The organism is Arcticibacter svalbardensis MN12-7 (assembly GCF_000403135.1).
GTDB classification, from domain to species: Bacteria; Bacteroidota; Bacteroidia; order Sphingobacteriales; family Sphingobacteriaceae; genus Arcticibacter; species Arcticibacter svalbardensis.
Window position 1 is genome coordinate 57,672 of the sequence record NZ_AQPN01000043.1, and the last position, 91,905, is coordinate 149,576.

Consider the following 91,905-nt stretch of genomic DNA (forward strand, 5'->3'; position numbering starts at 1 on the left):
CTTTTTGTAATTCAGCAAAAGCTCAGGAGACCTTTCATATAATGGAATTTTCTTCCCGTTGTAAGTCCGGTAACTTTGAATAGGCCGGTATTTCAATTGTATATCTGCTATAAATGCATTATGAGTGGCAAAATCAGTATTTGGATCTTCTATGTTTACAGGACTATTAAGCGTATAATCCCTGGAATCTGGTTTAAAAAAGCTATAATCCGACTGATTAGTTAAAGCTGACCTTTTTGCCCATTCCGCATTTACTGACATCGAGAAAAAGGCAGAAGGCTTATAGCTATAACCCGCTTTAAGAAAAGTCTTCTCATACAATTTCATATAATTCCGTCTGGCAAATAAGGAAGTTATTGAATTAACTAAAGGATGGATAGGTTCCTCATCATTAAATTGACTCACAAATTGCCCTCCGGATAGAAAAAAAGCAGTAATAGCACCCACATTTTCTTTCTGGTAGTTCAAAGTAGCTTTTGAGTATAGCGTGTGACTGGAAAACCCGTAGCGCAAGACAGGAGCAAAAGACAGGGATCTCTTCAGACTATCAAAATCATATTTGAGCTCTCCGCTTAGGTTCACATTAAAGCCCTCTACAGTATTAAAATAGAATTGTGTTATAGTTGGGTCTATTTTCATTGAAGTAGGCTTGGATACTTTATAATACCCTCCTGTTACGAGATTAAGGGGGCTAAATTGCTTATGCTTTTTTACCCCAGTTGAATCTTTTAATGATTTTTTCATGGAGTCCACTATTACAAGCGAATCATCCCGATGGTATCCCTGCACCTCTTTAATAGTTAAGGGAACAGAACGCTCATTCGTCCAATAAACCGAATCTCTCTTCCTTGCCAATGAATCAGTAGTTATTGCTCGTTCTTTAATAATTTCCGGATTACGCTGTTGTTTTAGTGATTCCTTTTCAGCCTGATCAATCATTTTCCTAAACTGCTTTCTATTGAGCTTAGCGTTATTGCTTACAGGTAACTCAACTGCAGATGAGGATACCGGTTTACTATCCTCCATAAGCTCTGCTTTTGCAATTAATTCCTTATTTAAGGTAACCTTAAACTGGCTGCATACCGCTATGTACTTATAGTGACCAGCAAAACCCAATACATTTCCAGAGAAATCATATTGATGATTAACAGGCAACCATACCAAAGGGGCAACTTCTGCGAAATTCTGTCTAACCAATATGGGAAAACCTAGAACACTGGTCCTCAAATTAACGCTATGAATAGCCCATTCATCTTCAATAATAAAAATGCTGCCTTCGAATACATTGTCTCCTTTTGAACGTGGGATAACCAGAATTTTATTAATAATATGATTACCCTCCGTAAAACTTCCCTCATACTTAAACCTGTAATAATTAAAAGCAGAACGAGATAACGGAGAAATAATATTGGCCACTTTATCCTTATAAAAAGTCGCTGCAATGAACATTGATGGAGAACCGACACCCGAATCTTCTCCCGTACTACGTATGGCAATTACTTTTTCAGTAACCTTATCCGGCTGACTAAAGTTAATCAGACTGACAGATTCGGAAGTATACGCTTCATTTAATTTAACCCCTTCCTTCTTTAGTTTTCCCTTAACAAAAAAGGGAGCTTTCAGCAGTTCACCAGTTCCTTTAACATATACCTTCATCTGATAATCAGTATATTGTAAACGATGAAATTTACTTCTAGCAATCGCATTCCGGATAATGGTATTGGCATAATCACCTTTTTCACCCTTACCGATACGTACTTCCTGCAACAAATAACCTTGTACTTTTAAACTGAAATCCTGCTTTACCCATTCATCATTTACAGTCACATCTTTTTCCTGAGAAACATAGCCAATGTTTTGAATCCGTAAAGCATAAGTTCCCGAAGTTAGCTTGATCTCGTATTCACCAATTGAATTTGCAGAAGTACCTGATTTACTTCCTACTAAAAAGATAGAAGCATAAGGCAATGGCTCGCCATTTGCACCTCTCACCACCCCCTTTATTCCCTGGGCATATACAGAAGAAAAAACACACAATAAGGCAAATGCAGCTGTTATAAGTTTAGGGTAAAAGATGTTCATAGTTTAAATATAGTTATAGCTAGTAATAAACAAATAGACTTTCTAGTTAAACACAAAAATATTGGATGTTCGGACGATTAATTAGGCACATTCTTTAACTGATGTGAGGATTTCAGTAAAAAAGATCTGCAATTTTAAATAGGAAAAGAATTACTTTTTCAATACTATGGCGACTTACCTGCAAATCGTGTTATTAATTAATGCTTAAAAAAACTTTTCTTAATCTGGGTTAAGTGTATTTTTCAACAGGGCCCTTACTTTTGTTCAACGATAATTACTAAAAAACATTAAACATAAATAATAATAAAATCATGGCAACTAATTGGAAAATTGATCCTACGCACAGTGAAATTCAGTTTAAAGTGAAACATTTGATGATCACTACAGTCACTGGTAACTTTAACGAATTTGAGGGGTCAGCCACTACTGAATCAGACGATTTCGGTACCGGTTCTCAAAGTGAATTTACAGCAACTATTAGTTCAATCAGCACCAATAACGAACAACGCGATGAACACTTAAAGTCTGCAGACTTTTTTGATGCTGCTCAATACCCAACCTTATCCTTTAAAAGCACTAAAACTGAAGGTTCAGGAGATGATATCAAAATATATGGTGACCTGACTATTAAAGGAGTAACAAAACCAGTTGTTCTGAATGCCGAGTTCGGTGGCATAGTAGTTGATCCTTACGGACAAACAAAAGCAGGTTTTACAGTATCAGGTAAAATCAGCAGAAAAGAGTTTGGCCTTACCTGGAGTGCTGTTACTGAAGCAGGATCAGTTGTTGTAAGTGACGACATTAGATTATTAGCTGAAGTACAATTTGTTAAGCAGGGATAATTCAATGATTGAAAAACAATTGCACATGCATAGTTCAATCATTAAAAAACAATAATTCGAGCATTAGTTAATAATTGAATATTTATAGTATAAGCATAGTTCAATCATTAAAAAACAATAGTAAATGTAAAAAGGGAAGGCTCCAATAAGGCTTTCCCTTTTTATGTATATAATCAGCTTTCCCCATGCTCCTTTCTGTCAATGCTCATCTCAATTACAATTCCTACCCTACCACAGCCGACTCGCAAATATACGTAGGTATTATACCCGTAGAGGCAATCAATGCATCCCGATCTGCAGATAACGTATTACCTGACAAGACCAATACCGTATCCAGGCCAAACTTATTCCCCCCAAGGATATCCGTAAAAAGGGTATCCCCTACCATGAGAATATCATTCTTAGTAGCCATAGATGTTTTCCTTACCAGATCATAAGCAAACATAAACAACTGCGAATCCGGTTTACCAAAATTGATAAATTCTCTGCCAAGTATATTCTCAATCATAGATGCAACCCCTCCAATAGCTATAGAAACCTCATTTTTATTTACCGGATAGGCATAATCTGCATTTGCCACAATGACAGGTATAGTCCTGTTTCTTAATAAATTAACGGTTTTATTTAAATCCCTGCACCAGTCAAAACCCTCATCATCCAAAAACACCAATACATTAACCAAATCAATATTACTCTCATCAATCAAACTCACCGGTAATGTTTTAAGTCTTGAGCTCTCAATATAATGGGCCGAATTGCTCGTTCCCAGATAAGCCACAATGCCATCGTGCACCTTTAAATCAAGGTATTCTCTGGCCAGCATGCCTGATGAAATAATCCGGTGGTGCGAAATAGAAGGGAGCCCCATCTGATGGTATATTGAAGCTAACTGCCTCGGACTTCTTGAAGCATCATTTGTCAGGATATAATACTCCTTCTGTTTAGCCTCTAGTAGAGCAAACGTCTTTTCAATACCAGGGAACAGTCCATTATAATTTCTCAACACGCCATATGCGTCGAAGAATATTACTTTATACTTTTCTATAATGGATTCAAAGTTGCTTAAATAAGTCATGCTTCAATTTTATTTAATTAATATGCAATGCTTCAATTATCTTTTCCGGATCAAAATCCCGATCTATCGAAGGCAAATAGATCTCAAAGGCTTCAGCCTGCAACTTCGAAGCATATTGCTCACTAAAGAAATGCGTTCCATCCTTAATCACGTAGTTCAATATAAAAAACCGATACACCTCTCTGATAAACCTAACCTCCATAACCGTCAGCGGATTGATCTTATGATACTCTTCCAGAAAAATGATGAACCGATCTTCATTAAGCGGACCGATAAGATAACTAAATACCGTTTTATCTCCCGCATCGGATACTACACGGCTTAGGAAATAAAAATCCATCACCCTGCTGCTCATCCGAAACCAATCATAATCCCAGCGCGAGTAAAGCTTTAGCGCTGGAGTAACAGAAAAATTCCCAATATTCCAGTCTATAAACACAGGAATACTTTCGAAAGCAAACGCATTAAATAATAGCCTGTTCTTCAAAAAGCTCTCACAATGATACCGCAGTACCTCTATTTGTTCGGCACTAAACTGCTTTTTAAGCTTTGCAGTATCCAATTGTTTAATCAGCGTATTGATATCGGTGCTTAAGTTCTTTGAGGACTTAGGAAGCACCTTACTTACCCTGGAACATGCCCGGTGAAAGCGACCAATCTGTTGTCCAAGTTTTCGAATCTGCTGCTCTTCTAAACGTTTAGGCAAGCGATTTTGTACCCTTGCCGGGTTGTAAAACACCACCCAGGTATCCACCTTTCCTGTTTTATGATGATACGTGTACACCCGGTTATTCTTCAATAAAGACTTAGCTAATAAGTTTTCAAAAGGATACAACAGGTTATTTGCCAATGCATGTATGATCCGATGGTCCTCCTTAAAATGCTCATACTTACCAAAAAAAGACAGTTTGGCTATCACAATATCTTCATCCTCAAAAATAATCCGGAACACATGATTGGTAGAAACCATGGCACTTATGTCCTGGATCTTTACAATAGTTTTCGATGGATCATAATCTTTCCATGCCTTTTTAATAATTCTGGAATAGTCCATGAATACGCTCTATCTATTTATATACTTTCAAAATACCTTCTCAACTCCCAGTCACTTACATACTTACTATGTTCATTACACTCCCAGAAGCGGGTTTTGCTAAAATGATTAATAAAATCAACACCAAATAGTTCTGCAGGCAATGGCGACTTGTACATGATCGTCGTTGCCTCAAGCAAACTAGATGGAAGCCGTTCTGCATTCATTTGCGCATAAGCATTTCCTTTAACCGAAGGAATATGAAGTGGTATTTTATTCGCAATTCCATACAGACCTGATGCCAAAGAAGCAGCCATGGCAAGGTAAGGATTAGTATCCGAACCAGGAATCCTCATTTCCAAACGAGTTAACGCATGATTCTGATTGATCACCCGTAACGCTGTTGTGCGGTTTTCAACCCCCCAGCTTACCGTTGTCGGCGCCCATGCCCCTTCCACCAACCGTTTATAACTATTGATCGATGGCGCGTAAAAGGGCATAATATAAGGCATGCAATAAAGCTGTCCAGCCAGATAATGCTTAAATGTGTCACTCATTTTGTCCACATCCTGCTCATCATAGAACAAATTTTGCTTTTTGTCCCGATCCCATAAACTTTGATGAATATGGCCGCTGCAACCAGGAAGCGTTTCATTCCACTTGGCCATAAAAGAAGCTAGCAGACCGTGGTTGCTTGCAATCTCTTTTACCGACGACTTTAATAATAGCGCCTGATCCGCTGCCTCCAGCACTTCATTATGTATTATGGCAGCTTCATACACTCCCGGACCAGTTTCTGTATGCAATCCTTCGATAGGCACTTTAAACTTAGACAGCTGATTTGCCAGGTCATTATAAAACTCAAATTGCTGAGACGGCCGCAGAATGGAATAGCCCAACATTCCCGGACTCATTGTCTGCAGATTCCTGAAGTTTTTATCCACTATTGATTGTGCGTTCTCCTTAAAGTTGAACCACTCAAACTCCTGTGCAAACTCAGCATGAAAGCCCATTTCAGTACACTGCCTTCTGATTTTTTTCAATAGACTTCGAGGACATGCATAGAGCCCTTCTTCTTCCCCTTTACTAAAATCAGCGATAAAAAAAGGAATGTCATGCTGCCAGGGAATCGTACGGAAGGTAGAAAGATCTATAAAACAAGGTTTATCCGGATAACCGCTATGCCAGCCTGTTACCTCCAGATTAGTATTTAAAACATCTGCACTATCCCAACCGAATACAACATCACAAAAGCCATATCCAGTATCAAGACCCGCTATAAATTTATCTTTATGGATTACCTTACCCCTCAATATGCCATCGATATCCGCAAATGCAAACTTTACATAATCCGCATTTTTATCTCTTAAATAGTCAATGATCTGGTGCTTATCCATTAAAATACGATTGAAAAAGTAAATTTCAGCTAATTAAACGGGAATAACTACTAAAGACAAAAAATCACAAAAAAAAACCCCTGAACGTGTCAGAGGTTTTTTTATTTATAAAAGCTAATTATACTTTAGCCGATTTTACTGTCTTAATAATAACAGCTGCAACTTTATAAGGATCTGCAGCAGAGTTTGGACGACGATCTTCTAAGTATCCGTTCCATCCCTTTTCTACTGTGTATAAAGGAATACGGATAGAAGCACCACGGTCAGATACACCGAAGCTAAAGTCTGTAATAGACGCAGTTTCATGTTTACCAGTTAAACGCAAGTGGTTATCAGCACCATATACAGCAATGTGTTCTTCAATCGCCGGACGGAATGCTTCACAGATAATATCGTAAGTTTCCTTGCTTCCAGCAGTTCTCAACGTAGTGTTAGAGAAGTTAGCATGCATACCTGATCCATTCCAATCTAAAGAACCAAGAGGTTTACAATGCCAGTTGATAGAAACACCATAATCTTCACCAATTCTTTCTAATAAGTAACGGGCCATCCAGATTTGGTCACCAGCTTCTTTAGCGCCTTTTGCGAAAATCTGAAATTCCCATTGTCCTGCAGCAACTTCAGCATTAATACCTTCTACATTAAGACCAGCATCCAGACAAGCATCTAAATGTTCTTCTACGATCTCTCTTCCGAAAGCATTCTGAGCACCTACTGAACAGTAGTAAGGACCTTGTGGGCTAGGATAACCTGCAGCCGGGAAACCAAGTGGTTTGCTTGTTTCAGGATCCCAAAGGAAATACTCTTGTTCAAAACCGAACCAAAAGTCATTATCATCATCTTCAATTGTTGCACGACCATTAGAAGGATGAGGCTCATGAGTAGAAGTTAACACTTCACACATAACAAGATAAGCCTCTTTTCTTTGAGGATCAGGACAAATGAAAACTGGTTTCAAAACGCAATCAGATGAACCTCCTGGTGCCTGCTCGGTAGAAGAACCGTCAAAGCTCCAATAAGGGCAATCTTCCAGTTTACCACTAAAATCCTTTTCAATTTTCGTTTTACTACGCAGGCTCTGTGTTGGTTTGTAACCATCAAGCCAGATGTACTCTAATTTTGTTGCCATTTTTGAATATATCGCTAAAATTTACCTTAAATAATATGTTATTGTGTTTATTTTCTAAACTGAAATTCGAATCTACATTTTTATTTCTATTATTTGCAAAACTTTACCACTTTTTTTAAAAATAAATCAAGTATTTTTAACAATACCCCTATATGTCATATTTAATCGAATTCCGCGAACCCAATAACAATTCTCCCTTCTAAAAATAAAGAATCACCATAAAAATAAGAAGCTAAACCCTAAATAAAAAAACAAAATCGCATAAAAAAACCCTCTTTAAACAAGAGGGTCGAGTAAATTGTAAACCTTATAAAAATCCGAGCTCCAATTTGGCTTCTTCGCTCATCATCTCTCTATCCCATGGCGGATCAAATGTAATTTCTACCCTCACCTCCTTAACTCCTTCTATCACAGAAAGTCCGCGCTCCACATCCTGTAAGATCTGATCGGCAACCGGACAGCCCGGAGCAGTAAGAGTCATAATTATTTTAATGATTCCATTCGTATAGGTAATCAACTCATAGATCAGGCCCAGTTCATAGATATCCACAGGAAGTTCCGGATCAAAGATCGTTTTAAGTCTTTCAATTACCTTATCCTGTATTCCCGCTGCATCATTTATTATCATTTCATCAGGCTTTTAAAGAATTGTAGGCATGCGCATACAACTTAATTTGTTTCAACATGGAAAGCAATCCATTCGAACGTGTTGGTGATAGATGTTCCTGCAAACCAATCCGATCTATAAAATACACATCAGCTGCTACAATTTCAGCTGGAGTATACCCTGACAATACCTGCACTACCAGGTTAACTAACCCTTTTGAGATTATCGCATCACTGTCAGCAGTAAAAAACACCTTACCCTCTCTTATTTCCGGATAAAGCCATACTCTGGACTGACATCCCTTAATCAGATATTGATCCTGTTTATATTTATCATCAATTATAGGTAGTTCCTTAGCAGATGTGATGATATATTCGTATTTATCAATCCAGTCTGTCAGGAATTCAAACTCTTCTACAAGTTCATCCTGCTTCTCATTTATAGTCATTAATCCTTAAATTAAAATAGTTAATGCCCTTTTTAAACTAGTTATAAAGACATCTATTTCCTCTTTGGTGTTGTATACCGCAAAAGAGATCCGCAATGTGCCAGGAATCTCAAAGAAATCCATAACCGGTTGTGTACAATGATGACCGGTCCGAACGGCTATACCCATTTTATCAAGCAAAACCCCGATATCATAGGAATGAGCACCATCTACAACCAGTGAAATAGCACCTGAACGATGTGCAGCCGTACCAATAATACGAACACCTTGAATAAAAGACAATTGCTTTAAAGCATATTGATACAATTCCCTTTCAAATCGCTCAATATTTTCCAGCCCGATTTCATTAATAAAATCAATGGCTGTATTCAACGTGATAGCCGCTTCAATATTGGGGGTGCCTGCCTCAAACTTAAAAGGCAGATCATTATATTCCGTAACTTCAAAAGTAACAGACTTAATCATATCACCTCCACCCTGATAAGGCGGAAGTTTATTGAGCCACTCTTCTTTACCGTACAGAACCCCAATCCCTGTAGGGCCATACATTTTATGTCCCGAGAAAACCAAAAAGTCACAATCCAGATCCTGAACATCCACTTTGGTATGTTGTACCGCTTGTGCTGCATCTAATAAAACAGGAATATTTTTGGCATGCGCAATCTTAATAATTTCAGCCACCGGGTTAACTGTACCCAAACTGTTCGAAACCATCGTTACCGCAACAATCTTCACATGATCATCCAACAGACGCTCAAATTCATCCATCAGCAGCTCACCAGATTCATTCATCGGAATCACCTTCAGTGTTGCTCCTCTTTTTCCGCAGATAATCTGCCAGGGAACAATATTAGAATGATGTTCCATAGCCGAAATCAACACCGTATCACCAGGATTCAAATAGGAATATCCAAACGTATCCGCAATGAGGTTGATGCCATCCGTAGTACCCTTTGTAAAGATAACTTCATATGCATGAGGCGCATTGATAAAAGCAGCCACACTATTTCGTGTCACTTCGTAAGCTTCAGTAGCCTCCTGACTTAAATAATGAACTCCCCTGTGGATATTACTATTTATCGTAGAATAATAAGCAGTAATAGCCTCAATAACAGCATTAGGCTTCTGTGTAGTAGCCGCATTATCAAAGTACACCAGCGGTTTCCCGTACACAGATTGATGTAAAGCAGGAAATTGATTCCGTATCGGCTCTCCCCTATATATAAATGCAGTTTCTAGCTGATCTGTAATTGCTTCCATAAATTCTTAAATAACCTTTTACAAATTCCTAAGCTACTGTAAGATTCTCTGTATTCAGTTTTTTGTTCAATAAATCGGATACATAATCCTGCAGCGACTCAATTTTTATCTTTGAAATCACGTCAAATATAAACGATTGCATAATCAGCTTCCTTGCTGCCTCTTCTCCAATACCACGGGTCTGCAGATAAAACAAAGCATCCTCATTCATCTGACCTATTGTTGATCCATGTGAACATTTCACATCATCAGCAAATATTTCCAACTGAGGTTTACTGTTTACAGTAGCCTGATCACTCAGCAAAAGATTATTATTCTGCTGAAAAGCATTGGTTTTTTGAGCATCGGGACGCACAAATACTTTACCATTAAATACAGCGTGAGAAGTATCAAGCAAAATTCCCTTATATACTTCGTTCGTATTACAATTAGGCGACTGATGATCTACCAACGTATGATTGTCAACATGTTGGTCACCAGTCAATATATAAGCGCCTATTAAATTAGTTTCCGTACCTACATCTTTCAATTGAAAGTTAAGGTCGTTTCTTAATAAAGTAACATCGCTCAGCGCAATATTTGAATTATTCAGCACACTGTTCCTGTATTGAAAAACCTCTCTATGTTGCACAAAATAGGCATTTTCAGGAAGCGTGTTGATCATGTGCGTATTCAGGATTGCTGATTCGTGAATCTCCTGTTCGCATACATAACTCACAAAAAGCGGATGTACTAATGAATCAGAATGAAAAGTTTCAATTATAGTGGCTTCACTATGTTTTTCAGCAATTACCAGCATCCTGTAAGGCACAAATTCAGCGATATCATTCACTGTAAATACGTGGGATACATGAATTGGTTTTTCAACAATCGCATGAGCAGCTATTTCCAAAACACTGACTTCTGTAAAGAAAGCCGTGTTTAATGCCAGCATCGGGGCATCATCTTCAGTTGCCAGCGTAGAGATCTTATCCTCGAACCTGATTTCAGCCATGGTTGCCTGGGTATCATAAAAGGTAATGCCTTCAGGCAAAACATCCGAAAGTTCCGGAGCAAACCGACCATTCACCAATACCAAATGGACCGCGTCTAAAGAGTGAATCCGGTTGGTGTTAATTAAAGAATGATCATGTTCAATCATTAATTGCAGCTCATCTTTCAGCGCAGCAGCTAAGCTGGTAAACTTCCACTCTTCATACTTGCGGGTAGGGAAACCTAACTCCTTAAATATAGAGAAAGCTTCATTCCGTTTTTCTGTCAAATTTGCTGATTCAATATATGTTAAAGCAGCCTGCTTTTTATCAAAGCTGTCTACTAAGTATTTATAAAAATTATTATACAGTCCCTGTTTCATGTTGTGTTATCCAGTCATACCCTTTTTCCTCAAGTTCCTGCGCTAATTCCTTAGTGCCCGATTTAATAATGCGTCCATCGTATAAAATATGAACAAAATCAGGAATAATGTAATCAAGCAAACGCTGGTAATGAGTAATAATAACAAAAGCATTATTTTCAGTACGCAATTTATTTACACCACTTGCCACGATCCGTAGTGCGTCAATATCCAATCCTGAATCTGTTTCATCCAGGATAGCCAGTTTAGGATCAAGCATGGCTAACTGCAATATTTCATTCCTTTTCTTTTCACCACCGGAGAATCCTTCATTCAAAGAGCGGTTCACCAAAGATGATTTCAATTCTACAAGCTCTTGTTTATCTTTTAAAAGCTTCAGAAACTCTTTAGAAGTCAATTCAGGTAATCCTCTATGGGAACGAATTTCAGTAATCGCTGTTTTAAGAAAGTTGATATTAGATACCCCGGGTATTTCTACCGGATACTGGAAAGCCAAAAACAATCCTTCTCTTGCTCTTTCTTCAGGAGCCATATCCAAAAGATCCTTTCCATCCAGAAAAGCTGTTCCTTCAGTCACTTCATATTCGGGCTTTCCAGCTAAAACAGAAGCCAAAGTACTTTTACCTGATCCATTAGGACCCATTATAGCGTGAATTTCTCCCGCATTTACCTTAAGATCAATCCCCTTCAGGATTTGTTTTCCTTCAATCGATGAATGAAGATTCGTTATATTAAGCATGTTTTTGTCCAAATTAACAATAAAACTATCCAACACTTCCGTCAAGTGAGATAGCAAGTAATTTTTGTGCCTCTACAGCAAATTCCATCGGAAGTTTATTCAGCACCTCCCTGGCGTAACCATTCACGATCAAAGCTACTGCTTTCTCATTATCAATTCCACGTTGGTTCAGATAGAAAATCTGATCTTCAGCAATCTTGGAAGTAGTAGCCTCATGTTCCACAATGGAGCTGCTGTTTTTCCCTTCAATATAAGGGAAAGTATGCGCACCGCATTTATCACCGATCAGCAGGGAATCGCACTGCGTAAAGTTACGTGAATTTGTTGCGCCCGCATTAATGGACACTAAACCACGGTAACTGTTATGACTATGTCCGGCTGAAATTCCTTTGGAAATGATCCGGCTCCGGGTATTCTTGCCCAAGTGGATCATCTTCGTTCCTGTATCTGCAATCTGCCTGTTGCGGGTTAGCGCTACAGAATAGAATTCTCCTGAAGAATGATCACCCTTCAAAATCACACTTGGATATTTCCAGGTAATGGCAGAGCCTGTTTCTACCTGAGTCCAGGAAATTTTTGAATTTCTTCCTTTAGCAATTGCCCGTTTGGTTACGAAGTTATATACCCCTCCCTTACCATCTTTATCACCGGGATACCAGTTTTGTACGGTTGAATATTTTATCTCTGCATCATCAAGTGCAATAAGTTCTACTACCGCAGCATGTAACTGATTTTCATCACGCCTTGGTGCTGTACATCCTTCCAGGTAACTCACATAACTGCCTTCATCAGCAATTAGCAAGGTACGCTCGAACTGACCACTGTTCATGGCGTTGATACGGAAATAAGTAGAAAGTTCCATCGGACAACGTACACCCTTAGGGATGTAAGCAAATGATCCGTCGGAAAACACAGCGGCATTAAGTGCTGCAAACAAATTATCGGTAGCAGGAACTACGGTTCCTAAGTATTTCTTAACCAGTTCGGGATGATTTTGAACCGCTTCACCGAAGGAACAAAAGATTACCCCTATTTCGGCCAGTTTGCCTTTAAATGAGGTACCTACGGAAACACTGTCGAAAACGACATCAACGGCTACCCCGGAAAGCATCTTCTGCTCATCAAGAGAGATTCCCAGTTTAGCGAAAGTTTCTAGCAACTCAGGATCAACTTCATCCAGACTTGCCAAAGCCTTTTTCTTAGGCGCAGCATAATAGGAAATATCCTGAAAATTCAAATCAGGAAAATTAAAGTTCTGCCAGTCTGGTGTCTCCATTGTCAAAAAGTGCTTTAACGCTTTCAGACGATATTCCAATAACCAAACCGGTTCATTCTTCTTAGCTGAAATGAATCGCACCGTATCTTCATTCAAACCCGGAGGTAAAATCTCCGTATCTATATTAGTAGAAAACCCGTACTCGTATTCACTATTCGCAAGTTCTTCTAATAACTCTTGGTCTTTACTCATCGTTCAAATTAATTAAACCTATATTTTATTTATCAGGAAATCGCAACCTGCATTCCATTTTAAAAATTTTGTCTTTATTAATTACAAAGTTACTACTTTTGCATTAAACAAGTAAAAACTTGGAAAAATAATTATGCGACCAAACAGGTTCTTACAGCTTCTTAAAACGAGAGGGCCTCTTAGTGCCAAAACTATTTCCGTTGAATTAGGCATGACGGGCGAAGGTGCACGTCAGCAACTAATCAAACTGACAGAAGAGGGACTCATAAAAGCTACCTCCATTTCTAACGGTGTAGGAAGACCTATGCAAATATATGAACTTACCGAACATGGCAATACGTATTTTCCAAACAACCATGCGGAACTCAGTGTAGAACTGCTTAATGCCATTAAAGATGAGCTTGGTGAGGAGGCCCTAGGATTGGTACTAATTACCCGTGAAAAACAGGCCGTTAAGCGTTACATGGAGGTCTTAAAGGACTATCAGGGCCTTGAAAATATCCTTAAAAGTTATACCGCAATCCGGTGTATTGAAGGGTATATGGCTGAATGCATTAAGGAGTCTGACCACGTTTATACACTACTTGAGAACCATTGCCCCATAGGTGCGGCTTCAAGTGCCTGCTCCGGATTTTGTCATTCAGACATGCGTATTCTTCAACAAATTTTGGGTGAAAATGTACAGATTATACAGGACCATACAATCGCAAAAGGACAACGCGTGTGCTCATACACTATCACGAGATTGCAATATTAATATGACGCTAATATTAACTAAGCAGCATGTTAGACTGACCTGAGTCGCAGTTTAGTTTCCTTCGAGCGAACAAGGTGCGGACAAGGTGCGGACAAGGTGGGTACAAAGTGCGAAAAAATCATGAACATGATCAGATGAAAACATTCCATTTTCAGCTAGTTCAGATCAAATTACTAAAGGGATCTAATTCTTTCAGCGAATTGATTGTTTTCATTGGATTATCTGAAGAAAAAACAAAATTACCGGCTACAAGGACATTTGCACCAGCCTTTACGAGCGAAGTTGCATTAGTTAAGTTTACCCCTCCATCCACTTCAATATATAAAGAATCATTCCTTCCTGCGGCTAAAGCTTTCAAGGTATGAAGCTTCTGATACGTATGCTTAATGAATTTTTGTCCCCCGAAACCTGGATTAACAGACATCACGAGTACCAGATCTACATCTTCAATAATATCTTCCAATAAAGAGATGGGCGTATGCGGATTTAAAGCCACACCGGCAGTACACCCCATTTTTTTTATAGCATCAATCGTGCGGTGCAAATGTGTACAGGCTTCATAATGAACGGTAATATTAGTGGCCCCGGCATTTTTAAACGTTTCCAGATAGCGATCCGGATCGGTGATCATTAAATGCACATCAAGAGGTTTTGTTGCATGTCTGGCAATAGACTCTACCACAGGAAAGCCAAATGAAATATTAGGGACAAATACACCATCCATAATATCTACATGAAACCAGTCTGCTTCAGAATTATTAATTAACTCAATATCACGCTGGAGATTAGCGAAATCTGCGGCTAAAACAGAGGGAGCAATAAGATGATTCATAGATCAAATATAGGCTTTAAGTAGAGTTGTTACCTCTTTTATGTGAAATGGTTTTTGGATATAATCATCCGCACCACATTCCAAAGCAAGATTTGAAAGTTTTATAGAAGTCGAAATCAGTATAAAAGGAATATGTTTGGTTGTTTCGTCACTCTTTATAATCTTACAAATTTCACTTCCTTTTACAGTGGGAACCCAAATATCACATAGCACAAGATCAGGCAGAATGGTTTTTATATCTTCCACAATCTTTCCATCGCGCGAAGACACCACTTCATACCCCTCCTCTGTTAGGAGAAGTGTCAATATATCTTGAATATCTTCATCATCCTCAATCACTAATATTTTTTTCTTCATGTAAAAATTAACATTAAAACGGTCTACAAAAATTAAAGTGTTATACACTATTACCTATTTTTGTGATATATTGTTTAATTTAACCCATCTTTCTTTAGTAATACACTTGAAATATATGATAACCAGTCAGGAAGCAATCGATTTAGAAGACCAATACGGAGCCCATAATTATCATCCACTGCCGGTTGTTCTGGCTAAGGGGAAAGGGGTATTTGTGTGGGATCCTGAAGGAAATAAATATTTCGATTTCCTCTCTGCCTACAGTGCCGTGAACCAGGGACACTGTCACCCTACGATTATAAAGGCACTTATTGAACAGGCACAGGTACTTACACTGACTTCCCGCGCCTTTTATAGTGTAAAACTAGGACAATGTGAAAAGTTTATATCTGAATTTTTTGGATACGAGAAGGTGTTGATGATGAATTCTGGAGCAGAAGCGGTAGAAACAGCTTTAAAATTAAGCCGGAAATGGGGTTATGTAAAAAAAGGAATTCCAGATAATGAGGCGCAGATCATTGTGTGTCAGGAGAATTTCCACGGACGGACTACTGGTATAATTTCCTTTTCATCCGACCCTGAATCCACGACTAATTTCGGACCATTTATACCCGGTTACATTCCGATCCCCTATAATAACCTGGCTGCGCTTGAGGAGGCATTAAGCAATCCGAATGTATGTGCCTTTCTGGTAGAGCCCATTCAGGGAGAAGCGGGGATCAAGATTCCAGACGAAGGTTACCTGACGCAAGCCTGGGCACTATGTAAGAAACACAATGTTCTTTTCGTTGCTGATGAAATACAAACAGGGATTGCGCGGACGGGTAAAATGCTGGCCTGTGACTACGAACATATCCGTCCGGACGTTCTTATTTTGGGCAAAGCACTCTCAGGAGGAGTACTTCCAGTATCAGCGGTGCTGGCCGATGATAAGATTATGCTGGTCATAAAACCGGGTGAGCATGGCTCTACTTTTGGAGGAAATGCGCTGGCTTGTGCAGTATCTATGGCTGCTTTATCCGTAATCAAAGAGGAGAACCTAGCAGAAAATGCTGCAAAAATGGGCCTTTTATTCATAAACAGGATGAAGGAACTGAAGGAAAAGTATCCAAACATCATCTCTGAAGTACGCGGGAAAGGATTAATGAACGCAGTTGAAATTAAAGCACAGAAAAATGGACATACTGCCTGGGATTTCTGTATCCTATTAAAAAACAAAGGATTATTGGCAAAACCTACACATGGCCATATCATTCGATTTGGCCCTCCCCTTGTCATAGATGCCAAACAAATGGAAGAGTGTCTGCTCATTATTGAAGCTACGCTTGATGAATTTGGGTAATATTAGAAAAGATTAGTTCAACATTCAAACTTATATACTGAACATCTGTTAAAATGTGGTCTAATAAGCTTGTCATCTATGAATAAAATCTATCTAATCTTTACAATCTTCATTTTGTTCTGTATTACTACTGCCGGTCAGGCGCAAAGTGTGGATTCTATATTGCTAAAAGGTCAGGTAATCTTAGCCAAAGAGCGCATTTTTAGTATAAAAGGTTTGGGAATGGCCTTCCCTGTTGGTGGTGTGTCAGAAATCTTGAGGCCTAGGTTCTCTTCTTCAATCGGATACCAGATCCTAAGTAAAAACAGAAAGAACTTTATTTTTCCGGCTATTGATTACTTAAACTATAAGTACGATCAGAAATTCCCAACCGATGGATACAACACCAAAAATGCAAATGCAAAATTCTACATGGCCACCCTCTCTTATGGCTATATTAAAAGCATCAAACAATTGAGCATTTTCGGATCAGCTGGAGTAGGAGGAGGACTTGTAAATGAACCCCGGGCCTCCATAGATGAAGCAGCAGGGAACATCAACTTTAGAAATAAAAGTTCTTTTTCCGGGATCGTAAAATTGAATACAGGAATTGACTATGGAAAGCGTCGGTTTAAGTTTTTTGCCGAGTTAAGTTACATGCAAAACACGAAACGAATAGAGACGCATAACCTACAAACATTAGCCTTTAACATCGGCACGAAAAGTAATTTATTTCGCCTGGCAAAAAGTATAGAAGGAATCAGAAAGAAATAAACGGCTGGCTGATATTAATTAATTGATATCGTTAATTATGCTGGTTGCGAGTAAAAGTTGATCATTATTGTAGTAATGATTCCCTTTTAAGGTCATAACACGGTTTCCTGCATTTCTGAATTCGTTTGTTATACCCGCATTTTCAAGAGTTCCAAAAAAGCACAGCGCTTTCATGGACTTAATTTTTTTCAGTTCGGCCAAAACATCGTATTTACCAGATGCCTTCATATTCAACATACCGGAGAGACTTACTTCAAAATCGGCTTTTGGCTCAGCAGAGATCATACTTAAACCAGTAAGAGATGCCTTCAGATTTTCAGGCAGTCTGCGGGCCACAAAAGGAACAATGCTTGCCCCAAAAGAAAAGCCGGTGAGCAAGAAGGTGTCCTTTTTCCATAATCTCATATAGCGGTTAATCACTTCTGCGATTTCCCGGGTAGTTTGATCCGGAGATTTTTCATCCCAAAAGTACTTCTTTGCATCCAAAGCGACTACAGGATATCCTTTTGCAGCAAAGGTTTCAGCGAGTTTCTGGGAGAAACTATTCCATCCTCCATCTCCTGAAATAAAGAATACCATTGGCAATTTAGCATTTACATGGGTTGCAGGAATAACCTTTAAGGGGAGATCGGCAGCCTTGAGCAATACAGGGGAAGATAATATAAAAATGAGAAATAATAAACGATTAAAAGTCATGGTTTGATTACTTTATTGAGAATAGAAGGAATTTGAAAGAGATCATAATCATTATCGTATATCAGATATTTATTGAACCATGTTGGTTCAAACTTATCTTTATACTCTCTTAAACCCTTATAATGGGAAAATGTTCTAATACGTTCGTAAGCAAATTTCATTGACTTTTCCGGGAAGGTCTTTGCTTCGTCGAGACCAGCCAATGGTGCAAAGCCCAGATTTATGGCATGATCGCCATTCGATTTGAGGTAATTAAAAAGTTCAATCAGGATAAAGTCCATGATTCCATTAGGTGCATCTGACGATTTACGCATCAGATCGTAGGTAGCCTCACCTTTTACAAAGTCGGGAATAATATTCAGGAAAGCGACCACTTTCTCCTCTTCGTTCTCTACCGTGATGACTACCTGGTTTTTAATTTCTTCCCAGATAAACATACCCTGGGAAAAGATAATTTCAGAACGATTGGTATCCTGCAGCCATTCATCGGATACTGCCTTTAATTTTTGCAGCAATCCATCTTTTAATGGAGGCGTATGAACAGTGGCTTTAAATCCCTTGTCGCTTACTTTTTTCAGTGCGTTGCGCATAGATTTTTTAGTACCGCCAGCTAATGAAAAATTATCCAAATCGACTACCCCCTCCTGTCCAAGAAAAAGTGCTTTTTTGCCCAATTCCTTATACAGCAGCATACTTTGTTCCGATACCCGGTAGTAGATGGGTTTAAGACCATTTTCATAGCCATACTGATCGAATGCTTTAATACATTGTTTCATGCTTTCATGATCGGGAGCAACAGGATCTTCGAGCACTACGGCATAATTCCCAATTACACGGTATGAAATAAAGCTTTCATCTCCCGAGTGAAAGATCAGCTTATCGAAATAAGTTTTAAAATAATCAAGGGCAGAATGTCCATGTTTTTCAAGCAAATTTTCTGCCTTATCCAATTCCTCTTTAGAGGGTTCTTCTTTCGAAACATAGGGTCTGATGAGTGTGTAGAGCAGAAATGCAATGGAAAGCACACCACTTATATTAATGGAATACAGGAAATTACGTCCGAATTTACTTTGTGCAACCAGATTATCATCAACGATTAAAAAATAATTTTCGAGCGTATACCGGATAGACTGAATCAGGCTAAAGTCGACATTAAAATGTCGTTTATCCAGAAGATAAAACCCTAGTGTACCATAGATAATAACAGCCCCCATGCTGAGTAAAGTCGTTTGAATGCCTATGTTTCGCAAGCGGGGATTAATGCGCACGTAGTATTCCTTTCGGGAGACAAACAAGATGACGGTAACCACCAAAGCAATAGTCGACTCTTCGTAATCAACAGCCTTAGCTAAGTTCCCTATAAAAGAAATCAGACTCAGCGTAAGTGCCAGGTACCAGGCAGAACGCAGTCCCTTGAGCATAAAAGCAGCTGTGATGAGCAAAAATAACCCGGCAGCAAGTACAAAATAGTTGGAGACAGAAATTACTTCAGGTGCAATTATCCCTTTCAAAAATTGAACACGAACGGCAATGGAAGGTGTGAGAACGGAAATAATATTGATCAGACCAAGTACAAACAACAGAAACGCAGGCAGCACCCGCATCAGCAGTTTATTAATTTTCAGCAAAAAGCTAAAAGCACCGGCAATCATGGGCAGCCAAAACTCAAAAAAGCGATATAAAAATGTAACGGCAATCGCTTCCACTTCAGAAAACCCAAAACGGGTGATCACAAAAGCCATGGACACCTCTATAGCACCTAATCCACGTAAAAACGGAGATATGATTAAAAAGATGACCGAGATAATATAGGCCATGGAGGAGGTAAGCAAGGAAGGATTCAAGTTTAAGGCCAGCATGGCGATATAGATATGCGCAATACCGACCACTTCAATGATGGAGCTATATAGAACCGTTAACATAAAGCCTTTACTTTCAAGCTTATTATTTATCAGTCCATCCAAGAAAAAAGTTGCATTAGGGAAATATTTTTGAACGCTGCGGTATATGAAACCGCGGCTTTTGATAGAGCGGTAGACGTAGGCCAGCAAGCTGACCAATCCAATGATAGAGGCTAAGGCAAACCATTCGCCAGCGCCTACTGTATTATTCAGGAAAGCAATGACGAACACCGGTAGAGCCACCAGAATGACTGAGAGGATGCCTACAAAACCATATATGGAGGAAGCGAAATGAATTTGCGACTTATTAACCCCTCTTTCTTCAATATCGCCAGTAAAAAAGGCTAATGAAGATATGCCACCAGCAGGAAGGAAAACACTTATAAAGTTACGTTTAAGAAATAATATTAGTCCCACGCGGAGTGGTATTTCAGATCCTACAGCTTTAAAAGAGGCCATATACATCATTCCCTGCAAGAGCAGGTAGACCACGGTTAGTATGATTCCAGGAATGATCCACTCAATGGAAGCAGCTGACATGACGTCTTTTACCTGAGAAATTTCTGCCCGTTCATTTTTAATGAACCAAATTCCTATTCCAATAAAAAAAAGCGTCAGAATAAACTGTGAAATCAGTTTCAGATTCTCCCTTAAAAAGGGAATACTTCTGTCTTTAAATAGTTTAAAGGGTTTTGTATACGGCATTAATGTTTAGAATAGATTAATCCACACCACTGACACCACCAGAAACAATAAACTTCATGGCATCACTAGCGCTCATATGTAAAGGTTTTACATTTTCAACTTTAACAATAGCCAGCTGTCCGGCGAATGAATAAGAGAAAGGGAAATAAACGGCCACATTACCTTCCAGGTTAAGTTTTGAAAGATCCTTTTTAGTGACGAAGCCAATTTGTTTCAGACCAAAATTATTAATCTCAACGATAACAGGTTCATGAAATTTCTTTTCATCCCCTACAAAAGCTTCGGTGAGATCTTTAACAGATGAATACAGGATGTTGAACAAAGGAACTCGGTTGAACCATCTGTTAAACCAATGTTTGATCGGTTCGGTAATTAGATTGGTAACCACAATTCCTGCAAATAAGATGATAACCAGAACCGTAAGGATTCCCAATCCGGGGATATACATTGGTTTTCCTGTTTTGGCATCCACCCAGATTACGCCACTCAGATTGAGTGATTGGTCAAGGGTTGAGACAATCCAGTACACGAGGAAGATGGCCACTCCTATTGGAACGACCACAATTATGCCTTTAATAAAATAATTAATTAATGCGCTGAATATCTTGTTCATCTTGGGTATGACGTAAAGGAAGTGAAATAAATTACAAATTTGTAATCTATTTTTGTTTACTCATAATAATATATACGTTTTACACGTTGTGAAATGCTTGTTAAGACCTCATAAGGAATAGTTTTTAATTGATCGGCAATATCGTTCACGGTATGATTTTCGTCAAATACGAGCACATCATCCCCTTCTTCAGCAGGAATACCTGTAATGTCGAGCATACACATATCCATACAGATATTTCCGATAGTAGGAACCAAAAAGCCATTAACCAGCATTTTGCCTGTACCATTACCCAATTGTCTGTTATATCCATCTGCATATCCGATTTTTACGGTTGCTACCCGCCCGTTATGCGTCATCACTCCTCTTCGATTATATCCTACGGTATCTCCTTTCTTCAGTTCCCTGATTTGAGAGATGCAGGTTTTGAGTCTGGCCACTGTTTCCAATGGTGATTTATGAGCCGGATAAGTACCATCAATACCATATAATCCAATACCCAGACGAACCATATCAAACTGTGCTTCAGGGAAACGGCTGATGGCTGAGGTATTCGCTATATGTTTAATGATGGAATAGCCCAAGGTCTTTTCCATAACATTAGTTATTGAAGTGAACAAGTTAATCTGCTCATGAGTGAGGTCGTCAGACAATGGATCTTCACTACTGGTAAAATGAGAAAATGCACTTTTAACTACAATCGAGGGATTTTTAGCAATGATTTTCAGCATAGGACCAATATCTTCGGTAGAAAAGCCAAGACGATGCATACCGGTATCTAACTTAATATGGATGGGATAATGGTTTTTATTCTTCTTTTTAAGCACTTCTATAAAATCATTCAGGACCCGCAAACTATAGATTTCAGGTTCCAGCTTATCTGCAATCATCATCTCAAAACCAAGCAAGTCGGGATTCATCACCATGATGGGTAATGTTACGCCTGCCTCTCTGAGTGAGATACCTTCATCCGCATAAGCCACAGCTAAATAATCAACCCGGTTAAATTGGAGTACATTGGCGATTTCAAAACTTCCGCTTCCATAAGAAAAGGCCTTTACCATGGCCATCAATTTTACGCCAGGTTTAAGATGTGCTTTATAGTGATTGAGATTATTTTCAAGTGCATTGAGGTTGATTTCTAATACCGTTTCATGAACCTTTTGTGTAAGAATTTTACTAATTTGCTCGAATTCAAACTTTCGTGCACCTTTAAGCAGGATAGTTTCATCAGCAATCGGGATGGTATGAATTTGGCTAATTAACGTAGCGGTATCAGGGAAAAATGTTTTTTCTGTAGAAAAGAGTTTGGCATAAGAGGATATTTCGGGACCTACCCCAATCAAGCGATCTACAGATTTACTTTCTAGTAGTTCGGCTATTTGTTTATATAGTATTTTAGGCGAAATCCCCGCTTCAGGAATCTCAGAAAGAATCAAAGTTCTTTTAGGATGTTGATTTTGTTGATTTAAAAAGTCGAGCGCAATGGCAAGAGAAGAGATGTCCAGACTATACGAATCATCAATAATAGAGCAATTATTGATTCCTGTTTTAAGCTCCATGCGCATCCTTACTGCATGGAGTTCTTCAATCCATTCTGCCACATCATCCTCATCATATTTAAGAGCAAGCAGTAGTGCCCAACAGCAAACCGCGTTTTCTATTGAGGCAGCATCTTTAAAAGGAAGCATACATTCAATTTCCTCCCCCTTAAAGACGGCAGTTAGGGAGGTGTAGTCACCATAACCATCATATTGACGGATTACATTCAGATTTGCCGGTTGATTGAATGCCCAGGTAAACTTTTTCTTCCCTGGAATAGTTCCAGTATAACCCTCAAGATATTTAGGCGAATACACGAAGAGATCCACACCCTTAAAGAGAATCAGTTTCTCTGCTATCTTATCCTCCCTGTAGTCAAATCCTTCATTGTGGGCTTCACCTATATTGGTCAAAACACCTATACTGGGACGGATAACGTTTTTTAGCGCAGTCATCTCCCCTTTTCGTGAGATTCCAGCTTCAAAGATTCCCATGTTATTTTTCTCATTCATATTCCATACGGAAAGGGGAACGCCGATTTGAGAGTTGTAACTTTTGGGACTGCGGATTATATTTTTTTCATGACCCAGCAACTGGTAGAGCCATTCTTTCACTATTGTTTTACCGTTACTGCCGGTAATGGCGATAACGGGGTAGCTGAAATTTTTGCGGTGTTTGGCAACCAAGTCCTGCAATGCCTTCAGGGTATCATCAACTAGTAAAAAATTAGCATCGGGAAATTCAGAAGCTCCGGTGTAGGTTTTATGTACTACAAAATTCCGAACGCCTTCCTGGTATGCTTCCTTAATGTATAAATCTCCGTTTCTCCGCCCACTTAGTGCGAAAAAAAGTGCGTATTTTTCATCTACTAACTTCCTGCTATCGAAAGCCAGGGTACGGACGCTGTATTCAAAATGGGGGATATTTCCCTCTGCTTGAATAACGTTTTTTATCTCTTCGAGAGAATAAGTTATGTGATACATTTGCGGACGAATTTCCGTATTTTTTTGTGATTTGCGTGATAAAATTACTAAATAGCATTCTGTTATGAATTTAGAAAAGCCCATAAATAAAGTTCTGGATAAAAAGGCCGCACAGGCTAAAGCAGAGCACTATTGTGCCTATCAGGAACGGTCGCAACAAGAGGTACGAAGCAAATTATATGAATACGGTTTAAAGAGCTATGAAGTAGAGGATGTTATTTCGGAGCTGATACAAAGCAATTTTTTGAACGAAGAGCGTTTTGCGATTGCGTATACACTGGGGAAATTCAGGATGAAGCAATGGGGAAGGATCAAGATCAAGATGGGATTGAAGAGTAAAAGAGTATCGGACAAACTTATTGTGTTTGCGCTGGGGAAGATCAATGCGGAAGATTATTTCAGTACGCTCTGCCATATAATGAGTAGAAAAGCGGAGCAAGTGAAGGAGTCTGACCCCTATAAAAGGAAGCATAAACTAATTCAATACGGTTTAATGCGCGGATATGAAAGCGATATCATTTTTGATGCTCTGGAATTCAGTGCATTACTATAAAGTTTAAAAATAATTACTTTTTCTCTTGACAGAACTACTTTTCTCTCTATATTTGCAACATCAAAACGGATCGATGTTTTGAAAATTACCAAGCAATAACAATGCGAAAGTAGCTCAGTTGGTAGAGCACGACCTTGCCAAGGTCGGGGTCGCGAGTTCGAATCTCGTCTTTCGCTCCAATCCCTTCCTCTACCGAGAAGGGATTTATTTTAATAGGTTTTCATAACCTGCTGAAGTGGTGGAACTGGTAGACACGCAGGACTTAAAATCCTGTTCGCCTTAAAGCGAGTGCGGGTTCGATTCCCGCCTTCAGTACAATTATAAAAAAGTAGCTAATCATATTGGCTACTTTTTTATGCGATAAATTCTCAGGATTGCTAAAAATTCAATACAATCCATCTCTAAGACACGATCTCTCATTTTTCTGTTATAGTCAATTTACTAAGCTTAAGTCAGGTTCTTTATGGAATAATAATTTAATATACAATTAACACATGCATGATTCTTACATGATAGCTTTGACATGTAAAATTGCATACACAGAATGTCACTCACATTAGAGAATTTACCTGATCATTTACTCTTAGAACATTGCAGGGCAGGCACCGAAGCAGCCTTTAATGTATTGTTCCGCAGGTATTTTAATAAACTGTACCAGTTTTCGTTAAAATTCTTAAAAGACGAGGTGATAGCTGAAAGTCTTGTTCTCGATTTGCTATTGCAGCTATGGCAGAAAAGTGATCAGCTGGATAACAGTATCGAAATCGCCCCTTATCTTTTTACGGCTATGAAAAATAAGGTACTTAACCACGTTCGTAAAAACTACCTTAAAACCCTGCCTCTTGATGACGTTGAAAATCATTGTTTAACTGCCATATCAGCCGATGGGGAACTGGAAGCACGTGAACTCGCATCTGTGTACCAAAGTATGGTAAAGAAACTAAGTCCGCAGCGCAGAAAAGTCTTTCAGATGAGTCGTGAACAGGATATGACGCATAAGGAAATAGCCGCCGAACTACAGCTTTCGGTTAACACAGTGGAGAATCACATCAGCGCATCTATCCGCTTCCTCCGCCAAAATCTAAAAGATCATACTGATATTGCTTTCGTACTGGCCTGCTATTTATACATATAGAACATCCTCCTTTCTTGGCAACAATTACATTAAAAGCATTGATTCCTGAACCTCTTTGTCTACTTACTGCCATTATTTTAAAAAAAACAAATTAGCATTAGTGGCTGAGCTAAAAATATGTGTATTCATATATAGAAGCACATAAATAAATGGATCAGCCTGTAAATAAACATCTCATTCAAAAATACCTTATCGGGGAATGCGACGCCGCAGAGCTCCGGATTATAGATGATTTTTTGAAGCTTGATAATTCGCAGCAATTGATCAACAACGTCCTGGCAGAAGAATGGGATACCTTTCAGGAGCGGGATATCTCAGATGAAGACATTTCCCGTTGGAAGAACCGTTTTGGGGAAGACCATCTACCTAAGCCATTCACTGAAATTAAAAAGCTTCCCGCAAGAAATCGTTTCTTTTCGTTGCCATACGCAGCAGTTTGGAGCGGGCTGTTAATTTGCTTTGTCACCTGGTATGGCATCTCCAAATATACTAATCGGGAAAAGCAAGCTCCTGTCATTGCCTTATTGAAAAGCGAGAACCCTATGGGACAGCGCTCTAAGATTGTTTTACCGGATAACTCAACCGTTTACCTGGGAGGGGGAAGCAAACTGATCTATCCCGAACGATTTGCGGCTAGCAAGCGTGAAATTTCTTTACAGGGTGAAGCTTTTTTCGAGATCACAAAAAACCCTAAGAAACCCTTTATTATCCATACAGGGAATGTACAAACCCGTGTGTTGGGTACATCGTTCCGTATAAATGCCTTTAATGGTCAGCCGATGCTAGTGGAAGTAGCCACCGGTAAAGTCCGCGTAACCCAGCTCTTGTCTCAGGGTGCTAAATCACTTGCTGTATTAACACCCGGACAAAGTCTTAAATGGGATAATAAAAATGCCGTGCTAGGCACTGTAGCGGTAAATGACCTTGAAGAGTGGAAAAACGGCAGACTGGTCTTTAACAGAAGCACCATGCGGGAAATAGCCGCCGTGCTTGAACGCTGGTATAATGTAAAAATAATCTTTGCTGATCCGGAAAAAGCAGAGCAACAAGTCACGATTACTTTAACTGCAAATGTACCAGTTAACCAAATTATGGACGTGCTTGCCGGTACAGCTAGTTTTCACTACCGGATTAAAGGAAACCGGATAAACATCAATTAACAGAGTTTGAACTAATTTAAGAAAAGATGTAACAGCAATACCAGACATAAAAATACCGCTCCCGAAACCGGGAACGGTATGATCATCACAAAAAGCCGGATGTTTTCGACGACGGTTCGGCTTAATGAATAGAATAACAGATTTCCCGCCACAGGCGGGCTCACCCATTAGTTTCCAAAAATATGCAAAAAGGTTTAATCCTTCACTCTACCGTAAGACACAAACTTATCTTTCTTATGAAATGCTCCTTTATCTTATTGGCTGCACTCTTAACGTCCTCAGGTATGCTTTTAGCTGATTCTGCTAAAGGGCAGAACCTGGATAAGCTCAAAATCGTCCTTCATTTAAATAAGTCAGGTATTAAGGAAAGTTTACTTGCAGTTGAAAAACAATCTAAGATTCGGTTTTCACTGTCGGATGACTTGCTGACCAAGTATACGAAAAGTGTGACGATAGATGCTGAGGATATTAGTGTAAGAAAGGCCATTGACCTCATTTTAAATCAGACTAACTTAAGGCATCGGATACTGAACAATTTCGTATTGATTGAAACCAAGCCAGTTCAAGCAAAACCCGGTCATGTCTCTGGTAAGATCGTAGACGATAAAGGCGAAACCTTACCTGGCGCCTCGGTCAAAGTAGTAGAAACCGGGGCAGGCGCACAGGCAGGTGTTGATGGCGGCTATATCCTAAACTTGCAGCCGGGAACCTACACCCTTGAGTTCAGCTACATATCTTTTCAAAGCCATCGCATTACCGGAGTAATGGTAACAGAAGCTAAAAATACGCCACTAAATATTTCTTTGAAAACAGATTCAAAAGGATTGAAAGAAGTTGTAGTAGTCTCGAGTTATAGGAGGGCCTCTGTTGCAAGTTTATATGCGCAGCAAAAGAACGCCTCCAACCTTTCGGATGGAATCTCTGCAGAACAGATCGGTGCAACCCCTGATAAACATGTGGGTGAAACCCTAAAAAGGATAACAGGCGTTTCAACTAACGATAATCGAAAGGTAGTTATACGTGGCATTGCCGAGCGTTATAACGTATCACTGCTAAATGGGAGTGCTTTGCCTAGCACAGATGTGCAGGAGCGCGACTTTGAGTTTAACCTCATCCCAACCAATCTGGTAGAAAACATTGTGGTGGCTAAGTCCATCACCGCAGATATGCCTTATGGGTTTGCGGGAGGCCTGGTTATGATCACTACCAAATCGGTTCCTGAAAACAATTTTGTATCAATAAGCGCAGGCTCTTCTTACAACAGCCGCACCATTGGTAAAGACTTTCTTGGATATGGACGTGGCAAGTACGACTATTTAGGTTTTGATGATGGAGGTAGAGATCATTTCCCTGATGGTATGCTGAACTTGGTTGGCAAATTTGACCCGACAAAGGATGACAGTCAAAATGAAATTACAGCCGCTCAAGTTGCTGAACAGAACAAACGTATAGGAGGAACAGAGCGCTTAGGTGCGCGCCGTTTTAAACCTGTGTCATCACAAAATTACCAACTGAGTTTGGGCAGGACCTATTCACTTGACAGTACCAAAGTACGCCGCCTTGGTTTTATAGGCTCGTTAAGTTACCGTAATACACAAACCAATGATTATGTATCCAGCATACGCCGGGGAGATTGGGCTCGCGAACCAACACGTGGGGATGACCTAACTGATAAGAATTCTGGGAATATATATGGGTTTAATACTACTTTGGGGCTCATGTTAAACGGTGGTTATAAAACGGAAAAGCATCAGATCAATAGCTATAATCTATATACCCGGATATTTGATAATCAGTTTAGCCGCTTTACCGGCTGGACATTTGAGAATCCGAAGAATGATGACAACATGAAATTTCCTAAGATACTAGAAGATGAAAGACCCAAATTCACAGATTTACTTCAGAATAAAGTAAGTGGCACCCATCGTGTAAATTCATTCACTTTTGAGTGGGGCCTTGCCAGGACTACCATAAAATCTGTAGAACGTGATGCGATTTCGGCCGAACAGGGCTTCAGGGAAACTGCAAATGGCGTATTTTATATTTATTCGATAGGTAATATAAGCGATCCGGGAGCCGGCCCACTGCACCGTGATGAATACCTTTATAAAGAGGATAACCTTGACGCGTTATTTAGCGCAGCCTATGATTTTAAGCTCGGCAAAACCAGGCATACCTTAAAAGCAGGTACTAACTATTTAAAAAAGCATGCATTTTACGATTGGCAGATACTTCCAATAGCAATGGGGCGAAATTCCACCGTTCCAATCGAATTACTTCCTATCCAGGAGTGGGGCAACTACATGAGCATGGAGAACACCGGAAATAGTTTATTCTACTATAAGCAGGATTATACCTTAAATAAATTTGAGGCTAAAAGCTTAAATAAGGGGGCGTTTGTCATGTTAGATCATAAGTTGCTGCCCGGCCTTCGTATGGTGTGGGGAGGCAGGGCCGAATACTTCAAGCTGGATACTATAGTAAATTCAGCCAGTAAACTGGCGGACAAGAATAGTCAAATATTTTTTGCAGAAAAAAAGGATTGGTATTTTCTGCCATCGGCCAACCTGACCTACTCTCCTATAAAGGACCTCAACCTGCGTGCATCCTATGCCAAGGCAGCTGTTCGTCCGGGAATGATGGAAAATTCTAGATTCTCGCGTTTCAACCCCAACTACGGATCTGTTGTGAGAAGTAATGGGGTTAGCAGTACCCTTATTGATAATTACGATGCTAAGATAGAGCTATTTCCAGGTGCAGGTGAAATATTGTCGGCAGCTTATTTCTATAAGTATTTTGATAAACCGGCAGAGTATTACCGGTTAGATAATGAAAATAATGGCAGGGGTTACATTACAATTTCAAATTCTGATTGGGCAAAGGTAAGAGGATGGGAATTTGAGCTGCGAAAAAATTTAAATTTTCTGTATGATGGAGCTTCATTTCTAAAGGACGTGTACGTTAGCGGTAACCTCACCCTTCAAAAATCAAAGGTAAGGGCGAGAGAGATACAGTATGGGAAAAGTTCTGACGGCTTAGATTCGATGTATTATAAATACTTAAAATATCCACGCGCACTATATGGACAGGTACCACTATTATACAACGCAGGCATACAATACGCAGGAAAAAAACTGGGTTTGAACGCTAGCTTGAACCATGCAGGTTATAAAACATTTATTACCGGGATATCTCCCAACTATGTTGAATATGAACGACCGCGTACCCAAATGGACGCGCAGGTAAGCTATATATTTTTTAAAGGAAAAATGCAAACGAAGCTTAATATGAGCAATTTGCTTGATGCCCCCTTCCGTTATTTCATTAATGATCCAACAACCTTTGAAATAAAACCGGGAAATGAAGGTGAGTTGAATTTGGAATGGAACGAAGCATACGCTTATAAATTTGGTTTCTCTGAAAAATTTGAAGAAGGGTATACGGATCAGGTTACCAATAGGCTGGTTGGTGACAGGCAAACGGCTACCCGCTATACGGGCCGTACATTTAGTCTTTCCTTATCCTATAATTTTTAATTGAAGTACATCATGATCAAAAAAATTAGAATAATATATCTGGCAACTATCCTGCCTGTATTGCTGTTAAGTGCGTGTGAAAAGGACGGAACTCCTATGCTCCCAGCTATAAAAGCTTTTAATGAAAATTTTAACATTAGCGGCTTTGTAATAGGAGATACCATTGTACAATATTTTGATAACGTTAAAATACGTGAATATTACGGTCAGGTAAGAACCGTTAGGACAGGAAACCAGCTAGCCTTTACAACGGATGAAATCAACATGGAATTGAAAAGAAAAAGCACAGGAGAGACCATTTATCGCCAGACATTCAACATCAACGACAAGCAAAGTATTGTTCCCCCGTTCTACTTTGACGGACTGAAGTTTAATGAGGGATACGCCTACCCTGTTCCGAAGGAAAATGAATATACAGCTAATTTTTATGTGGAGAGCAATGGTAGTTCGGCTCCTGTAGACATCAACATTGAGGTGCTCGAGTACTATGAGGATAGTACGAAGCCCGACCCTATAGTCGTTGTACATACCACTACTATTCCGTTAGCCGAAAATGTGCAGCCAGGGAGTTGGACACCCTACCTGAAAATTCCAGTTCCTATGGTAATTCCAGAACAAGACGATCACTATTTATATCCGATTGTTGTGGTCAGAGATTCAAAGACCAAAGACTACTACATCAGTAAAAACAGGGATATGAGCGTAATTTCCCTTGAGATCCCCTACGATGGCGTTTCGCCAGGTAAGGTTCAAAGTATCTACCTAAACCGGAAAACGAGCATAGAAAAAGTTACATACCTGGAGTCTTTTGATCTGGTGCAGCTTTTTCCGAGATAATGGAGCTTTGCGAATTAATTATATGAAGAATGCATGGAATTAGTAAAAGCCGGCATGAGCATTTACACAATGCTTTGCTGCAAATGGAGGAATTGTTAGCAAGCAATGGTCGGGATTCCGGATTTTCACAGCAAGCAGTGGATTACAACCTGGAACTGGAAGCCATGTACCAAAATTATGAACAGCTGTTGAAAGAGTTATCAAGGCAGATTACAGCCTATGAGATTTTGTACAGCGAGGTGAAGGTGCAATTTCTTGGGAAAAAGCTGAAAGAACTGAAAAAGAGAATTCAAGCCGAAAAGCCTGCTTATTTAGTATTGCAAGCAAGCATCAAACTGGCTTATTGCACCTAACCTGAAAAAAACAAATCAGCACTACAATGGTGCTGATTTAACTACAATTAAGTAGCTCCCGTTTAACGCAAATCAATTTAAATGTTTTGTTTAACAAAGTTCTAGAGATTATACGAATCAATCATTTTATTGGCGTTAAGATTCCCTTCAGCATAAATTCAATCTCTTTCAAAAATTTGATATTATTTTTCAAGTCTCCGATAAGATTCTCTGGAGAAGCTTGATCTATTAAAGTATCAGAGATAATTTGAGTTTGCACGACCAAGTCAGGTACAGAAGCCGGCATGAAAAGTTTACAAGAGTCGAAAAATGATTGAATTTCTTGAACGTTAACAAAATAACCTTTGCCGTCGATACTGATAATAGGTTTTTGTACCTCTACATTTAGGATTATTGTTTCCATGATTTAATATAAGACTTGAATTGTTTATCAATTCTCTGATCACTTAAGCTCAGGTTCTTCCTTTTACTTCATCCAGGATAAAAAGGTTTCGATGTTTATAAGAAAATAGGAACGCTGCAGACTAACAATTAGTTATTTTATAATGAACCATGGAGTTTAAACCCTTACCGAGCCACGAAAGCCCCTGGCGGCATAATAAGATTCTGCACCATTGTGATATACAAAGACAGTGTCATAACGATAGTCAGCAAAGATGGCACCACCAAGGTTTCTAATTACAGAAGGTGTCATGATCCAACTCGATGTTTTATTGTCAAAATTTCCCAGTTTTTGTAAATCCCGATATTGTTCTTCTGTTAAAAGCTCAATGCCAATAGAAGCGGCCATATCAATCGCAGTATTTGCCGGTTTAAATTCTTTCCTCGACTCGAGTGCTTTACGGTCGTAGCAAACACTTCTGCGACCCTTGGGACTTTCAGCTGAACAATCATAAAAAATATATTCGTCCGTCTTTGTATCATAGCCAACAACGTCAGGTTCACCACCAGTTACTTCCATTTCGTTAATTGTCCAAAGTTTTTCGGTATTAGCGACTAGCTTTGCTTGTACGTTAGCCCATTCAAGATTTTTATGGCGGTTCATGTGTTTCTCATAACGAACTTTCAATACGCCGAGTAAACCTTCATTCTGTTCTGGTGACAACTCTTTTTTATTGCTTTTCATATTATTCATTCTTTAATGTTACGCAGTTCGATTGATAGGTATGTAATTCTGTTGTAGGAGTATAACCATTGGAAGATAATTTGAACTATCCACCGCAGCTACCCGTATACATGCCTGGTAATCATAAAAAAGAGTGTTAAAGCTTTCTTTATTGCCATATGTATAAGATTTCAAAATAAAATTAATAAATATTTAATTCATTATCCCAAGAGAAATTCATGCATAATAAGAGTAAAATGAATCTAGAGAGCAGGCTATTGCATAATTTAAGCCGTACAGATACGCCTTTCCGTCAAATGAGACAATTAGATTGTATAATCCTTCCAATAATTAAGTAGTATTGACTGAACTTCCAAAATTTAAAAAAGCAATCATTTAATAAAATGAAACTACACATCAAAAATATGGTTTCGGTTCGCTGCAAAATGATTGTCAAACAAGAACTAAAAAATCTTGGGCTTCATTTTATCATAGTCGAATTAGGCGAAGTTGAAATAATGGAAAACATAAAGGGTGAGCAATTGGAGCAGGTAAAAATCGCTTTGCTTCAATCCGGACTGGAGCTATTAGATAACAAAAGATCGGTATTGATTGAATAAATCAAAAACACGATTGTTGACATGGTTCATACAGATGGGTTGATTAACATGACTTTTTCTGATTATTTAAGCGGCAAACTGAATCACGACTATACCTACCTGGCAAATTTGTTTTCGGAGATACAAGGCACTACCATTGAGCAATTTATCATTTCGCATAAGATTGAAAGGATAAAAGAGCTCATTATTTATGATGAATTAAATATCACTGAGATTGCCTGGAAAATGAATTACAAAAGTGTGGCGCATTTATCAAACCAATTTAAAAAAGTAACAGGACTATCACCCTCACATTTTAAACAACTGAAGGATAAAAGAAGAAGTCCTATTGAAGACATTGGATAATTGGATACACAAACGTCAATTATATCAGACGAGCTGCCTGCAACTGATTTAACAGAAGATGTTTAACGTTCAAAAGCATCAAAATTCTGGTTGACAAGGCAGAACTTTCAAATCAATCAATTACCCTCTTAAATTATATAGAATAGCAATTGTTTAAACACAAATGGTAACAAATAAATCATCGAAGGAAGGCGCATTATTAATTGCCAGGAAGGAACTTGCTTTTCAGGATGAGGAAAAAGAAAAGAGAGCGGTTGAACTGATTATCGCCAATTTAGAGCTGGCTTATCAAGATGAAGAAAAGAAAAACGGGCTGCCGAATTAAGCATTGCCAATAAAGAACTTATATTTCAGAATTATGAAAAAGAAAAACGGGCGGCTGAACTGATCATTGCCAATATTATAATTGGCGTTTAATTATGTGGTTAAAGTGCAATTAATAATTAAGCTTCCAAGTGCTAAATGATTTTATTAATAATCAGCCCTTGATATCTTGATTGGTTTGGTATGTTAATAATCAAGTAAATTATGATATAATGATTAGAGAAATTCTATCTGTATAATTGCTGGTCTTTCTGATATTCTACACCATGCTCTTTAAGATAATTAACACCAAATTTACTCATCAAATAAGTCAACTCCTGGACGGCAAGACCAGGCTCTTTTTGCAACTTGCTATAAGTATAATAGTAACTGAAACGATTAATAAGAAAGGCATGAGTATCATAAAACCACTATATTGTTCATGGTTAGTTGTTACCTTCAATAAACTGGAGTGATTGCCCCCTGCAGTTCTTGGAATGAGTTCCTGCGCGTAATTCCATCCTAAATGAATTCCAACAGGCATGACAAGCCTTTTTGTTTTGATGTAAGTCAGCCCAAATAAAATAGATCCAAGACCGGTAGTCAGCATTACTTTACCAGCATCGGTAACAGACATGGTATGATCGAGATGCATTAAGCCAAAAGGGATAACAATAAACAGTTGTGCAAGCCAGGGTGTAAAGTTTTTCAACAATGTCTGGAAAGGATATCCCCTGAAGACAAATTCCTGTACAAAGGCTGACCATAGACACATCAAAAAGGTTACAATTAGATAAATGGGGTCAATATGCTGGTTAAATGTCCATTTATCCTGAGTCAGATATAGTGTAATTATCGTAGTGCAGATTAACATAAGAATGCCTATTCCCAGTCCTAAATAAAAGTCATATCCATCTTGTCTTTTTGTTGGAAAGAATCCAAGCGATAATAATGACGTTCCTTCAGTTCTTAGAAGATACCAACTTATGATCAAAGAAACTAAAAAGAAGAAAATAAAGTCATTGATCACCGGCACTATGCCTGCAATAAAAGTAGCCATACAAAGTACTGAAAAATAAATCAATACTTTTAATAATGCTTGCAATTTGTTTAATCGTGTTTTCATACGTCTGTTGTATTGAAGTAAAGTGCGCTTTTTAAAAGTTGCGCGTCAATTTAAATCGACAATAGAATTAAATCTTTCGACTAAACCCACATAAAGCGCCATAAAGCAATCTGCTTCTTTTTCAAAAAGCTATATTGCTCATACGACATCATTGGTCGAAAACTTTCCGGCTTTCATCGTTTATATTTGTTGCATCATCAGTTAAAAGCCGATATTTTGTGCATGAAAATAACATCAGTTATAGAAAAGATTTACACGAATCCTTATTTGAGAATAATGCTGCACTTCTTTTTTTGGTTATTCATGTTTGGTATCAGGTTATATCTTACCAATGTATCCTTTAATGTATACAGAGGTTTTTCCTCTGAAGCCTATGTCTACATTAGTTTAAGCAGCACATTACTCATGACCACATTTTATTATGCTTTTATGTATGCTATTGTACCTAACTTGATACTTAAAAGAAAGTACCTGCTTAGCGGATTAAGTATCCTGCTTTTAATAATTTCATACACTATTGCCGATGCTTACGCTGAAATAAACCTGATACAAAATTGTAAAACTTGCCTTTCCGTGCTCCATAAGTTTAACTCAAATTATGAAAGTTATTTAAACCGGGGATTGATCAATGTTATATTAACAAGATTATTAAGTTTAGGAACACCTATGACTTTACTGTTTGCGTTATGCATCCCGTTTAGTATAAAAATGACGCTGCAGGCTTACAGAGATAAAATTCGCTCGCTACAATTAGCTAAAGAGAATCTGCAGCTTGAATTCAGCTTTTTAAAATCACAGTTTAATCCTCATTTCCTCTTTAATTCTATGAACAATATTTATGGGCTGATTATCAGCGGTGATACAGAAAGATCAGCAGCATTAGTGGCCCGTCTTTCCGAATTTTTACGATATGCATTATACGATTCTGAACACGAAGTAATGCCTGTTGAAAAAGAAGTTAAACTGCTAAAAGATTATATCGAACTAGAAAAAATAAGGCTGAATGATGCCAAAGTTCATTTTGAATGTACTTTAGATAACAATGATTACAACTTAGCTCCATTACTTTTAATACCCTTAATTGAAAATGCCTTTAAATATAGTTCTGATACACCTGCCTCATTTATTCATATTTCCATGAGCATTTTAAATGGACATCTAAGTTTTACTATAGACAATAGTATTGATCCGGACAAGCAAGTAATTACTGGAGGAATAGGTTTATGCAATTTCACAAAAAGACTAAAGCTTTATTATAAAGAAAGATACAAGTATGAAGTAGGCATTTTAAATAATAAATATTCGGTTAATTTAATAATTCAGATAACATGAGATTAAACTGCATAATTGTAGATGATGAACCTATAGCAAGGGATATACTTCAAAGTTATATTGAGAAAATACCGGAATTAAATCTAGTTAAAAGCTGCAAGAACGCAGTGGAAGCATATGAAGCTTTATATGAATTCTCAGTAGATCTTATTTTCATGGATATACAAATGCCTGTTATTACCGGAATTGAATTCTTAAGATCTCTACGCAAATCTCCTTTAGTGATCTTTACTACTGCATACTCCAAATTTGCTGTTGAAGGTTTTGAACTTGACTCCGTAGATTATTTACTTAAACCAATTATTTTTGAGCGCTTTTATCAAGCTGTACAAAAAGCGCTTGAAAGAATTGCCATTCGTCCTCAATCAACAGAAAAGATGCCAATTACGAATGATTATATTTTCATAAAACAGGATGCTAAGCTTGTAAAGATTAACTACTGCGATATCGAATACATTCAGGCTGAAAAGGACTTTTGCTCCATTTATGGAGGCAAAAAAAGACTACTTGCTAGTTTAAATTTGAAGTTATTTGAACAAATGCTGCCGCCTCATAAATTCTTACGTATTCATCGATCCTACATAATCAATCTGGATAAAATTAAAGCCTTGACAGGCAATAGGATAGAATTAACTACTATGGAAATTCCAGTGGGCGCAAATTACAGGGAATTACTAAAAAAAAATTAGGATTATAAGCTAATTATGCCTCTCATTTTCTAACTCATGCAGAAAAGTGCCTTGAATCATTTTTTACACAGATTATTCATTTTACTTTCGTTTCTTGATTATTAACCAGATTAAATACCATTTCACTTGAAAATTGCTGTTGTTAAAGAGTGCAAAGAACCCGAGAAACGGGTAGCACTTACTCCAGATAGTGTTAAATCACTTATAAAAGCTGGATTTGAATGTTTTATTGAAGCCGGTGCAGGTTTAGCAACCGGTTTTTACGATTCTGCTTATGAAGCTGCAGGTGCGCGTGTTTATTCAGATAAACAAGCTCTTTTAACTGAAGTGGATGTTCTTTTGAAGGTAAATGCCCCACTGGTCGACGAATTATTGCTCCTGAAAGAAGGTTCAATAACCATATCGTTTCTATATGGCTATACTGTTCCTGAGATAATAGAGGCTTTGTTAGTCAAGAAGATATCCGCGTTCGCAATGGATGCTGTACCTCGTATTTCGCGTGCACAAAAAATGGATGCTTTAAGCTCGCAGGCTAATCTTGCAGGTTACAAAGCTGTACTATTAGGTGCAAACGCCCTTGGCAAAATATTCCCATTAATGATGACTGCTGCGGGTACAATAACACCTGCACGGGTATTGATTTTTGGTGCCGGAGTTGCAGGTTTACAAGCGGTGGCTACAGCTAAACGTTTAGGTGCGGTAGTTGAAGTTACGGATGTTCGTGCAGAAACAAAGGAGCAGGTAGAATCATTGGGAGGGAGATTTCTTGAAGTACAGGCCGAAGGGGTTCAAACAGAAGGAGGTTATGCTAAAGAAGTTTCTGCAGAATACCTGCAAAAACAAAAGGAACTTATTGTCAAACATATTGCCGAGGCTGATATTGTAATTACTACAGCACTTGTGATCGGGAAAAAAGCACCCCTTTTGGTCTCTGAAGATATGGTTAAGAGTATGAAACCAGGATCTGTCATAATTGATATGGCTGTAGAAAGTGGAGGTAATTGCGCGATAAGTGAACTTAATTGCACCGTAATCAAACATGGTGTTACCATTATTGGCGAATCTAACCTGCCTGGAATGGTTTCTGTCAATGCAAGTGAACTTTATGCAAAGAATATTAGCACGCTTCTACTGCATCTCGCTACTAAAGACTCCTTTAAATGGGATATGGATGAAGAAATAACAAAAGGCTCCCTTATTACCCATCAGGGCGAAGTTGTCCATCAGTTTACAAAAGAAATTTTAAATAAAAATAAAGTATGAATGCAGAAACCTTAATAATACTGCTATATGTGCTGGTACTTGCCAGCTTTGTGGGCTTTGAGCTGATCGCTAAAGTTCCCCCTACATTACACACACCCTTAATGTCGGGCTCTAATGCCATCTCAGGAATTACTATTGTTGGAGCAATAGTGGCTGCTGGCCCTGCTGGCTTTCCTGTTAGTAAAGTATTAGGTATAGCAGCGCTATTCCTTGCTACATTAAATGTGGTTGGAGGGTATGTAGTGACCGACCGGATGTTACGGATGTTTAAAAAGAAAAAATAGTACATGGATCTTAAATTATTTATACAGGCGGCTTACCTGCTTGCTTCAGTATTATTTATTGTAGGCATTAAGATGCTTGGCAAAACAACTACTGCTCGACGGGGAAATACACTGAGTGCTGTTGCCATGCTTATTGCCGTTTTGGTAACCTTACTCGATTCGCAGGTATTAAGTTTTACCGAAATCTTTATTACCATTTTAATTGGCTCTGCTGTTGGTACCTATGCGGCCCAAAAGATTGAAATGACACAAATGCCTGAGATGGTTGGCCTATTAAATGGCTTTGGGGGAGCTTCATCTGTACTGGTTGCAGCATCGGAGTATTGGAGACAGGCACATAACGACGGCTTAACCATGGACGCTATTGTTGCGGTTACGGTTGTTTTAAGTGTAATAATTGGTGCTATAACTTTTACCGGATCTATGGTTGCGTTTGGTAAATTGAGAGGATTGATTAACGGTCATGCCATTACTTTTAAAGGACAACATTTAATTAATGCAATTATTCTACTGGTCATACTTGTATTATCGGTGCTGGTTGTATTAAATCCCAACATAGAAATTTGGATGATAGGTGTCTTATTTTTAGGTTTACTCCTGGGTGTGCTTGTTGTGATACCCATTGGAGGTGCCGATATGCCGGTAGTGATCTCTTTGCTGAACTCATATTCAGGGATCGCTGCTTGTGCAACAGGATTTGTTCTGAACAATCAGGTATTAATTATAGCTGGAGCTCTTGTAGGTACTTCGGGTATAATTCTGACACAAATTATGTGTAAAGCCATGAATCGTTCATTAGCGAATGTTTTAATGGGTGGATTTGGTCAAACCGTTGGTACATCTTCAACCAGTGGTGATGATATCGTCGTTAAAGAAATAGGTGTGGAAGAAACTGCTATGCTTTTCGATTCTGCATCTTCTGTTATTATTGTTCCAGGATATGGTATGGCTGTGGCTCAAGCGCAACATGTTGTAAAAGAGCTGACTGATTTGCTGGAGAAAAAGAATATAAAAGTAAAATTTGCTATTCATCCAGTAGCCGGACGTATGCCAGGACACATGAATGTGCTGCTTGCCGAAGCAAATATTCCATACGATAAATTAATTGAGATGGATGAAATTAACGATGAATTCGCAAATACGGATATCGCTTTAGTTATCGGTGCAAACGATGTGGTTAATCCTGCTGCTCATACCAATCCTCAAAGCCCTATTTTCGGCATGCCAATATTAAATGTCGATAAGGCTAGAACTGTAATCGTATCTAAAAGAAGCATGAATGCAGGGTATGCCGGTATTGAGAATGAGCTATTCGGCTATCCTAACTGTCTGATGCTATTTGGCGATGCTAAATCAACAATGGCCAAAGTTGTAGGGGAACTAAAAGAACTTTAGATTAGTATTTGAATTACGATATAATTATATGCATACCATCGCCTGGTCCACTTTTGTAAAGATCAGATGATGGTATGTTTATAAGTTATTTTATTTTAACCGTTTTTTTCAGGAAAGTCTGTTTCCTCCTGATTCTTTTCTATTTCAGCATCAGTGTCCTTGTCCTTAAGAACTTCCAATGCTAAAGGAGTCAATTCGGTATTTTCACCAATGGTATCATCTCCTGTATCCGCAGTATCATTTCTTTGTTCTTCTGTACCTGCATGCTCTTCAGGTACCTGATTATTAATTTCTTGATTTTCCATAAATAAGTTTTCTAATCATAAAAGAAACTTTTGAATTTTTTGTTTCAAATAGAATATTTTTAAGCTATAAAAATAAATAAGTAAATCTTTCCTTTTCCCTACGTCAATACCTTTGGAGACAGAATTAAATCAGTTTACCTCATAGATAAGCTTTATTAATTACACATAATTTCTCATTAATTCCTACATACGATACTGTAATTAGTTAAAAACGAGCAGATCATCGAACCTAATCTGGTTATATTTAAATGAAAAAAAATAAAGCCTGATAGACATTTTACTTAATGAACAACATGTTAGCACATGAGAATCCCATTATATATAAAAGGATTGCTAATATTTTGTATCTACCCTATTAAAAAACAGACATACCAGTACCAGAAGCAACTATTTCTTTAACATTTTATATTTTCCTGAATGAAGGATCCACTAATTGATGAGTCTTCCTCCTATTCAAATACAATAACAAAACCACCGGCAGCCTTTACTTTGACTAGCGTATTTCTGGATGGTATAACATCCGATTGAACAAAGGATAGATCCTGAGCTCCATCCGTAATCATCTTTCCCGTAGAATTGATAAACGAAAGATCCAGGGTAAGCTCTTTATCTTCTTTTTCACCATTAATACCGGCAACAAACCATCTTGTTCCCGAACGACGCGCAATAACTACCCTTTTGCCTGGGAAACCATCTATAAAACGAACATCATCCCAGCTAGCTGGAAGCGTTTTAAGCATCTCTTTTACATACCCAGGCACATGGCTCATCCCTTCAGGGGTCTCTGCAAAATGCTGAATTCCGGACAGAAATAGAACAGGTAATGCCAGCTCAAATCCATTAGTTGTACTTCTTTTAATATTTGGAATTTTATACAGAACCATGGGTGTATAATCCATCGGATCGTAAACATTACGCGTATAAGGGATCGTAGTACAATGAACAGGCTGCATATCTTCATTAGCCTGTAAAAATGTCCTGAACTCCATTCCTTTAATTGACTCCATGGTCATCAGGTTAGGATAGGTGCGCTGTAAGCCGCGAGGCAAGGTAGCACCATGAAAGTTGACCAGTATATGATGGTCAGCCGCGTCCTGTAAGATGTCTTGGTAATATTGCACAAAAGATTGTCCATCACCTCCAAAAAAATCTATCTTAACCCCCTTGATCCCCATCTTCTCTAACTTGGCAAACTCAGTTACCCTGCTTTCTTTCGTGAGCAACAGATTTCTTGGAGTAAACGGAACAGTGTTCCATGTTCCTGCTGAATTGTACCACAGGATTAAACCAATGTCCTTTTTCTTAGCATAAGCGGCAAGCTCAGCAATTTTTTCATATCCTATCTTTTTATCCCATTCCGCATCAACCAGGCAATAATCCCACTTCATATCCTTGGCATAGTCTATAAAACGCTTCTGCACATTAAATACCGTAGAATCATCCTTCAACAGCACCCAGCTCCATGCAGATTTGCCCGGTTTAATAAAGGAAGCATCCATATTCAATGCAGGTTTAGCCAGGTCTGTTCCCAAAGTAGACTCTACAATAGTTTTCAGACTCCCTACACCAATAATCCTCCAGGGTGTATACCAGGGAAGTTCAGACTCCGGATTTAAAGCTGCTCCTGCAGAAAACACTTCCGGACCCTGTGGAAAGCTAATACTATATTCACCATTAGGAGATAGCGCATTCAAACGGGTATAACAGTAATTCCGTTCAGGTGCCGATTCCGTAATGACCACCCAAGTATCCCCTGCCTGAAATAGTGCCGGATAAACCCAACCTGCCCGTATCGGTGAGGGTTTACCAACAGCAATCCCCTGCTGATAATTTTCTTCGTACGATGGATTGGAATGCTCGAATCCCGTTTGCGCATCAGCCATTGGTTGAAGCCATCCCTTTGCATTTTCTGCAAAATTATAAGACGTGGCTTCTACAGTGATCTTCTTCACTACTGTAGATTTCTCCGGGAAGTAATACCGGAAAGCAACACCATCATTAGAAACCTGGAAGATTATATCCAGTTTAGCACCAGTTGCATTACTCAAATGAAACACTTGTTTGTTCGCTGTATATTGATTGAGCTTACGTTTAGCCGTCAACAACTCATATTGATCTGTAGTGATGGTGATATCCGATGCTGAAATCAATTTCAGGTTACGGGAAAAGTCAGCATCCTGACGAATTAATCCCAATTTAGACTGTTCCAGCACCACTACATTATTCCGGTTTAAAGAATAAAACAAGGTACCTGTACGACGGAGACCAAAAGTTACTGATAAGGACTGATCCGGACTTTTAATCTGATATATTTTATCCTGAGCAGCAGCTGTCATACCACTGAATAACAAAATCATCAGATTTAATTTCTTCAAGTATAGTTTCATTTTAAAACGTTAATTATAATTTTAAATCACTTCAGGCCAACCTAAAGCATCCCATTTCAATACTTTGATCTGCAATTTAGATTTACCATCATCATGCGCATGATAGATCAAGTAATCTTTTCAGCCCGTCCCAAAAGAGCCAAAAGCAAGGTACGAATTCCCTTTATCATCTGTGATCAAATTAGCATCTATAGCATTCCAGTTGGTAATTCCCGGATAAGGTTGGATAACCTTACCACAATCTACCCATTTATAATCAGGACTTTGTGGATCTAACGATTTATTTGAATCCAGAAACGCTGATTTCTTAATAGACAGCTTGTAATTTTCACTTTAATACTTCTAATAAGATTGCAATAAGAATCAGATATGAGTCCAACCACGGTTAGTTAAAGTCGGACTTACCTTAGGTTTTTATTAGTTAATATTCACATTGAATTACAATCATTTTATCTGTTAACCTGGCTTATTCCAATTTCGAACTTTAGTCAAAGCACATTAACAAGAAATTCAAAGAAGAATAAATGAACATAAATATTTTGCTTTGGCAGGTTTGAAATTTAAGCTTGATGCTATTTTAAGAAAATTCATACCGTTTCATGGAAGATTTGAGAAGATTTAGCTTTTATTTCGTCCTTAAAAATCTTTAGTATTTACTTTACGCAAATAACAAAACAGTATGGCAACTATAGATAACAAAGGAATGGTACATGGAACCGCAGGTTCAGTAATTTACCGGGAGTACAGAGGAAAGAATATCATCCAGGGCAAGGCAAAGGCATTTAAGCAAACCGAAAAGACGATCAGGAGTGCTACTGAGTTTGGACTTTCGAGTTCAGCAGCAGCAGTTATAAGGACTGCATTTGAACCGGCCTATTATTTTAAGGATGGGACGGCGGCTTACAGGAGTACACAACTGGTTTATAGGTCTATATTAAATAATGTCAGTGGAGAAAAAGGAAAAAGAGATCTCCATGATGCAGACCTTTCTTTTTTACTGGGATTGGATTTTAATGCGACCAGTAAGCTGCATGAAGTACTTCAAATGAGCCACTCGGTAAGTAAAACCCAAGAAGGTTTTGTGAGTGTTACTTTAGGATCTTTAAACACCCAAACAGGGATCAAAAGGCCTAAAAGCACTAGTGGAGCCTATATGAAACACCGCATAAGGTTAATGCTGGTTGCTTTTAATTTCAGGGAAGAGTACTATGAAAACCTTGGTTTTCAGGATGTTGATCTGGAAGGGTATCAAAGCATTGAAGGACAAGTGATCACCTTTAATAAAAAAGTCCCTGATGATTGTCTGGCATTGGTGAGTATGTCATTGATGCTCTACTCTCCTATCAATCAAACCAATGAAAGTATCTTATTGAATAGTGCAGCGTTCAGCCCTTGTGCGATCATAGGAACCCTCCAATCAGAGAACCCCTCAAACTACCAATTAAAAATGGTTGACACACAGCCATCCAACTATCTTGGTAGAGAAGAAAAGATCAAGTTAATGGATTATAGAGGAAATCTCCTGATATTAGGGTTGGAAAACAGAATTAGCAAACTGATTAGTGCAACTAGCAAAAAGGCTAAAGTAAAGGAAGTGACACTAGACATCATCCCGAAAGGCCGGATTCCATTCCGAAAGAAATAAAACTCTTTAGTAAAATAAATATGATTCGTTTTAAAAAATGGGAAAGCTTTCATTTCATAAAAAACCATTCCACATTATATAAAGAAAGATAAAGAATTGGTAATCCAAAGCAAATTTATAAGAAATAAGTATCCGATGAAAACTGGATCATACCAGCCCAATAAAATTGGCATTAACCACAAAGAGGTCGCCCTTTTAAAGACAACCTCTTTGAAATATATTTTATAAATAGAGATTAAATTCGTTTTCTTGGACGCTTGCCACCTACACGTTCTCCTGGTCTGCTTACCTTTTGATAAATTTTTGGTTTAACCTTCACTTCAACCTTTCTTCCAAAAGTGCGTGGAGCAGGTTCAGGTTTTTCTTTTTTGCGGTCGTCCGCATAAGTAACGCTAATTACATCCTGATCGATACTCGCTTCATGGAGATTCTGCAAAGCTAATACCGCCTCCTCTTCGTTAGGCATATCAACAAAGCCAAATCTTCTGCTTATACCGGTATGCTTATCTCGTACTATATTTACAGCATCAACTGTACCATATTGTTCAAAGATATCTTTCAGCTCTAATTCTTCTAAATCGCGGGGAAATCCGCCTGCAAATAACTTAACCATTACTTATGTATGTATTCTATGATTGGGTTTAGCCTATTAATTATTTTATCTAACAATGATGATTGCATCAATAAATATGCCGAAACAAAAATAATATCTCTCTAAAAGGAAATAAGCAATCTTCTATTAGTTAAAAGATTATTTTCTTTAAAACAAGAATGAATTGATAATCAGTTAAAATTAAACTTTATAAGGTTGTAAACGCCACAAATATATTATTTTCTTATCATAGTAGGGTGTAAAAATATCCTGTCTACAGTAAATTTAATAATTAAATTAATGAAATCCGGGTTAAGAGGGATAAATATTTATGTGAGGCATCTGTTACACCATAAAAAAGCCGTTGAAGATCAAATTTCTCAACGGCTTTTTTGTAAATTGTTACTTAATTATTTACTTAAATTAAATCCATATGCGATACGTAAAGCAACCTGACTTGCATCATATTTCGTAAATTCCTCATAACGTACTCCAAGATCTAATCCGTTACCAAATCCCCAACCAATTGCTGGTGCCCATACGAATGAAGTTTCAGCTCCATCATTGGTTCCAAAACCAGCACCTAGTTCTCCACCTACATAAAAGTTAGGAGTAACAAATACTTTAACTCCTGCCTTCAATGGAATAATTCCCAGATCATCAGCTGGTTTGAATTCATCCTTAACAAAGAAATTAGTATAACCAGTACTTAATGTTAAAGATACAGGTCCTACAAGATCCTTCTGCAATTTAAGATCACCTCCTAATACAAATCCATAAGGACTATCTATAGACACACCCGGATTAATACCTACTCCAAGGCGCCATGCTTGGGAATCCTGTGCTTTTGTTTCTGTTGCAAATACTAATGCTGCTATTGCGAATGCTGCTGTGAATAGTTTAAATGACGTTTTCATACTAATGTATTAATGAATATTATTATAGACACTAAACGTCAATTTGTATGCCAAAGGAAGCAAAACAGACCTCCCACATCCTAATTCTAATGTAAATTTCATTGCCCATATGCGTATTAAACGCTTCATTTTAAAGCTATTCAGTTAGGATAAAACAGGGCTTATATTTGCCGATATAAATCAGGTTTGAATTAATTTATTTTATACAAAGTTTAACAAATTGACCGATTCGCGCGATAAGTGTACATATTTGGGTTCATTTTTTATTAACAAGACAATTAAATACATCAATTGAACTTATGCTTCATGTACTCTTAATATTCATAAATTTGAAAAACTATTTATAGATGGCCAAAAAAATTGGAATTAGTATTTTAGGTTGCGGATGGTTTGGATTGCCCCTGGCCAAACAATTGATAACATTGGGATATCGGGTAAATGGGTCTACTACCACTCCTGACAAATTAACAGCACTTACCGACGAAGGGATAGAGGCTTACTTGATTGATCTGGCAAACGAGGATGTTAAAGACGTATCCGCATTCTTTGATTCTGAAGTCTTAGTGATCGCTTTTCCACCCCGAATGCGTTCAGGTAAGGAGGGTAATTACCTGCCTAAAATTGAACATGCACTGCGTATGATTAAAAATTCGGCGGTTAAGCAGGTTATATTTATCAGTTCAAGCTCTGTATTTGGCGACACCAATACCAAAGTAGATGAATCCTCAATTCCACAACCTGAAACGGATTCAGGAAAGGCAATTCTTTCCGCAGAGAGACTTTTACAATCAACTCCCGGTTTGACCACAACGGTACTTCGCTTTTCGGGATTAATAGGTCCGGGACGTGATCCAGGACGGTTTTTTGGAGGAAAAACAGCGGTTCCTAATGGCCAGGCACCAGTAAACCTGATTCATCTCGATGATTGCATAGGAATAACTTGCCAGATAATCGAAAAAGAGGCATACGGTCTGGTTTATCATGGCGTTACTCCCGATCATCCTTCCCGACAGGATTTCTATACCCCGGTATCTGTGAAAGCAGGATACGCTGCTCCAACTTTCATTGATGAGTTAAAAGAATGGAAAATAGTGGAGAGCAAACATGTTCCACTTTATTTAAATTATACGTTTGTTAATGGATCGCTGCTCGATTTGATAAAAAGATACTGATTAATGCAGCTTTTGATTTAAGTTTAACCTATATGCCAAATGTTAAAAGTCAAACAACTACGATGAACCCATTTTTCACAACATATACTACCCCCTTTCATGTTCCTCCTTTCGATAAGATTAAGATCGAACATTTCAAACCTGCTATCCTGGAGGGGATGAAACAAGAGTCGGCGGAAATTACTTCCATAGCTTACAGTGAGGCTGAGCCCAGTTTTGAAAATACTATTTTAGCGATGGAAAATTCGGGACAGCTGTTAACCCGTGTATCATCTGTATTTTTTAATCTTAATTCGGCCAATACTAACGAAGAGATTCAGGCAATTGCCAGAGAAATGGCTCCTGAATTAGCGGCTCATCACGATAATATTATTCTGAACCATCCGCTCTTTCTCCGTGTAAAACAGTTATGGGACACGCATGAAAGCTTAAAGCTGAATGCTGAGCAGATAAAACTAGTGGAGAAAACGCATAAGTCGTTCGTTAGAAGTGGTGCGAATTTAAATGAGGCAGACAAGGCAAAACTTCGGACAATTAACGCTAAACTTTCTTTGTTAGGTTTAAACTTCGGACAGAATCTTTTAGCTGAAACTAATGCGTATCAATTACTGATTGATAAAAAAGAAGATCTTTCCGGTTTACCGGAAGAACTGGTTTTAGCAGCTGGCGAAAGTGCTAAACAGTCGGGCAATGAAGGTAAGTGGCTTTTTAGTTTACAGAATCCAAGTGTGATGCCTTTTCTTCAATATGCGGATAACAGGGAACTGCGGAAACAGATTTGGGAGGCGTATACCCTACGTGGTGATAATAATAACGCACATGATAATAAAGAAATAGTCAGGAACATTGTCAATCTCCGTAGGGAAAAGGCAGCTTTGCTGGGTTATAAAGACCATGCTAGTTATGTGTTGGAGGAAACCATGGCTAAGACTCCGGAAAATGCATATAAGTTATTGAATCAGCTGTGGCAACCTGCATTGAATGTAGCAGGGAGAGAGGCTTTCGATCTTCAGAGGATGATTGATGACTCCGGAGCTCAATTCAAACTGGCACCTTACGATTGGAAATACTATACTGAAGAATTGCGTAAGGAACGCTTCGATTTGGATGAGCAGGAGTTAAGACCTTATTTTAGTCTGGATAAAGTTTGCGAGGGTGTATTTGGTGTAGCCACGAAGTTATATGGCCTGCAGTTCAAGGAGCTTACTGACCTTCCTAAATATCATGAAGAAGTCTCTGCTTATGAGGTATCTGAAGCGGATGGAACAGATATTGGGATCTTATATACTGACTTCTTTCCTCGTGCATCTAAGCGTGGAGGGGCATGGATGACCTCATACAGCTCACAGAAAATGGAGAATGGAAAGCGGATCAGTCCGGTGATCTCTATTGTATGTAATTTTTCAAAACCTACAGGCGACGCACCTGCCTTACTTACCTTTGATGAGGTGACTACTTTTTTCCACGAATTCGGGCATTCTTTACATGGTTTACTTTCCAATGTAACGTACCGGAGTCTTGCAGGCACGGCAGTATCGCGCGACTTTGTAGAACTTCCTTCCCAGATTATGGAAAATTGGGCTGCTGAGCCTGAAGTGCTAAAAATGTTTGCCCGGCACTACAAAACGAATGAGGTCATTCCTGATGAACTGATCAAGAAATTGCATCATACAGGTACGTTCGATCAGGGTTTTGCAACGATTGAATATTTGGCGGCTTCACTCCTGGATCTGGATTATCATACGCAGACAAAAGAGCTGAAAGATGATGTAGATTCTTTTGAACGTCAGTCTATGAAAAAAGCGGGGTTAATGGATGAGATCATTCCCCGTTACCGCAGCACTTATTTCAATCATATTTTTGCTGGCGGTTATTCTGCGGGATACTATAGTTACATCTGGTCCGGAGTATTGGATACTGATGCTTTTGAGGCATTTAAGGAAACCGGTGATCTTTTCAACCAGGAGAAAGCCCAGAGTTTCAGAATGAATGTACTGGAAAAAGGGGGTACTGAAGAACCAATGGTGCTGTACAAAAAGTTCCGTGGTGCTGAACCGGGAATTAAGGCCTTGTTGAAAAAAAGGGGTTTGAATTTGGAGCCGGAAAAGAAAGTTATATAAGGTCTGCTGTTAATTCCTTTTAATTATCTACATACTATTAGAATAATTAAAAGGAATTGACAGCTATTTTGGCAAATTAAAATAAAACACAAGCCTCAAAATATTGATTTACACCTCTTTGAGAGTACTACCACCTTGACCAACCATAAGTTCATGCTTAACATTGCATTTTAAGGCGAAGTTATTTAGTTGATGTCCTACAGGAAAATCAAAACATACGGGATAGGTATATTCCTTTACTTTTTCCATCACCATTTCATAAACGGACTGACCAAACTCTTCTCCTATTGCATCAGTTTTAATATTAAAGCCACCTATGATTAAACCTGCCAGATGGGCCAATTTACCAGTACGTTTTAGGTTCCAGAACATCCTGTCAATGCTATATAGTTGTTCTTTAGTATCTTCTACAAATAGAATTTTGCCCCTGGTGTCAAGGTCAGATGGAGTACCAGCGAGGGTGTGAATGATACTTAAATTACCACCAACCAATGGTCCCTCTGCCCGCCCATATCGGTTTGACAAGGCTCCTGTCGCAGTATAATTTAACTTTTCCCCTCCCAATGCCTGTTTGATAGATAAAATGGTTGAGATCTGGATGGGTTCGGCTTTTGCCCAGTCGTCCGGAAAGCTGTTGCACATTTTAGAATGCAGCGTAGCAATACCAAAGTTTTGGTTCACATGAGCATGCAACACAGTAATGTCGCTGAAACCGATTAACCATTTGGGATTCCTGACAAAATCTTTAAAGTTGATCTGATCAATGAAACGCACGAAACCATAACCACCCCTTGCGCACATAATGGCCTTAATTTCCGGGCTATCCAACATCATCTGAAAATCCAGACGCCTTTCTTCGTCTGTACCTCCGTAAGTATAATCCTTTTTCCCTATAGTGGTACCAATAACAACTTTGAAACCCCAACTTTCCATAAGCTGCACAGAAGGATGAATGGCCTCTAAACTGATGTATCCGGCCGGACTGGTGATTCCAATACTATCTCCTGCTTTTAAGTAAGGGGGTATTTTATGTTCCCTTCTCATTTCTGAAAGTGTGGGGGCAGCCCAGGCGTCACAGGTTGAGAGGATCCCTCCGGCAGTTACTAAAGAGGTGATGAAATTTTTACGGTTCATGTATGTTGTTTAAAAGAAAAAATAATATTAGAGAAAATACTTTTAAAAATTCATCTTAATTTCATGTTTGAGCTGGTACTTTGATGAAAAGAAATCAACATGAAAAAGTTCATTATAGTACTCGCCATCTTAGTTACAGTAATATCAGTAGGCACAACCAGTGCGCAGGTAAGAGTTAACGTTAACATAGGCACACCAGCTTATTATTATATGCCGGATCAGAATGCCTATTACAATGTTTCCGAAAGATCTTATTATTATGAGTATGGAGGAAGATGGATTCACAGTTCTTATTTGCCAGGCAGATACAGGAGTTATAATGTGTATAACGTCAGACATATTGAAGTGAATGAACCCCGTCCTTATTTAAGACATAGTTATTACAGAGAAAGATACTCCAAATCAAACAATTACCACGTAGTAAATCGTGGTGGTGGTCATTCAAGTTATGATAGAGACAGACATGATGACAGAGGTAACGGTCATGATAAAGGTGGAAATCATGGAAATGGACATGGTAAACACAAATAATCAGGTTGCCTTATAAATTGGGAAATATAAGGTAAAGGTAGTACCCTTGTTTACTTCTGATTGAACTTCAATATCAATATTGTGGTAGGTGGCAATACTTTTACTGATTGCTAACCCCAAACCGTATCCCCCTGAGGACCGCTGAACATGCACTTTTTTAAATCGGTTAAATATCAGGGGGAGGTCAGTTGTTGAGATACCTATACCAGTATCGCTAATAACCAACTGATACCGATGCTCCGGGGTGTATCTATCCGATATATGGATAGATCCCTGCGGAACATTGTATTTAATAGAATTATTTAAAAGATTATAAATCAACTGGAACAGAAGATCTTTATTGCAGTTGGTAAATTCTACATCTTCAGTAAGATGTATCGCTAACTGAATCCCCTTCTCCTCAAACCGATCTTCTATTTCTTCTATTACCTGTTTCACCAACACACTTAATGTTACTGATTCGGTCCGGGAATATTGATCATTATCAATTCTTGATATTAATAACAGGGAGTTCACTATTCTTTTTAAACGGTTTACTGTGGTCATCAGTTCGGCCAGTTTTTCATAGGTCTGATCGCTCATCTCATCTTGCATCATCAGATTTTCAATCTTACTATTCAGGATACTGATAGGGGTCATGAGTTCGTGCGAGGCATTTGCCGTAAACTCACGCTCTTTCTCAAATGCATCTCTTACCTGATCCATTAAACTGATCAGCGAGCTATCCAGGTATTTAAAATCCGTTGTATTGGTTTTTACCGGAACGGCCCCTTGTGTAAAGGGAAATGTCTGCCTGATGAGTTTCGTCTTGATGATTCGCTGCAAGGGTTTAAGGAGATAACGGGTATAAAACAGGTCTATGAGAACGGATATGACAATTAAGCTGATCAATACATATAAAGCAATGCGCTGTAAGGGTCTGTTGTATTCACTGATGGAGGTTACTTTTTTCCCTACTTCTAATAAATAGGCCTTATTATTTTCTTTAAACGTATAGCTGAGTACCCGGTAAACTAGTGTATCTCCTTCAACACGTCGTCTGCTGGTTTCTATGGTATCTATTTTCAGCCATCGCACAGGTTCCAAGGAAATATATTCCTGCTTAAGCATGGTATAACCACCATAACTCTGTTCACCTTCAAGATAATAATCAACGCCGTTCGTTTCAATGTTTTTAATAACTGCTGCCTTCTGTTGTTTTAAATTATAATCGGTAAAATCGGAAGTGATATTTTCCACGATGAAAGGCAGGATAATAATAAATAACAGTACGATACCCAACTTGGATAAGGTGATAAATAACGTTAATTTGTTGATTAACTTCACGCCTGTTTTTTAATTTTGTATCCTACTCCGCGAATAGTTTCCAGCCATTCCGTACTGGCAAAGGCCCCAAGTTTCTTGCGTAGGTTTTTGACATGTGCATCTATATAATTCGAATCATTTTCATCTTCTATAAAATTACCCCATATATGTTCGCACAACTGCATCCTGGTAAGGGGACGATTTTTATGCAAGAGCAAATAACTTAACAAATCAAACTCTTTCTTAGAAAGCTCTATGGCCGTTTGCTCATGGGTAATCGTTCTTTTTTGAAGGTCTACCATGAATTCGCCTATGCTTACTTCGGAATTGATTAATCCATATTTTCTTCGGGAAATTGCCTGCATGCGGGAATGCAGCTCGGGAAGGGAAAAGGGTTTAGGAAGGTAGTCGTCTGCGCCAAGGTCAAGGCCTTTAATGCGGTCTTCGGTATTACCTCTGGCTGTCAATATAATATAGGCTGCATCAGGGTTATATTTTTTTGCTTCCAATAGAAGTTTCAGTCCATCCATATCCGGAAGCCCAAGATCGAGCAATACAAAATCATAGGCATTAGAATCAAGAAATTCGAGGGCTTTTTTAGCGGTATGGGCAAGATCAATTAGATAAAAAGACTTTTTAAGAAATAGCTCTACTTCAAGTGCAAGGGTCTTTTCATCCTCAACTAATAACACTTTCACTGTATTGTGTTTTAAAGTACTACTTTTTTTGTTGTCTTACAGGCTCTGGCCTATCCTGTTTCCTGGATTTAGGAACTTCCTTTACTTGTTTTTTGGAATCATCTTTCCGCTGTGTTTGTTCGGATTTATTCTCTTGTTTACCACCCTTACTATCCTGTTGGACAGCAGCTTGGGAAATAAACGCATAAGTGGTCAACACTCCTATAAGAAGATAAGTAAATGTCCGTTTAAAGGTCTTATTCATCAAGTAAACAAAGTTCATCATTTTCGATGAGTTTTTCAGATATTTCTGCATTTTAAAAAGAGCGGGAATAAATATTCATAAAATTTAAACACAATGAGATTAAAGGTGTTAGATACTTAAACACAGAAAATTAAATTATTATGAACTATAAAAAGTATTTACACAGTGGTCTTAGTGATAACACAGACACTGCAAAAGTATTAGCTGCCTTGTTAGCAGGTGTAGCATTGGGTGCCGCCATTGGAATTTTGTTTGCTCCGGAAAGTGGATCTGAAACACGTAGTTTGCTTTCGGATAAAGCTAAAGATTTAGCAAGTAATGTGAAAGATAAAGTGCAGACAGCAAAAGACTCTTTGTCCGTTAAGGCCGATGAGCTTAAAGAAACCAAAGATGAAGTGGTAACTAAAGTTAAAGAGAAATTTAACAAAGCTTCGGGAGAAGTGGATGGTGCAGTGAACGGATAATACGGATTATCTGATATAAAAATCCCCGGTTTATAATTTAAGCCGGGATTTTTATATTTTAAGATTTAATTTTGGGGGAGTTAAGGATTGATTAAAGCCCTATCCAGATGTACATATCCTCCATCTACATAGGTAATTTGTCCGGTCGTGTGACTTGAAACGGATGACAGTAAAACCACGGCAGCATTGCCGATCTCGTCCTGTGTGGTCATTCGTTTTCCAAGAGGTATGTTGGCCACTATAGTTTTAAAACTTTTTCCGGATTATCCACGGTTTGAATCCAACGCTCATATAAAGGCGTCCAGCATTCCGCAATGACAATAGCATTGACACGGATATTATATTTAAGCAACTCTACTGCCCATTCCCTGGTTAGTGCGTTCCGTCCTCCATTAGCTGCTGCATAACCTGAAGTACCACCCTGACCTGTATCGGCAGTTTTTGAACTGATATTGAGTATAGAGCCCTGTGTCTTTTTAAGGTGAGGAAGGGTATAATGGGCCATCATGTAATAGTGGATCAGATTTTTATGCAAAGAGGAGATGAACTGATTAAAATCTCCATTTTCTAATCCTACACCGTCATTTTCTCCTGCATTATTCACCAGGCCATCTATTTGCCCGTATTTTGATAATACCGCATCCACCGCTTTTTTACAGGCCTCCGGATCTTTTAGATCGGTTTCTATTTGAAAGGCTCTGCCTCCGAATGTCTCGATTTCAGTAATTGTTTTTATACTTTCTGATGCGGTGCGGCTTACTATAGCAGGAATTGCACCTTCCCGTGCAAGGGCCATCGAGATTCCTTTCCCGATCCCCCTTGCACCTCCGGTAACAATGATCACCTTATCCTTCAGTTTAAGATCCATAAAATAAATTTAAATTGGTTAGCTATCTTTTTACCTATTATTTTGTTCTCACGTATATGCAACAAGCGTTTGACGGGATACGCCTAAGCCGTCTATTCCCAACTCTACCACATCGCCTGGTTTTAAATACACAGGAGGATCGAAACCAAGACCTACACCTGCGGGAGTTCCTGTTGATATTATATCTCCTGGAAGCAGTGTCATAAACTGGCTGATGTAAGATATCAGATATGGGATTTTAAAGATGAGATTTGCTGTTGTGCCGTCCTGCATCATTTCTCCGTTTACTTTAAGCCATAAACGCAAATTGTTGACATCTTCTATTTCATCAGGAGTGGCCATAAAAGGACCGGTAGGCGCAAAAGTATCGCAACCTTTCCCTTTATCCCAGGTACCATTACGTTCAAGCTGGAAGGCTCGTTCGGATACATCATTATGCAGAGTATAACCGGCAACGTAATCTGCTGCGTCGGCTTCGTCCACATAAGAGGCTTTTTTACCGATGATGACAGAAAGTTCGACTTCCCAATCTGTCTTTTCAGAATTTTTAGGAATCAGGATATCATCATTCGGACCTGAGAATGAAGAGCTGGCTTTAAGAAACAAAATAGGCTCAACTGGCAGCGTAGCATTTGTTTCTTTGGCATGATCGGCATAATTTAAACCCACACAAACAATTTTAGATGGACGTGCTACAGGAGCTCCCAAACGTTCTGTACCGGCAACAACAGGAAGATTTTGTTCATTCTGTTTTATAAAGGCCTGCAGGCGGCTCAATCCATCGTTTGCAAAAAAGGCTTCATTATAATCTTCTCCAAAAGAAGAAGTATCATAGTAAGTACTATTTATAATTACACCGGTCTTCTCCTGTCCGGCTATTCCGTAACGTATTAATTTCATGCTTTTAGTTGTTTAATTTTATAAATCCACCGTCAATAGGATAATCATTTCCGGTCACAAATCCAGCTTCATCTGAACATAAGTATAAAGCCAGACTAGCTACTTCCTCCGGCTTTCCCATTCTACCAATAGGTTGACTTTTGGAAAGTTTTTCAAAAATTTCCTCTTCTTTTCCAGCGTAGTTTTTAGAGATAAAGCCATCAACAAATGGGGTATGAATACGAGCAGGGGATACAGTATTACTTCTGATATGATCATTTAAATAATCGCGGGCAACAGACATACTCATCGCATGAATGGCACCTTTACTCATTGAATAAGCAAACCGGTCCGCTATGCCTACAGCAGATGCGATGGATGCCATGTGTAGCATGCACCCTCCGTTGTTCTTTTTCATAAGAGGTATGACAGCGAAAATACAATTGTAAGCTCCTTTGACATTGACCTCAAAAACGCGGTTGAAATCAGCTTCTGTACATTTTTCTACATTCCCCACATGTGCGATCCCCGCGTTATTTACCAGGATATCGATCTGACCGATAGCAGAAAATGTTTCTATAACATCCTGTTGGTTTGATACATTCAGAGAATAAGACTTAGCCTGACCACCGGCCTGCTCTATTTCTTCAACAGCTAACTTTCCAGCCAGCTCATTGAGTTCTATGATATGAACAAATGCACCTTGCCTGGCAAATAATAGGGCAATTGCCTTACCAATGCCACTGCCGCCTCCAGTAATTACGGCGTGCTTATTTTTTAAACTAAACATTTTTTGTTTTTATTTATAATGAAACCCCTCTTTTCCACGGAATAAAATCGTCCTGTCCTAAACCAACTGCTTTAGGCTGAATATTTCCGCTTGCCACTTGAATAACATAGTCAAGAATTCTTTCCGCAGATTGTTTTGTATTTTCCTCACCATCTATAATCGTTCCGCAGTTGATATCAATAATATCGGACATACGGTTATACAAGTTCGTGTTAGTTGCTATTTTAATAACCGGTGTTATGGGATTGCCAGTTGGAGTACCCAGTCCGGTTGTAAATAACACGATATTGGCACCTGATCCAACTTCCGCAGTAGTACTTTCCACATCACTACCGGGAGTACAAAGGAGGTTAAGACCCTTCCGTGTGACTTTCTCCGGATAATCAAGTACGTCTGTAACAGGTGAAGTTCCACCCTTTTTAGCTGCGCCCGCAGATTTAATCGCATCTGTAATTAAGCCATCCTTAATATTTCCAGGAGAAGGGTTTGCAAAAAAGCCAGAGCCATCAGCCTCAGCCCTTGCGTTATAGGTGCGCATCAGTTGCATGAATTTATTTGCCAGGGTTTCATCTGTGCAGCGGTCACTCATTTCCTGCTCGACACCGCATAGTTCCGGGAACTCTGCCAAGATAACACTGCCTCCAAGGCTCACTAAAATATCGGATAAAGTGCCAAGCGCAGGGTTAGCCGAAATTCCAGAAAAACCATCGGAACCACCACATTCAAGACCTACCACTAATTTAGAGAGTGGAGCAGGACTACGTACCGCTTTATTGGCCTGCATTAAACCGGTAAAAGTTTGCTTCAAGGCTAGCTGAAGCATCTTTTCTTCCGTACCAATCTGCTGCTGTTCCAGGATATAAAGCGGTTTGCTAAATGAGGCATCCCGCTTATCTATTTCGGCTTTTAAGATACTCGCCTGGGCATGCTGACAACCCAGACTTAATATTGTGGCCCCTGCAACATTGGGATGAGTAATATAACCAGCAAGAAGTCCGCACAACGCATCTGAATCTGTTCGTGTTCCTCCGCAACCCAGATCATGGCTGAGGTATTTTATTCCGTCGATATTAGAAAAGATTTTTCCTGAACCAAGTTCATGAGGCGACTTTTGCAAATCAGCCTGCAAGATTTCCTCTACCGTCTTGCCGGTTTGATACATAGAGAGGAGGCTATCCACTTCAGATTCATATCCCCTGGGCTTTTTAAATCCCAGCTTTTCTGTAAGTGCCTCCTTAATCATATTTACGTTTCTGTTTTCACAAAACACCAGAGGGATGATTAACCAATAATTAGCGGTTCCTACAGATCCATCTTCGCGATGATATCCCATGAAAGTGGCATTTTCGAAGCGTGAGGTATCAGGTATTGTCCATTCCGTTTTACGTTTCCCTAATGCAAAGCTTTCGGAGGCATGTTTAATATTATGAACGGTTAAGGAGATCCCCTGAGGTAATGAAAGACAAGCTTTTCCAACAAGGACACCATACATAAAGATGGGGTCACCTTCTTCCAGAGCTCTTAATGTAAATTTATGTTTAGCCGCAACATCACTAACTAAATTAAACTGTACACCATTAAATTCTATACCAGTACCTGCTTTAAGATCCGTAAGTGCAACAAGTACATTATCAATGGGATGAATCTGAATATAGGTATGTTTCTGATTTTCGGACATAAAAAGTTATTTTTACTCAATAATAAGAGATAATATTGATATAACAACAGATACTGCTAAAAAGAATGACAGCACCTTCAATTTTACCCTAACTCTGGAATTAAAACTTTAGTAGTATAAGTTGCACTTTCTTTTATACTAACGAAAGGATCTATAGCAAAATTTTCCTGCTCGACAATACAATGTTCTAGCCCCGCTAATTTTGCTGATGCAAATATTTTTTTGTAGTCTATAGAGCCATTGCCTATTTCCGTGTTCTTTGTGGAATCAGTTTTATCCATATCTTTCACATGCCACATTGAAAATTTGCCCGGATATTCTTTAAACATTTCAACCGGATCTTTGCCGGCTTTTACCACCCAATACAGGTCCATTTCAAATTTTACCAAATCAGGATCAGTCTCTTTTAGAAGGGTCTCATAACCAATAACACCATTTAAATCTTGGAATTCAAAGGCATGATTGTGATAACCAAATTGGAGGCCTGCTTTTTTACATATTGCTGCTGCCTGGTTAAATTTATCAGCTAATTTTCTATAATCATCAGCAGTTTGACGTAAGTTGTCAGCTAAATAAGGAACCACCAGGTACTGATGTTTCAGTATTGTCGCAGCCTCTATATAACTATTTAGTTTGTCCATTTTTCCATCAGGGCCAAGAAACTCTGTAAAATCGTAGTGGCCGCTTATGGCATGTAGTTCATTTGATTTGAGTACCTGTTGTAATTCCTGAGGAGATAAGCCCCAGAACTTATTATCCGCATACCCAAATAGTTCCACCTCTTTGTAACCAGCTGCTGCCACTTGAGCGATCACTTTCCGCGGATCTTTAGGAAGTTCGTCCCTTAATGTATATAATTGAAGCCCTACCTTCTTAGTTGAAGGTAAAGCCATACAAGATAAATGTGGCAAAATTAGAGTGCCTGCTGCTGCCATAGCTGTTTGTTGAATAAAAGATCGTCTGCTAGTCATATCATGTATTTTTACACATCACAAATTTCGAGGGCTTTACGTAATGAGGCCACTTTATCTGGCTGGAGAGGAATAAATTCCTGAGCCACATAACCTTCAAAACCCGTTTCTTTAATCGCTTTTATTATTGCGGGATAGTGCAATTCCTGCGTGTCGTCAATTTCATTCCTTCCAGGAACCCCTGCCGTATGGTAATGGGCAATAAAAGCATGATTATCGCGAATGGTACGGATCACATCTCCCTCATTGATCTGCATATGGTAGATATCATACAGCAATTTGAAATTGTCTGAATCTATTCTTTTTGCTAGCTCTACGCCCCATGATGTACGGTCGCACTGATAATCCTTGTGATTTACTTTACTGTTTAGTAATTCCATAACCAGTACCACACCTTGTTTTTCTGCAAGAGCCATTACCTTTTTTAATCCATCAACAGAGTTCTTAAGTCCGGTTTCATCATCCATCCCTCTTCTACTTCCACTAAAACAGATCAGATTTTTATACCCTGCCTTTGCCACAAGGGGAATCATTTCCATATAGTTTTTAATAAGCACAGGATGATATGCCGGGGTATTCCATCCATCCGTAAGGTTGATTTCCGCACCATTACACATGGAGGAATACAGGTTATACTTTTTAAGGGTCGGCCAGTCTTTAGGACCTACCAGATCAATCGCTTTCATTCCTAAACTACTGGCTACCTGACATAACTCTTCAACCGACATATCATTAAAACACCAGCGACAAACGGAATGGTTAATATTCCCTTTTAGTTTATAAGGGAATTTTGTTTCTGATGCTGTATATGAAGCTGTCATGGAGGATGTTGAGATTGCGGCAGTGCCTGCAAGAAGTGTTTTAATTACTGCTCTTCTGGTGCTATTCATCGTTGTTCATTTATACTTTCATGAATCCCTTGGGGCTGCTTATTATTGTCTTTAAAATAAATAATAAAAAGAAGCATCACAACTGCCGCTATAGCCGCTGGAATTAGCCAGATGATGTGCCAGTCGTGACCTTCGGATGTGATATAAGCATCCACAACCGGACCTGATACTAAAGAGCCAATCATCATACCCACCCCGTAAGTGGCTAAAGTGATAATACCCTGTGCGGCACTTTTAAAACGTTCTCCGGCAAGAGCATCGGTATAAATTTGTCCGGTAACGAAAAAGAAATCATAACATACCCCATGCAGCACAATTCCCATAATCAGCATCCAGTAATTGGCATCTACGTTTCCAAAGGAGAAGAACAGGTAGCGTAATACCCATGCGAGCATACCAATAGCCAGCATTTTTTTCACTCCAAGCTTTAAAAAAAATACAGGAATTAAAAGCATAAATACCGTTTCGGATACTTGTCCCAATGCTTGAATAGCTGCGGCCGATTTCATGCCAGCTTCATTTAAATAGAGGTTGGTGAAGTTGTAGTAAAAAGCAAGGGGAATACATATCGCTATTGAGGAGAGAAAGAAAAGCAAATAGGACTTATTCTTTAACAACCGCAAAGCATCCAGTCCCAAAACCTCATTAACAGTTACTTTACCTGATCTTTTTACAGGAGGTGTGGCAGGTAAAAAGAAACTAAGTACACCTAGAATTGCTGAAGCTCCGGAAGCCATTTTGAAGGTAAGAGATAGCTGATTGGCCTGTTCCCAATTTAAATACCCTATTATAACTCCTGCAACGATCCAACCAATAGTACCTAATACACGAATAGGGGGAAATTCCTTCGCAGGATTAGCCATTTGTCGGAAGGATACAGAATTGACAAGTGCCAGGGTAGGCATATAAACAATCATATACACGACGATGATGGGGAAAAAGCCATCGAAGCCTACAGCTGATGAGGCTACCCACAACAAAATACTACCTGCAATATGCAGCACGCCCAGGATCTTTTGAGCCGAAAAATAACGGTCAGCAATAAGTCCTATAATAAAAGGCGCAATGATGGCTCCTATGGATTGGGTTAGATAGGCCAGGCTGGTTTGAGTGCCTGATGCGTTTAAATCCTTGACCAGAAATGTTCCTAAAGTAACAAACCATGCGCCCCAGATAAAGAACTCCAGGAACATCATGGTGGATAGTTTAATGCGGTTGGACGATGTCATTATTTATAATTAAAGTTCTTTAATTTTAATATTACGATACCAAACCTCGTTTCCATGGTCTTGTAAGGCGATCTTACCTGATTTGTATATCGAAAAATCAGGCATAGAAGCAAACTTACTTCCTGCAACCAATTTCTTCCAGTTGGCATCCCACAAAGTTGTGGTTACCACCTTTGTACCATTCAGAAATAACTCAAGCTTGCCTTTTCTACTTACAATTTCTGCTTTGTTCCATTCTCCAACAGCTTTAACGGGTTCTGTATTACTGGAGATCAAGTCATACAAGTCACCTGCCCGATGTTTTGGAATTTTGCCATCAGGATGACCATCGTTATCTAAAACCTGCATTTCCAGCCCAGTATTATACGTATCAGGGTATTTTGCCTTATCATCGTGTACATAAAAGATAATTCCACTGTTTCCGTTTGCTGATATTTTCCATTCCAGCATCAGATCGAAGTCTTTGTACTCTTGATCAGTAACCAAATCGCCACCCGCGACACCTGCCGCCTTTGCAGCAGCATCCAAATGGATTGCCCCATCTTCCACTTTCCAGGCAGCACCTGTTGTAGTTTGGCCATACGAGTGCCAACCCTTGGTAGATTGGCCATCAAATAATATTTTCCAGGGAGCCGCAGTTGGAGATGATACTTGTGAAGCGTTCTCTGCATCATCCGGTTTATTAAAAGCTGTTATTCCCACAATAATAAATAGGGTTGAAATTGTTAGAAATACTTTTTTCATAGATTCTATTGATTTAGAGAGAGTATATATTTTACCATTTCATGAGCATCCTGATCACTGACTGCAGGATGAGGTGTCATAGGCACATCACCCCATACTCCACTTCCACCTTTGATAATTTTACCAGCAAGCAGGTTAATATTGTCATCCGTTGGTTTGTATTTTTTAGCCACATCAACATAAGATGGACCCACCAATTTGGCTTTCTCCTGGTGACAGCTTAAACAATCGGACGACTTGATTAGCTGAGCACCTTTTTCATAAGCGCCCTGAGGAGACTCCCCGGCATTACGGTTTGTTCCCAGGTCATTTACATTCGTATCCACTTCCGTTTGCCGGGTAGCAGCAGCCATATCCGAAGCACTTAAAGAATCGCCACTTGTACTCTTTTCCGATGGAGATGTACAGGAAAGAAGCAGTATATTGAGGCACAACAGAGGTATTATGTTTTTCATGATAGATTTTGTAGATTTCAATTTGGTTTAATCCAGACCTATAAATTTTTTATTTAGTTCTTCATTTGTTCCACTGCTGGCAAAGTCATCAAAAGCCTTATCCGTAACGCGAATTATATGATCTTTAATAAATTGTGCCCCTTCTCGTGCTCCATCATCAGCATTCTTTAAAGCGCATTCCCATTCCATAACAGCCCAACCTTCAAAACCATAGGCCGTTAGCTTACTAAAGACAGACTTGAAATTCACCTGTCCATCACCTAAAGAGCGGAACCTTCCGGCCCTGTCTACCCAGGATTGGTATCCACCATATACACCCTGTTTACCGGTAGGGTTAAACTCCGCGTCTTTCACATGAAACATTTTGATCCGTTCATGATAATGATCGATATAAGCCAGGTAATCCAGACACTGTAAAACAAAATGCGAAGGATCGTATAAAAGACATGCCCTTGGATGGTTATTTACTTTTTCAAGGAACATTTCATAAGTTATACCATCGTGAAGATCCTCACCGGGATGTATTTCATAACATAAATCAACTCCATAACTATCAAATACATCCAGAATAGGGCTCCAGCGTTTAGCAAGTTCAGTAAATCCCTCTTCTACTATTCCAGCCGGACGCTGTGGCCATGGATATACTAATGGCCACAGTAATGCGCCACTAAAAGTAGCATGAGCCTTTAATCCAAGGTTATATGAAGCCTGTGCAGCATATTTTAATTGCTGAACAGCCCATTCCTTTCTTGCTGCAGGATTCTGGCGATACTTTTCGGGAGCAAAGCCATCGAATAAAAGATCGTAAGCCGGGTTTACAGCTACCAATTGCCCTTGCAGATGCGTTGATAATTCAGTAATTTGAAGTCCTGCCTCTTCAACAGTTCCTTTAATTTCATCTGCATAGGTCTTACTTTCAGCAGCCTTTTGCAGATCTATAAAACGGTTGTCTGTCGTAGGGATCTGCACACCTTCAAACCCCATTTCTTTCGCCCAGGCACATATGGATTTCAAACTATTAAAAGGAGCTTCAGCTCCAATAAACTGAGCTAAAAAAACAGCCGGACCATTTATTGTTTTCATTATTTATACGTTAAATTCTAACCATTTAGTTTCCGACTGACCAGAGGCAATAACATGCTCAATAAAGGCCATTCCTCTTATTCCTTCCTCTATTCCCGGATAGTCAAGCCATTCCTTCTGAGGTTTTTCTTGCATAAGTTGCGCACGGATAGTCAGTGCAAAGTTCCTGTACAAATTTGCAAATGCCTCCAGATATCCTTCAGGATGTCCAGCAGGCGTTCTTGAATTATGCAGCGCATAAGAACTTAAATAGGAAGCACCTGTACGCAATATTTCTGTAGGTTTATCAAGCCATTTCAGCAGAAGTGTATTGGCATCATTTTGCTGCCAGTCTAAACCACCCTGCTTTCCATAAAGCCTGATCCTGATATTGTTTTCTTCGCCAGCAGCAACTTGTGTGGCAATAAGCACGCCGCTTGCCCCATTTGAAAACTTCATTAATACAGCTCCATCATCATCAAGCTGCCGACCGCTCACTACCTTGTTAATATCAGCACAGATACTAACTACCTGCAAATGGCTCACATATTCAGCCAGATTAAAAGCATGCGACCCAATATCACCCATAGCACCAGCAACGCCACTCTTAGCCGGGTCTGTTCTCCATAGCGCCTGTTTATTATCCCTCCCTTCCTCAAACCGGCTCAACCAGCCTTGTGGGTATTCGACATACACTTTTCTAATCTCACCAAGTCTGCCAGAAGCGACTATCTGCCTCGCTTCTTTGAGCATGGGATAACCAGTATACGTATGTGTAAGGCAAAACAATTTACCTGTACGCTCTATGATTTCTTTTAATAAGCGTGCCTCTTCGAAAGTAAAAGTGGCCGGTTTATCCAAGATAACATGAAAGCCTGATTCTAAAGCAAGTTTCGCAGGTTCAAAATGAAGGTGATTGGGCGTAACGATACTGATTACCTGAACCCGTTCATTTTCAGGAAGCCGAACTTCAGTATGAATCATCTGCTGATAAGTATCATAGATGCGGTCAGCAGCCAGACCAAGTAAGTTACCAGTAGCTCTTGACTTATCAGGATCACTGCTAAATGCGCCACAAACTAAGGTATATTCGTCATCCATCCGGGCGGCAATGCGATGAACTGCTCCAATAAAGGCACCCTGTCCCCCGCCTATCATCCCTAACCGGATCTTTAAAGTGCCCATGCCCGATCTCCTTTTTTATAATCCATACAGCCATCATACCTTCCAGGAATAGGCAGATAGCGCAGGGCTTTAGTTGCACCAACTTCAGAAGTAAAATAGCCTAAAAGAGTGAGCTGTTTCATCATACTAAAATAATGATTTGGGTCTTCAGGCTTCTTTTCTTTGGCGTATTTTTTCTGTTCCTCATCCAGCGTCTTTAAAAACTCAGTACGGCTTGTGGAATCTCCTTTAAGGAATGATGACCCATACTTTTTATAGAATGACTTATCCAGATCAGATAATCCTTTCGTAAATACTTTCTGATCTTCAGGAATATAACAATCCTGCACCATTACCGTCATAAAGGCCCCCACTTTAGCAGCCTTAGCTCCTGGTGTAGATGTTTGAGGAAGTATTGTTTCTGCAATTTCATCCAGTAATAATAGCTGATCCTGATCAAACAGATCATTTACTTTATCGGGCGAGGGGTTGCAACCTATTTGCATAAAAAGCTCTGCACCCAGTACAGTTCCGCCCATGATTAAGGCGACTTTTCTTATTGCTTCTCTTCTATCCATAAGATTTAGAATTCAATTAAATATCCAATGACCAGCCTTCACGATACTGCCTTTTTACGAATTGATTTACATCATCAAAATTGGTTACTTTCATCTGCTGATTATCCCATAATAACTTGATATACCGTCCCGGATAATCCATACCCTTACCATCTGTTTTAGGTTTTTGTACATCAAAACCACGTATGGCAAGATTTGCCATCAGCAATGCTTCGGTAACCGGACCAGCAATAGAAAAAGGAGAACTGACTTCTTTTTTCCCCCAACCGGCAATACAAGCTTCAACCCATTGGGCATAATGACCGTCAGCACCACCGGGCACTCTGGTTATAGTTGGGGCAATTTGAACAGTAGCAGCCCGCGACAATGGTAGCAATCTTGGATCTGCACCATAGGTACTGCACATCATTTTACCTTTTGTTCCAATGAATAAAGTTCCATTTCCACCGTCTCCAAAAAGCTCAGTAGGGGCAAGTTCAGCAGGACGTTCCGGCTGAATTCCTCCATCCATCCAGTGTAAAGTTACCTCACCCGTTGTTTTAGGGGTAGCAGGAAAAGTCATGGTAACATGACTCGAAGGAGGACAACTTTCAGGGAAGTACCCCCTTTTAAACTCATCCACATAAACACTTCCAACACTGCATTGCACATCCTTGACGTAGGACAGGCCAAGAACACGAAATGCGGGCTCAATTAAATGACAGCCCATATCCCCCAAAGCACCTGTACCGTAATCCCACCAGCCACGCCAATTAAAGGGCACCAGCTTATCGATGTAATTTTTAGAAGGCGCAGTACCAAGCCACAGATCCCAGTCCAGTTCCTTTGGAACCGGTACATTGGTTTGAGGCCATGGAATCCCTTGAGGCCACACCGGGCGGTCTGTCCAGCTGTAAACTGTATGCACATCTCCAATCACGCCGGCATTATACCATTCCATTAATTGGCGCACACCATCTCCTGAAGCACCTTGGTTACCCATTTGAGTAACTACTTTATATTTTTTTGCTGCATCAGTTAAAGCACGTGCTTCGAAAATATCATGAGTAAGCGGTTTTTGAACATACACATGTTTGTCTAACTGCATAGCGGCCAAAGCTATCACTGCATGATTATGATCAGGCGTAGAAACGGTTACCCCATCGATATGCTTGGCCTCTTTATCCAGCATTTTACGCCAGTCCTTATAATATTTGGCTTTAGGAAAATTCTTTACTGTTGTGGCCGCACGACGATCGTCCACGTCACATAAGTACCCGATATCAGCCTTTCCACTTTGGAATATACTGGTTATATCACTAGCACCTTTACCTCCGACGCCTACGGATGCCACGATTAAACGATCGCTGGGTGCCAAAAAGCCTTTTCCCCCAAGCACATGCCGGGGAACGATCATGAATGCAGCAGCAGTTACAGCTGCATTTTTAATAAAAGTCCTTCTCGATTCACTACTTACAGGTTTAGAAGGTAGAGTATGATCTGACATATGATTTTTATTTAATAAGCTTAAGCAATAGTATTTCCCCTTTTCAACTCTTTAGCGGCATAATCAACAGCCCTCGCTGTTAATGCCATATAGGTTAAGGAGGGGTTTACGCAACTTGCAGAAGTCATACAAGAGCCATCTGTTACGAATACATTTTTTGCATCCCAAACCTGGTTCCACTCATTCAAAACAGACGTTTTTGGATCCCTTCCCATGCGGGCGGTACCCATTTCATGGATCCCCTGTCCCATCGCATAACCAGAGTCGTATGTTTTCGCATCTTTAACACCTGCAGCTTGCAGCATCTCCTGCGCATCGATCATCATATCTTTGCGCATGGCATGTTCATTTTCCCTTATCTCACAGTCAAAGGCCAAAACAGGGAGCCCCCATTTATCCTTTACCTTTTTATCCAGTGAAATTTTATTGTCATGATAAGGCAGAGTTTCCCCAAAGGCACCTATTCCAATCCGCCAACTTCCAGGCTCAGATAAAGCATCTTTAAACTCTGCTCCTATATTAAATTCGGCAATTTCTCTGCCCCAATTATCCCTTGATGCACTTCCCTGGTAGCCAAATCCACGCAGATAATCCCGTTTATCGCCAAAGAGGTTTCTAAACCTTGGCACATAGATTCCATTTGGCCTTCTGCCGTAATAATATTTATCCTCATAGCCCTCTACTGTGCCAGAAGCTCCACATCTAAAATGGTGATCCATCACATTATGACCAAGTTCACCACTGCTGCTTCCTAATCCTCCATCCCAGACATCAGTTGCCGAATTCATTAAGATCCATGCTGAGTTCATAGATGAAGCACAGAGAAAGACTACTTTTGCATGGTATTCTACTGTTTTATTTGTCTCCGCATCCAGAACCTCTACTCCTTTTGCCTTTTTAGTATTCTTATCATACAAAACACGGGTTACAATGGACCAGGGCCTAAGCGTTAAATTACCGGTAGCCATAGCTGCTGGAAGTGTGGAGGACTGCGAACTGAAGTAGGCACCAAACTGACAGCCTAACCAGCATTTGTTTCTATACTGACAGTTTGTACGGTCGTTATGAGGGGCAGTAAGATTTGCACTTCTGCCCATAATCATGGTCCGGGAATTATTATAATGCTTTTTTATGCGTGCCGCAACATCCTTCTCCACACAATTCATCTCCATAGCAGGCAGATAATCGCCATCAGGTAGCTGCGCTAATCCATCCTTTGATCCGTTTACACCTGCAAACTTTTCGGCATAACTATACCAGGGTGCAATGTCCTTATAACGTATTGGCCAATCTACAGCGATACCTTCTTTTTTATTGGCTTCAAAATCAAAATCACTAAACCGGTAACTTTGCCTTCCCCAGGTAAGCGATCTACCGCCCACCTGATAACCTCTGTACCAATCAAATCGCTTTGTTTCAACATAAGGACTTTCTTTTTCATTGACCCAATAACTCAGATTAGTTTCGTTTAGGGTATAATCCCGATTAAGTACAGGATAGTCATGGATCATTTCCTGGGTCTTACCACCACGGTGTTCGTAATCCCAGGGGTTTTTATTGGCATTAACGTAGTCTTTAATATGTTCTACATTCCGGCCACGCTCGAGTAACAGCGTTTTGAATCCTTTTTGACTTAGCTCCTTTGCTGCCCATCCTCCTGAGATACCTGAGCCCACAACTATTGCATCATACAAATTATCTGACATACTTATATTTGGTTAATAATATGCTGTAAAATCAATAACTGGTAACATTTTAGTACACCTTTTTAAAACAGGCATACGGTTTAAAATTGGTCAAAACTATATTGTATCGTAGTACCAAAAATCTTCATGTGTATCAGATAAAGTTTATGTTATAAACCCATAATTCAGTTCATCTTTTTAAATAGCTCACATATAAAAATCACGCAATATGATCCACCTGACTCGTCCCTTCTCTGCTCGGGATTGTACAAACTGAAACTTAGGTAAATATTTAATCCCTTTCAATTATGCACTAGGTAAAATGCATAATCATCTCCTGTTTATTCTTTTATTTTTACTTTCCAATCAAACTACACACCTTAATTAGCGTGCTGAATAGCCTTTTTCATAAATAGTATTACAAGTATAAGTAATAAAACAAATAATTCAAATTTCGCAATTTCAATACTGATTTTAATTCTATAACTGGCAAAATGGCAATTTATTACCCGTAACTACCTATATACCATCTTAAATTATGAATAATAATGACCAAAGTCATTTTTATTTAAAAGACTGATCGTTAATTTTAGAAAAAGAATATTAGCACAACCAACTGTTTAATCTTTCCTTATCACTGTTCGTATCCATTATGCATAATAACGCAATTCTCAAGGCACTTGAACATTTTGTATTATTAACTGATATACAAAAAAAAGAAATCATAAATTGTTTCAGGGAACACTTTTATATAAAAGATAAAATAATTTTACGGGAAGGATTTACAAACAGACTTTTATATTTTATATCCAAAGGAATAATAAGAGAATATCAATATTCGCTTTCAGGTACTCAAAAAACACTCTCTTTTAAGGGTACCGGTGAGTTTTTTACTGATCTGGATAGTTTCGAAAAGCGAAAGTCATCACTCGTTAACTTCAGCGCAGAATCCGAATGTGTGGTGTATACGATCGACTATTTTTGTCTTCAAAATTTAATTGAAAGACATAAGGAAATTGAAATTGCTTTTTTTAAATGCAGAGAGTATTACGTAGAAAGAAAAAAAACGAGAAACACATTCCTCTTTAAAGAGTCGGTAGAAAACCGCGTGACCAGGGCATGCAAAGATTATCCGGAAATAATTAAACATTGCAAAAAGAGAGATATCATTTCATATCTCCGCACGAATAGCCAGATTTACAACAAGATACTTAGAAAGATAACTCAAATGCCTGTTTTAGAAAGCTGATTAGCCCTTTTCTGATAGTAAAATTGATTTTAAACGATTTTACTATTGGTATAAATTTCGGCTGTATAATACCTATTTTAGCTGTTTAACGATAATTAGCTTAAACAGTATGAGTTTAGAACAATGGACCTATCCTATCGGCCGGGAGGAAAAATCAGAAAAGTTTAGCGAAGAACTAATAAGTAACTCGATATCAGCTATACAGGCACTTCCAGGCTGGCTTGATGTTGTTATTCAAAATTTAGACGAACACCAATTGAATACCAGCTACCGACCAGGGGGCTGGACCATTATCCAGGTTATTCATCATTTAGCGGATAGTCACATGAACGCTTACATCCGACTTAAACTCGCACTAACAGAAGATAATCCAGTAATAAAGCCTTACGACGAAAAGCTTTGGGCAGAGTTACCTGATGTTAAGCTAGTACCAGTAAATGTTTCTATTACCCTTTTACATGCACTTCACATACGCTGGGTTCAAACCTTACTATCTTTAGAACCCAGTGAATGGGAACGGAGTTATTATCATCCTCAATCAAAAGAAACTATGACTCTATGGGAAATGACTGCTAAATATGCATGGCATAGCAGGCACCATATGGAACAGATAAGGGGTTTACGTGATAGAATGGACTGGTAAACAATTATAATTCATGAACAAAGCTCGTTTGCCTATCCTCCTTTCAATCGTTTTATTAGTGGTTGTTTTATTGAACTGGTATATTATATCTGGTTTTTACCTCGTATTGTCTAATCCTGTTATCATTCCATCCTTCTGCATTTTACTAGGCGTCCTGATTGTAGCATTGGCTTATGCTATCATGCGCATGCGCATTACTGGAATGACTGCATTTTCGAAGACCGTTAGCCACTCCTTCCTCATTTTAGTGATTACAGAGCTGGTATTTGCCTCTGTACTGTTGCTGGGCGATATATACAGAGCTTTTAAAGGGTTATTTACCTTCGTTTTCTCGCATGATCAATTTATTTATCCCACACGAAGTATCTATGTAATTGAGTTGGCTATTTTATTATCAGCACTATGTTGCGTATTTATTGTTTATGGAATTATATATGGCAAATATGCATACCGGGTTATCAAACACACATTGTATTTTGATGACTTACCAGCAGCCTTTGACGGTTTTACGATTACACAGATTTCAGATATACACGCTGGAAGTTTTGGCAATAAAAAAGCAGTTCAAAAAGGGATAGACCTGATCAAGCAACAAAAGTCAGATCTTTTTGTCTTTACCGGCGATCTAGTCAATAATAAAGCAGAAGAAATTGCCCCCTGGATCAAGCAGTTTTCAAGTATTAAAGCGCCTTATGGCCAGTTTTCAATTCTTGGAAACCACGATTATGGCGATTATATCCGATGGCCTGATCCGCTATCCAAATCAAAGAACCTACAAAAGCTAAAAGAATATCATGTACAACTGGGTTTCAAACTTCTATTGGATGAGCATGTAGAGATTCATAAAGACGGCGACACATTGATACTTGCAGGAGTGGAAAACTGGGGAATAGGATTTGGAGAACGAGGGGACATCAAAAAAGCATTTCAAAATGTGAAAGAAGAACAATTTAAAGTTTTATTATCACATGATCCTACACATTGGGAAACAATAGTTAAGAATTACCCTATAAAAGTACATTTGACATTAGCGGGACATACACATGGAATGCAGTTTGGCTTGGAAGCTTTAGGAATAAAATGGAGCCCTGTAAAGTATCGTTACCCACATTGGGCCGGAATAGCCAGCTTTAACGACCGCTATTTGAATATAAACAGGGGCTTTGGCTTTCTTGGATTTTCAGGTAGAGTAGGTATTTGGCCCGAGATAACGGTTATAGAGCTAAGAAAACATTAATTACACTCATTTTCAACAAAATATCACACTCAGTTTACATAAATTAGGGAATATATTTGCTATCTTTGCGCTAATGTTTATAACAGCATCTGCATTCCATCTAACTTAAAAAACTAATTACTTCAAAAACCTGCAACCTTGTTGCTGTTTTTGCGTTGTAATATTATAACAATAATTGTTATAAGCAAAATAGTTTATGATAAAGTACGTTAGAAACAATGATCATCTTGTATTAACACATTTGATTTAAAAATGAGACAACTTAAAATATCCCAATCTATTACTAATCGTGAGTCCCAATCCCTGGACAAATACCTGCACGAAATAGGTAAAGTAGATTTAATCACTGCTCAAGAAGAAGTTATACTGGCTCAAAAGATTCGTGAGGGTGACCAGGCCGCTTTAGAGCGCTTAACTAAAACAAATTTACGTTTCGTTGTTTCTGTTGCGAAACAGTACCAAAACCAAGGATTAACGCTTGGTGACTTGATTAATGAAGGAAACCTTGGACTAATTAAAGCCGCTAAACGCTTTGATGAAACAAAAGGATTTAAATTCATTTCTTATGCCGTATGGTGGATCAGACAGTCTATCTTGTCAGCCGTAGCTGAACAATCAAGAATAGTACGTCTTCCTTTAAACCAGATTGGCTCATTAAGTAAAATAAATAAAGCTTATTCTAAGCTTGAACAAGAATTTGAACGTCAGCCTTCTCCTGAAGAGCTTGCAGATATTCTGGAAACTACGGTTGAAAAGATTTCTGACTCTTTAAGCAATGCAGGTCGTCAGGTTTCTATGGATGCTCCATTTGTTCAAGGTGAAGAAAATACATTGCTTGACGTGATGCAGAGTGATGATCCGGGAACTGACAGTCACCTGATAAACGACTCTCTTGCCATGGAAATAAGTCGTTCTCTTGCTACTCTTTCAGAACGTGATCGTGAAGTATTGATCTTATTCTTTGGAATAGGAAGTAACAATCCATTATCACTTGAAGAAATTGGAGAGAAGTTCAATCTAACAAGAGAGCGCGTACGTCAGTTAAAGGACAAATCGCTTCAACGATTGAAACATGCTTCAAGAAGCAAAATCTTACAATCATATTTATAGTATTTTAATAGTTTTACAAGCAAAAAGAGCTGAAAGTTTTACTTTCGGCTCTTTTGCATTTATAGCAATTTATCTATTCGAATCCAATCCATATCGGCAGCCTCAGCAGAAACAACACCTGGGCTACCATCTTCAAAAACAAGACAAAATTCAGGCTCTACACCCAGCAGTTCTGCTGCTTTCAAAAATGGATCAGGATAAGGTTTACCATGCTCAGTTTCTCCGGCACAAACTAGAACCTCTACATTAGCACTTATGCCCAACACGTTGAGCGTCTTTATAACAGCCTCTCTGGATCCTCCGGATACAACAGCAATTTTAACCAACCCTTCGTGAGCCAACAGATGATCCACTACATACTGTACTGGTTTAGTATGCTCAATATAGTCGTTATAAAAAATAGCGTACTTTTCTTTTTCAAAAGCCAAAGGATCTAAAGAACTTCCATAACGCTGATTAATGCGCTCTACAACTGCCTGTACAGGAAGTCCGGCAAATTCATCAATAATAAGGGGATCAATCTCTACACCACTACCCAGTGCTACTTGTACGTAGGATTCCTTATGAGCCAGCATATTATCAGCCAATGTACCATCGCAATCGTACAAAAAAGCCTTATAATTACCTCTGCTCAGCTCTGTTAACTGTTTTAATTTCCGGTCATTCGCAATGTTTTCTACCATCTGTTATAAAATTTCAACAAGGTCAAGTAAACTATCTATTTTTGCAATTGAACCCTTAGGTACATATCCAAATCCGTAAGCCGCAAATATAAATGGAACACCAGCTTTCCTACTCGACTCATAATCACCTTGCGTATCGCCCACGTAAACAGGGGATTTTAATTCATATTCGGATACAATGTCTTTGATATTTTCTGCCTTAGGTTGGCCCTTTGTTCCATAACTCTGGAATCCAGTAAAATATTCGCGCAGATCATAAAAATCCAGGAACACTTCAATATACCCTGATTGACAATTACTTACTATAAACAATTTATATTCACTCGCTAATGCCCCTATAGTCGTTAGTAAGTTAGGATAAAGAACGCCTCCCCTAATTGCTAACGTATCCAGCTCTTTTTTGGCACAGATGAGCTTAAAGGCCTCTCGCTGTTCTGTATTCAACTCAGGAAATAAACTGTCATAAATAGCATCATAAGCCATACCAGCAATGCCGGCAACCTGTTCTGCTGTTATATCATATTTAACGTAATCCACCTCTTCCTTTGCTGATTGCCAGGCAAAAGCAACACCCGCTGTTGAATCCCATAAAGTACCGTCCAGATCAAATATGATACTATCGAATCGTTGTTTTAATGTAATATCCATGTTGCGGGCAAAAATATAGCTTTGCTTCTGAAAACAATTGTTCATTTTTGCCCAAATATCTTAAATCATCCCTGGTATCAATAAAATGACAAATCCCCGCAAAAATGCACTCCAACAACTTCGCGTAATCGGAATAACAGAGGGAATCTCTTATCTCTTTCTTCTACTCATTGCCATGCCATTAAAATATTACTATGATCTCCCTGTGGTAGTTAAGTACAATGGCTGGGTACACGGAATCCTGTTTATCCTCTATATTGCAGCAGTATTAAGAGCCACCTGGCTTTGCAACTGGTCTTTACTACGAATTCTAAAATATTTCATTGCCTCTTTAATTCCGCTTGCTACTTTTATTCTGGATAAAGAATTAAGAAAAGATATCTCTGTTTTACAAAAATAGAATCCTTACTAGGCAGACTTCTAAAGAGATTCGCTTTCTAATTTCATCATTAGAAAGTTATATTTTTACTATTTTCGCATTAACTCAAACTATTCCCCCAATCTTCACGTTTAATTTCCAATGTATATTTTACTATTTTTTATTGCACACTGGTTTTCTTCACTTTTCTTCCAGACTGTTTTCCTTCATCGGTATGCCTCGCATAAAGTCTTTACAACCAGCAAGTTCTTCGAACGGATACTATTCCTGATGACGTATATCTGTCAGGGTTCCTCTTATTTGAACCCAAGAGCATATGCTACGATGCATCGTGATCACCATGCATTTAGCGACACTGAAAAAGACCCTCATTCCCCTCATTTCTTTAAGGATGTGTTTCAAATGATGTGGGCTACGGTGTTAACTTTCCGTGACCATGTGAAGTTATCTAAAGAGAAATCTATAAAGGGTAACCCCTCTTATCCTGAATGGCCGATAATTGACCGAATAGGGTCTTCTATTGCATCCCGTCTGGTTTTTGGTGGTTTATATACCTGGTTCTATATTGAATTTGCGACCCATTGGTGGATGTTTCTTTTATTACCCATTCACTTTCTGATGGGTCCTCTGCATGGAGCAATAGTGAACTGGTGCGGACATAAATATGGTTATTCGAATTTCAATAACAATGATCATTCGAAAAACACCACACCATTTGATTTCCTGATGTTAGGTGAATTATTTCAGAACAACCACCACCGCTTTCCTAATAGTGCCAACTTTGGACACCGTTGGTTTGAGGTAGATCCTATTTATCCGGTTATTAAATTTATGCATTGGATTCATCTGATCAGATTAAGGAAAGCTTAATCATTTAAATACTTAAAATTTGATTAGGTATTGCTTTAGAATTGATATTACATAAACTTATGTTTCTGGCAAAGAATGTCCTAAATTGAATTTTGCAATACCCTAAACTCAATAAATTTCATTAAGTGCTTTATTTAAAGTTTCTTACCATCACAGAACACACTGATTTAATATTCAATGTTGATTTAATTACCTTAAAGTTATTACCAAGGTATTAAAACAACCTTTTTTTAATGATTTATTGAATGTAATTTAACTCATTAAGCCTTAATATTGAAACATAGGAGCTAAATTTATGGCTTTAAGAAACCAGCATACCATTTTCCTGACGACTTAATGATCCTTTCCTGCGAATTAAAATCAACATGAACTAATCCAAACCGTGGATGATAACCTTCTGCCCATTCGAAATTATCTGTCAGCGTCCATACAAAGTAACCTTCAACCTTACACCCTTCATTTTTAGCCTTGAGAACCTGCTCTAAACTCGTTTGCAGATAAGCTAATCGCTCCTGGTCATCAACCTGTCCCTGCACCACAGCATCTGGAAATGCAGAACCATTCTCTGTAATATAAATCTTCTTGATTTGCGGATAGGCATTGTACTTTTTGATGATTGGATAAATGCCTTCGGGATATACTTCCCATTTCATGGAAGTGAGTGGAACATTTCTATTTTCTGCCTTTACCAACTTGGCGTGCAGATATGGGGTAAGGAGAGAAAACCGAATCACTTCTCTCGTATAGGTTTGAATACCAATAAAATCGAAGTCAAAAGGCATTTTATCTTCATCACCGGGTAACATATACTTCCTAATACCTTTCAATAAAGAAAGCTCTTTATCAGGATAACCCAATCCAAGAATGGGCTCAATAAACAAACGGTTAAACAATATATCGGCACGGTTAGCAGCTGATTTATCCCAAGCCCGTTGCGAATAAGGCTCCACATGCGAACATGAAAAAGTTGTACCTATTTCAGCCTGCGGACATAAATCACGTAAAACCCTTCCCCCTTCTGCCATACTCAACACCGCGTGATGAATAGCAGGAAAAAAATTCTTTAACCCTGTCCTTCCGGGAGCATGTAAACCAAGAAAATAACCTGCCCCGGTAAATACCATGGGTTCGTTCATCACCATCCAATGTTTAATGCGGTCGCCATACTGTTTTGCGCATACTTCAGTGAAATCGGAGAACCAGTTCACAACATCCCTGTTTGTCCAGCCTCCCTTAAGCTCAAGCGCATGTGGCAAATCCCAATGATAAAGTGTTGGCCATGGCTCAATTCCTCTTTCGAGACAGCCGTCAATTACCCTATCGTAATAATCTAAACCTTTTTGATTCACAGGTTTAAGTCCTGTAGGCATGATACGCGACCATGCAAGAGAAAACCGGAAATTAGGAATATGAAGATGCTGAACCAAGTCCAGATCGCGCTCATAAATATTATAAAAATCGCAAGCGGTATTGGCATGGTGCCCATCTTTTATCTTCCCTTTTATATTGGAGAAAATATCCCATATAGACGGTCCTTTGCCCTCGGCATCACAACCTCCCTCTATTTGAAATGCAGCTGTAGATACGCCCCACTTAAAATCAGTACCAAATAATTCTTTATTCAAGTCCCATTGCCCCTTCTTTACTCATCTTATAAACGACCTGTTTCTATTTGGTCTGATCAAACTGATTATCAATAGTCCATTGAGTTGGAGAAGTACCAGTTTGATTGTTTACAATGAAATTAACCACTTTCTGTGTAATATCAGGATAATTTACAGGAATAATTTGACCATTATCAAGCCAATCGCGAATCACCGGCTCATACTTATCTTTCAGACTTTTCATTACAGGGACTCCCATTTCCTGAAGAGCTGCAGCATTTAAGTGTTGCTCATATTGGTTTTTCATAGGGATTACCAATAGTTTTTTACCCATAAAGAGTGCTTCAGCAGGTGTTTCGAAGCCTGCACCGGTTAAAATACCCGAAGACTGCGCCATACTAAGCGTAAACTTCTCATTATCGATTGGCTGGATCTTAATATTTTTAACAGTGAGGGTTTTCTTGTTATGCTTAGAAAATACATCCCACTTGATATCCTTAAAAGCAGAAAGCTGCTTGATTAAACGAACATCATCATAAGCAGGAAGATACACCGTATAATGTCCGCGATCAGAAACAACCTGGTTACGGACCTGACTTCTAATAACCGGCGTGAACGTATTCTCATCATAGGCCTTGAAATGAAAGCCATAACGGGAGCTTGCAGGTGCATAATTATGAAGAATAAGATTACCCAGCATATCCCGGTGCTCTGCTTTTGGAGCATTTGGTGAAAGTACTGCAGACTGATGACTAAGTGAGATACAGGGCTTATTTTTCATATAACAGGCCCATGCTGATACCGGTTCAAAATCATTGATCACGAGATCATAATTTTCCACAGGTAAGTTATTGATACCCTTTACCAGTCTCCGAAGATTCGCTTTGAACAAAGTGTTCCACAAGTTTACACCTCCAGACTTGCCAAAGATAAAACTAAGCCCTTTCATTTTATACTTCACATCAAAGGGCAATACAAGATCACATTGAATACCACTAATGAGGATATCCACTTCGCCTAGTTGTTGTAAACAGGGTATGACATCCATGGCCCTACTGAGGTGTCCATTACCAGTACCCTGAATTGCGTACAGTATTTTCATATAAAAAAGGACCTTATCCTTGCACGAAAATACCGTTCTTTAAGATAGTAATACAAAACAATTGGATTTAAATTTATGTAACTCATAAAAACAAGATTTGATTCGTTCCATTCAGAGTATAAATTGAACGTAAATACCTATTCGGATTTATCGTTTAATACAAATAAAAACAAAAGGTATTAATCAAACGTGCACTATATGTGATGATTATGTTAAGCATCAGTTTCAACAACCACCTTCTCTAGTCTAAGAACCTGATCAACAACGTCAGGAATCTCTTCCGCGTAGTGACTTACATAAATCAAAGTAACGTTGCTGTTATAGCAAATAGCATTAACCAGTTGTTTGAAATGATCTTTTTGCTTAGAATCCAGTCCCTGACAAGGTTCATCAAAGATCAGCAGGACAGGATTCTTAACCAGTGCCCTTGCCAGCAGACATAAACGCTGGTTGCTGGCCGAGATATTACGGAATAGTTTGCCTGCTATATCTTCAATTCCCATTACCTTCATCCAACGCATAGCAGTTCCCGCAAGCTTTGGATCTGAAGCACGATAAAGTCCCAAGGTGTCATAAAACCCTGATTCCACTACATGCATACAAGAGCTAGAGGATGGAAAATATTGAAATAGTTCAGGAGAAACAAATCCAATCTTCTTTTTAATGTCCCAAATACTTTCACCTGTGCCTCTTTTGCGGTCGAATATAGTAATGTCATTGGCATAGGCTTGCGGATTATCACCATTGATCAAGCTAAGCAAAGTAGATTTACCAGACCCATTGGCGCCCAGTAGAGCCCAACATTCACCCTGACGAATGGTCCAGTTTACATCATTTAAAATTAAAGCTTTCCCATACCTTACCACAATATTTTCCATCTTCACGATATAATCAAAAGGAGGTATGGTTGTGCGGTTTATAAGTTCCTTTAATTCCACAAGATCCAGAGGAGCAGTAGAGGAATCTACATATAAACCCTCCAAAAAAGCTTTATGCATAAGCGATTTAATGATCCGGCAATGTTCAAATACGGCAATATGAGTTACCGCATCTGGGATTTCCGAAGGAGATGTAGCCATGATAATGTGTATTCCAGAGGCGTTAACTTCTGTTATCAGGTCGTTAAAGTCCGCCCTGCTTTTTATATCCAAACCTGTCAATGGATTATCAAGCAATAGAAGTATTGGATTTTTAATGAGTGCAGCAGCTAGTAACAATCGTTTTGTTTCCCCATTAGACAGCTTAATGATCTGCTCATCCATTAAATCGCTGAGGTTAAGACGCTGTACTACCCTTTTTATATTCCAGTATGCGGAAGGCAAATGAGGCTTTAATCCGGAAAGATAAGAGCCAACAGTAGGCGCATTATCCGAATCCATGGAATTGTAGCGTTGCTGATAATAAAACTCTGTAGTGTTCGATAGATTGCGAAAGTTATGCTTGGAAGACACAAAAGAGATGCGCTTATGCCAGTTGATTAATTCCCCTTCAGACGCAACTCCTTGGTTTGCTGATTCAAAATAGCTGGTATCTATAAAGCCTTTACTCAGACCTAACCTCCCTGCAATAGTTTCCAGTAAGGCACTTTTTCCCGATCCACTTTCTCCAATCAATGCCCAGTTTTCACATTCGCTTATGCTGAAGCTAAGATCTTCAAAGATGATTTGATTCAGATTCCGGACAGTAATGTGTTCGAATGCTAATATCGTTTTAGCCATGGGGTTAAATTACAATAATTCTTGTTATTGAAAAAAAATGATATCAGAACACATTGTCATTCCATCAATACAACGGTTTGATCTGTTATCACAATACTTTACCTGATTCATCATTTGCAAATACAACGATTTGATACTGTTAATTAAAAACAAACATGCAAAGATTGCGCGTAGAAGACTAGCAACACCAATAAAACCAACTATAATTCCTGAACAACTGCAGTCAATACATTTTCTAAATTTATAATAGTCTTTTCAGAAGGTTTTTGAACATACACGCCATTCGATGAACCCTTCCGGATCCCCCTTAAAAACATATAAATTACCCCACCAAAGTCTCTTTCATACTCAAAGTCAGGCAACCTGCTTTGCAAATATTTCTTAACAGCCAGCGTATATAAAAAATACTGCAGATGGTAGTTATTTTCATTCATTGCCTGGGCCATATTCTCCTGCGTATAATCCTCCAATTTATCACCAAGAAAATTAGATTTCCAGTCCAGCACATAATACTTTCCCTTCCATTCGAAGAACAAGTCAATTTTCCCATTCATGACACCTTCCATTGAAGCAGGGCCATTTACATCGATCCTGATCTCCTCAGTAGATAAATATTTAAGTGAATACGGATTAAACAAGGGAACAGTGAAATCAAATTCAAGCTCATGAATTCTGTTATTATAGGCAACACCCGATAAAGTTATTGAAGTACCATCAATAACAATTTCGGTTTGCATCACATGCTCCACCATATTTAGCAGCCTATCTGCAAACATACTTTCCTGCCTTGGCGCAAAACGCTTTAAAGACGATTCAATTTTACCCATCCATTTCTCCGGATCCATAAAATTGATCGTTTCAAATAAATGATGCAACATATTTCCTGTATTGGCACCCTTGGGCAACTCATTAAATACAAATAGATCATATTTATCTTTATGCACCTGATAACTAAAGCGCATCGTACGATCATGTTGCACATTAAGCCTGCTGTAACTCATCCTCATCCAATTCTGTTGAGTCAATTCAAAGTGAACAGGTGAGGAATCAGGTACTTTAATTGCTGGCTGATTAGTGTTATACTGATATCCTTCTTGTAAAACAAGGGGGTCTTCAAACAGAATAAGTGATTCATCTAAATTCTTCACCGCAGATACAAAAGGCACAAGAGTCGATCGTTTAAAAAACGTATTTTTATAGATATAACATTTATAGACGGCTCGGGTAATCGTAACATATAACAATCGTCTGTTCTCCTGTTCTGCCTGCTGCCGAATCAAATCCTGCTGCTCAACATCAAATTCGTTAAATTTTCCAGATATATAATTACCCGTTTCCTTATTTTTTATACTAGAGTTTCCCTTTTTTTCATCAAAAACTAAGTCAAGTTTCGGTGCCAAAACTATATTATACTGAAGACCCTTGCTGGTATGAATAGTAACTATTTTTACTGCCTCTTCATCACTTTCCACACGCTGTTCATATTCATTCCCCTCAGTCTCCATTTTATCAATCCCTCTTCTCAACCAGCTAAGCAACTCCAGTTCACTTAACATTTTAGTGGATTGCTCCTTATGAAACAATTCAATGAGCTGAAAAAGATTAGTAATTATCCTCTCACCATTTTCTGTATGACGGCCTAAGAGGACTTGCTGAACATTAAAATCAGCCATAAAGTCAATCATAGCCGCATAAATCCCATCTTTGGTCCATCGGGCTTTATAAGAAGTAAACCTTTCCATAACTTCTTCTTCTTTCAGATGAAGGATATCTTCAATAGTATACCCGGTTAGTGGCGACAATAAAGCCCTGTTAATAGAAGACATCGAGATATTATTTATGGCCTCAAGGATATATAAGAGTTCAACAGCTTGTTCCGAGTGTAAAACCTTGGATTCTCCTATCGTAACCGCCGGGATGTTGCATTTCGATAAAAGGTTTTTAATTGTACGTCCAAGACTATTATTACGAACAAGAATACCAATATCAGAGGGACTTACCGGCCTTTTTTTATCATTTTTATCAATAAGAAAGGTCTTTCCATCTAATAAAGCAATCACTTGCGCAATAACAGCATTTTCTATAATGGTTTGATTTGGTGCTTCAACAATACTTATTGGCACATCAGATTGGTTATCCCGCAATAAAGTCCCTTTTGTATTATGTGAAGGCGACTCCACATTAATATAATCAATACGATCCTCCGAAGCTTCAAAATGAAAGGTATCAAAATCTTCCTCTGGTTGAAAGAAAAGATTCATTGCCTCGATATAAACAGTAGAAGAACGATAATTCTTGTTCATTCCATACAGGTGATCAACCTGGTGAAATGCACTAAAATAGGTGTCAATATCCGCTTTGCGCCAGGCATAAATGGATTGTTTTGGATCCCCAATATAAAACAGAATGGCATCATCTTTAAATGCGGATTGAAAAATCTCATACTGCAAACGATCAGTATCCTGAAACTCATCAATAAATACAGCCTTATACTTCTCCTTTAAACCTTCAATAAGATTTGACTCTTTTCGAATTACAAGTGCCTCGTGTAAATTAACAATCATATCGTCGAAAGACACCTGGTTATTTCGCAATTTAAAGGCTTTAATACCTTGCTCAATCTGCTGAATAGCCATACAATGATATCGGCTAATGACTTTTTCAATCTCCTTATCGCGATCTTTAACACAATCATCACACTTAATAAGTGGTTCCAGTAGATGAGGAAAAAGTTTTTGTACATAGCCGGTACATTTTTTTTCAAACAGCATATCTAAAAACACCTTGGGTTTAGCAAGAAGAGCAGACAAACTTTTCCTGGCATATCCATTACTCTGAATCAGCGCTTGCAAATCATCTGTAGAATCCAATACTTGCTGAATTAAACAGCTCCTCATTTCATCTTCTTTACTCTTTATTTCTGAGAGTGTCTGGAGTATACTATTATGGTCTTCTGTACAATAAGAATACACTTCCCCATGCTTGTAAAACAAATAGTGCTTTCCTCCCAGATGGTCATTTAGAATAGATTTGATACTATCCCTGCTAAAACCGGAAGAAATCAATATTTCAAGTAGTGCTGAAGGTAACGTGGTTACCTCTTTACGCCAAAACTTATTCACCTCGTCCCCCAAAACATTACCTGTATTTAGAAGTATTTCCACACCAAAAAGTTGTCGGGTTTCAAAAGCGAATTGGGTTAGTGTCTGCTGACAAAAACTATGAATAGTAAGCACCGCAGTTTCATCCAGAAACAATACAGCCTCTCTAAGTAAACGCTCTACTTTTTCCTCACCAGATTTTTCTATAGCATGGTCAACCACCTCTGCGATAGTTGCATCATTCAACTCTCCTCCTTGTACATATTTATAAGCAGAGCGAATAAATAACCTGATCCTTTCTTCCAGTTCAGCTACAGCTGCTTTAGTAAATGTGACCATTAAGACTTCCTTGACTAACATTTCTTTTTCAAGAAGAAGGCGAAGCATCAGGATTGCTATCGAGTACGTTTTCCCTGTTCCTGCACTTGCTTGAATTAAGTTACTTCCCGCTAATGGAACCTCAATAGGCTTAAAATCTTCAAAAGTTTTACTGGATACCATACTATTTTGCATAATAAGTTGGAAATAAATCAATTAATGGCAGTAATACTAGTTCAGCATTATTCATAAATGCTTCATAAATACCTTCCTGTTTAAAGTATCCATTATGATATTCTTTTAACCCGTAGATATCATTGCATGGAAGAAATGAATTGGCAAACCGATCATTTACAAGAGATTGATATCCTCCTAAATCAATAAGTTCTAACCCAATGGGATCTATTTCCAGATCAGGATAGAATGCTAGGATCTGTTGATGTCCCAATCGAAATAAACCAATAAGTACCTTCAATCTACTTATGGCCTCTTCCTGACTCAGCGAAATCCCTTCATATACCTTTTGATTGTTAGATGAAATAAAATAAACCCTTAGATCTAATCCGCTAGCCTGCGCTAATATATACCGGATTGAAACATCCAGCAGATGTTTCATTTCATGTTTTGACCAACAAACACTTACTATTTTGTCGCCATAAACAGGCTGAAGAATCCCCTTTATCAACATACTATCAATAGTTAACTCTATTGGAACGCCTTTCAAAGGTTCATCTTGAACAACTTCATTAAATAAATCTCTTGCAGGCATTATATTCTGCTCCATTTGATCTACCGTAAAATCGGCCATACCTTTCAATGGAAGGTTTCCTGTTTTGACCAGTCGACTCTTGAGCTCACTCTTTTCATGCTGATCTATATGCAACAGATCTTGTTTTAATTTCCACTGTTGCAATTTATCCAGCTCAAATAACTCTGTTTCTGGCAGCAACACCGAATCACTGTTATAATAGATCCCCAATACCCTGTTGTAATAACCTTTAATTGGGTTCTTAAAAAACTTAACTAGTACCTCCGGAGAAATTTGGTCCAATGCCTGATCCTGATGTTCTTTTGCAGAATCAATTAACCCCCGATCAGTCTGAATCTTCTCATTCAAATACGTATACAATACCCCATCACCCCGTTGGTATTTCTGACTAAAACTATGCAAAGGATGACGAATAACCAGCTTTTCCTTTATCACTGCCTGCCCATCAGTACCCGACTCAATATAATCGATCAGTTCATCCACAAGAGCTGAAGGTGGAACTACCGTATTATCCTTTGCACTTTGCCCGATATAGCTGATATAAAAGTAGTGCTCCGCAGATAAAATTGTCTCCAGAAATAAATGTTTATCATTCTCCTTTACATTCCTATCCCCTCTTCGTTTATCCTTTTCCAGCAAATTAAAGCTCACCGGAGTCTCCTTTCTCGGAAACTGATCAAAATTCAATCCCATTAATGCGACAACCTTAAACGGAATACTCCTCATCGGGATCAGCGAACAAAAAGTAATCCCTCCCTGTACAAAAGACCCGGCACGAGTTGCACCGGAAATAGACTGAAGAAACTTATGACTGAATACTTCGTAACTGATGGTTTCCATCAGCAATGGCGTCAATAAATTATACTTCTCTAACTGACCCAACAGAAGTTCATAGTCCTCTACAGTGCCCTCCTCCGGATCCCATACCAGGTTCTCCAGTACATGCTCCATATACACGACCCAATCTGCAATCGTTCGATTCTTTTTTCGTTCCCTGATCGAATCCATCAGAACTTCAACAAAGTGACAGAAGCGAATAATTTCATAAGAAGCAGCACCTTCAATACTATCCAGCGGATAAAAACTTTCTGTACCGCTTCCATACTCCTCCTCACCCAGCATACACATCCCGTACATCATACGCTGAATTCCATATTCCCAACTCACATAGATCGTTTCATCGGCCAATTCGCCTTCCATCCCAAAGCGGATATTCGCTTTATTAACCGTATTACGAATTAACTGCAGATCTGTAATACCAAACCTTTTGCGGATGTACCCAGAGTCCAGAATCTGCAATACCTCCTCAGCCTTAAAGTTTTGTTCATTGATGGATAGCAAAACATGTAAAGCATTGCTTATCGTATCCGTGCTGGTGAAATTCTCATCCGCAATCGTATAATGAAATTTATAAGGCGCATTACTGAACACCGCCTTAATATAAGGCGCATAGGCATCAATGTCGCTCACCATCACCACAATATCACGAGGCGACAACAACTCCCTTCTTTCATCAATAAGATGTACCAGGTAATTATACAATACTTCAACTTCCCGCACAGCGGTGAAACATGAATTTATGGTCACCGAACCATCGGTCAGATCTTCCGGTACTAATAAATTACGATCCGCTTTACTATAGTTGTAAAAGATATCATGCTGAATCTTATGCAGCAAACTATTCTCATCAGGTTCCTCAATTTCTACCTCGTCATACACATTCAGCATCTCTTCATTCTGAAAAAACAAATGAAACGTATTTTGAATTACCCTTCCCCAACTTGTTAAAAGTGGATTTCCTAAACTTTCTTCGCTATGATCAATGAAGTCCTTCTTCTTCATCCAGATTAGTTGCTTCTCACTCTTATCTTCAAACCAATACACAGAAGGTGCAGGATTTAAAATATGAAATGAAAAATCAAGATAACGGGCAATCTCGTAAAACAAGGTGAGATGGTATCCTGTAGTAATAGAAAGGCCAAACACATGGATGGCCGGCATTTGTGCCCTAAGCAACTCAATGGCCGATTCACGCTTCAGATTTTCAATAATATAATCACAAATCAGTGTTTTATCAGGAAGCTGCACCTCTGCTATCACACGCGCTTTAACCCATAGATACTGTTGCCAGTCCTGAATAGTACGATCATTTGGATCTGTCTCATTCCATTTGATAATCATCTCCGGACGGTAAATCTGGTACTGATCAAAGAGATCGGCAATTTTATCAGCCAGTCCCATTCGCTTCACCTCTTTATCCGGACCATCATAATTATAGTAATCCGACACCTCTGGAAACCTTTTAATAAATACCGGGTCCTCTAACAAAGCGTACAACAACCAGGATATACTATCCGCGGACAAGGTAGCACCCGATCCTTTTCCTCCCAATAAATAATAAATCTGGTTGATGATGTCGCTCGGCTTAAAGAAGTGGTAATTGGCAGCAATACCCATGTGTTCCGCAAACTGGAGCTTGAGCCAGTTATTCATTCCGTCGGTTTGCGTAACAATGATATGAGGCTGAAATACCCCTTGTTCCTGATGTTTTAACTGAACACAAAGACGCTTAGCCAATTGCGCTAATGAATTTGATACCTGTAAATGTAATGCCATCTTTAGTTTTCTGTATGTTTGAGACGTTCTACAATCCCTGAAGCTCGTTCCACCATACGGCTGCAAGCCTCGTCAATAACTTCTTCAGATCCCTGAAGCAGCACATAGTTCCGGGCACGCGTAACTGCCGTATACAGCAGCTCACGTGTTAAAATACTATTGTTTGAATCGTCAGGTAATATCACCAACACCTGGTTGAATTCCGATCCCTGGCTCTTATGAATCGTCATAGCAAACACCGTTTCACAATTCTTTATAAAACCAGGACTAAAAGCTTTGACTTCACCATCCTTATTTTCAAACCAGGCATAAAGCACACCCGAATCGTCAGGTCTGATCAGGCCAATATCACCATTAAAAAGTCCCAGATTATAATTGTTACTCGTCACGATGATGGGGCGATTATCATAAAATTCCCTGTCTACTTTAATCAGCCGCTTATCTTCCAGGTACTTCTCAATCTTACTGTTTATCGCAGCTAAACCATGAACACCTTCTCTAACAGCACACAAAACCCTTAAGTTATTAAATTTCCGTAGCGCCTCAACCTTATCTTTTTCGTTTATATATTCCTCATAACCCTGAACAAACGACTGAAAGAGCGGATCGGAATAAGTAGTATCCACATACACCAATTCGCCCGCTTTATTGGTCACAAACTTATGAATCACCGGCCTGTCATTCCCCAGAATCGCCTTACTGAAATGCCCTATCCCACTATCATCCTTAAAGCGGTGACTAAACATCAACTCAATCACATGCTGAAACAAAGGATGACCGGAGTCGCCCGACTGATGCATTAGAGAAATTTGAGCAGCACTATCACTGATAAATGAATTGATCAGTTCTGCCTGTCCGGTACTAAACACGTTCAACTTTTCCTGAGCCAGACAAAGATCCCCAAACAAACTTCCAGCCTCAACAGAAGCAAGCTGATTTTTATCACCCAGGAGGATCAACCGAGTTCCTTTACCTATCGCATCCATGAGTTTAGCAAACAAAGCCACATCAATCATGGAGGATTCATCTACAATGATCACATCATAATTCAAGGTGTTGTCATGATTATGCTTAAAGAAAGGAGAATCTGGAATATAACCCAGCAACCTGTGAAGCGTAGAAGGTTCAAGCGCCTGAAAGCGTTTATTCATTTCCTGATCATCAGAAGAACTTGCTTTCTTGAGCGATTCACCCATTCGGGCTGCTGCTTTACCTGTAGGTGCCGCCAAGGCAACCTTCAACGAGTCGTTTAACGTAAATAAGATGGACAGAACTTTGGCTACAGTTGTCGTTTTACCAGTTCCAGGTCCCCCTGTAATAATGGTAAAATTCTGAAGTACCAAACTAAGTGCAGCAGCTAATTGCCAATCCGTCCTTTGATCTTCAGCACCTTTCTTTCGAAACAAATCTTGTATATAAGCACGATGTGCGGCAAGATCTGCAATCCGCTGAGGCAATAACTCTTGTTCCGCTTGTATAGAAGCAACAATCTTGTTCAGTATAATCGTTTCATATTGGAAATAACGGTGCAGGTATAGCCTGTTATTTAAAAGCACAAAAGGCTGACGTTCTGATGGTTTCATAGCCACAAGTACCTCCTTTGAAAGCTGATCCGGTTGATTCAGGTAAGCTAGCCAATCATCTGATAATAGCGCATCTTCCTCTTTCAATGCACTCAATAGCAAACAAATATGCCCTTCACTTAGCCTTTTAGAAAGCATATAAGCATACGGTTGAAGATACCGGGATGGGAAATAAGAGGCAAATTGCTGGTGAACATCCTTTAATGTAACCATGAATAAAGTATAGATTTTAAATTAATGAAGATCTCACTGATGCACAAATGTAATCAGTATTACTCACAAAAAAGAGCCCGTCCTTAACGGGCGAGCTCCTATATTCAAACCATATAAAATTAAAATACTTTGTTATTTCGTGGCATTCAACTTATAGTCCAATTCTTTGATAAAGTAACCGGCTACCACACTTCGAGCCTGAAATCCAACCATTTTCCCATTAGTTGTTTCATGCCAGTGGCTCCATCATTCGACTTTACCTTAGAGGTGATATAAAGTTTTTAAAGACCTTGGTTTTATAATAAACCTGCTTATTCCATTATTTGTAGTGATCCATAGATCTCCATTTTTATCCTCCACTATGGCATTAATAATATTCCCTAGCAAACCCTGATGCTCTCCGTAATTCAGAAACTTTTTTGTTTTTGCATCATACCGGCATAGCCCTCCTCCCATAATGCAGGCTAATTAAAAGAGTCGCCGAAACAAACAACAAACGTTTTAGTGGATGCAGAAATAATTTGTAGCATAAGTTATTGCCTGCAATAATAGCAATTAGCTTAAAAATAACTTTTGATAAGCCAGTACCCAGATTAGGGTCAGTTTACCCTTGAGGCTACAGTGATGCCACGGTGACGCCACCCTTGCATTACTCCTAATCTATCCCTAATTATTTCAATATAAGTCCTTTATTTCAATAACCTTTTGCCACTTTTATGTGTTTTCATAATACTAAACCCTATTAAACCAATATAATGGCCATACAAGATAAAAATGGATTTTTGAAAGGAAAGAAAGGCGATAGCATATATCGTATGCTTAATAATAAAGCAACGGTTTCGCAAAAACCAGTACAGGTACATCAGGTTGCAAACTCTAAAATTACTGCATTTGAATTTGGACTTTGCAGTAATACGGCAAGATGTATCCGATTAGCATTTAGTATTTTTCATATAGGCCTTGACGGCGGGTTCTGCAACAGGTTAAACACGGCAGTAAGATCAGCTTTTATGTCGGGTAAAAATGCTGAAAGAGGAACGCGCGACTTACACGATGTAGATCTAAGCCCATTATTTCAGGTACAGTTCAATCAATATGCCCCTATGGATAAGATTCTAAAGATCAAACCAACGGTATGGCTTGAAGATAATGATACGGTAAGCTTTTCTTTAGCCTCCTTTTCAGTAGCCAAACACCTGAGTTTTCCTAAATTAAACCTGCATGTAAACTGTACGCTCCGCGTTACCCTTTGTGCTTTTCATTTCAGAAAAGAGTTTTATCAAAATATGGGCTTCCGGGATATTGAACTCAGCGGATCTGTTTTTCCCGGTGTAAAATGGAATTTTGATGAGTGTGTGCCGGCAGGTTCTATTCTCCTGGTATGCATGTCCCTTCATTATTTCATCGTGGATCCCGCCATTGGCAAAAAGGATCTTGGGCTGAAAGAATTTAGTCCGGCTGAAATCATAGGCGCATTTTCTATTCCGGCGGATGAAAAAGAGAAACTGGAATCTATTAAGAACTGGGATGATAATCAATTACCATTGGAAGGATACAAGGGCAATATGCTTTTGAGAAACAGTGATCCATCATGGGCGTATTAATCACAAAATAAAATAAATAAAATGGGAACATTAAAAGGAGGATCCAACGGTACCTTTTCGGGTAAAGTGGGCAGTGTTATAGGCAGCAACTGGAGAAAGATCAGTTACATTAAAGGACTGCCAAAGACAAGTCACAAACAAGCTTCGGAAGCTCAGTTATTACAAAGAGAAAAATTCCAGTTAATTGTGAAGTTCATCTATAATATCCTTCCGGTTATTGAAAAGGGCCGCGACCGAAAAAAAACGCAATACACTACTGCAGCCAACGTGGCCGTGAGTTATAACGCCCTGCATGCATTAAATCCGGATGGCTGTGAAATTAACTTTTCAAGGATCATGATCAGCGATGGTTCTTTACCTAAAGCAGCTGATGCTTATGCCTTATGGATGACTGAAAAATGCTTACGTGTTTACTGGAATCCGATACCACGCTCGCCAAGTACATCAGCTGATGATGAAGCTACCCTGTTATTATATTGGCCCGGCAATTCTATTTTTTTAAGTAAAGTAGCTGCGGCGTTTCGAAGTGATGGAAGTATAGACATTCCTATCGATCCGATGAAATCAACAGAGATCTGTCACTTGTATATATTTTTCACTTCACCAAAGGGAATTAGCTCCCCATCTTTTTATATGGGAGAACTAAGTGCCTTAAATAATCGTACATTATGATTAGGAAGGGACTGATCATTTAATCTTACACTATGCTTTTATTTGGTACTTGTTTTGATTTATTAAAAGACTCCGACGGTTTTAATAGTCAGTTATGAGGTATTTGTGCCAGCTTATTTACTTTGGCAGGCGTATATTTTCATAAAAAAATAATGAAAATAAAAAAATACAACTTATAGTAAATAAGATTGTTACCATTTTAAGTATTAATAAAACACCGGTAATATTAAAATTAGCCATCAATATTACTGATATTAATACGTTGATATAAATAAGATAGCATGTAAAAATATTACATTTGCATAACATATTGAACTATGGACATTGCATTAAAGTTTAAGATTGTTGAAAGGATCGTTCAGATGGATGATGAAAAATTGCTGAATGAAATCAAATCTTTGGTGGGTTTAACAGATGACGACCTCGTTGTTAAGGATCCACAAATGACTACTGAGTCAGCCCCACTTCCTACACCGGAGACACTTCAGGGAGAAAGTGATCCACAGTCAGAAGTTATGGCCGAGTTGATCAATCGTTTTCTAAAAAAATAAAGATTGTCGTTTCCTGAGGGAGTACGGATCTGATTAAAAACCTACAAAAAAATCCCAGATTTTAGGTAACAGAATTACAGAAGCTACACTACATGCAAATGCTGCCGCGACTAATACAGCCCCTGCTGAAAGGTCTTTAATGATTTTAATGTCGGTATTATAATCTTTATTTATGTAGTTCATGATACGCTCAATACAGGTATTAATCATTTCTGTAATGATAACCAGCGTGATGGCCAGCATGATAAACAGCCACTCAACCGCAGTTAAGCCGCAACATATAGATATGAATAGGGTAATTATAGCAAGGATCAGATGAAGTTTAGCATGCACTTCATTTTTAAAAAATCCGCTAATACCTTCCATTGCATACTTCAAACTTTTATACCGGGTAAGCCAATAGTTCGTCATCCTGAATTCTTTAACATCCTTTGGTGCTAAAGTACGGATTTAGATTGCCGAAAGCGTTTTCCACAAGGTACGGATACTTGAAATAATAACCAGGGTACCTACACTGATCAGCATGGTTTTAGTTTTAAGACGCCCGGCCAATTTTGCTGCCAAAGGCGCAGCTAAGAGTCCTCCAATAATTAATCCGGCAATGGTTTGAATATGACTGGTGCCCAAAATAAGGAAAAAGGTTAAGGCACTCAGTAAAAGGAACATCTGTTTCGGTTGCGTCTGTCTCCAGAAGATCAACCACTATATCCTTATTTTTTTTGTCCACGCAGCAATAGCCTGACTCACATCGTTACTTGTTCCTACGGCCAGAATTTCAAAGCTCTTGATTCCTCCGTTATAAGGCTTTGATTCCGTTTCTAATTGTTGCATTTGTAATTATTTAAGCAGTTGATAAGTGAATACTGATTTAATCCGGTAACAAAAGTATATAAATTCTACCATATTGATAGTCTTTTATGATTTAGGCGTATCATTTTGTTTATTCGACTAATAATGAGTAGATTTAAAATAAAAAGTATGGAGCCAATGACTACTGTTTCTGAAGTAATAAATCAACTTCGCAAAGACGGCTATACAATAGATTTTAATCTGGATTCAAAAATCAACCCTGATGAATTTGTTGTAGATAAACATTACCGTTTTGAAGGTGCCACAGATCCTGATGATGAAGCGGTAGTATATGCGATTTCCTCTCTTAACCATGATCTAAAAGGGATCCTGGTAAATGGATATGGAATAAATAGTAATCCTGTTGCAGATGAGATGATCAAATCATTGAAGGAAAGAGAACTTTAAATTAATCTTCTACTACCTTCTGCTTTAAAAAATA

The 91,905-nt window shown here is 38.8% G+C and carries 86 protein-coding genes, 2 tRNA genes and 1 pseudogene (1 of these 89 cut by a window edge); 35 read left to right on the top strand and 54 right to left on the bottom strand.

What is annotated here, in order from left to right:
• On the bottom strand, positions 1 to 2,082 hold the 5' portion of the coding sequence (locus ADIARSV_RS04845) for a DUF5686 and carboxypeptidase regulatory-like domain-containing protein (RefSeq protein WP_016194292.1). The gene continues 516 nt to the left of window position 1, outside the view; the window shows 2,082 of its 2,598 coding nt (coding positions 1-2,082); it begins with the start codon at positions 2,080 to 2,082; its stop codon lies off the left edge, out of view.
• A 311-nt stretch (positions 2,083 to 2,393) separates the two neighbouring features.
• On the opposite strand from ADIARSV_RS04845, the gene ADIARSV_RS04850 reads away from it, so the two are divergent.
• Complete coding sequence (locus tag ADIARSV_RS04850) at positions 2,394 to 2,924, top strand: YceI family protein (RefSeq protein ID WP_040299108.1); 531 nt, start codon at positions 2,394 to 2,396, stop codon at positions 2,922 to 2,924.
• Between the two features lie 223 nt (positions 2,925 to 3,147).
• On the opposite strand, the gene ADIARSV_RS04855 is transcribed toward ADIARSV_RS04850, so the two are convergent.
• The 10 genes from ADIARSV_RS04855 to sufB all read right to left on the bottom strand — a co-directional run bounded on the left by ADIARSV_RS04855 (position 3,148) and on the right by sufB (position 13,434).
• Positions 3,148 to 3,999, bottom strand: coding sequence for an HAD-IIA family hydrolase (locus tag ADIARSV_RS04855; RefSeq protein WP_016194294.1), 852 nt, complete (start codon positions 3,997 to 3,999; stop codon positions 3,148 to 3,150).
• 13 nt (positions 4,000 to 4,012) lie between these two features.
• Positions 4,013 to 5,053, bottom strand: coding sequence for an aminoglycoside phosphotransferase/kinase family protein (locus tag ADIARSV_RS04860; protein WP_016194295.1), 1,041 nt, complete (start codon positions 5,051 to 5,053; stop codon positions 4,013 to 4,015).
• Between the two features lie 17 nt (positions 5,054 to 5,070).
• On the bottom strand, positions 5,071 to 6,429 hold the full coding sequence (locus ADIARSV_RS04865) for a glutamine synthetase family protein (protein ID WP_016194296.1): 1,359 nt from the start codon (positions 6,427 to 6,429) through the stop codon (positions 5,071 to 5,073).
• A gap of 118 nt (positions 6,430 to 6,547) precedes the next feature.
• Complete coding sequence (locus ADIARSV_RS04870; protein ID WP_016194297.1) at positions 6,548 to 7,558, bottom strand: glutamine synthetase beta-grasp domain-containing protein; 1,011 nt, start codon at positions 7,556 to 7,558, stop codon at positions 6,548 to 6,550.
• Between the two features lie 307 nt (positions 7,559 to 7,865).
• Positions 7,866 to 8,186 (bottom strand): iron-sulfur cluster assembly protein, encoded by a 321-nt coding sequence (locus ADIARSV_RS04875; RefSeq protein WP_016194298.1) that lies wholly within the window; start codon positions 8,184 to 8,186, stop codon positions 7,866 to 7,868.
• A gap of 4 nt (positions 8,187 to 8,190) precedes the next feature.
• Positions 8,191 to 8,613: a SufE family protein gene (locus tag ADIARSV_RS04880; protein ID WP_016194299.1), complete on the bottom strand. Its 423-nt coding sequence runs from the start codon at positions 8,611 to 8,613 to the stop codon at positions 8,191 to 8,193.
• 6 nt (positions 8,614 to 8,619) lie between these two features.
• Positions 8,620 to 9,873: an aminotransferase class V-fold PLP-dependent enzyme gene (locus tag ADIARSV_RS04885; protein WP_016194300.1), complete on the bottom strand. Its 1,254-nt coding sequence runs from the start codon at positions 9,871 to 9,873 to the stop codon at positions 8,620 to 8,622.
• Between the two features lie 28 nt (positions 9,874 to 9,901).
• The gene (gene sufD / locus ADIARSV_RS04890) at positions 9,902 to 11,227 is read right to left on the bottom strand and encodes a Fe-S cluster assembly protein SufD (RefSeq protein WP_016194301.1); all 1,326 of its coding nucleotides are present in this window, start codon (positions 11,225 to 11,227) and stop codon (positions 9,902 to 9,904) included.
• The gene (sufC, locus tag ADIARSV_RS04895; protein WP_016194302.1) at positions 11,208 to 11,966 is read right to left on the bottom strand and encodes a Fe-S cluster assembly ATPase SufC; all 759 of its coding nucleotides are present in this window, start codon (positions 11,964 to 11,966) and stop codon (positions 11,208 to 11,210) included. Before sufC ends, sufD begins: the two co-directional genes overlap by 20 nt.
• A 25-nt stretch (positions 11,967 to 11,991) precedes the next feature.
• The gene (sufB, locus tag ADIARSV_RS04900; RefSeq protein WP_016194303.1) at positions 11,992 to 13,434 is read right to left on the bottom strand and encodes a Fe-S cluster assembly protein SufB; all 1,443 of its coding nucleotides are present in this window, start codon (positions 13,432 to 13,434) and stop codon (positions 11,992 to 11,994) included.
• 133 nt (positions 13,435 to 13,567) lie between these two features.
• Here sufB and ADIARSV_RS04905 point away from each other — a divergent pair, with 133 nt between their 5' ends.
• Complete coding sequence (locus tag ADIARSV_RS04905) at positions 13,568 to 14,191, top strand: helix-turn-helix transcriptional regulator (RefSeq protein ID WP_040299109.1); 624 nt, start codon at positions 13,568 to 13,570, stop codon at positions 14,189 to 14,191.
• 160 nt (positions 14,192 to 14,351) lie between these two features.
• On the opposite strand, the gene rpe is transcribed toward ADIARSV_RS04905, so the two are convergent.
• Together rpe and ADIARSV_RS04915 are read right to left on the bottom strand one after the other, a co-directional pair.
• Positions 14,352 to 15,023, bottom strand: a complete 672-nt coding sequence (gene rpe, locus ADIARSV_RS04910) for a ribulose-phosphate 3-epimerase (RefSeq protein ID WP_016194305.1) — start codon at positions 15,021 to 15,023, stop codon at positions 14,352 to 14,354.
• Positions 15,024 to 15,026: 3 nt separating this feature from the next.
• Complete coding sequence (locus tag ADIARSV_RS04915; RefSeq protein WP_016194306.1) at positions 15,027 to 15,380, bottom strand: response regulator; 354 nt, start codon at positions 15,378 to 15,380, stop codon at positions 15,027 to 15,029.
• Between the two features lie 115 nt (positions 15,381 to 15,495).
• On the opposite strand from ADIARSV_RS04915, the gene rocD reads away from it, so the two are divergent.
• Both rocD and ADIARSV_RS04925 read left to right on the top strand, forming a co-directional pair.
• The gene (gene rocD / locus ADIARSV_RS04920; protein ID WP_016194307.1) at positions 15,496 to 16,722 is read left to right on the top strand and encodes an ornithine--oxo-acid transaminase; all 1,227 of its coding nucleotides are present in this window, start codon (positions 15,496 to 15,498) and stop codon (positions 16,720 to 16,722) included.
• A 78-nt stretch (positions 16,723 to 16,800) separates the two neighbouring features.
• The gene (locus ADIARSV_RS04925; RefSeq protein ID WP_016194308.1) at positions 16,801 to 17,475 is read left to right on the top strand and encodes a hypothetical protein; all 675 of its coding nucleotides are present in this window, start codon (positions 16,801 to 16,803) and stop codon (positions 17,473 to 17,475) included.
• 18 nt (positions 17,476 to 17,493) lie between these two features.
• On the opposite strand, the gene ADIARSV_RS04930 is transcribed toward ADIARSV_RS04925, so the two are convergent.
• The 4 genes from ADIARSV_RS04930 to ADIARSV_RS04945 are packed head-to-tail and all read right to left on the bottom strand — an operon-like array spanning position 17,494 to position 23,915.
• Positions 17,494 to 18,171 (bottom strand): AcvB/VirJ family lysyl-phosphatidylglycerol hydrolase, encoded by a 678-nt coding sequence (locus ADIARSV_RS04930; RefSeq protein ID WP_052016953.1) that lies wholly within the window; start codon positions 18,169 to 18,171, stop codon positions 17,494 to 17,496.
• Positions 18,168 to 20,777: a bifunctional lysylphosphatidylglycerol flippase/synthetase MprF gene (gene mprF / locus ADIARSV_RS04935; protein WP_016194310.1), complete on the bottom strand. Its 2,610-nt coding sequence runs from the start codon at positions 20,775 to 20,777 to the stop codon at positions 18,168 to 18,170. The genes ADIARSV_RS04930 and mprF overlap by 4 nt, the downstream gene beginning before the upstream one ends.
• A gap of 16 nt (positions 20,778 to 20,793) precedes the next feature.
• Positions 20,794 to 21,390 carry a DUF502 domain-containing protein gene (locus ADIARSV_RS04940; protein WP_016194311.1) on the bottom strand — a complete coding sequence of 199 codons (597 nt, stop codon included), beginning with the start codon at positions 21,388 to 21,390 and terminating at the stop codon, positions 20,794 to 20,796.
• Positions 21,391 to 21,446: 56 nt separating this feature from the next.
• Positions 21,447 to 23,915 carry a bifunctional UDP-N-acetylmuramoyl-tripeptide:D-alanyl-D-alanine ligase/alanine racemase gene (locus tag ADIARSV_RS04945; RefSeq protein ID WP_016194312.1) on the bottom strand — a complete coding sequence of 823 codons (2,469 nt, stop codon included), beginning with the start codon at positions 23,913 to 23,915 and terminating at the stop codon, positions 21,447 to 21,449.
• 64 nt (positions 23,916 to 23,979) lie between these two features.
• On the opposite strand from ADIARSV_RS04945, the gene ADIARSV_RS04950 reads away from it, so the two are divergent.
• The 8 genes from ADIARSV_RS04950 to ADIARSV_RS04985 all read left to right on the top strand — a co-directional run bounded on the left by ADIARSV_RS04950 (position 23,980) and on the right by ADIARSV_RS04985 (position 31,489).
• Positions 23,980 to 24,468: a regulatory protein RecX gene (locus ADIARSV_RS04950; RefSeq protein ID WP_016194313.1), complete on the top strand. Its 489-nt coding sequence runs from the start codon at positions 23,980 to 23,982 to the stop codon at positions 24,466 to 24,468.
• 103 nt (positions 24,469 to 24,571) lie between these two features.
• A tRNA-Gly gene (locus ADIARSV_RS04955) sits at positions 24,572 to 24,647 on the top strand.
• 50 nt (positions 24,648 to 24,697) lie between these two features.
• Positions 24,698 to 24,783: transfer RNA gene (locus tag ADIARSV_RS04960), tRNA-Leu, on the top strand.
• A gap of 229 nt (positions 24,784 to 25,012) precedes the next feature.
• Positions 25,013 to 25,603, top strand: a complete 591-nt coding sequence (locus ADIARSV_RS04965; RefSeq protein WP_016194314.1) for an RNA polymerase sigma-70 factor — start codon at positions 25,013 to 25,015, stop codon at positions 25,601 to 25,603.
• Positions 25,604 to 25,752: 149 nt separating this feature from the next.
• Complete coding sequence (locus ADIARSV_RS04970; RefSeq protein ID WP_016194315.1) at positions 25,753 to 26,763, top strand: FecR family protein; 1,011 nt, start codon at positions 25,753 to 25,755, stop codon at positions 26,761 to 26,763.
• 236 nt (positions 26,764 to 26,999) lie between these two features.
• Positions 27,000 to 30,299, top strand: a complete 3,300-nt coding sequence (locus tag ADIARSV_RS04975) for a TonB-dependent receptor (protein ID WP_040299144.1) — start codon at positions 27,000 to 27,002, stop codon at positions 30,297 to 30,299.
• A gap of 12 nt (positions 30,300 to 30,311) precedes the next feature.
• Positions 30,312 to 31,136 carry a hypothetical protein gene (locus ADIARSV_RS04980; RefSeq protein WP_016194317.1) on the top strand — a complete coding sequence of 275 codons (825 nt, stop codon included), beginning with the start codon at positions 30,312 to 30,314 and terminating at the stop codon, positions 31,134 to 31,136.
• A 29-nt stretch (positions 31,137 to 31,165) separates the two neighbouring features.
• Entirely contained in the window at positions 31,166 to 31,489 is a 324-nt protein-coding gene (locus tag ADIARSV_RS04985; protein WP_016194318.1) for a hypothetical protein, read from the top strand.
• Positions 31,490 to 31,610: 121 nt separating this feature from the next.
• Here ADIARSV_RS04985 and ADIARSV_RS04990 read toward each other — a convergent pair whose 3' ends face one another.
• Positions 31,611 to 31,892 (bottom strand): hypothetical protein, encoded by a 282-nt coding sequence (locus tag ADIARSV_RS04990; protein WP_040299110.1) that lies wholly within the window; start codon positions 31,890 to 31,892, stop codon positions 31,611 to 31,613.
• A gap of 156 nt (positions 31,893 to 32,048) precedes the next feature.
• Positions 32,049 to 32,615 (bottom strand): DUF4256 domain-containing protein, encoded by a 567-nt coding sequence (locus ADIARSV_RS04995; protein ID WP_016194320.1) that lies wholly within the window; start codon positions 32,613 to 32,615, stop codon positions 32,049 to 32,051.
• Positions 32,616 to 32,998: 383 nt separating this feature from the next.
• Here ADIARSV_RS04995 and ADIARSV_RS22980 point away from each other — a divergent pair, with 383 nt between their 5' ends.
• The 3 genes from ADIARSV_RS22980 to ADIARSV_RS20985 all read left to right on the top strand — a co-directional run bounded on the left by ADIARSV_RS22980 (position 32,999) and on the right by ADIARSV_RS20985 (position 33,884).
• Complete coding sequence (locus ADIARSV_RS22980) at positions 32,999 to 33,214, top strand: hypothetical protein (protein WP_316929489.1); 216 nt, start codon at positions 32,999 to 33,001, stop codon at positions 33,212 to 33,214.
• Positions 33,215 to 33,235: 21 nt separating this feature from the next.
• Complete coding sequence (locus ADIARSV_RS22985; protein ID WP_016194322.1) at positions 33,236 to 33,559, top strand: helix-turn-helix domain-containing protein; 324 nt, start codon at positions 33,236 to 33,238, stop codon at positions 33,557 to 33,559.
• 163 nt (positions 33,560 to 33,722) lie between these two features.
• Positions 33,723 to 33,884 (top strand): hypothetical protein, encoded by a 162-nt coding sequence (locus ADIARSV_RS20985; RefSeq protein WP_016194323.1) that lies wholly within the window; start codon positions 33,723 to 33,725, stop codon positions 33,882 to 33,884.
• 309 nt (positions 33,885 to 34,193) lie between these two features.
• Here the strand turns inward: ADIARSV_RS20985 and ADIARSV_RS05005 are convergent, their stop codons facing one another.
• A complete protein-coding gene (locus tag ADIARSV_RS05005; protein WP_016194325.1) occupies positions 34,194 to 34,988 on the bottom strand; it encodes a CPBP family intramembrane glutamic endopeptidase in 795 nt (264 codons plus the stop codon).
• A 222-nt stretch (positions 34,989 to 35,210) separates the two neighbouring features.
• On the opposite strand from ADIARSV_RS05005, the gene ADIARSV_RS20435 reads away from it, so the two are divergent.
• From ADIARSV_RS20435 to ADIARSV_RS05030, 5 genes are all read left to right on the top strand, one after another.
• Positions 35,211 to 36,320: a sensor histidine kinase gene (locus tag ADIARSV_RS20435; RefSeq protein ID WP_083936525.1), complete on the top strand. Its 1,110-nt coding sequence runs from the start codon at positions 35,211 to 35,213 to the stop codon at positions 36,318 to 36,320.
• Positions 36,317 to 37,009 carry a LytR/AlgR family response regulator transcription factor gene (locus tag ADIARSV_RS05015; RefSeq protein ID WP_016194327.1) on the top strand — a complete coding sequence of 231 codons (693 nt, stop codon included), beginning with the start codon at positions 36,317 to 36,319 and terminating at the stop codon, positions 37,007 to 37,009. Before ADIARSV_RS20435 ends, ADIARSV_RS05015 begins: the two co-directional genes overlap by 4 nt.
• A gap of 126 nt (positions 37,010 to 37,135) precedes the next feature.
• Positions 37,136 to 38,272: a Re/Si-specific NAD(P)(+) transhydrogenase subunit alpha gene (locus ADIARSV_RS05020; protein WP_016194328.1), complete on the top strand. Its 1,137-nt coding sequence runs from the start codon at positions 37,136 to 37,138 to the stop codon at positions 38,270 to 38,272.
• The gene (locus tag ADIARSV_RS05025) at positions 38,269 to 38,556 is read left to right on the top strand and encodes an NAD(P) transhydrogenase subunit alpha (RefSeq protein WP_016194329.1); all 288 of its coding nucleotides are present in this window, start codon (positions 38,269 to 38,271) and stop codon (positions 38,554 to 38,556) included. Before ADIARSV_RS05020 ends, ADIARSV_RS05025 begins: the two co-directional genes overlap by 4 nt.
• Positions 38,557 to 38,559: 3 nt before the next feature.
• Entirely contained in the window at positions 38,560 to 39,951 is a 1,392-nt protein-coding gene (locus tag ADIARSV_RS05030; protein WP_016194330.1) for an NAD(P)(+) transhydrogenase (Re/Si-specific) subunit beta, read from the top strand.
• Between the two features lie 95 nt (positions 39,952 to 40,046).
• Here ADIARSV_RS05030 and ADIARSV_RS05035 read toward each other — a convergent pair whose 3' ends face one another.
• Complete coding sequence (locus tag ADIARSV_RS05035) at positions 40,047 to 40,256, bottom strand: hypothetical protein (RefSeq protein WP_016194331.1); 210 nt, start codon at positions 40,254 to 40,256, stop codon at positions 40,047 to 40,049.
• 449 nt (positions 40,257 to 40,705) lie between these two features.
• Positions 40,706 to 42,631: a glycoside hydrolase family 97 protein gene (locus ADIARSV_RS05040; RefSeq protein WP_235048361.1), complete on the bottom strand. Its 1,926-nt coding sequence runs from the start codon at positions 42,629 to 42,631 to the stop codon at positions 40,706 to 40,708.
• A 691-nt stretch (positions 42,632 to 43,322) separates the two neighbouring features.
• Here ADIARSV_RS05040 and ADIARSV_RS05045 point away from each other — a divergent pair.
• On the top strand, positions 43,323 to 44,288 hold the full coding sequence (locus ADIARSV_RS05045; protein WP_016194333.1) for a hypothetical protein: 966 nt from the start codon (positions 43,323 to 43,325) through the stop codon (positions 44,286 to 44,288).
• 235 nt (positions 44,289 to 44,523) lie between these two features.
• On the opposite strand, the gene ADIARSV_RS05050 is transcribed toward ADIARSV_RS05045, so the two are convergent.
• Positions 44,524 to 44,901, bottom strand: a complete 378-nt coding sequence (locus ADIARSV_RS05050) for an RNA recognition motif domain-containing protein (RefSeq protein ID WP_016194334.1) — start codon at positions 44,899 to 44,901, stop codon at positions 44,524 to 44,526.
• A gap of 389 nt (positions 44,902 to 45,290) precedes the next feature.
• On the bottom strand, positions 45,291 to 45,797 hold the full coding sequence (locus ADIARSV_RS05055; protein WP_016194335.1) for a hypothetical protein: 507 nt from the start codon (positions 45,795 to 45,797) through the stop codon (positions 45,291 to 45,293).
• A 347-nt stretch (positions 45,798 to 46,144) separates the two neighbouring features.
• On the opposite strand from ADIARSV_RS05055, the gene ADIARSV_RS05060 reads away from it, so the two are divergent.
• Positions 46,145 to 46,969, top strand: a complete 825-nt coding sequence (locus tag ADIARSV_RS05060) for an SDR family oxidoreductase (protein WP_016194336.1) — start codon at positions 46,145 to 46,147, stop codon at positions 46,967 to 46,969.
• Between the two features lie 62 nt (positions 46,970 to 47,031).
• A complete protein-coding gene (locus tag ADIARSV_RS05065; protein ID WP_235048362.1) occupies positions 47,032 to 49,089 on the top strand; it encodes a M3 family metallopeptidase in 2,058 nt (685 codons plus the stop codon).
• Between the two features lie 108 nt (positions 49,090 to 49,197).
• On the opposite strand, the gene ADIARSV_RS05070 is transcribed toward ADIARSV_RS05065, so the two are convergent.
• On the bottom strand, positions 49,198 to 50,223 hold the full coding sequence (locus ADIARSV_RS05070) for a S66 peptidase family protein (RefSeq protein ID WP_016194338.1): 1,026 nt from the start codon (positions 50,221 to 50,223) through the stop codon (positions 49,198 to 49,200).
• Between the two features lie 99 nt (positions 50,224 to 50,322).
• Between ADIARSV_RS05070 and ADIARSV_RS05075 the strand changes: the two genes are divergently transcribed.
• On the top strand, positions 50,323 to 50,754 hold the full coding sequence (locus tag ADIARSV_RS05075; RefSeq protein WP_040299111.1) for a hypothetical protein: 432 nt from the start codon (positions 50,323 to 50,325) through the stop codon (positions 50,752 to 50,754).
• On the opposite strand, the gene ADIARSV_RS05080 is transcribed toward ADIARSV_RS05075, so the two are convergent.
• From ADIARSV_RS05080 to ADIARSV_RS05090, 3 genes are read right to left on the bottom strand one after another with little or no spacing between them, the layout of a single operon-like run.
• The gene (locus tag ADIARSV_RS05080) at positions 50,755 to 52,080 is read right to left on the bottom strand and encodes a sensor histidine kinase (protein WP_040299112.1); all 1,326 of its coding nucleotides are present in this window, start codon (positions 52,078 to 52,080) and stop codon (positions 50,755 to 50,757) included.
• Positions 52,077 to 52,757, bottom strand: coding sequence for a response regulator transcription factor (locus ADIARSV_RS05085; protein ID WP_016194341.1), 681 nt, complete (start codon positions 52,755 to 52,757; stop codon positions 52,077 to 52,079). Before ADIARSV_RS05085 ends, ADIARSV_RS05080 begins: the two co-directional genes overlap by 4 nt.
• Positions 52,758 to 52,776: 19 nt before the next feature.
• Positions 52,777 to 53,052, bottom strand: a complete 276-nt coding sequence (locus ADIARSV_RS05090) for a hypothetical protein (protein ID WP_040299113.1) — start codon at positions 53,050 to 53,052, stop codon at positions 52,777 to 52,779.
• An 89-nt stretch (positions 53,053 to 53,141) separates the two neighbouring features.
• On the opposite strand from ADIARSV_RS05090, the gene ADIARSV_RS05095 reads away from it, so the two are divergent.
• Complete coding sequence (locus ADIARSV_RS05095; RefSeq protein WP_016194343.1) at positions 53,142 to 53,465, top strand: YtxH domain-containing protein; 324 nt, start codon at positions 53,142 to 53,144, stop codon at positions 53,463 to 53,465.
• 80 nt (positions 53,466 to 53,545) lie between these two features.
• Here the strand turns inward: ADIARSV_RS05095 and ADIARSV_RS05100 are convergent.
• From ADIARSV_RS05100 to ADIARSV_RS05165, 14 genes and pseudogenes are all read right to left on the bottom strand, one after another.
• Positions 53,546 to 54,333: pseudogene (locus ADIARSV_RS05100) on the bottom strand (SDR family oxidoreductase).
• Positions 54,334 to 54,381: 48 nt separating this feature from the next.
• Positions 54,382 to 55,233, bottom strand: coding sequence for a fumarylacetoacetate hydrolase family protein (locus ADIARSV_RS05105; protein WP_016194346.1), 852 nt, complete (start codon positions 55,231 to 55,233; stop codon positions 54,382 to 54,384).
• Positions 55,234 to 55,237: 4 nt separating this feature from the next.
• Positions 55,238 to 56,002 (bottom strand): SDR family NAD(P)-dependent oxidoreductase, encoded by a 765-nt coding sequence (locus tag ADIARSV_RS05110; RefSeq protein WP_016194347.1) that lies wholly within the window; start codon positions 56,000 to 56,002, stop codon positions 55,238 to 55,240.
• Between the two features lie 13 nt (positions 56,003 to 56,015).
• Positions 56,016 to 57,680 carry a UxaA family hydrolase gene (locus ADIARSV_RS05115; protein ID WP_016194348.1) on the bottom strand — a complete coding sequence of 555 codons (1,665 nt, stop codon included), beginning with the start codon at positions 57,678 to 57,680 and terminating at the stop codon, positions 56,016 to 56,018.
• Between the two features lie 83 nt (positions 57,681 to 57,763).
• Positions 57,764 to 58,651 (bottom strand): sugar phosphate isomerase/epimerase family protein, encoded by an 888-nt coding sequence (locus ADIARSV_RS05120; RefSeq protein WP_040299114.1) that lies wholly within the window; start codon positions 58,649 to 58,651, stop codon positions 57,764 to 57,766.
• Positions 58,652 to 58,662: 11 nt separating this feature from the next.
• Positions 58,663 to 59,541: a hydroxypyruvate isomerase family protein gene (locus ADIARSV_RS05125; RefSeq protein ID WP_016194350.1), complete on the bottom strand. Its 879-nt coding sequence runs from the start codon at positions 59,539 to 59,541 to the stop codon at positions 58,663 to 58,665.
• Positions 59,538 to 60,770, bottom strand: coding sequence for a nucleoside permease (locus tag ADIARSV_RS05130; protein WP_016194351.1), 1,233 nt, complete (start codon positions 60,768 to 60,770; stop codon positions 59,538 to 59,540). The genes ADIARSV_RS05125 and ADIARSV_RS05130 overlap by 4 nt, the downstream gene beginning before the upstream one ends.
• 9 nt (positions 60,771 to 60,779) lie before the next feature.
• Complete coding sequence (locus ADIARSV_RS05135) at positions 60,780 to 61,514, bottom strand: 3-keto-disaccharide hydrolase (RefSeq protein ID WP_016194352.1); 735 nt, start codon at positions 61,512 to 61,514, stop codon at positions 60,780 to 60,782.
• 5 nt (positions 61,515 to 61,519) lie between these two features.
• Positions 61,520 to 61,969: a c-type cytochrome gene (locus ADIARSV_RS05140; protein ID WP_040299115.1), complete on the bottom strand. Its 450-nt coding sequence runs from the start codon at positions 61,967 to 61,969 to the stop codon at positions 61,520 to 61,522.
• 27 nt (positions 61,970 to 61,996) lie between these two features.
• Entirely contained in the window at positions 61,997 to 63,052 is a 1,056-nt protein-coding gene (locus tag ADIARSV_RS05145) for a sugar phosphate isomerase/epimerase family protein (protein ID WP_016194354.1), read from the bottom strand.
• Between the two features lie 3 nt (positions 63,053 to 63,055).
• On the bottom strand, positions 63,056 to 64,216 hold the full coding sequence (locus tag ADIARSV_RS05150) for a Gfo/Idh/MocA family protein (RefSeq protein ID WP_040299116.1): 1,161 nt from the start codon (positions 64,214 to 64,216) through the stop codon (positions 63,056 to 63,058).
• Positions 64,204 to 64,773 (bottom strand): gluconate 2-dehydrogenase subunit 3 family protein, encoded by a 570-nt coding sequence (locus ADIARSV_RS05155; RefSeq protein ID WP_016194356.1) that lies wholly within the window; start codon positions 64,771 to 64,773, stop codon positions 64,204 to 64,206. Before ADIARSV_RS05155 ends, ADIARSV_RS05150 begins: the two co-directional genes overlap by 13 nt.
• Before the next feature lie 16 nt (positions 64,774 to 64,789).
• The gene (locus tag ADIARSV_RS05160; RefSeq protein ID WP_016194357.1) at positions 64,790 to 66,259 is read right to left on the bottom strand and encodes a Gfo/Idh/MocA family protein; all 1,470 of its coding nucleotides are present in this window, start codon (positions 66,257 to 66,259) and stop codon (positions 64,790 to 64,792) included.
• A gap of 20 nt (positions 66,260 to 66,279) precedes the next feature.
• The gene (locus tag ADIARSV_RS05165) at positions 66,280 to 67,965 is read right to left on the bottom strand and encodes a GMC oxidoreductase (protein ID WP_016194358.1); all 1,686 of its coding nucleotides are present in this window, start codon (positions 67,963 to 67,965) and stop codon (positions 66,280 to 66,282) included.
• A 631-nt stretch (positions 67,966 to 68,596) separates the two neighbouring features.
• On the opposite strand from ADIARSV_RS05165, the gene ADIARSV_RS05170 reads away from it, so the two are divergent.
• From ADIARSV_RS05170 to ADIARSV_RS05185, 4 genes are all read left to right on the top strand, one after another.
• Complete coding sequence (locus tag ADIARSV_RS05170; RefSeq protein WP_016194359.1) at positions 68,597 to 69,193, top strand: Crp/Fnr family transcriptional regulator; 597 nt, start codon at positions 68,597 to 68,599, stop codon at positions 69,191 to 69,193.
• A 109-nt stretch (positions 69,194 to 69,302) separates the two neighbouring features.
• Entirely contained in the window at positions 69,303 to 69,836 is a 534-nt protein-coding gene (locus tag ADIARSV_RS05175) for a YfiT family bacillithiol transferase (protein WP_016194360.1), read from the top strand.
• 13 nt (positions 69,837 to 69,849) lie between these two features.
• On the top strand, positions 69,850 to 71,073 hold the full coding sequence (locus ADIARSV_RS05180; protein ID WP_016194361.1) for a metallophosphoesterase: 1,224 nt from the start codon (positions 69,850 to 69,852) through the stop codon (positions 71,071 to 71,073).
• Between the two features lie 252 nt (positions 71,074 to 71,325).
• Positions 71,326 to 72,183, top strand: a complete 858-nt coding sequence (locus ADIARSV_RS05185) for a sigma-70 family RNA polymerase sigma factor (protein ID WP_016194362.1) — start codon at positions 71,326 to 71,328, stop codon at positions 72,181 to 72,183.
• A 59-nt stretch (positions 72,184 to 72,242) separates the two neighbouring features.
• Here the strand turns inward: ADIARSV_RS05185 and ADIARSV_RS05190 are convergent, their stop codons facing one another.
• Both ADIARSV_RS05190 and ADIARSV_RS05195 read right to left on the bottom strand, forming a co-directional pair.
• On the bottom strand, positions 72,243 to 72,866 hold the full coding sequence (locus ADIARSV_RS05190) for an HAD family hydrolase (protein WP_016194363.1): 624 nt from the start codon (positions 72,864 to 72,866) through the stop codon (positions 72,243 to 72,245).
• Positions 72,867 to 72,869: 3 nt separating this feature from the next.
• Entirely contained in the window at positions 72,870 to 73,559 is a 690-nt protein-coding gene (locus ADIARSV_RS05195; protein WP_200864715.1) for an HAD family hydrolase, read from the bottom strand.
• A gap of 40 nt (positions 73,560 to 73,599) precedes the next feature.
• On the opposite strand from ADIARSV_RS05195, the gene ADIARSV_RS05200 reads away from it, so the two are divergent.
• Positions 73,600 to 73,914, top strand: coding sequence for a DUF3817 domain-containing protein (locus tag ADIARSV_RS05200; RefSeq protein ID WP_040299117.1), 315 nt, complete (start codon positions 73,600 to 73,602; stop codon positions 73,912 to 73,914).
• Positions 73,915 to 74,034: 120 nt separating this feature from the next.
• Positions 74,035 to 74,763, top strand: a complete 729-nt coding sequence (locus ADIARSV_RS05205; protein ID WP_016194366.1) for an acyl-CoA desaturase — start codon at positions 74,035 to 74,037, stop codon at positions 74,761 to 74,763.
• Positions 74,764 to 75,056: 293 nt separating this feature from the next.
• Here the strand turns inward: ADIARSV_RS05205 and ADIARSV_RS05210 are convergent, their stop codons facing one another.
• The 7 genes from ADIARSV_RS05210 to ADIARSV_RS05240 all read right to left on the bottom strand — a co-directional run bounded on the left by ADIARSV_RS05210 (position 75,057) and on the right by ADIARSV_RS05240 (position 88,243).
• Positions 75,057 to 76,388 (bottom strand): GH1 family beta-glucosidase, encoded by a 1,332-nt coding sequence (locus tag ADIARSV_RS05210; protein ID WP_016194367.1) that lies wholly within the window; start codon positions 76,386 to 76,388, stop codon positions 75,057 to 75,059.
• Positions 76,389 to 76,431: 43 nt separating this feature from the next.
• A complete protein-coding gene (locus ADIARSV_RS05215; protein ID WP_052016955.1) occupies positions 76,432 to 77,469 on the bottom strand; it encodes a glycosyltransferase family protein in 1,038 nt (345 codons plus the stop codon).
• Positions 77,470 to 77,681: 212 nt separating this feature from the next.
• Positions 77,682 to 79,187, bottom strand: coding sequence for an ATP-binding cassette domain-containing protein (locus ADIARSV_RS05220; RefSeq protein WP_016194369.1), 1,506 nt, complete (start codon positions 79,185 to 79,187; stop codon positions 77,682 to 77,684).
• Between the two features lie 200 nt (positions 79,188 to 79,387).
• The gene (gene recB / locus ADIARSV_RS05225; protein WP_016194370.1) at positions 79,388 to 82,789 is read right to left on the bottom strand and encodes an exodeoxyribonuclease V subunit beta; all 3,402 of its coding nucleotides are present in this window, start codon (positions 82,787 to 82,789) and stop codon (positions 79,388 to 79,390) included.
• 1 nt (position 82,790) lies between these two features.
• Entirely contained in the window at positions 82,791 to 85,991 is a 3,201-nt protein-coding gene (gene recC / locus ADIARSV_RS05230; protein ID WP_016194371.1) for an exodeoxyribonuclease V subunit gamma, read from the bottom strand.
• 2 nt (positions 85,992 to 85,993) lie between these two features.
• Complete coding sequence (recD, locus tag ADIARSV_RS05235) at positions 85,994 to 87,787, bottom strand: exodeoxyribonuclease V subunit alpha (RefSeq protein WP_016194372.1); 1,794 nt, start codon at positions 87,785 to 87,787, stop codon at positions 85,994 to 85,996.
• 261 nt (positions 87,788 to 88,048) lie between these two features.
• Positions 88,049 to 88,243 (bottom strand): two-component regulator propeller domain-containing protein, encoded by a 195-nt coding sequence (locus tag ADIARSV_RS05240; protein ID WP_016194373.1) that lies wholly within the window; start codon positions 88,241 to 88,243, stop codon positions 88,049 to 88,051.
• A 299-nt stretch (positions 88,244 to 88,542) separates the two neighbouring features.
• On the opposite strand from ADIARSV_RS05240, the gene ADIARSV_RS05245 reads away from it, so the two are divergent.
• The 3 genes from ADIARSV_RS05245 (at position 88,543) to ADIARSV_RS05255 (ending at position 90,614) form a co-directional block, all read left to right on the top strand.
• Entirely contained in the window at positions 88,543 to 89,391 is an 849-nt protein-coding gene (locus ADIARSV_RS05245; protein ID WP_016194374.1) for a hypothetical protein, read from the top strand.
• A gap of 21 nt (positions 89,392 to 89,412) precedes the next feature.
• Entirely contained in the window at positions 89,413 to 90,063 is a 651-nt protein-coding gene (locus ADIARSV_RS05250; RefSeq protein ID WP_016194375.1) for a DUF6266 family protein, read from the top strand.
• Between the two features lie 317 nt (positions 90,064 to 90,380).
• Positions 90,381 to 90,614, top strand: coding sequence for a hypothetical protein (locus ADIARSV_RS05255; protein WP_016194376.1), 234 nt, complete (start codon positions 90,381 to 90,383; stop codon positions 90,612 to 90,614).
• Between the two features lie 33 nt (positions 90,615 to 90,647).
• On the opposite strand, the gene ADIARSV_RS05260 is transcribed toward ADIARSV_RS05255, so the two are convergent.
• From ADIARSV_RS05260 to ADIARSV_RS22785, 3 genes are read right to left on the bottom strand one after another with little or no spacing between them, the layout of a single operon-like run.
• The gene (locus ADIARSV_RS05260; RefSeq protein WP_016194377.1) at positions 90,648 to 91,025 is read right to left on the bottom strand and encodes a diacylglycerol kinase; all 378 of its coding nucleotides are present in this window, start codon (positions 91,023 to 91,025) and stop codon (positions 90,648 to 90,650) included.
• A gap of 39 nt (positions 91,026 to 91,064) precedes the next feature.
• Positions 91,065 to 91,313 carry a hypothetical protein gene (locus ADIARSV_RS05265; RefSeq protein ID WP_160166640.1) on the bottom strand — a complete coding sequence of 83 codons (249 nt, stop codon included), beginning with the start codon at positions 91,311 to 91,313 and terminating at the stop codon, positions 91,065 to 91,067.
• A gap of 3 nt (positions 91,314 to 91,316) precedes the next feature.
• Complete coding sequence (locus ADIARSV_RS22785) at positions 91,317 to 91,445, bottom strand: hypothetical protein (RefSeq protein ID WP_016194379.1); 129 nt, start codon at positions 91,443 to 91,445, stop codon at positions 91,317 to 91,319.
• Between the two features lie 123 nt (positions 91,446 to 91,568).
• Here ADIARSV_RS22785 and ADIARSV_RS05270 point away from each other — a divergent pair, with 123 nt between their 5' ends.
• Positions 91,569 to 91,871, top strand: a complete 303-nt coding sequence (locus tag ADIARSV_RS05270; RefSeq protein ID WP_235048363.1) for a phosphoribosylpyrophosphate synthetase — start codon at positions 91,569 to 91,571, stop codon at positions 91,869 to 91,871.
• The last annotated feature ends 34 nt before the right edge of the window (positions 91,872 to 91,905 follow it).

Excerpts from the sequence above, each read along its gene's own strand:
- ADIARSV_RS04965 (WP_016194314.1), top strand. The coding sequence starts at position 25,013 with ATGTCACTCACATTAGAGAATTTACCTGATCATTTACTCTTAGAACAT.
- ADIARSV_RS05220 (WP_016194369.1), bottom strand. The coding sequence starts at position 79,187 with ATGGCTAAAACGATATTAGCATTCGAACACATTACTGTCCGGAATCTG.
- sufD (WP_016194301.1), bottom strand. The coding sequence starts at position 11,227 with ATGAAACAGGGACTGTATAATAATTTTTATAAATACTTAGTAGACAGC.
- ADIARSV_RS05250 (WP_016194375.1), top strand. The coding sequence starts at position 89,413 with ATGGGAACATTAAAAGGAGGATCCAACGGTACCTTTTCGGGTAAAGTG.
- sufC (WP_016194302.1), bottom strand. The coding sequence starts at position 11,966 with ATGCTTAATATAACGAATCTTCATTCATCGATTGAAGGAAAACAAATC.
- ADIARSV_RS20985 (WP_016194323.1), top strand. The coding sequence starts at position 33,723 with ATGGTAACAAATAAATCATCGAAGGAAGGCGCATTATTAATTGCCAGG.
- ADIARSV_RS05245 (WP_016194374.1), top strand. The coding sequence starts at position 88,543 with ATGGCCATACAAGATAAAAATGGATTTTTGAAAGGAAAGAAAGGCGAT.
- ADIARSV_RS05035 (WP_016194331.1), bottom strand. The coding sequence starts at position 40,256 with ATGGAAAATCAAGAAATTAATAATCAGGTACCTGAAGAGCATGCAGGT.
- mprF (WP_016194310.1), bottom strand. The coding sequence starts at position 20,777 with ATGCCGTATACAAAACCCTTTAAACTATTTAAAGACAGAAGTATTCCC.
- ADIARSV_RS05110 (WP_016194347.1), bottom strand. The coding sequence starts at position 56,002 with ATGTTTAGTTTAAAAAATAAGCACGCCGTAATTACTGGAGGCGGCAGT.
- ADIARSV_RS05150 (WP_040299116.1), bottom strand. The coding sequence starts at position 64,216 with ATGGGCACTTTAAAGATCCGGTTAGGGATGATAGGCGGGGGACAGGGT.
- ADIARSV_RS04915 (WP_016194306.1), bottom strand. The coding sequence starts at position 15,380 with ATGAAGAAAAAAATATTAGTGATTGAGGATGATGAAGATATTCAAGAT.
- ADIARSV_RS05025 (WP_016194329.1), top strand. The coding sequence starts at position 38,269 with ATGAATGCAGAAACCTTAATAATACTGCTATATGTGCTGGTACTTGCC.
- ADIARSV_RS05030 (WP_016194330.1), top strand. The coding sequence starts at position 38,560 with ATGGATCTTAAATTATTTATACAGGCGGCTTACCTGCTTGCTTCAGTA.
- ADIARSV_RS05170 (WP_016194359.1), top strand. The coding sequence starts at position 68,597 with ATGCATAATAACGCAATTCTCAAGGCACTTGAACATTTTGTATTATTA.
- ADIARSV_RS05115 (WP_016194348.1), bottom strand. The coding sequence starts at position 57,680 with ATGTCCGAAAATCAGAAACATACCTATATTCAGATTCATCCCATTGAT.
- ADIARSV_RS05205 (WP_016194366.1), top strand. The coding sequence starts at position 74,035 with ATGTATATTTTACTATTTTTTATTGCACACTGGTTTTCTTCACTTTTC.
- ADIARSV_RS22785 (WP_016194379.1), bottom strand. The coding sequence starts at position 91,445 with ATGCAACAATTAGAAACGGAATCAAAGCCTTATAACGGAGGAATCAAG.
- ADIARSV_RS20435 (WP_083936525.1), top strand. The coding sequence starts at position 35,211 with ATGAAAATAACATCAGTTATAGAAAAGATTTACACGAATCCTTATTTG.
- ADIARSV_RS05240 (WP_016194373.1), bottom strand. The coding sequence starts at position 88,243 with ATGGGAGGAGGGCTATGCCGGTATGATGCAAAAACAAAAAAGTTTCTG.
- ADIARSV_RS05195 (WP_200864715.1), bottom strand. The coding sequence starts at position 73,559 with ATGAACAATTGTTTTCAGAAGCAAAGCTATATTTTTGCCCGCAACATG.
- ADIARSV_RS04975 (WP_040299144.1), top strand. The coding sequence starts at position 27,000 with ATGAAATGCTCCTTTATCTTATTGGCTGCACTCTTAACGTCCTCAGGT.
- ADIARSV_RS05255 (WP_016194376.1), top strand. The coding sequence starts at position 90,381 with ATGGACATTGCATTAAAGTTTAAGATTGTTGAAAGGATCGTTCAGATG.
- ADIARSV_RS05070 (WP_016194338.1), bottom strand. The coding sequence starts at position 50,223 with ATGAACCGTAAAAATTTCATCACCTCTTTAGTAACTGCCGGAGGGATC.
- ADIARSV_RS05105 (WP_016194346.1), bottom strand. The coding sequence starts at position 55,233 with ATGAAATTAATACGTTACGGAATAGCCGGACAGGAGAAGACCGGTGTA.
- ADIARSV_RS04885 (WP_016194300.1), bottom strand. The coding sequence starts at position 9,873 with ATGGAAGCAATTACAGATCAGCTAGAAACTGCATTTATATATAGGGGA.
- ADIARSV_RS05200 (WP_040299117.1), top strand. The coding sequence starts at position 73,600 with ATGACAAATCCCCGCAAAAATGCACTCCAACAACTTCGCGTAATCGGA.
- ADIARSV_RS05055 (WP_016194335.1), bottom strand. The coding sequence starts at position 45,797 with ATGAAAACGTCATTTAAACTATTCACAGCAGCATTCGCAATAGCAGCA.
- ADIARSV_RS04875 (WP_016194298.1), bottom strand. The coding sequence starts at position 8,186 with ATGATAATAAATGATGCAGCGGGAATACAGGATAAGGTAATTGAAAGA.
- ADIARSV_RS05190 (WP_016194363.1), bottom strand. The coding sequence starts at position 72,866 with ATGGTAGAAAACATTGCGAATGACCGGAAATTAAAACAGTTAACAGAG.
- ADIARSV_RS05260 (WP_016194377.1), bottom strand. The coding sequence starts at position 91,025 with ATGACGAACTATTGGCTTACCCGGTATAAAAGTTTGAAGTATGCAATG.
- rocD (WP_016194307.1), top strand. The coding sequence starts at position 15,496 with ATGATAACCAGTCAGGAAGCAATCGATTTAGAAGACCAATACGGAGCC.
- ADIARSV_RS04980 (WP_016194317.1), top strand. The coding sequence starts at position 30,312 with ATGATCAAAAAAATTAGAATAATATATCTGGCAACTATCCTGCCTGTA.
- ADIARSV_RS04850 (WP_040299108.1), top strand. The coding sequence starts at position 2,394 with ATGGCAACTAATTGGAAAATTGATCCTACGCACAGTGAAATTCAGTTT.
- ADIARSV_RS05090 (WP_040299113.1), bottom strand. The coding sequence starts at position 53,052 with ATGCAGAAATATCTGAAAAACTCATCGAAAATGATGAACTTTGTTTAC.
- ADIARSV_RS04880 (WP_016194299.1), bottom strand. The coding sequence starts at position 8,613 with ATGACTATAAATGAGAAGCAGGATGAACTTGTAGAAGAGTTTGAATTC.
- ADIARSV_RS05045 (WP_016194333.1), top strand. The coding sequence starts at position 43,323 with ATGGCAACTATAGATAACAAAGGAATGGTACATGGAACCGCAGGTTCA.
- ADIARSV_RS04985 (WP_016194318.1), top strand. The coding sequence starts at position 31,166 with ATGCATGGAATTAGTAAAAGCCGGCATGAGCATTTACACAATGCTTTG.
- ADIARSV_RS05145 (WP_016194354.1), bottom strand. The coding sequence starts at position 63,052 with ATGAAAACAATAAATGGTCCGGCTGTTTTTTTAGCTCAGTTTATTGGA.
- ADIARSV_RS05050 (WP_016194334.1), bottom strand. The coding sequence starts at position 44,901 with ATGGTTAAGTTATTTGCAGGCGGATTTCCCCGCGATTTAGAAGAATTA.
- ADIARSV_RS05175 (WP_016194360.1), top strand. The coding sequence starts at position 69,303 with ATGAGTTTAGAACAATGGACCTATCCTATCGGCCGGGAGGAAAAATCA.
- ADIARSV_RS22980 (WP_316929489.1), top strand. The coding sequence starts at position 32,999 with ATGAAACTACACATCAAAAATATGGTTTCGGTTCGCTGCAAAATGATT.
- ADIARSV_RS05180 (WP_016194361.1), top strand. The coding sequence starts at position 69,850 with ATGAACAAAGCTCGTTTGCCTATCCTCCTTTCAATCGTTTTATTAGTG.
- ADIARSV_RS05120 (WP_040299114.1), bottom strand. The coding sequence starts at position 58,651 with ATGACTAGCAGACGATCTTTTATTCAACAAACAGCTATGGCAGCAGCA.
- rpe (WP_016194305.1), bottom strand. The coding sequence starts at position 15,023 with ATGAATCATCTTATTGCTCCCTCTGTTTTAGCCGCAGATTTCGCTAAT.
- ADIARSV_RS05140 (WP_040299115.1), bottom strand. The coding sequence starts at position 61,969 with ATGAAAAACATAATACCTCTGTTGTGCCTCAATATACTGCTTCTTTCC.
- ADIARSV_RS04855 (WP_016194294.1), bottom strand. The coding sequence starts at position 3,999 with ATGACTTATTTAAGCAACTTTGAATCCATTATAGAAAAGTATAAAGTA.
- ADIARSV_RS05130 (WP_016194351.1), bottom strand. The coding sequence starts at position 60,770 with ATGACATCGTCCAACCGCATTAAACTATCCACCATGATGTTCCTGGAG.
- ADIARSV_RS04940 (WP_016194311.1), bottom strand. The coding sequence starts at position 21,390 with ATGAACAAGATATTCAGCGCATTAATTAATTATTTTATTAAAGGCATA.
- ADIARSV_RS04950 (WP_016194313.1), top strand. The coding sequence starts at position 23,980 with ATGAATTTAGAAAAGCCCATAAATAAAGTTCTGGATAAAAAGGCCGCA.
- recD (WP_016194372.1), bottom strand. The coding sequence starts at position 87,787 with ATGGTTACATTAAAGGATGTTCACCAGCAATTTGCCTCTTATTTCCCA.
- sufB (WP_016194303.1), bottom strand. The coding sequence starts at position 13,434 with ATGAGTAAAGACCAAGAGTTATTAGAAGAACTTGCGAATAGTGAATAC.
- ADIARSV_RS05065 (WP_235048362.1), top strand. The coding sequence starts at position 47,032 with ATGAACCCATTTTTCACAACATATACTACCCCCTTTCATGTTCCTCCT.
- ADIARSV_RS05165 (WP_016194358.1), bottom strand. The coding sequence starts at position 67,965 with ATGTCAGATAATTTGTATGATGCAATAGTTGTGGGCTCAGGTATCTCA.
- ADIARSV_RS04995 (WP_016194320.1), bottom strand. The coding sequence starts at position 32,615 with ATGAAAAGCAATAAAAAAGAGTTGTCACCAGAACAGAATGAAGGTTTA.
- ADIARSV_RS04945 (WP_016194312.1), bottom strand. The coding sequence starts at position 23,915 with ATGTATCACATAACTTATTCTCTCGAAGAGATAAAAAACGTTATTCAA.
- ADIARSV_RS05125 (WP_016194350.1), bottom strand. The coding sequence starts at position 59,541 with ATGAATAGCACCAGAAGAGCAGTAATTAAAACACTTCTTGCAGGCACT.
- ADIARSV_RS05060 (WP_016194336.1), top strand. The coding sequence starts at position 46,145 with ATGGCCAAAAAAATTGGAATTAGTATTTTAGGTTGCGGATGGTTTGGA.
- ADIARSV_RS04905 (WP_040299109.1), top strand. The coding sequence starts at position 13,568 with ATGCGACCAAACAGGTTCTTACAGCTTCTTAAAACGAGAGGGCCTCTT.
- recC (WP_016194371.1), bottom strand. The coding sequence starts at position 85,991 with ATGGCATTACATTTACAGGTATCAAATTCATTAGCGCAATTGGCTAAG.
- ADIARSV_RS04860 (WP_016194295.1), bottom strand. The coding sequence starts at position 5,053 with ATGGACTATTCCAGAATTATTAAAAAGGCATGGAAAGATTATGATCCA.
- ADIARSV_RS05185 (WP_016194362.1), top strand. The coding sequence starts at position 71,326 with ATGAGACAACTTAAAATATCCCAATCTATTACTAATCGTGAGTCCCAA.
- ADIARSV_RS05215 (WP_052016955.1), bottom strand. The coding sequence starts at position 77,469 with ATGAAAATACTGTACGCAATTCAGGGTACTGGTAATGGACACCTCAGT.
- ADIARSV_RS04990 (WP_040299110.1), bottom strand. The coding sequence starts at position 31,892 with ATGGAAACAATAATCCTAAATGTAGAGGTACAAAAACCTATTATCAGT.
- ADIARSV_RS05135 (WP_016194352.1), bottom strand. The coding sequence starts at position 61,514 with ATGAAAAAAGTATTTCTAACAATTTCAACCCTATTTATTATTGTGGGA.
- ADIARSV_RS04870 (WP_016194297.1), bottom strand. The coding sequence starts at position 7,558 with ATGGCAACAAAATTAGAGTACATCTGGCTTGATGGTTACAAACCAACA.
- ADIARSV_RS05160 (WP_016194357.1), bottom strand. The coding sequence starts at position 66,259 with ATGTCAGATCATACTCTACCTTCTAAACCTGTAAGTAGTGAATCGAGA.
- ADIARSV_RS04930 (WP_052016953.1), bottom strand. The coding sequence starts at position 18,171 with ATGACTTTTAATCGTTTATTATTTCTCATTTTTATATTATCTTCCCCT.
- ADIARSV_RS04970 (WP_016194315.1), top strand. The coding sequence starts at position 25,753 with ATGGATCAGCCTGTAAATAAACATCTCATTCAAAAATACCTTATCGGG.
- ADIARSV_RS05005 (WP_016194325.1), bottom strand. The coding sequence starts at position 34,988 with ATGAAAACACGATTAAACAAATTGCAAGCATTATTAAAAGTATTGATT.
- recB (WP_016194370.1), bottom strand. The coding sequence starts at position 82,789 with ATGGTATCCAGTAAAACTTTTGAAGATTTTAAGCCTATTGAGGTTCCA.
- ADIARSV_RS05095 (WP_016194343.1), top strand. The coding sequence starts at position 53,142 with ATGAACTATAAAAAGTATTTACACAGTGGTCTTAGTGATAACACAGAC.
- ADIARSV_RS05270 (WP_235048363.1), top strand. The coding sequence starts at position 91,569 with ATGAGTAGATTTAAAATAAAAAGTATGGAGCCAATGACTACTGTTTCT.
- ADIARSV_RS05075 (WP_040299111.1), top strand. The coding sequence starts at position 50,323 with ATGAAAAAGTTCATTATAGTACTCGCCATCTTAGTTACAGTAATATCA.
- ADIARSV_RS04925 (WP_016194308.1), top strand. The coding sequence starts at position 16,801 with ATGAATAAAATCTATCTAATCTTTACAATCTTCATTTTGTTCTGTATT.
- ADIARSV_RS05015 (WP_016194327.1), top strand. The coding sequence starts at position 36,317 with ATGAGATTAAACTGCATAATTGTAGATGATGAACCTATAGCAAGGGAT.
- ADIARSV_RS22985 (WP_016194322.1), top strand. The coding sequence starts at position 33,236 with ATGGTTCATACAGATGGGTTGATTAACATGACTTTTTCTGATTATTTA.
- ADIARSV_RS05155 (WP_016194356.1), bottom strand. The coding sequence starts at position 64,773 with ATGGATAGAAGAGAAGCAATAAGAAAAGTCGCCTTAATCATGGGCGGA.
- ADIARSV_RS04865 (WP_016194296.1), bottom strand. The coding sequence starts at position 6,429 with ATGGATAAGCACCAGATCATTGACTATTTAAGAGATAAAAATGCGGAT.